Annotated in this window: 116 protein-coding genes (2 of these 116 cut by a window edge); 75 read left to right on the plus strand and 41 right to left on the minus strand. The window is 59.5% G+C overall.

The features are described 5' to 3' along the window. Both ACZ9IM_RS14130 and ACZ9IM_RS14135 read left to right on the plus strand, forming a co-directional pair. Window positions 1-330: the 3' portion of a hypothetical protein gene (locus ACZ9IM_RS14130; RefSeq protein WP_427623069.1), read on the plus strand. 42 nt of this gene lie to the left of the window's left edge; only the last 330 of its 372 coding nucleotides appear in the window; its start codon lies beyond the left edge, outside the window; the stop codon is at window positions 328-330. A 781-nt stretch (window positions 331-1111) separates the two neighbouring features. Continuing rightward, complete coding sequence (locus tag ACZ9IM_RS14135) at window positions 1112-1471, plus strand: DUF6124 family protein (RefSeq protein ID WP_427623070.1); 360 nt, start codon at window positions 1112-1114, stop codon at window positions 1469-1471. A gap of 272 nt (window positions 1472-1743) precedes the next feature. Here ACZ9IM_RS14135 and ppnN read toward each other — a convergent pair whose 3' ends face one another. Further along, complete coding sequence (ppnN, locus tag ACZ9IM_RS14140; RefSeq protein WP_008075186.1) at window positions 1744-3117, minus strand: nucleotide 5'-monophosphate nucleosidase PpnN; 1374 nt, start codon at window positions 3115-3117, stop codon at window positions 1744-1746. 226 nt (window positions 3118-3343) lie between these two features. Here ppnN and ACZ9IM_RS14145 point away from each other — a divergent pair, with 226 nt between their 5' ends. Together ACZ9IM_RS14145 and ACZ9IM_RS14150 are read left to right on the plus strand one after the other, a co-directional pair. Further along, entirely contained in the window at window positions 3344-3871 is a 528-nt protein-coding gene (locus tag ACZ9IM_RS14145; protein ID WP_123494201.1) for a DUF3087 domain-containing protein, read from the plus strand. 150 nt (window positions 3872-4021) lie between these two features. Next, a complete protein-coding gene (locus tag ACZ9IM_RS14150) occupies window positions 4022-5599 on the plus strand; it encodes a sensor domain-containing diguanylate cyclase (RefSeq protein ID WP_476224260.1) in 1578 nt (525 codons plus the stop codon). 15 nt (window positions 5600-5614) lie between these two features. Here the strand turns inward: ACZ9IM_RS14150 and ACZ9IM_RS14155 are convergent, their stop codons facing one another. Next, the gene (locus ACZ9IM_RS14155) at window positions 5615-6001 is read right to left on the minus strand and encodes a DUF2784 domain-containing protein (RefSeq protein ID WP_427623073.1); all 387 of its coding nucleotides are present in this window, start codon (window positions 5999-6001) and stop codon (window positions 5615-5617) included. Between the two features lie 60 nt (window positions 6002-6061). Then, a complete protein-coding gene (gene dapA / locus ACZ9IM_RS14160; RefSeq protein WP_476224261.1) occupies window positions 6062-6937 on the minus strand; it encodes a 4-hydroxy-tetrahydrodipicolinate synthase in 876 nt (291 codons plus the stop codon). Window positions 6938-7330: 393 nt separating this feature from the next. Here dapA and ACZ9IM_RS14165 point away from each other — a divergent pair, with 393 nt between their 5' ends. From ACZ9IM_RS14165 to ACZ9IM_RS14175, 3 genes are read left to right on the plus strand one after another with little or no spacing between them, the layout of a single operon-like run. Next, window positions 7331-8029 (plus strand): AzlC family ABC transporter permease, encoded by a 699-nt coding sequence (locus ACZ9IM_RS14165; RefSeq protein ID WP_032830637.1) that lies wholly within the window; start codon window positions 7331-7333, stop codon window positions 8027-8029. Beyond that, entirely contained in the window at window positions 8029-8340 is a 312-nt protein-coding gene (locus tag ACZ9IM_RS14170) for an AzlD domain-containing protein (protein ID WP_162830927.1), read from the plus strand. Before ACZ9IM_RS14165 ends, ACZ9IM_RS14170 begins: the two co-directional genes overlap by 1 nt. Window positions 8341-8400: 60 nt before the next feature. Next, entirely contained in the window at window positions 8401-8559 is a 159-nt protein-coding gene (locus ACZ9IM_RS14175; RefSeq protein ID WP_007895518.1) for a hypothetical protein, read from the plus strand. 184 nt (window positions 8560-8743) lie between these two features. Here the strand turns inward: ACZ9IM_RS14175 and ACZ9IM_RS14180 are convergent, their stop codons facing one another. The 3 genes from ACZ9IM_RS14180 to ACZ9IM_RS14190 all read right to left on the minus strand — a co-directional run bounded on the left by ACZ9IM_RS14180 (window position 8744) and on the right by ACZ9IM_RS14190 (window position 11428). Next, complete coding sequence (locus ACZ9IM_RS14180; RefSeq protein WP_427623076.1) at window positions 8744-9457, minus strand: ABC transporter ATP-binding protein; 714 nt, start codon at window positions 9455-9457, stop codon at window positions 8744-8746. Between the two features lie 3 nt (window positions 9458-9460). Beyond that, on the minus strand, window positions 9461-10297 hold the full coding sequence (locus ACZ9IM_RS14185) for an ABC transporter permease (RefSeq protein ID WP_476224262.1): 837 nt from the start codon (window positions 10295-10297) through the stop codon (window positions 9461-9463). Window positions 10298-10441: 144 nt separating this feature from the next. Beyond that, window positions 10442-11428: an aliphatic sulfonate ABC transporter substrate-binding protein gene (locus ACZ9IM_RS14190; RefSeq protein ID WP_476224263.1), complete on the minus strand. Its 987-nt coding sequence runs from the start codon at window positions 11426-11428 to the stop codon at window positions 10442-10444. Between the two features lie 296 nt (window positions 11429-11724). Between ACZ9IM_RS14190 and ACZ9IM_RS14195 the strand changes: the two genes are divergently transcribed. From ACZ9IM_RS14195 to ACZ9IM_RS14205, 3 genes are all read left to right on the plus strand, one after another. Further along, window positions 11725-12672: an ABC transporter substrate-binding protein gene (locus tag ACZ9IM_RS14195; protein WP_476224264.1), complete on the plus strand. Its 948-nt coding sequence runs from the start codon at window positions 11725-11727 to the stop codon at window positions 12670-12672. Between the two features lie 169 nt (window positions 12673-12841). Beyond that, on the plus strand, window positions 12842-13741 hold the full coding sequence (locus tag ACZ9IM_RS14200) for a polysaccharide deacetylase family protein (RefSeq protein WP_476224265.1): 900 nt from the start codon (window positions 12842-12844) through the stop codon (window positions 13739-13741). Window positions 13742-13875: 134 nt separating this feature from the next. Then, window positions 13876-14127, plus strand: a complete 252-nt coding sequence (locus ACZ9IM_RS14205) for a DUF1652 domain-containing protein (protein ID WP_063340259.1) — start codon at window positions 13876-13878, stop codon at window positions 14125-14127. Between the two features lie 39 nt (window positions 14128-14166). On the opposite strand, the gene ACZ9IM_RS14210 is transcribed toward ACZ9IM_RS14205, so the two are convergent. Then, a complete protein-coding gene (locus ACZ9IM_RS14210; RefSeq protein WP_476224266.1) occupies window positions 14167-15069 on the minus strand; it encodes a LysR family transcriptional regulator in 903 nt (300 codons plus the stop codon). Window positions 15070-15214: 145 nt separating this feature from the next. On the opposite strand from ACZ9IM_RS14210, the gene ACZ9IM_RS14215 reads away from it, so the two are divergent. From ACZ9IM_RS14215 to ACZ9IM_RS14250, 8 genes are all read left to right on the plus strand, one after another. Further along, on the plus strand, window positions 15215-16375 hold the full coding sequence (locus tag ACZ9IM_RS14215; RefSeq protein ID WP_476224267.1) for a muconate cycloisomerase family protein: 1161 nt from the start codon (window positions 15215-15217) through the stop codon (window positions 16373-16375). Window positions 16376-16385: 10 nt separating this feature from the next. Next, window positions 16386-16676: a muconolactone Delta-isomerase gene (catC, locus tag ACZ9IM_RS14220; RefSeq protein ID WP_007936026.1), complete on the plus strand. Its 291-nt coding sequence runs from the start codon at window positions 16386-16388 to the stop codon at window positions 16674-16676. Window positions 16677-16727: 51 nt separating this feature from the next. Further along, window positions 16728-17657 carry a catechol 1,2-dioxygenase gene (catA, locus tag ACZ9IM_RS14225; protein WP_476224268.1) on the plus strand — a complete coding sequence of 310 codons (930 nt, stop codon included), beginning with the start codon at window positions 16728-16730 and terminating at the stop codon, window positions 17655-17657. A gap of 118 nt (window positions 17658-17775) precedes the next feature. Next, entirely contained in the window at window positions 17776-18735 is a 960-nt protein-coding gene (locus ACZ9IM_RS14230) for an AraC family transcriptional regulator (RefSeq protein ID WP_427623083.1), read from the plus strand. Window positions 18736-18986: 251 nt separating this feature from the next. Beyond that, window positions 18987-20351 carry a benzoate 1,2-dioxygenase large subunit gene (gene benA, locus ACZ9IM_RS14235; protein WP_008072149.1) on the plus strand — a complete coding sequence of 455 codons (1365 nt, stop codon included), beginning with the start codon at window positions 18987-18989 and terminating at the stop codon, window positions 20349-20351. Next, window positions 20348-20836 (plus strand): benzoate 1,2-dioxygenase small subunit, encoded by a 489-nt coding sequence (gene benB / locus ACZ9IM_RS14240; protein ID WP_007895555.1) that lies wholly within the window; start codon window positions 20348-20350, stop codon window positions 20834-20836. Before benA ends, benB begins: the two co-directional genes overlap by 4 nt. Window positions 20837-20846: 10 nt before the next feature. Further along, on the plus strand, window positions 20847-21860 hold the full coding sequence (gene benC, locus ACZ9IM_RS14245; protein WP_476224269.1) for a benzoate 1,2-dioxygenase electron transfer component BenC: 1014 nt from the start codon (window positions 20847-20849) through the stop codon (window positions 21858-21860). A gap of 205 nt (window positions 21861-22065) precedes the next feature. Next, window positions 22066-22839, plus strand: coding sequence for a 1,6-dihydroxycyclohexa-2,4-diene-1-carboxylate dehydrogenase (locus ACZ9IM_RS14250; RefSeq protein WP_427623085.1), 774 nt, complete (start codon window positions 22066-22068; stop codon window positions 22837-22839). A gap of 43 nt (window positions 22840-22882) precedes the next feature. Here ACZ9IM_RS14250 and ACZ9IM_RS14255 read toward each other — a convergent pair whose 3' ends face one another. Then, complete coding sequence (locus ACZ9IM_RS14255; protein ID WP_427623086.1) at window positions 22883-23245, minus strand: NUDIX hydrolase; 363 nt, start codon at window positions 23243-23245, stop codon at window positions 22883-22885. Between the two features lie 221 nt (window positions 23246-23466). On the opposite strand from ACZ9IM_RS14255, the gene ACZ9IM_RS14260 reads away from it, so the two are divergent. Beyond that, window positions 23467-23670 carry an SPOR domain-containing protein gene (locus tag ACZ9IM_RS14260; RefSeq protein ID WP_008072154.1) on the plus strand — a complete coding sequence of 68 codons (204 nt, stop codon included), beginning with the start codon at window positions 23467-23469 and terminating at the stop codon, window positions 23668-23670. A gap of 53 nt (window positions 23671-23723) precedes the next feature. Here ACZ9IM_RS14260 and osmE read toward each other — a convergent pair whose 3' ends face one another. Both osmE and ACZ9IM_RS14270 read right to left on the minus strand, forming a co-directional pair. Further along, window positions 23724-24086 carry an osmotically-inducible lipoprotein OsmE gene (gene osmE, locus ACZ9IM_RS14265; RefSeq protein ID WP_427623087.1) on the minus strand — a complete coding sequence of 121 codons (363 nt, stop codon included), beginning with the start codon at window positions 24084-24086 and terminating at the stop codon, window positions 23724-23726. 11 nt (window positions 24087-24097) lie between these two features. Beyond that, entirely contained in the window at window positions 24098-24337 is a 240-nt protein-coding gene (locus ACZ9IM_RS14270) for a hypothetical protein (protein WP_007895573.1), read from the minus strand. Between the two features lie 91 nt (window positions 24338-24428). On the opposite strand from ACZ9IM_RS14270, the gene ACZ9IM_RS14275 reads away from it, so the two are divergent. From ACZ9IM_RS14275 to ACZ9IM_RS14290, 4 genes are all read left to right on the plus strand, one after another. Further along, window positions 24429-25655, plus strand: coding sequence for an RtcB family protein (locus ACZ9IM_RS14275; RefSeq protein ID WP_476224270.1), 1227 nt, complete (start codon window positions 24429-24431; stop codon window positions 25653-25655). Window positions 25656-25753: 98 nt separating this feature from the next. Further along, on the plus strand, window positions 25754-25990 hold the full coding sequence (locus tag ACZ9IM_RS14280; protein ID WP_427623089.1) for a hypothetical protein: 237 nt from the start codon (window positions 25754-25756) through the stop codon (window positions 25988-25990). A 74-nt stretch (window positions 25991-26064) separates the two neighbouring features. Then, window positions 26065-26400: a hypothetical protein gene (locus ACZ9IM_RS14285; RefSeq protein WP_008074995.1), complete on the plus strand. Its 336-nt coding sequence runs from the start codon at window positions 26065-26067 to the stop codon at window positions 26398-26400. Between the two features lie 85 nt (window positions 26401-26485). After that, window positions 26486-26716 carry a hypothetical protein gene (locus ACZ9IM_RS14290; protein WP_008074996.1) on the plus strand — a complete coding sequence of 77 codons (231 nt, stop codon included), beginning with the start codon at window positions 26486-26488 and terminating at the stop codon, window positions 26714-26716. A gap of 264 nt (window positions 26717-26980) precedes the next feature. Here the strand turns inward: ACZ9IM_RS14290 and ACZ9IM_RS14295 are convergent, their stop codons facing one another. Next, window positions 26981-27175 carry a hypothetical protein gene (locus ACZ9IM_RS14295; RefSeq protein ID WP_080370446.1) on the minus strand — a complete coding sequence of 65 codons (195 nt, stop codon included), beginning with the start codon at window positions 27173-27175 and terminating at the stop codon, window positions 26981-26983. A gap of 188 nt (window positions 27176-27363) precedes the next feature. Between ACZ9IM_RS14295 and ACZ9IM_RS14300 the strand changes: the two genes are divergently transcribed. From ACZ9IM_RS14300 to ACZ9IM_RS14310, 3 genes are all read left to right on the plus strand, one after another. Beyond that, window positions 27364-27558 carry a hypothetical protein gene (locus tag ACZ9IM_RS14300; protein WP_007895586.1) on the plus strand — a complete coding sequence of 65 codons (195 nt, stop codon included), beginning with the start codon at window positions 27364-27366 and terminating at the stop codon, window positions 27556-27558. Between the two features lie 120 nt (window positions 27559-27678). Beyond that, entirely contained in the window at window positions 27679-27984 is a 306-nt protein-coding gene (locus tag ACZ9IM_RS14305) for a hypothetical protein (RefSeq protein ID WP_476224271.1), read from the plus strand. A gap of 280 nt (window positions 27985-28264) precedes the next feature. After that, window positions 28265-28519, plus strand: a complete 255-nt coding sequence (locus ACZ9IM_RS14310; protein ID WP_476224272.1) for a hypothetical protein — start codon at window positions 28265-28267, stop codon at window positions 28517-28519. A 195-nt stretch (window positions 28520-28714) separates the two neighbouring features. On the opposite strand, the gene ACZ9IM_RS14315 is transcribed toward ACZ9IM_RS14310, so the two are convergent. Together ACZ9IM_RS14315 and ACZ9IM_RS14320 are read right to left on the minus strand one after the other, a co-directional pair. Next, window positions 28715-29131, minus strand: coding sequence for a CBS domain-containing protein (locus tag ACZ9IM_RS14315; RefSeq protein WP_038982771.1), 417 nt, complete (start codon window positions 29129-29131; stop codon window positions 28715-28717). Window positions 29132-29272: 141 nt separating this feature from the next. Next, window positions 29273-29950, minus strand: coding sequence for an SOS response-associated peptidase family protein (locus tag ACZ9IM_RS14320; protein ID WP_476224273.1), 678 nt, complete (start codon window positions 29948-29950; stop codon window positions 29273-29275). Between the two features lie 217 nt (window positions 29951-30167). Here ACZ9IM_RS14320 and ACZ9IM_RS14325 point away from each other — a divergent pair, with 217 nt between their 5' ends. The 10 genes from ACZ9IM_RS14325 (at window position 30168) to ACZ9IM_RS14370 (ending at window position 42231) form a co-directional block, all read left to right on the plus strand. Next, window positions 30168-30611, plus strand: coding sequence for a CopD family copper resistance protein (locus ACZ9IM_RS14325; RefSeq protein WP_476224274.1), 444 nt, complete (start codon window positions 30168-30170; stop codon window positions 30609-30611). Between the two features lie 117 nt (window positions 30612-30728). Further along, window positions 30729-32075 (plus strand): oxygen-independent coproporphyrinogen III oxidase, encoded by a 1347-nt coding sequence (locus ACZ9IM_RS14330; protein ID WP_476224275.1) that lies wholly within the window; start codon window positions 30729-30731, stop codon window positions 32073-32075. 22 nt (window positions 32076-32097) lie between these two features. After that, window positions 32098-33486 (plus strand): oxygen-independent coproporphyrinogen III oxidase, encoded by a 1389-nt coding sequence (hemN, locus tag ACZ9IM_RS14335; protein ID WP_476224276.1) that lies wholly within the window; start codon window positions 32098-32100, stop codon window positions 33484-33486. A 109-nt stretch (window positions 33487-33595) separates the two neighbouring features. Next, window positions 33596-35776: a transcriptional regulator NosR gene (nosR, locus tag ACZ9IM_RS14340; protein WP_476224277.1), complete on the plus strand. Its 2181-nt coding sequence runs from the start codon at window positions 33596-33598 to the stop codon at window positions 35774-35776. Between the two features lie 53 nt (window positions 35777-35829). Then, window positions 35830-37752 carry a TAT-dependent nitrous-oxide reductase gene (nosZ, locus tag ACZ9IM_RS14345; RefSeq protein ID WP_476224349.1) on the plus strand — a complete coding sequence of 641 codons (1923 nt, stop codon included), beginning with the start codon at window positions 35830-35832 and terminating at the stop codon, window positions 37750-37752. Between the two features lie 27 nt (window positions 37753-37779). Beyond that, on the plus strand, window positions 37780-39069 hold the full coding sequence (locus ACZ9IM_RS14350) for a nitrous oxide reductase family maturation protein NosD (protein WP_476224278.1): 1290 nt from the start codon (window positions 37780-37782) through the stop codon (window positions 39067-39069). Continuing rightward, window positions 39066-39989, plus strand: a complete 924-nt coding sequence (locus ACZ9IM_RS14355) for an ABC transporter ATP-binding protein (protein WP_476224279.1) — start codon at window positions 39066-39068, stop codon at window positions 39987-39989. The genes ACZ9IM_RS14350 and ACZ9IM_RS14355 overlap by 4 nt, the downstream gene beginning before the upstream one ends. After that, a complete protein-coding gene (locus ACZ9IM_RS14360) occupies window positions 39986-40816 on the plus strand; it encodes an ABC transporter permease (protein WP_476224280.1) in 831 nt (276 codons plus the stop codon). Before ACZ9IM_RS14355 ends, ACZ9IM_RS14360 begins: the two co-directional genes overlap by 4 nt. A 31-nt stretch (window positions 40817-40847) precedes the next feature. Then, the gene (locus tag ACZ9IM_RS14365) at window positions 40848-41372 is read left to right on the plus strand and encodes a nitrous oxide reductase accessory protein NosL (protein ID WP_427623100.1); all 525 of its coding nucleotides are present in this window, start codon (window positions 40848-40850) and stop codon (window positions 41370-41372) included. Window positions 41373-41487: 115 nt separating this feature from the next. Next, window positions 41488-42231 carry an SDR family NAD(P)-dependent oxidoreductase gene (locus ACZ9IM_RS14370; RefSeq protein WP_427623101.1) on the plus strand — a complete coding sequence of 248 codons (744 nt, stop codon included), beginning with the start codon at window positions 41488-41490 and terminating at the stop codon, window positions 42229-42231. An 844-nt stretch (window positions 42232-43075) separates the two neighbouring features. Here ACZ9IM_RS14370 and ACZ9IM_RS14375 read toward each other — a convergent pair. The 11 genes from ACZ9IM_RS14375 to ACZ9IM_RS14425 all read right to left on the minus strand — a co-directional run bounded on the left by ACZ9IM_RS14375 (window position 43076) and on the right by ACZ9IM_RS14425 (window position 52115). Then, entirely contained in the window at window positions 43076-44569 is a 1494-nt protein-coding gene (locus ACZ9IM_RS14375) for a cytochrome D1 domain-containing protein (protein WP_476224281.1), read from the minus strand. Continuing rightward, window positions 44566-45405 (minus strand): uroporphyrinogen-III C-methyltransferase, encoded by an 840-nt coding sequence (cobA, locus tag ACZ9IM_RS14380; protein WP_476224282.1) that lies wholly within the window; start codon window positions 45403-45405, stop codon window positions 44566-44568. The genes ACZ9IM_RS14375 and cobA overlap by 4 nt, the downstream gene beginning before the upstream one ends. Window positions 45406-45475: 70 nt before the next feature. Next, window positions 45476-46654: a heme d1 biosynthesis radical SAM protein NirJ gene (nirJ, locus tag ACZ9IM_RS14385; protein WP_476224283.1), complete on the minus strand. Its 1179-nt coding sequence runs from the start codon at window positions 46652-46654 to the stop codon at window positions 45476-45478. A 26-nt stretch (window positions 46655-46680) separates the two neighbouring features. Continuing rightward, the gene (gene ahbB, locus ACZ9IM_RS14390) at window positions 46681-47184 is read right to left on the minus strand and encodes a siroheme decarboxylase subunit beta (RefSeq protein WP_476224284.1); all 504 of its coding nucleotides are present in this window, start codon (window positions 47182-47184) and stop codon (window positions 46681-46683) included. After that, window positions 47159-47602 carry an Lrp/AsnC family transcriptional regulator gene (locus ACZ9IM_RS14395; protein WP_476224285.1) on the minus strand — a complete coding sequence of 148 codons (444 nt, stop codon included), beginning with the start codon at window positions 47600-47602 and terminating at the stop codon, window positions 47159-47161. The genes ahbB (ACZ9IM_RS14390) and ACZ9IM_RS14395 overlap by 26 nt, the downstream gene beginning before the upstream one ends. Continuing rightward, window positions 47595-48110, minus strand: coding sequence for a siroheme decarboxylase subunit beta (gene ahbB / locus ACZ9IM_RS14400; RefSeq protein ID WP_427623107.1), 516 nt, complete (start codon window positions 48108-48110; stop codon window positions 47595-47597). Before ahbB (ACZ9IM_RS14400) ends, ACZ9IM_RS14395 begins: the two co-directional genes overlap by 8 nt. Beyond that, a complete protein-coding gene (locus ACZ9IM_RS14405; RefSeq protein WP_063340233.1) occupies window positions 48107-48565 on the minus strand; it encodes an Lrp/AsnC family transcriptional regulator in 459 nt (152 codons plus the stop codon). The genes ahbB (ACZ9IM_RS14400) and ACZ9IM_RS14405 overlap by 4 nt, the downstream gene beginning before the upstream one ends. Before the next feature lies 1 nt (window position 48566). Further along, a complete protein-coding gene (locus tag ACZ9IM_RS14410) occupies window positions 48567-49745 on the minus strand; it encodes a cytochrome D1 domain-containing protein (RefSeq protein ID WP_476224286.1) in 1179 nt (392 codons plus the stop codon). After that, complete coding sequence (locus tag ACZ9IM_RS14415) at window positions 49742-50068, minus strand: c-type cytochrome (protein WP_476224287.1); 327 nt, start codon at window positions 50066-50068, stop codon at window positions 49742-49744. Before ACZ9IM_RS14415 ends, ACZ9IM_RS14410 begins: the two co-directional genes overlap by 4 nt. 16 nt (window positions 50069-50084) lie before the next feature. Beyond that, window positions 50085-50399 (minus strand): c-type cytochrome, encoded by a 315-nt coding sequence (locus tag ACZ9IM_RS14420; protein WP_063340230.1) that lies wholly within the window; start codon window positions 50397-50399, stop codon window positions 50085-50087. Window positions 50400-50423: 24 nt separating this feature from the next. Continuing rightward, window positions 50424-52115 (minus strand): cytochrome D1 domain-containing protein, encoded by a 1692-nt coding sequence (locus ACZ9IM_RS14425; RefSeq protein ID WP_476224288.1) that lies wholly within the window; start codon window positions 52113-52115, stop codon window positions 50424-50426. 199 nt (window positions 52116-52314) lie between these two features. Between ACZ9IM_RS14425 and ACZ9IM_RS14430 the strand changes: the two genes are divergently transcribed. The 6 genes from ACZ9IM_RS14430 (at window position 52315) to ACZ9IM_RS14455 (ending at window position 58003) form a co-directional block, all read left to right on the plus strand. Next, the gene (locus ACZ9IM_RS14430; RefSeq protein WP_218394670.1) at window positions 52315-53106 is read left to right on the plus strand and encodes a CbbQ/NirQ/NorQ/GpvN family protein; all 792 of its coding nucleotides are present in this window, start codon (window positions 52315-52317) and stop codon (window positions 53104-53106) included. Then, on the plus strand, window positions 53090-53677 hold the full coding sequence (locus tag ACZ9IM_RS14435) for a cytochrome c oxidase subunit 3 (RefSeq protein ID WP_476224289.1): 588 nt from the start codon (window positions 53090-53092) through the stop codon (window positions 53675-53677). The genes ACZ9IM_RS14430 and ACZ9IM_RS14435 overlap by 17 nt, the downstream gene beginning before the upstream one ends. Window positions 53678-53688: 11 nt before the next feature. After that, window positions 53689-53946 carry a cytochrome C oxidase subunit IV family protein gene (locus ACZ9IM_RS14440; RefSeq protein ID WP_476224290.1) on the plus strand — a complete coding sequence of 86 codons (258 nt, stop codon included), beginning with the start codon at window positions 53689-53691 and terminating at the stop codon, window positions 53944-53946. A gap of 265 nt (window positions 53947-54211) precedes the next feature. Continuing rightward, the gene (locus ACZ9IM_RS14445) at window positions 54212-54652 is read left to right on the plus strand and encodes a c-type cytochrome (protein WP_030130714.1); all 441 of its coding nucleotides are present in this window, start codon (window positions 54212-54214) and stop codon (window positions 54650-54652) included. Window positions 54653-54655: 3 nt separating this feature from the next. Beyond that, a complete protein-coding gene (locus ACZ9IM_RS14450) occupies window positions 54656-56083 on the plus strand; it encodes a cbb3-type cytochrome c oxidase subunit I (protein WP_008075044.1) in 1428 nt (475 codons plus the stop codon). A 78-nt stretch (window positions 56084-56161) separates the two neighbouring features. Next, window positions 56162-58003, plus strand: coding sequence for a nitric oxide reductase activation protein NorD (locus tag ACZ9IM_RS14455; RefSeq protein WP_476224291.1), 1842 nt, complete (start codon window positions 56162-56164; stop codon window positions 58001-58003). Window positions 58004-58230: 227 nt separating this feature from the next. On the opposite strand, the gene ACZ9IM_RS14460 is transcribed toward ACZ9IM_RS14455, so the two are convergent. Then, the gene (locus ACZ9IM_RS14460; RefSeq protein WP_476224350.1) at window positions 58231-58422 is read right to left on the minus strand and encodes a protein DnrP; all 192 of its coding nucleotides are present in this window, start codon (window positions 58420-58422) and stop codon (window positions 58231-58233) included. Between the two features lie 5 nt (window positions 58423-58427). After that, the gene (locus tag ACZ9IM_RS14465; protein WP_008075049.1) at window positions 58428-59111 is read right to left on the minus strand and encodes a Crp/Fnr family transcriptional regulator; all 684 of its coding nucleotides are present in this window, start codon (window positions 59109-59111) and stop codon (window positions 58428-58430) included. A 615-nt stretch (window positions 59112-59726) separates the two neighbouring features. Between ACZ9IM_RS14465 and ACZ9IM_RS14470 the strand changes: the two genes are divergently transcribed. Both ACZ9IM_RS14470 and ACZ9IM_RS14475 read left to right on the plus strand, forming a co-directional pair. Further along, window positions 59727-60917, plus strand: a complete 1191-nt coding sequence (locus ACZ9IM_RS14470) for an NnrS family protein (RefSeq protein ID WP_476224292.1) — start codon at window positions 59727-59729, stop codon at window positions 60915-60917. Between the two features lie 28 nt (window positions 60918-60945). Then, a complete protein-coding gene (locus ACZ9IM_RS14475; protein WP_123494283.1) occupies window positions 60946-61383 on the plus strand; it encodes a hypothetical protein in 438 nt (145 codons plus the stop codon). Between the two features lie 75 nt (window positions 61384-61458). On the opposite strand, the gene ytfE is transcribed toward ACZ9IM_RS14475, so the two are convergent. After that, the gene (gene ytfE / locus ACZ9IM_RS14480; RefSeq protein WP_008075057.1) at window positions 61459-62133 is read right to left on the minus strand and encodes an iron-sulfur cluster repair protein YtfE; all 675 of its coding nucleotides are present in this window, start codon (window positions 62131-62133) and stop codon (window positions 61459-61461) included. 154 nt (window positions 62134-62287) lie between these two features. On the opposite strand from ytfE, the gene norR reads away from it, so the two are divergent. The 7 genes from norR to ubiT all read left to right on the plus strand — a co-directional run bounded on the left by norR (window position 62288) and on the right by ubiT (window position 69177). Beyond that, window positions 62288-63817, plus strand: coding sequence for a nitric oxide reductase transcriptional regulator NorR (norR, locus tag ACZ9IM_RS14485; RefSeq protein WP_476224293.1), 1530 nt, complete (start codon window positions 62288-62290; stop codon window positions 63815-63817). A 78-nt stretch (window positions 63818-63895) separates the two neighbouring features. Then, window positions 63896-64543, plus strand: coding sequence for a pyridoxamine 5'-phosphate oxidase (pdxH, locus tag ACZ9IM_RS14490; protein ID WP_476224294.1), 648 nt, complete (start codon window positions 63896-63898; stop codon window positions 64541-64543). 275 nt (window positions 64544-64818) lie between these two features. After that, a complete protein-coding gene (gene moaB / locus ACZ9IM_RS14495; RefSeq protein WP_476224295.1) occupies window positions 64819-65373 on the plus strand; it encodes a molybdenum cofactor biosynthesis protein B in 555 nt (184 codons plus the stop codon). Beyond that, complete coding sequence (locus tag ACZ9IM_RS14500; protein WP_476224296.1) at window positions 65370-66605, plus strand: molybdopterin molybdotransferase MoeA; 1236 nt, start codon at window positions 65370-65372, stop codon at window positions 66603-66605. The genes moaB and ACZ9IM_RS14500 overlap by 4 nt, the downstream gene beginning before the upstream one ends. A gap of 214 nt (window positions 66606-66819) precedes the next feature. Continuing rightward, entirely contained in the window at window positions 66820-67815 is a 996-nt protein-coding gene (gene ubiU / locus ACZ9IM_RS14505; protein ID WP_052964423.1) for a ubiquinone anaerobic biosynthesis protein UbiU, read from the plus strand. Window positions 67816-67825: 10 nt separating this feature from the next. Beyond that, entirely contained in the window at window positions 67826-68716 is an 891-nt protein-coding gene (locus ACZ9IM_RS14510) for a U32 family peptidase (RefSeq protein ID WP_476224297.1), read from the plus strand. Beyond that, window positions 68710-69177 (plus strand): ubiquinone anaerobic biosynthesis accessory factor UbiT, encoded by a 468-nt coding sequence (ubiT, locus tag ACZ9IM_RS14515; RefSeq protein ID WP_476224299.1) that lies wholly within the window; start codon window positions 68710-68712, stop codon window positions 69175-69177. The genes ACZ9IM_RS14510 and ubiT overlap by 7 nt, the downstream gene beginning before the upstream one ends. 916 nt (window positions 69178-70093) lie before the next feature. On the opposite strand, the gene ACZ9IM_RS14520 is transcribed toward ubiT, so the two are convergent. The 4 genes from ACZ9IM_RS14520 to ACZ9IM_RS14535 form a co-directional block, all read right to left on the minus strand. Next, window positions 70094-70492, minus strand: a complete 399-nt coding sequence (locus ACZ9IM_RS14520; protein ID WP_427623122.1) for a putative zinc-binding protein — start codon at window positions 70490-70492, stop codon at window positions 70094-70096. A gap of 74 nt (window positions 70493-70566) precedes the next feature. Next, window positions 70567-71241 (minus strand): Crp/Fnr family transcriptional regulator, encoded by a 675-nt coding sequence (locus ACZ9IM_RS14525; protein ID WP_063340214.1) that lies wholly within the window; start codon window positions 71239-71241, stop codon window positions 70567-70569. An 86-nt stretch (window positions 71242-71327) separates the two neighbouring features. Then, complete coding sequence (gene narL / locus ACZ9IM_RS14530) at window positions 71328-71975, minus strand: two-component system response regulator NarL (protein ID WP_008067117.1); 648 nt, start codon at window positions 71973-71975, stop codon at window positions 71328-71330. After that, window positions 71972-73774: a HAMP domain-containing protein gene (locus ACZ9IM_RS14535; protein WP_476224300.1), complete on the minus strand. Its 1803-nt coding sequence runs from the start codon at window positions 73772-73774 to the stop codon at window positions 71972-71974. The genes narL and ACZ9IM_RS14535 overlap by 4 nt, the downstream gene beginning before the upstream one ends. Window positions 73775-74077: 303 nt before the next feature. Here ACZ9IM_RS14535 and ACZ9IM_RS14540 point away from each other — a divergent pair, with 303 nt between their 5' ends. The 11 genes from ACZ9IM_RS14540 (at window position 74078) to ACZ9IM_RS14590 (ending at window position 88732) form a co-directional block, all read left to right on the plus strand. Continuing rightward, on the plus strand, window positions 74078-75382 hold the full coding sequence (locus ACZ9IM_RS14540; protein WP_476224301.1) for an MFS transporter: 1305 nt from the start codon (window positions 74078-74080) through the stop codon (window positions 75380-75382). Then, window positions 75360-76757: a NarK family nitrate/nitrite MFS transporter gene (locus ACZ9IM_RS14545; RefSeq protein ID WP_427623125.1), complete on the plus strand. Its 1398-nt coding sequence runs from the start codon at window positions 75360-75362 to the stop codon at window positions 76755-76757. The genes ACZ9IM_RS14540 and ACZ9IM_RS14545 overlap by 23 nt, the downstream gene beginning before the upstream one ends. Window positions 76758-76826: 69 nt before the next feature. Then, entirely contained in the window at window positions 76827-80600 is a 3774-nt protein-coding gene (locus tag ACZ9IM_RS14550; protein WP_427623126.1) for a nitrate reductase subunit alpha, read from the plus strand. Between the two features lies 1 nt (window position 80601). After that, window positions 80602-82140 (plus strand): nitrate reductase subunit beta, encoded by a 1539-nt coding sequence (gene narH, locus ACZ9IM_RS14555; protein ID WP_038982852.1) that lies wholly within the window; start codon window positions 80602-80604, stop codon window positions 82138-82140. A gap of 2 nt (window positions 82141-82142) precedes the next feature. Continuing rightward, on the plus strand, window positions 82143-82898 hold the full coding sequence (gene narJ, locus ACZ9IM_RS14560; RefSeq protein ID WP_102614424.1) for a nitrate reductase molybdenum cofactor assembly chaperone: 756 nt from the start codon (window positions 82143-82145) through the stop codon (window positions 82896-82898). Continuing rightward, window positions 82891-83571, plus strand: a complete 681-nt coding sequence (gene narI / locus ACZ9IM_RS14565; protein ID WP_192343689.1) for a respiratory nitrate reductase subunit gamma — start codon at window positions 82891-82893, stop codon at window positions 83569-83571. Before narJ ends, narI begins: the two co-directional genes overlap by 8 nt. 10 nt (window positions 83572-83581) lie before the next feature. Next, window positions 83582-84541, plus strand: a complete 960-nt coding sequence (locus ACZ9IM_RS14570) for a peptidylprolyl isomerase (RefSeq protein ID WP_476224302.1) — start codon at window positions 83582-83584, stop codon at window positions 84539-84541. Window positions 84542-84566: 25 nt separating this feature from the next. Beyond that, window positions 84567-85559, plus strand: a complete 993-nt coding sequence (gene moaA / locus ACZ9IM_RS14575; protein WP_476224303.1) for a GTP 3',8-cyclase MoaA — start codon at window positions 84567-84569, stop codon at window positions 85557-85559. 265 nt (window positions 85560-85824) lie between these two features. Then, complete coding sequence (locus ACZ9IM_RS14580; RefSeq protein WP_476224304.1) at window positions 85825-87840, plus strand: ribonucleoside triphosphate reductase; 2016 nt, start codon at window positions 85825-85827, stop codon at window positions 87838-87840. Between the two features lie 32 nt (window positions 87841-87872). Continuing rightward, window positions 87873-88040 (plus strand): anaerobic ribonucleoside-triphosphate reductase, encoded by a 168-nt coding sequence (nrdD, locus tag ACZ9IM_RS14585; protein ID WP_017338867.1) that lies wholly within the window; start codon window positions 87873-87875, stop codon window positions 88038-88040. After that, window positions 88037-88732, plus strand: coding sequence for an anaerobic ribonucleoside-triphosphate reductase activating protein (locus tag ACZ9IM_RS14590; protein ID WP_176466953.1), 696 nt, complete (start codon window positions 88037-88039; stop codon window positions 88730-88732). The genes nrdD and ACZ9IM_RS14590 overlap by 4 nt, the downstream gene beginning before the upstream one ends. Window positions 88733-88747: 15 nt before the next feature. Here the strand turns inward: ACZ9IM_RS14590 and ACZ9IM_RS14595 are convergent, their stop codons facing one another. The 5 genes from ACZ9IM_RS14595 to ACZ9IM_RS14615 all read right to left on the minus strand — a co-directional run bounded on the left by ACZ9IM_RS14595 (window position 88748) and on the right by ACZ9IM_RS14615 (window position 92302). Further along, window positions 88748-90127 carry a 4Fe-4S binding protein gene (locus tag ACZ9IM_RS14595; RefSeq protein WP_476224305.1) on the minus strand — a complete coding sequence of 460 codons (1380 nt, stop codon included), beginning with the start codon at window positions 90125-90127 and terminating at the stop codon, window positions 88748-88750. Further along, the gene (locus tag ACZ9IM_RS14600) at window positions 90115-90969 is read right to left on the minus strand and encodes an FTR1 family iron permease (protein WP_476224306.1); all 855 of its coding nucleotides are present in this window, start codon (window positions 90967-90969) and stop codon (window positions 90115-90117) included. The genes ACZ9IM_RS14595 and ACZ9IM_RS14600 overlap by 13 nt, the downstream gene beginning before the upstream one ends. 22 nt (window positions 90970-90991) lie before the next feature. Beyond that, a complete protein-coding gene (locus ACZ9IM_RS14605) occupies window positions 90992-91324 on the minus strand; it encodes a cupredoxin domain-containing protein (protein ID WP_476224307.1) in 333 nt (110 codons plus the stop codon). Beyond that, window positions 91325-91855, minus strand: coding sequence for an iron transporter (locus ACZ9IM_RS14610; protein ID WP_427623131.1), 531 nt, complete (start codon window positions 91853-91855; stop codon window positions 91325-91327). 87 nt (window positions 91856-91942) lie between these two features. Next, complete coding sequence (locus tag ACZ9IM_RS14615; RefSeq protein ID WP_476224308.1) at window positions 91943-92302, minus strand: hypothetical protein; 360 nt, start codon at window positions 92300-92302, stop codon at window positions 91943-91945. A gap of 158 nt (window positions 92303-92460) precedes the next feature. On the opposite strand from ACZ9IM_RS14615, the gene ACZ9IM_RS14620 reads away from it, so the two are divergent. Next, window positions 92461-92721 (plus strand): DUF3079 domain-containing protein, encoded by a 261-nt coding sequence (locus ACZ9IM_RS14620; protein ID WP_476224351.1) that lies wholly within the window; start codon window positions 92461-92463, stop codon window positions 92719-92721. 53 nt (window positions 92722-92774) lie between these two features. On the opposite strand, the gene ACZ9IM_RS14625 is transcribed toward ACZ9IM_RS14620, so the two are convergent. The 3 genes from ACZ9IM_RS14625 to ACZ9IM_RS14635 form a co-directional block, all read right to left on the minus strand. After that, window positions 92775-93449: a polysaccharide lyase family 7 protein gene (locus ACZ9IM_RS14625; RefSeq protein WP_218396217.1), complete on the minus strand. Its 675-nt coding sequence runs from the start codon at window positions 93447-93449 to the stop codon at window positions 92775-92777. Window positions 93450-93926: 477 nt separating this feature from the next. Beyond that, on the minus strand, window positions 93927-94472 hold the full coding sequence (locus ACZ9IM_RS14630; protein ID WP_476224309.1) for a hypothetical protein: 546 nt from the start codon (window positions 94470-94472) through the stop codon (window positions 93927-93929). Window positions 94473-94580: 108 nt separating this feature from the next. Beyond that, window positions 94581-95372: an XRE family transcriptional regulator gene (locus tag ACZ9IM_RS14635; protein WP_476224310.1), complete on the minus strand. Its 792-nt coding sequence runs from the start codon at window positions 95370-95372 to the stop codon at window positions 94581-94583. Window positions 95373-95604: 232 nt separating this feature from the next. Here ACZ9IM_RS14635 and mhpA point away from each other — a divergent pair, with 232 nt between their 5' ends. The 7 genes from mhpA to ACZ9IM_RS14670 all read left to right on the plus strand — a co-directional run bounded on the left by mhpA (window position 95605) and on the right by ACZ9IM_RS14670 (window position 104543). Beyond that, window positions 95605-97263 carry a bifunctional 3-(3-hydroxy-phenyl)propionate/3-hydroxycinnamic acid hydroxylase MhpA gene (gene mhpA / locus ACZ9IM_RS14640; RefSeq protein ID WP_476224311.1) on the plus strand — a complete coding sequence of 553 codons (1659 nt, stop codon included), beginning with the start codon at window positions 95605-95607 and terminating at the stop codon, window positions 97261-97263. Between the two features lie 2 nt (window positions 97264-97265). Then, window positions 97266-97910: a TetR/AcrR family transcriptional regulator gene (locus tag ACZ9IM_RS14645; RefSeq protein ID WP_427623137.1), complete on the plus strand. Its 645-nt coding sequence runs from the start codon at window positions 97266-97268 to the stop codon at window positions 97908-97910. Between the two features lie 328 nt (window positions 97911-98238). Next, entirely contained in the window at window positions 98239-98853 is a 615-nt protein-coding gene (locus tag ACZ9IM_RS14650) for a TetR/AcrR family transcriptional regulator (RefSeq protein ID WP_427623138.1), read from the plus strand. A gap of 83 nt (window positions 98854-98936) precedes the next feature. Further along, on the plus strand, window positions 98937-100028 hold the full coding sequence (locus tag ACZ9IM_RS14655) for a VOC family protein (protein ID WP_427623139.1): 1092 nt from the start codon (window positions 98937-98939) through the stop codon (window positions 100026-100028). Between the two features lie 175 nt (window positions 100029-100203). Next, window positions 100204-101160, plus strand: coding sequence for a fumarylacetoacetate hydrolase family protein (locus tag ACZ9IM_RS14660; protein WP_427623140.1), 957 nt, complete (start codon window positions 100204-100206; stop codon window positions 101158-101160). Next, window positions 101160-103061, plus strand: coding sequence for an acyl-CoA synthetase (locus ACZ9IM_RS14665; RefSeq protein WP_476224312.1), 1902 nt, complete (start codon window positions 101160-101162; stop codon window positions 103059-103061). The genes ACZ9IM_RS14660 and ACZ9IM_RS14665 overlap by 1 nt, the downstream gene beginning before the upstream one ends. Window positions 103062-103223: 162 nt before the next feature. After that, on the plus strand, window positions 103224-104543 hold the full coding sequence (locus tag ACZ9IM_RS14670) for an outer membrane protein transport protein (protein ID WP_476224313.1): 1320 nt from the start codon (window positions 103224-103226) through the stop codon (window positions 104541-104543). A gap of 105 nt (window positions 104544-104648) precedes the next feature. Here ACZ9IM_RS14670 and ACZ9IM_RS14675 read toward each other — a convergent pair whose 3' ends face one another. Then, complete coding sequence (locus ACZ9IM_RS14675; RefSeq protein WP_476224314.1) at window positions 104649-105335, minus strand: class I SAM-dependent methyltransferase; 687 nt, start codon at window positions 105333-105335, stop codon at window positions 104649-104651. Window positions 105336-105488: 153 nt separating this feature from the next. Here ACZ9IM_RS14675 and ACZ9IM_RS14680 point away from each other — a divergent pair, with 153 nt between their 5' ends. From ACZ9IM_RS14680 to ACZ9IM_RS14700, 5 genes are all read left to right on the plus strand, one after another. Further along, entirely contained in the window at window positions 105489-105650 is a 162-nt protein-coding gene (locus tag ACZ9IM_RS14680) for a DUF2986 domain-containing protein (protein ID WP_123495063.1), read from the plus strand. Window positions 105651-105799: 149 nt separating this feature from the next. Then, window positions 105800-106495 carry a tRNA (adenine(22)-N(1))-methyltransferase gene (locus ACZ9IM_RS14685; RefSeq protein WP_476224315.1) on the plus strand — a complete coding sequence of 232 codons (696 nt, stop codon included), beginning with the start codon at window positions 105800-105802 and terminating at the stop codon, window positions 106493-106495. 154 nt (window positions 106496-106649) lie between these two features. After that, window positions 106650-107252 carry an eCIS core domain-containing protein gene (locus ACZ9IM_RS14690; RefSeq protein WP_427623144.1) on the plus strand — a complete coding sequence of 201 codons (603 nt, stop codon included), beginning with the start codon at window positions 106650-106652 and terminating at the stop codon, window positions 107250-107252. A 59-nt stretch (window positions 107253-107311) separates the two neighbouring features. Then, window positions 107312-107662, plus strand: coding sequence for an ArsR/SmtB family transcription factor (locus ACZ9IM_RS14695; protein WP_427623145.1), 351 nt, complete (start codon window positions 107312-107314; stop codon window positions 107660-107662). A 38-nt stretch (window positions 107663-107700) separates the two neighbouring features. Beyond that, window positions 107701-108777, plus strand: coding sequence for a flavin-containing monooxygenase (locus ACZ9IM_RS14700; RefSeq protein WP_427623146.1), 1077 nt, complete (start codon window positions 107701-107703; stop codon window positions 108775-108777). 40 nt (window positions 108778-108817) lie between these two features. On the opposite strand, the gene ACZ9IM_RS14705 is transcribed toward ACZ9IM_RS14700, so the two are convergent. Next, on the minus strand, window positions 108818-108874 hold the 3' end of the coding sequence (locus ACZ9IM_RS14705) for a MarC family NAAT transporter (RefSeq protein WP_427623147.1). Its footprint extends 618 nt past the window's final position; 57 of the gene's 675 nt are visible here — the last part of the coding sequence; its start codon lies off the right edge, out of view — the gene reads right to left on this strand; its stop codon occupies window positions 108818-108820.

Below are 108874 nucleotides of genomic sequence, written 5' to 3' on the forward strand. Positions count from 1 at the left end.
GTACTTGTCTGTCTATTTTGTGAGGCTATCAGTAAAACTGAGTTCCAAATCTGGTGCGCTCAGAGTGCCACCTTAGAAAACGCGCCATATTTTCTGTATGACCTAATGGAGTTTGATGATGAAATTTTTAAAATCTATCAGATCATCGGTAGGGTACCTTATTGGGAACATAGTGATGATGAAGAGTATGCGCTGTATGGCATAGCTGTTCGTCGCGGGATGAAGCCTTACGATATGCCTTTGTCTCTAGAGGAGGCTTTGAAAAAATTAGAGGCAGCCCCCACGACAGAGCAAGCGTTTCGTCAGGCGTTTAGTTTTATTGAACTGTAGTTTTGGGGGAGTAGGGAATAAAGGAAAAGGGGGGCGGATTTGGGGCGGATTTATTTGTTTTCTTCGGGCGTAGTGGTCAGAAAATAAATCTGTCCCTGAGGGATCCCCACAAATCTACCCCAGCACCTGTGCCTGTTGATGTACCTCGTCTCGCAATGTGCGATCAAGTCTCTCCAAGGTTTCCCGAGAGTTTGAGCCGCGTCCGCAACGCCAGTATTCCAAGCCCAGTCGCCACAAGACGGCACTGGAAGGGAAAGGGGACGAATTTACTTATCCGGTGGTTTGACCGAAAGTTGGAGGGTGTTTTTTTCGGGTCTCTTCGCGAGCAAGCCCGCTCCCACATTGGATTTCGGGCGTACACAAATAATGTGTTCACCGAAAATCCCCTGTGGGAGCGGGCTTGTTCGCGAAGGGGCCGGCCCATCCAACACAAAACCCACAGTCAGACCAATAAACAGGCGATGTTTAATCGACATCTCCAGACACTCACTCAGACTACACAGCCTTGCGCCGTTGCCTACGACTACGCCAGAATCCGCCGGCTTGTGCGCCTTGAGGCCGGGCTCTATCGTTTCCGGGTCGCTGACGAATCAGCGATCGGGTTTAGCAGCCCGGGTCATCTCTAGACGTACAACGTTAACCGTTCATGTTATGGCGGCTTTGCGTGGGGCACTTCGGTGCGCCGGGTTCTAGAGTCCTGGTCTGCTAACCCGCGTACAGCCGCCACCTCTTTTTCGTTTAGCAGCGATTTGTAGCGGCTCCATAACTCTAGGAGCGTCATATGTTCAAACCAACACCAAATCCACCGGAAACCGATCCAACCTCCCCGTACGAATCCCTCGATTCCAAAAAACTCCACGAAGCCGCCGACCGCGCCCTCGACCACTACCTCAAACCACCCATCCCCAAAGCCATCCAGCGCAAACCCAGCACCATTTACCATGTGGGTGCGAAGGTCGATAACGAAACCCTGCTGGTCAACGCCTGCGAATCCCTGGCGTCAGCGAGCATGATGCTCAGTGAGTTCGCCGGATTGATGGATATGCCACATCGCAATGTGATGTTGGGGATTCAATCGGTGGTCATGCTTGGGGAGTTGGCGGTGAATCGAGTGCTGGATAACCTCGATCCACGAGGTTAGCGAGGATGATCGTTCCCATGCTCTGCGTGGGAATGCAGCCCGGGACGCTCCGCGTCCCTTCCAGAGCCGAACGCGGAGCGTCCGTTGAGGCATTCCCACGCAGAGCGTGGGAACGATCAAAACCCCGCATCACGCGGGGTTTCTTGTCAAAGTGTGGGAGCGGGCTTGCTCGCGAAAGCTGCTTAACATTCAACAGAGATGTCGACTGTTACGCCGCCTTCGCGAGCAAGCCCGCTCCCACAGGGGTGATGTTAAAGCTCACATCAATATTGTTACGCCACCACCTGATAACACGGCACATATTCCGCGCCGCCCGGCAGTTTCATCCGGTGCTGGGCGACGAAGGCTTTGAGCAGTTTGTCCAGCGGCTGCATCACCGCCGCATCGCCACGGATCTGGTACGGCCCGTGTTCTTCGATCAGGCGGATGCCCTTGTCCTTGACGTTGCCGGCGACGATGCCGGAGAACGCGCGGCGCAGGTTGGCGGCCAGTTCGTGGGACGGCAGGTTGCGGCTCAGTTGCAGGTTGGCCATGTTGGCGTGGGTCGGGTCGAACGGGCGCTGGAAGCCTTCGTCGATCTTCAGCAGCCAGTTGAAATGGAACGCGTCGTTGCGCTCGCGACGGAACTGTTTGACCTCTTTGAGGCCTTGAGTCATTTGCCGCGCCACTTCAGCCGGGTCGTCGATGATGATCTCGTAATGCTGCTGCGCGGCTTCACCGAGGGTGGCACCAACGAAGGCGTGCAACTGCTCCAGGTACGGCGCGGCGCTTTTCGGCCCGGTGAGGACCACGGGGAAGGGCAGGCTTTCATTGTCCGGGTGCATCAGGATGCCGAGCAGGTACAGGAATTCTTCGGCTGTGCCCGCGCCGCCCGGGAAAATGATGATGCCGTGGCCGACACGGACGAACGCTTCCAGACGTTTCTCGATGTCCGGCAGGATCACCAGTTCGTTGACGATCGGGTTCGGCGCTTCGGCGGCGATGATCCCGGGTTCAGTCAAACCGAGGTAACGGCCGCCGTGGATGCGCTGTTTGGCGTGGGCGATGGTCGCGCCTTTCATCGGGCCTTTCATCACGCCCGGGCCGCAACCGGTGCAGATGTCCAGGCTGCGCAGGCCGAGTTCATGGCCGACTTTCTTGGTGTATTTGTATTCTTCGGTGTTGATCGAGTGGCCACCCCAGCACACCACGATTTTCGGTTCGACGCCGGGGCGCAGGGTGCGGGCGTTGCGCAGCAGGTGGAAGACGTAGTCGCTGATGCCCTGGGAGGTGCTCAGGTCGATGCTCAAGGCGTCGAGTTCGTTTTCGGTGTAGACGATGTCGCGCAGGGCGCTGAAGAGCATTTCACGGGTGCTGGCGATCATTTCGCCATCGACGAAAGCGTCGGCCGGGGCGTTCAGCAGTTCCAGGCGCACGCCACGGTCTTGCTGGTGAATGCGAATTTCGAAGTCTTTGTAGGCTTCCAGAATGGTCTTGGCGTTATCGACGTGGGCGCCGGTATTGAGGATGGCCAGGGCGCACTGGCGGAAAAGGGTGTAGGTGAGGCCGGTTCCGGCTTCGCTCAGTTGCTGTACTTCACGTTGGGACAGTGTTTCCAGGCTGCCTTTAGGGCTGACCGAGGCGTTGATTACATGTCGTTGGGTCATTCAATGATCCTTAAAACGATGTCACCCGCCGGCAGGCGCATGGCATCCGAATAGTGTGTATCCATGGAGAAGATGGCACGAACTGCGCTGTATCGCCATGTTCCCCGTTTGACATGGAAAGATGAAAAGGAGCCCCAGCATAGCTAAATCCTTCGGGGAGGCGATAATGCCCCGCAGTCTTTTTGCTACAGAGCCTTCTACCATTGATGCAAGGAACCCCGTCGCGATGTTCGAAATCCAGCCAATGAATGCCGAAACCTATCGACGCCAGACGCGGCGCAGCACGGTAATCATCGCCCTGATGTTCCTGGCGCTGGCGATGGTGCTGTCCACGGCGGCGGTGGCGTTGTTCGGTGAGCCCGGCGGCGACAATCTGCGTTTCAACGTGGGCGGTGTGTTTGCCGCATTATTGCTGATGGCGGCGCTGATGCGCGGCAAGTTCTGGACCCAGGAATGGATGGCGCCAGCGGTCTACGGTTGGCAGCTCAAGCGCAGCCTGATGAGCATCACCAACGTCATGCACCAGGTCACGGCGGCAGTGGAGAAGGGCGATCCGAGCGCCATGAAGCTGCTGCGTTTTTATCACTTGGGGTTGAGCCAGATGCACCAGTTGGACGGCAACTCCAGCGACCATAGCCAGCTGACCCGTGAAATGGACCAGCACAAGGCGCGGATGGAAGCGCTGGGCATCGAGACCGAACAGACGCAATTGAATCCGGCCTGGCTTGAGGCGGTGAAACAGACGCAGATGTAGCCTTGCGATTGTTGGCGATGAGCATTTTCGCGCAAATCACCTATCGTATTCGTTGATGAGTCATAGTGGTCTGAGCGCCAGCCACGGCTGGCTGGCGCTAAAAGGGCGAACGGGAAAATTCGCCATGTCATAAGGGATTAAGGGAGCGTCATGGGGCATCCGTCCGTCAAAGATCGTATCGAAAGCACCCGACTCGCCACGCCTTGGTTACCCGGGCAGGTTGAGTCGAAACTCAAGGTTCGATACGCAGTCTTCCTGCTCGTTGCGGTGTGCCTGTCCATGACGGCCATCGTGATCGGTGAAGGCTGGAATGCGCGCCAGTACCATTTGCGCGGCAGCGAAGTGGAGATGTCCAACCTGGCGCAAACCCTCGCCTCGCAGGCGCAGGCATCGATCAAGCAGGCCGACACGCTGCTGTTTGCCTTGGTGGATCGCCTTGAAATCGACGGCATGGAACCGGCGAAAATGCCCAGACTGCAACGCTTGCTCCACGCCCAGCGCAGTGAGCTGGCGCAGATCCATGGGTTATTCGTATTCGACGAAGAAGGACGCTGGCTCGCCAACGCCATTAACGTCATACCGCCCAATGCCAATAATTCCGACCGTGAATATTTCATCTACCACCGTGATCATCCCGACCGCGGTCCTCATATCGGTCCGGCGATAAAAAGCCGCTCGACCGGTGAGTGGATCATGACCGTGTCACGCCGGATCAATCACGCCGATGGCCGGTTTGCCGGCGTGGTGGTGGCCTCGATCTATCTCAACCATTTCCTGGACCTGTACAACAGCATCGACATGGGCAGTAACGGGGTGGTCAATTTGATCGCCGACGACGCCACCATCGTCGTTCGCCGACCGTTCAAGGAAACCGATATCGGCACCAGCGTCGCCAAGGGGCCGCTGTTTACCCAACTGTTGCCCAAGGGCGATTCCGGTACGGCAATCGTCAGATCCTACGTGGACGGGGTGGAGCGGGTGGTGGGGTTTCGGCGGGTGGAGGGTTATCCGCTTATCGTTTTTGCCGCGCTCGACAAAAAAGAAGTCCTGGCCAGCTGGGTGCAGGAGTCAATCCTCAGTGCGGGGATCGTCTCATTGCTGCTGGGGTTTCTGGGCGTTCTCGGCTATCGCCTGATCCGTGTCATGAAGCAGCAGAATAATATTCAGAACGAATTGCTGGAGGCTCAGGAAAAACTCATTGAGGTCAACCATAGCCTCAAGTTGCTGGCTCTGGAGGATGCACTGACCGGCCTTTCCAACCGGCGCCAATTCGACCTGTTCATCCTGGCGGAAATGGGCCGTGCCAGGCGTACCCACACCAGCCTTGCGTTGCTGATGATCGATGTCGATCATTTCAAGAGTTTCAATGATCATTACGGTCATTTGGCGGGCGATGAGTGTTTGCGCAAGATCAGCACCGTCATCACCGACAACATCCAGCGCCCCGGCGATCTTGCTGCCCGCTTCGGTGGTGAGGAGTTTACGGTGGTGCTGCCCGGCACCGATTATGTGGGGGCGTTTCTGGTGGCGGAAAAGATCCGTCGCGCGGTTCAGCAAATCGACATCAAGCATAGCGGCAGCCCCGAAGGCCTCGTCACGGTCAGCCTGGGGGTCTGTGCCTACAACCAGACGGCGCAGAGCCAGCCCGAAGATTTGATCGGCGCCGCAGACAAGGCGCTGTATGTGGCCAAGGCCAGTGGCCGGAACATGAGCGTCATTGCCAACTGAACTCAACCAGAGCGGTTATTGCCCTGAATGAGTCGGATGTCGCCGCTTCCATAAGCGCATCAGCCGCAGGTAGATCAGCACGTTGATTGCCAGCACCACGCTGCCCAACCCTAGCTGAATCGTGGGGGTCAGCCCGGCCGGATAAATAATCGGCCACACGTAATGTTCAATAAAACCGCCGCCATAACCGGTTTGCCCGGCCGCGTGGCGCATGAGGTTTTCCCATTCGGTCAGTGGGCACGTCAGGTGGAAAACTTCCACGGTCACGCCCCACGCGGCGGCGGGCAGGTGCCACCAGGCCAAGTGGTGCCATTTGAGCACCAGCAACCCGCCGAACAGCACGAACAGAATGAACAGCAAGTGAGACAGCACCAGCCCGTCGGCGGCGATTCGGTAAAGCATGTCGATTCCCTGACGCGTTATGTGAATCGCTCCATGGTACTCGGGCTGGGCGCGTGTGCTCTATCGATTGCTGTTTTCCAGCACTGCCAATACTTCCTTCAAACGCACCGCCGTGGCTTCACTGCTGCGTTGCATCGGCGATCGCAGCTCGTCGCGGATCAACCCTTCAAGGGCCAGGGCGGTTTTCACCGGGGCGGGATTGGGCTCGATGAACAGGCTGTGAATCAGCGGTAGCAACTGGAAGAAGGTCGTCCGGCCGGCCGCTAACCGGTTATCGCGGATCTGTTGATACAGCGTCACGAACAACTCGGGATGAACATGGGCCGAGGCGGCAATCGCGCCTGTGGCACCCAGGCATAACGCGCCGAAGATCTGGTGGTCTTCGCCGCACAGCACATCGACTTTGCCGCTGGAGAGCAGCGCAAGAGTGGTGGCTGGATTGCCGCCGCAGTCCTTGATTGCGACGATCCGCTCGTGGGCGACGATCCGAAGCAGGGTCGCCTGTTCGAAGGCGATGCCGGTGCGATAGGGAATGTCGTAGAGAATCACCGGGACGCTGGACGCATCGGCGACGGTCTTGAAAAAAGCTTCGAGGCCGGCCTGGGAAGGGCGGATGTAGTACGGCGGTGGAACCAGTAAACCCGCCAGGGGACGTTTGAGGATTTCGCTTTGAAAGTGCAGCAACTCGGCAAGGTTGTTGCCGGCCAGGCCCATCACCACACGTTCTGGCGGAACCAGTTCCAGCACCGCATCGAGCACCGCCAATTGCTCATGTTTGCCCAGCGCCGCGGCTTCCCCGGTGGTGCCGCAGACCACAATGCCATCGACGCCTTTTTCCAGCAGATGACGGACCAGCCGCCGCAACCCGGCGAAGTCAATCGCGCCATCGTGAAACGGCGTAACGATGGGAACCCAGATACCTTGAAACGATGACATGCACTTTCTCCTGAAGGTTGACCGATTTCGTCACCGTCAGAAGCGTAGAAGGAAGTCAGCAAGAAGGAGGGAGTATCCGCCGCGCTCAATGTCCTGTCAGCTCATCTGACGGGACAGCGCGCCCCGGTCACATGAGCGACTGTTTCTTCGATTTAAGGGCGTGCGCAACGCAACCTTGCGCCTTGGCATTCAAGCCAATGACGACAGTGTTGAGGTTGAAGGTTGCGGACATGGTTGCTTACACCCTGAATGAGGTGCTCAGTTTTAAAAGTCGGCGCGATGTTTGTCAATCTCGAAAATCAGCACCGGTCGCTTGCAAGTGCGCAAGATTGTTCAAGCCATCCACCGCGACTGCTGGCACAGTCTGGGGTCTTTCCCTGGTTGTAGAGCGATATGTCCAATTCACTCATGCCGCGCAGTGCATTCCTTCGCGGTGCCGCGGCCATCATGCCGTTGTCCCTGGCGACCGCGCCTTGGGGGTTGCTGGCCGGATCCATGGCCATCGAGGCCAATCTCACACCGCTGCAAGGCCAGGGGCTGTCGAGCATCGTGTTTGCCGGCGCGGCTCAATTGGTTGCCATCGGCATGCTCAAGGGTGGTGCCGGGGTCTTTTCGATCCTGTTGACCACGTTGTTGCTGACCTCCCAGCATTTGCTTTACGGGATGAGCATGCGCTCAGTGATTTCCCCGTTGCCGGGCCGCTGGCGTGTGGGGCTGGGCTTTTTGCTCACCGACGAGTTGTTCGCCCTGACCAGTCAGCATGACAAACAGCAATTCAATCGTTGGTATGCCCTGGGTGTGGGCCTGACGTTTTACATCGCGTGGAACCTCTTCACCCTGGCGGGCATTGTGCTGGGCAGCAGCATTCCGGGCCTTGAACACCTGGGGCTGGACTTTTCCATCGCGGCGACCTTTATCGCCTTGATCACGCCAGTGGTGCGCAATGTTCCGACGGTGGTCTGCGTGGCGGTTTCACTGTTCTGTTCGGTGCTGTTCAGCTATTGGCAATGGGGCTCGGCCCTGGTGTTGTCGGGGTTGGCGGGCATGACCGCAGGCTTTATCTGCAACAAACTCTATGTGGGGCGCACATGATGGTCTGGGCTGTGATTATCGGGATGGGCCTGCTGGTGTTCCTGAACCGCTACGTATTTCTCGAGCCTCGGCTGCCGGTGCGCTTGAGCAGCAATGCCCGGCAGTTCCTCGGTTTTGCGGTGCCGGGCATGCTCACGGCGATCTGCGGGCCGATCGTGTTCATGCCCGACAAACAGTTGAACCTGCAGTGGGACAACCCGTACCTGATCAGTTCGCTGGTGGCCGTGGGCCTGGTCCTTTACACCCGCAACACCTTGCTCAGCATGTTGTTGAGCATGGGGTTCTTCTTTTTGCTGCGGTGGTGGCTCTGAGTCGTCCCCGGAGAAACTGTTCTACGCTTAAAGGAGATCCCTTCAGGAAGAGAGGTGAGCATGGCCACTGAACCAAAGCGTCCGGACCCGGATGAGGACATCGATGAACCGACGGAGGAAGAGCTCGAGCAGCAGAGGCGTTCGACGCCGGACTGGAAGCATCCCGATGACGGTAAAGAACTGTCGGACCGCGACCAGGAGCGCCCGCTGAAGCCCTGACAGATCTGCACATGCCAAAAGCCCCGCCATAGACAGCGGGGCTTTTTAATTTTCGATGCCTGAAATGCAATCACCTGTGGGAGCGGGCTTGCTCGCGAATGCGGTGTGTCAGTCAATATCAATGCTGAATGGCACACCGCATTCGCGAGCAAGCCCGCTCCCACAGGTCAAGAGTGGGGCATCGTCAAATGACATGCGCCCGCTGCAACTCGGTCAATGACAACGCCTTCAGGCGCGCCAGCAATGGATCGCGCCGGTCCCGCGGATGCGCCAGTTCCACCGCCAGTTCCTGACGAATGCTGCTGGGGCGGTTGTCCATCACCAGCACGCGATCGCTGAGGTACAGCGCTTCATCGACATCATGGGTCACCAGCAGCAGGGCGATGGCGTGGCGCCCGGCCAGTTGCAGCAACAGATCCTGGAGTTTCATCCGGGTGAAAGCGTCCACCGCGCTGAAGGGTTCGTCCAGCAGCAAAACCTGCGGCCGCGAGTAGAGGCCGCGGGCAATCGCGACCCGTTGCGCCATGCCGCCGGAGAGGGCTTTGGGCAGGGCCTGGGCGAAACCGTCGAGACCGACTTCTTCGATCAGTTGGGCGACCCAGGCCTTGTCGTAATTGCTGTCGGCGCTGAAACCGATGTTTTGCTCGACCGTCAGCCACGGCATCAGTCGCGGTTCCTGAAACACGAAGGCGACTTCGCCAGCGTTGTTGCGCAGTTCACCCTGAAAGTCTTTTTCCAGGCCGGCGACAATCCGCAGCAAGGTGCTTTTGCCGCAGCCGCTGGGGCCTAGCAGGCTGACGGTTTCCCGGGGCTGCAATTGCAGGTGGATGTTTTTCAGGACTGTGGTGGCGGCGAAGGTTTTGCGCTCGACGCGAATGTCCAGCAGGTGTTCGGTCATGGCTCAATCCCCTGTGCTTTGGCCGTTGAAGGTGTCGCGCCAGGCCAGGAAGCGTTTCTCACAGCCTGCGAGGATGCCGTCACTGAGTTTGCCCAGCAGTGCCAAGACGATGATCGCGGCGAGCACGATGTCCGGGCGTGAGGTTTCGCGCCCGTCACTGAGTAAATACCCCAGGCCTTTGGTCGCGGCGATCAGCTCGGCGGCCACCAGAAACATCCAGGCCAGGCTCATGCCGCTACGCAGGCCGGTGAACAGGCCGGGCAGGGCAGCAGGCAACAGAATCCTCCGCACCAATCGACGCCGGCTGAAGCCATACATCTGCCCGACTTCGACCAGTTTGCGATCGATGTTGCGAATCGCCGCGACGCCGTTGAGGTATACCGGAAAGAAAGCGCCAATGGCGATCAGGACGATTTTCGAGGTCTCGTCGATGCCCAGCCACAGCAGCAACAGCGGCACCCAGGCCAGGCTCGGGATTGAGCGCAGGCCGGCAAAGGTCGGCTCCAGCCAGGCTTCGGCTTCGCGGCTCAAACCGACCCACGCAGCGAACAGCAGCGCCAGACCGGCGCCAATGGCGAATCCGAGCAGCACCCGCAGCAGGCTAGCGCTGATGTGTTTCCACAGCGCGCCTTCGGCCAGGTCCCTCAAGGTCAGCGCGATTTCGCTCGGCGCGGGCATTTGGTAGGACGGCAGCCATCCAATGCGCACGACGAATTCCAGCACGAGGACGATCAGTATTGGCAGGGCCAGGCCCTTGAGGCGCAATTGCCAAGCGTTGCTGAGACGGCGCGGCGCGGGCAACGTCAGGCTGGCGGGCAGGTCTTTGCTGTTGCTGGTCATGGGGGCTCTCCAATGACGGCTGATTTGAAGCAAGATCAAAAGATCGCAGCCTGCGGCAGCTCCTACATTGATCGGGCACAACCATGAATCCACGGTGTACGCCTCTCCCTGTAGGAGCTGCCGCAGGCTGCGATTTTTTGATCTTTATTGACGGGCCACGGTTTGTTTGAAGCCGGTATCGATCAGCTGATCGATCACTTGATCGACATTCACCCCACGGCGAACCAGTTCTTCGGAGACCAGAATCGGTGCGGCAGCCTTTGAGGCGATCACATCCCTGGCGCTCAGTTGCGGGCTGCCCAGGTCGGTGCGCGACAGTTGCAGTCGGGCCACTTCCAGCGGCAGACCGGACTCGGTGGCAAGCAACTTCGCCAGCTCGTCAGGGTTTTTCACCGCCCAGTCGCGAGCTTTTTCGTAAGCGCTCAGCACCGTTTCGATGGTTTTCGGATGCTCTTTGGCGTAGGTCTCGGTGACGCTGACCACGCCGTAACTGTTGAAGTGGGTGTTGCGGTACAGCAAGCGCGAACCGGCCTGGACTTCGCTCGCGGCCATGTGCGGATCCAGGCCGGCCCAAGCGTCGACGTCACCTTTCTCCAATGCGGTGCGACCGTCCGGGTGTTGCAAGTGCACCAGCTCCACATCGTCCTTGGTCAGGCCGGCCTGTTGCAGGCTGCGCAGGGTGAACAGGTACGGGTCGGTGCCTTTGGTCGCGGCGATTTTCTTGCCTTTGAGGTCGGCCACGGTTTTGTACGGTGAATCCTTGCGCACCACCAACGCCGTCCATTCGGCGCGGCTGTATACGTAAACCGATTTGATCGGACTGCCGTTGGCCCGGCTGAGCACGGCGGCGAGGCTGGCGGACGAGGCGAAGTCGACACCGCCGCTGTTGAGGTATTCCAGCGAGCGGTTGCTGCCCTGGCTCAGCACCCAGCTGACTTTGGTCTGTGGCAGGGCCTTTTCCAGAAAACCGAAGTGTTTGAGCACCAGGCTGACCGGCGAATAGTAGGCATAGTCCAGATGCACTTCGGCCGGTGGCGTTTCAGCCGCTTGGACGAAGGTCGGCAGGCATAGGGCCAGTGCGCAGGCGCTGAGCAGGTGCCTGACGTTGGGAAAACGGAAGATCGGTTTCATGGGACAGCTCCTGGCAAGGCGGCGAGATTCTTATTTCCGAAAAATCATTTTTCTTGAGTGCTTCCTGCGTTAAAGGAATATTGCAGGCTCTGTGCCATGTCCTGGAATTGCCGGTTTATCAGGGGTGGGAGGCGGATGATGGGGTATCAGGGTGCACCGGGGAAAACAGTCTGTTGAGTCACTGTTGCTGGGTAAACACCGACTGTTCCCGGTCATGAGCTTATGCATAAATAGAATTTAATCAGGCTTTTACAAGAGCGTTATGGTCTATAAAAATAGCCCTCCAGGAGCCCCTGATGAACCTGTCCCGATACTTGCGCGGTCTGTTGGCCAGCGCCCTGTTTGCCGCGCCTTTGAGCTACGGTGCCGAGCCCGTGGTGTTGCACGTCGGCGATCAGAACTACTACAACATTCGCGCCTCGGTGGAGGCTTCGGGTGTGCTGCAAGGAGCGCCCTACACCGTTGACTGGAAGCACTTCCAGGCCGCTGCGCCGCTGGCCGAAGCGCTGAATACCGGCGCGTTGGACCTGGGTTTTCTCGGTGATTCGGGGTTTCTGTTTCTGGCCGCCAAACAGGCACCGGTCAAGCTGATCGGTGTGTCGCGGCAGAACCCGGACACCATCGCCTTGCTGGTGCCCAAGGACTCGCCGGTGAAAACCATCGCCGATCTCAAGGGCAAGAAAGTCGCGTACTGGCCCGGCGCCTGGAGCCAGCAGCTGACCCTGCGCGCCTTGGAACAAGCCGATTTGCCGGATAACTACGTCGACTTCATCAAACTGATGCCAATCGACGCCGCTGCCGCGTTACCCCAAGGCAGCATCGACGCGTTTCCGGTCTGGGAACCCTACATTTCCCAGCAGATTCTGTTCTCCGGTGCCCGGCCGATTCTTACTGCCAAAAACCTGATGCCCGGCCTGAGCGCCATCGCCGCTTCGACGCCTTCGATCGACAGCAAACGCGAAGCCATTGCCGACTTCCTGGTGCGCCTGAAAAAGGCCCGGGCCTGGGTCGACACCCACACTGACGAGTACGCCGATCTCTGGGCGAAAAAGGCCAACCTTGATCAGAACGTGTCACGCCATTGGCTGCGCCAGGCGCACATGACTGTCGGTCCGGTGGATCAGCAGGCCGCGGCGGATCTGCAAAGCACCGCGGACTTCCTGTTCAAGGTCAAGGCATTGCCGGCGGCCCTGGCGACGGCACCGATCATCGACAGCTCGTTCCAGCAGGCGCTGGCGCAATAACCGAAAATCGCAGGCATAACGCGAGTCCGGGAGCGGGCGCCGGAACCAAACACTGTGTACCCTTATCCAACCTCGGCTTGCAGCGATTTGCGGGCCGGTCGAGGGATGAATGGGCGAGGGGTTTTTGCCATTAAACGTGATGACCGCAAGGTCTGGTCCAAGGCAAAACATGAAGCAGCTGGTCAAGGTTCTCTCCGCGTTCTCCATCGCAGTCGGCTTGCTGGGCTGCATTGCCGCGCCCATTGAAATGACGCCGCAGACGCAACAGGGTCTGCGCACACAAGCGCCGATCCGCTTTCTGCTGACCTTCGACGACGGGCCCAGCGCGTCGGGTTTTTACAACCCGACCGTCACCGTGCTCGACAGTCTCGCGCGCAATCCGCTGCAACCCGACATTAAAGCGGTGTTCTTCGTGCAGACCCGTGACTCACGCGCCGGCGGCAGTGAAGCGGGTCGACAGATCATGCGTCGCGAACACGCCGAAGGTCACCTGCTGGGCTTCCACACGGCCACGCGCCGGCACACCAACCATCGTTCTCTGGACCCGGAAGAACTGGAACAGTCACTCACTGATGGCAGCGCAGACATCGCCGCGATCAGCAAAACCACGCCGACCTTGGTGCGTCCGCCATTCTGGAACTATGACAAACGTACCTTTGCGGCCTATCAACAACATGGCATGCACGTATTGCTGACCGACCTGAGCGCCAATGACGGCAAGATCTGGGGCTTCAACGCCAGCCCCCGTCGGCGGGCCAATATGCTGCGGCAACTGTCCGAAGTCCGCGAGCGCATTGCCCTCGGCGAGTTGCCGACGGTGGACGGAGTGATTCCGGTGGTAGTGACCTTTCACGACCTGAATCGCTACACCGCCCGGCATACCCGGGAATACCTGCAAATCCTCCTCGACAGTGCCAGTGCCACCGGTCTGGTCACGGCGCAGAAAGCGTTTTACGACGACACGGCAGCGCTGCAGCGGGCGGCCATGGCGCGTACTGTCCGTGACAGTTCAGAAGCGGTTGAGTTGCCAGGCATCTGGAACTGGTTATGGGGCGCAGATACCCACTGATCGATGTCGGGCGATTAACTGTTCAAAGTGAGAAGTAGCTAACACTAATTGTTAGCGTTCGCTGGCGCGGGTTTATTGAAGTTGATCTACGCTGAGTGGATCCAATCGGAATACCGTCCCCGAGGGCGCTCGCCATGGTTCCAGTTACCCAGCTTTGCAGCATTGTGGAGTCCGGTTTCAAACCGCTGTCCTGCGAGTGCACCGTGAATCGCGATGAGACATTGCGGATCAAGGTCTTCGATCGCACTACCGGGCGGATTGAACTGTTGATCACCGGTGTATCGCCCGACGAGTTGACCAGTGTCCGCGATATTTCCAACCTGATCGGCGAACTTCGCACCGAAATGCGCGCCGGGCGCCGAGCCTTCGCTGGTGTAATGGCCTAACGCACTCCTTGTAGGAGCTGCTACAGATTGCATTACGGCTCAGGCCTGTTTTTCAGGTCTGTCGCGCGGCAGCAGTTCATCGATCATCTGCAAACAATGATTCAACCCCGGCGATACATCGCCCACGCGCCTGCTGAGGATGATCGGCGAGGTCGCGTTATCTTCCAGCACCGGGGTGAAGCCAATGTCGTCGCGGTGCAGCAACTGCACTGAGGCCGGCACCAACGTTACCCCGATTCCCGCACCCACCAGACCGATCGCTGTTTGCAGTTCATTGGTCCATTGCGCCACGTTGATATGCACGCCATAGGATTCGAATAACGCGATCACGTGGTCGGCGTAGCTGGGCCGCGGGTTGCCGGGGTAGAGCACGAAGGGTTCTTTTGCCAGGTCACGAAGGCTGATCGGTCCGGCCAGTAATGGATGGCCGGCAGGCAGGGCGGCGACCAGCCGGTCTTCAGTCAAAACAGTCTGGATGATCGCCGGGTCGTCGATGCGGATGCGCCCGAAGCCGATATCAATGCGCCCGGCCTTGAGCGCCTGCACCTGTTGCAACGTGGTCATTTCCGAGAGCCCCAACTCAAGCGCCAGCGGCTCACCGCTGCGCAATCGGCGAATCAGTTCCGGCAGCACGCCATACAGTGTCGATGGTGCAAAGCCGATGCCCAGCCAGGTCTTTTCGCCCAGCCCGATCCGCCGTGTGTTGTCGCACACCTTGGCCAACTGTTCGAGCAGGGCGGTGGAGTGTTCATGGAAAAACCGCCCGGCGTCGGTCAGCTTCAGCGGTCGGCCGCGCTCCAGCAGCAGCACCCCGAGTTCGTCTTCCAGCTGCTGGATCTGCCGGCTCAGCGGCGGTTGGGCGATGTGCAGCAACTCGGCCGCGCGGGTGAAGTTGAGGGTTTGAGCCAGCACCTGAAAATACCGCAGGTGACGCAGTTCCATGAGGCCTCCGGACGTCGGTCTGTTGAATACCTTTAAGCTGTTAAATACCTTTAAGGTATCGAGTCAGACCAATTCTATATTGGCCGCCCGGAAAAAGCCGTACCAGAATCCGTTCCAGAACTTTAAGAACCTGACGGGTATCGACATGCGTGCAACTGCCATTGAATCGATCGAGACGATCATCGTCGATCTGCCGACCATCCGCCCGCACAAGCTGGCGATGCACACGATGCAAAACCAGACCTTGGTGATCATCCGTGTGCGCTGTGCCGACGGTATTGAAGGGATTGGTGAATCGACCACCATTGGCGGTCTGGCCTATGGCAACGAAAGCCCGGACAGTATCAAGACCAACATCGACAAACACTTCGCGCCATTGCTGATCGGCCAGGACAGCGGCAATGTGAATGCCGCAATGTTGCGCCTGGAGCGCAGCATTCGTGGCAACACCTTCGCCAAGTCAGGTATCGAAAGCGCCTTGCTCGACGCCCAAGGCAAGCGCCTGGGCCTGCCGGTCAGCGAGCTGCTGGGCGGTCGCGTTCGTGATGCGCTGCCGGTGGCGTGGACCCTGGCCAGCGGCGACACCGCCAAGGACATTGCCGAAGCGGAACAAATGCTCGACTTGCGCCGCCATCGGATCTTCAAGCTGAAAATCGGCGCAGGCGAGGTCAACCGCGACCTGGCCCACGTCATTGCGATCAAAAAGGCGCTGGGCGATCGCGCCAGCGTGCGGGTTGATGTCAATCAGGCCTGGGACGAAGCGATTGCCCTGCGGGCCTGCCGGATCCTGGGAACCAACGGCATCGACCTGATCGAACAACCGATCTCGCGCAATAACCGCGCCGGCATGGTGCGCCTGAATACCGTGAGCCCGGCTCCGATCATGGCCGATGAATCCATCGAATGCGTGGAAGATGCCTTCAACCTGGCGCGGGAGGGCGCGGCTTCGGTATTCGCCCTGAAAATCGCCAAGAACGGCGGCCCACGTGCCGTGTTGCGAACCGCCGCAATTGCCGAGGCGGCCGGTATTGGCCTGTACGGCGGCACCATGCTCGAAGGCGGTATCGGCACGCTGGCCTCGGCCCATGCCTTCGTCACGCTGAACACACTGGGCTGGGACACCGAGTTGTTCGGCCCGCTGCTGCTCACCGAAGACATTCTCAGCGAGCCATTGGTCTACCGCGATTTCCAACTGCACGTCCCGCAAACTCCGGGGCTGGGCCTGAGCCTGGATGAAGAGCGCCTGGCGTTTTTCCGTCGGGACAAAGTATCCAGGACCATATCCACTGCCGTTCATCAAGCCTGAGGAGGGCATCATGCTGTTTCACGTAAAAATGACGGTGAATTTACCGGTCGACATGAACCCGGAACGCGCCGCTCAGCTCAAGGCCGACGAAAAAGCCCTGGCCCAGCGCCTGCAAGAGCAAGGCAAGTGGCGTCATCTATGGCGCATCGCCGGGCTCTATGCCAATTACAGCGTGTTCGATGTCGACAGCGTTCAGGAACTGCATGACCTGCTGATGCAATTGCCGCTGTACCCGTACATGGCGATCGAGGTCAACGCGCTGTGCCGGCATCCTTCTTCCATTCGCGAGGATGACCGCTGAACCCAGCCTGTTCAGTTCGCTACGCTAATAATTACAAGATGAGGAACCACCATGAACGTCAAGATTTCCCACACTGCCAGTGCCCAGAAGTTTCTCGAAGACGCCAGCGGTCTGCATAACGAAGCCGGCGATCCGCGGGTCAAGGCGCTGATTTACCGGATCCTGCGCGATTCGGTGAACATCATCGAAGACCTGGCCGTGACCCCGGAAGAGTTCTGGAAAGCCGTCAACTACCTCAACGTGCTGGGTGCGCGTCAAGAGGCCGGGTTGGTGGTGGCCGGGCTCGGTCTGGAGCATTACCTCGACCTGCTGATGGACGCCGAAGACGAGCAGGCCGGCAAAGCCGGCGGCACACCGCGGACCATCGAAGGGCCGCTGTATGTGGCGGGTGCGCCACTGTCGGAAGGTGAAGCGCGGCTGGATGACGGCGTCGATCCGGGTGTAGTGCTGTTCATGCAGGGCCAGGTGCGCAACACCGCCGGCGAACCGCTGGCTGGCGCGGTGGTGGATGTCTGGCACGCCAACACCGGCGGCACTTATTCGTACTTCGATACCACTCAATCGGAATTCAACCTGCGTCGTCGTATCGTCACCGATGCCGAGGGCCGGTACAGTTTTCGCAGCATCGTGCCGTCGGGCTATGGCTGCCCGCCGGACGGTCCGACCCAGCAATTGCTCGATCAACTGGGCCGTCATGGTCAGCGGCCGGCGCACATCCACTTCTTCATCTCCGCGCCGGATCATCGTCACCTGACCACCCAGATCAACCTCGACGGCGATCAATACCTGCATGACGATTTCGCCTATGCCACCCGTGATGAGTTGATTGCCAAAATCACCTTCAGTGACGATCCGCAGCGTGCGGCGGCTCATGGCGTGAGCGGGCGTTTTGCCGAAATCGATTTTGACTTCACGCTGCAGTCGTCTGCCCAGCCTGAGGAACAGCAACGCCACGAACGGGTTCGCGCGCTCGAGGACTGACGCCACTGCGAGCTGATCCGGGCCACGAGATAACCGACCGTTTATCTCGTGGCCTTCTGCATCACAGCCAGTACCCTAGAATGTCGGCGCCACCGATAACAACAATGAGAGTGAACCGATGATGCAAGCGCAATTGTTGAGTCATCGCAGCAGAGTCTTCGACCATGCCGACCCCTACGCGGTGTCGGGCTACGTCAATCAGCATGTCGGTAACCATTGCCTCCGGATGCCCAGGGCCGGCCGGCCGCTGGCCAGCCTCGATCATCGCAAATTCGCCAGCCTCGACCTGTGCCGCATCAGTTACGGCGCCAGCGTGCGGGTTATGTCCCATGCGCTGGACAGCATCTATCACTTGCAAGTGTTGCTGCGGGGTAACTGCCTGTGGCGTGGCCATGGTCAGGAACATTACTTCGCTCCCGGCGAGTTGCTGCTGATCAACCCTGACGATCCAGTGGATCTGACCTATTCCAGTGATTGCGAAAAATTCATCCTGAAAGTCCCCTCGCGGCTGCTGGAGTCGGTGTGCGAAGAGCAGCGCTGGCGGTATCCGGGGCAGGGCGTGCGGTTCCTGGAGAACCGTTATCAGCTCAATGAGCTGGAAGGTTTCGTCGGTCTGCTGGCGATGATTTGCCAGGAGGCGGAAGCCACCGAACAGATTCCCAGGGTGCAGGAGCACTATGCGCAAATCGTGGTCAGCAAAATGCTTGGCTTGATGAAGACCAACGTCATGCGCACCGATCCCGGCTCACCCTCCGCCACGTTCGAGGCGCTGGTCGATTACATCGCGTGCAACCTCAAGCAAGACATCGACAGCGAAGAACTGGCGCGCCAGGCGCGAATGAGCCTGCGTTCGCTGTATGGGTTGTTCGAACGCAACGCGGGGGACACGCCGAAAAACTACATCCGGCAGAAAAAGCTCGAACGTATTCACGCTAACCTGAGCGACCCGACCTGCAACGTGCGCAACGTCACGGAAGTGGCCATGGATTACGGCTTTCTGCACCTGGGCCGGTTCTCCGACAGCTACCGCAAACAGTTCGGCGAATTGCCTTCCGACACCCTCAAGCGCCGTCATTGACCTCGTAAACGCCACCCCCACCGCTGTTTGATCGTTCCCACGCTCCCGCGTGGGAATGCCTCAACGGACGCTCCGCGTCCGCTTTTGGGACGCAGAGCGTCCCGCGCTGCATTCCCACGCAGAGCGTGGGAACGATCGGGCAAAAATCACTCTGCACAAAACGGATACAGGTCTGCACCCCGCGGATAGTCCGCCCCATCCCCTCGTCCTAGCATGGCCCTGCCTGAATAAAAACAATGGAGGCGGCGGCCATGTCCCTGCGACCCGAATACCTTCACTCCCTGCTTGAAGAAGACCCTGAGCAGGGCATCTATCGCTGCAAGCGCGAGATGTTCACCGATCCGCGGCTGTTCGACCTCGAGATGGAACACATCTTTGAAGGCAACTGGCTGTACCTCGCACATGAAAGCCAGATCCCCAACAACAACGATTTCTACACCACCACCATGGGGCGTCAGTCGATCTTCATCGCGCGCAACAAGGACGGTGAGTTGAATGCCTTTATCAATGCGTGCAGCCACCGTGGAGCGATGCTCTGCCGGCACAAGACCGGCAACAAGAGTTCGTACACCTGCCCATTCCACGGCTGGACCTTCAACAACTCCGGCAAGCTGCTCAAGGTCAAGGACCCGGCGGCGGCCGGCTACCCGGCGAGCTTCAATTGCGAAGGCTCCCACGACCTGACCAAAGTTGCGCGTTTCGAATCCTATCGCGGCTTCCTGTTCGGCAGCCTCAAGGCCGATGTCGTGCCGTTGGTCGAGCACTTGGGCGAGTCGGCGAAAATCATCGACATGATCGTCGATCAGTCCGCCGATGGCCTGGAAGTGCTGCGCGGTTCTTCCAGCTACATCTACGAAGGCAACTGGAAACTCACCGCCGAAAACGGTGCCGACGGCTATCACGTAAGCTCGGTGCACTGGAACTACGCCGCGACCCAGAACCAACGCAAACAGCGCGAGGCCGGTGATTGCAACCCGACCATGAGCGCCGGCACCTGGGCCAAGCAGGGCGGCGGTTTCTATTCCTTTGACAAGGGCCACATGCTGCTCTGGACCCGTTGGTCCAACCCCGAGGACCGTCCGTTGTACGAGCGTCGCGACGAGTTGGCCCGGGATTTCGGCAAGGCTCGCGCCGACTGGATGATCGAGAATTCGCGCAACCTGTGCCTGTACCCGAACGTGTACCTGATGGACCAGTTCAGCTCGCAGATCCGCATCGCCCGGCCGATCTCGGTCAACCGCACCGAAATCACCATTTACTGCATCGCCCCCAAAGGCGAAAGCGACCACGCCCGGTCGAGCCGGATTCGTCAGTACGAGGATTTCTTCAACGTCAGCGGCATGGCGACCCCGGACGATCTGGAAGAGTTTCGCTCCTGTCAGACGGGTTACCAGGGCAGCGTCACCACGTGGAACGACATGTCCCGTGGCGCCGAACATTGGGTCGAAGGCGCTGATGACGCGGCCAAGGAAATCGACCTGCATCCACTGCTCAGCGGCGTGCGTACCGAAGACGAAGGCCTGTTCGTGTTGCAACACAAGTATTGGCAGCAAACGATGCTCAAGGCGTTGGCCGCGGAGCAGTCCGAACTGATTGCAGTGGAGGCCGTGCAATGACCATTACCTATGACGCTGTGCGCGATTTTCTCTACCGCGAAGCACGCTACCTCGACGACAAACAATGGGACGACTGGCTGGAGTTGTACGCGCCGGACGCGACATTCTGGATGCCGTCCTGGGACGACAACGACGAGCTGACTGAAGACCCGCAGCGGGAAATCTCGCTGATCTGGTACGGCAACCGCACCGGCCTGGAAGACCGCATCTTCCGCATCAAGACCGAGCGTTCCAGCGCCAGCGTGCCGGACACCCGCACCTCGCACAACCTCAGCAATATCGAGCTGCTCGAACAGGCCGACGGGCTATGCAAGGTGCGCTTCAACTGGCACACCCTGAGCTTTCGCTACAAGACCGTCGACAGCTATTTCGGCAGCAGCTTCTACACCCTGGATGTGCGCGGTGAGAACCCGTTGATCAAGGCCAAGAAAGTGATCCTGAAGAACGACTACGTTCGCCAGGTCATCGATGTCTACCACCTCTGAGGCGGCCGTCATGACTCATTCCATTGCATTCAATTTCGAAGATGGCGTCACCCGGTTCATCGACGCCAACGCCGGCGAAACCGTGGCCGATGCCGCGTATCGCCAAGGCATCAATATTCCACTGGACTGCCGCGACGGCGCCTGCGGAACCTGCAAGTGCTTCGCCGAGGCCGGCCGCTACGAATTGGGCGAGGACTACATCGAAGACGCCCTCAGCGCCGACGAAGCGCAACAGGGTTTTGTCCTGACCTGCCAAATGCGGGCGCAGAGCGATTGCGTGGTGCGGGTGCCGGTTTCATCGGATGTCTGCCGTACCCGTCAGGCCAGTTATGACGCGACCATCAGCGCCGTGCGGCAGTTGTCCGACAGCACCATCGCGCTGTCGATCAAGGGCGAAGCCCTGAGCAAACTGGCGTTTCTGCCGGGGCAGTATGTGAACCTCGGGGTGCCCGGCAGTGAGCAGACCCGCGCTTACTCGTTCAGCTCGTTGCAGCGCGACGGCGAAGTCAGTTTTCTGATTCGCAACGTGCCCGGTGGCTTGATGAGCAGTTTCCTCACCGGCATGGCCAAGGCCGGCGACAGCATGAGCCTGGCCGGACCGTTGGGCAGCTTCTATTTGCGCGACATCCGCCGTCCATTGTTGCTGCTGGCGGGTGGCACCGGTCTGGCGCCGTTTACCGCGATGCTGGAAAAAATCGCCGAACAGGGCAGCGAGCATCCACTGCATTTGATCTACGGCGTGACCAACGATTTCGACCTGGTGGAACTCGATCGACTCGAAACCTTCGCCGCACGAATTGCGAACTTCAGCTTCAGTGCCTGCGTGGCCAATCCCGACAGCCGGCACCCGCTCAAGGGTTACGTGACCCAACACATCGAGGCACGGCATTTGAACGATGGCGACGTCGACGTCTACCTGTGCGGCCCGCCGCCGATGGTCGAAGCGGTCAGCCAGTTCATCCGCGAGCAAGGCATTGCGCCTGCGAACTTTTACTACGAGAAATTTGCCGCCAGCGCGGCTTGATTCGTGCAGTTACGCGAGTGCGGCCCTACACCGATACCGTCCTCGGCAACGATTCAATGTGGGAGCGGGCTTGCTCGCGAAGAGGGCGGAAAATCCAACAGAGATCTCGACTGTGAGACCGCTTTCGCGAGCAAGCCCGCTCCCACAGGTCAGTGTTTTATCTGGTATGCCCTAACTGAACGGCATCCTTCGTCACGAGGTACACATGAACAGATTCCACGAAAAAGTCGCGCTGATTACCGGTGCCGCCCAAGGCATCGGCCGGCGTGTGGCTGAACGCATGGCTGCCGAAGGTGCGCGACTGATCTTGGTCGACCGCTCCGATCTGGTGTTCGAACTCCAGAAGGAATTGGGGCAGAGCAGCCAGGTACTAGCCCTGACCGCCGACCTTGAGCAGTACAGCGAATGCAGTCGCGTTATGCGCACCGCTGTCGAACGCTTTGATCGCCTCGATGTGCTGGTCAATAACGTCGGCGGCACAATCTGGGCCAAGCCTTTCGAGCACTATGAAGAGCAGCAGATCGAAGCCGAAGTCCGCCGTTCGTTGTTCCCGACGCTGTGGTGTTGCCATGCCGCACTGCCGTTCATGCTCGAACAAGGCAGCGGCGCCATCGTCAACGTTTCGTCCATTGCGACCCGTAGCGTCAATCGCGTGCCATACGGTGCGGCGAAGGGCGGGGTCAATGCGCTGACCGCATGCCTGGCCTTCGAAACGGCCGGTCGTGGCGTGCGGGTCAACGCGACCGCCCCCGGTGGCACCGAGGCGCCACCGCGACTGATCCCACGCAACACCGCGCAACAGAGCGCTCAGGAAAAGCTCTGGTATCAGCAGATTGTCGACCAGACCCTCGACAGCAGTTTGATGAAGCGCTACGGCACGCTGGATGAGCAGGCGAGCGCTATCCTGTTTCTGGCCAGCGACGAAGCCTCCTACATCACCGGCATGGTCATGCCGGTCGGTGGCGGCGATCTGGGCTGAAAAGCTTTCAGATGGCTTCGGCTAAAGCCTGAATACCTGCGACCTACAAGCGACGCTGAAACGCTTTGACGATTCTGAGCGCGGCGTCGCTTATTTTCAGATTGTGGACGGCCTCCAGCGGATACCAGATGCAGTCGAAGATTTCATTCTGTGGCCGAGCCTCTGCCAGGTTTACGACCGACGCCTCATATACATGGTGCCGGGTGCTGGTCGTTTCCCATTCCATCAAGTACAGCATGTCATCGACCTCAAGCCCTGTTTCCTCGTAGAGCTCTCGCATGGCCGCGCCCGCAGCGGTTTCGCCAGGCTCGACTTTTCCGCCTGGCAAGGTCCAGCGACACTTGGGTTTGCGCACCAGGAGAATGTGCCGATCCTGCTCGCAAATGACGGTTGCACGTACTTTCATGGGTTACCCGACTGCTGCCTGTCACAAAACAGTCATAAAAATGCAATATTCAGACCGACATCCGCAGAAGTGCCTGCTTCAAGGGTTGGAGTCGACAGGGCGGCTGAAAGTGCAATGAAATGCCGGAATCCTGACGCGACGTCTGGCTGGCACTTCAGTGAAGGTCGGGTGTAAGGTAATTGAGTCGATCCAGGACTATCACTGCCGAAATGGAGGTGACTATGAGCGTTCCGATGCTGACCAAAATGCACATGAACGGCTACGACGTACTCAGCGTGAACAACGGCCCCTGGCGGGTGTGCACCAAAGGTGACCGGTTGGGAGCCTTTGGCAGCAGAGAGGAGGCGCTGGCTTATGCAGCTTCGCTTCCCGCCTACAGAGCCCGGTCGAGTAAAGCGTCGCGTAGCCACAAATCAGACAAATAGTGCGCTATAGCAGCTGCCGAGCCTGCCTGCGAGGCAGCTGCTACACGGTGGAATCAGTAGCCGCCGCCACCCATCCCGCCTGTGGAAGGGGAATATTCTCTGGCTTTTTGTTGGGCACGACTCCATTGCGCACAGGTCATGAAACTTTTGTGGTCGACCTTGCCCGTGCCATCGAAGCTGACATTGTACGGTTGCTGATGGCCGGCCTGGATCAGCTTGTAGTCAAAGCAGGTACCAGGTTCCACCGTGCGCTTCGTTATCGATAAAGGCTGGCCGCCAATCTGCTGGACTTGTTCCTTGCTCATGCCAGTCTCGACCTTGGCGACCAGCGGTTGGTCTCGATAAACGTGTGATTCCGTGTTGCAGCCACCTGACGCCGCCAGCACGGCGATCAGCGCGCATAGAGGCTTGTTCATGGCAGCGCTCTCTAGTGAACTTTCGTTCGAGTGATGGATTTTGCTTTCACTTCTTCAGCATAGCCCGCCAGTCGCTCTTCATCGCCCTGGAACAACGCGCACAACCTTAGTGTTGCCTCTGCGTCCACATCATTGCCGGCCTGGCGCAACTGCTCTGCGATGCGCAAAAGCTCTACCGCCGACCACCTCAGGTCCGAGGCTACACCTTGCAGGTCGCGCCGAAGTTGCTGTTCATATTCGTTAAGCCACATGATGACCTCCTGCAATTCCCCGCTACGAAATAGTAGTCCTATTTACCTGTCTGGAGCGTTATGTTCGTCTGATCGCAAGAGAGTCGAAATCATGCAAAAACCTGTCTACCAATTGCTGGAAGTCGCCAACGGCAAGCCGATCAAACTCTGGGCCGAGGGAGTGCCGGTTGAAAGCGAAGCCCGGCAGCAATTGATCAATATCGCGAAGATGCCGTTCATCTTCAAGCATCTGGCAGTGATGCCGGATGTGCATCTGGGCAAAGGGTCCACCATCGGCAGCGTGATCCCCACCGTGGGCGCGATCATTCCGGCAGCCGTGGGGGTGGATATCGGCTGCGGCATGATTGCCGCGTGCACTTCACTGACCGCCGACGACTTGCCAGACAACCTGCATGGCCTGCGTAGTGCCATCGAAAAAGCCGTGCCACATGGCCGCACGTTGAGCCGTGGTCGCCGCGATGAAGGCGCCTGGAACCACGTTCCACACCAGGCCGATCAAGCCTGGGCGGCGCTTAGCTCACGGTTCAAGGCGATCACCGACAAATACCCGAAACTCGCCAGCACCAACAACCGTCAGCACCTGGGCACTCTCGGTACCGGTAATCACTTCATCGAGGTCTGCCTGGATGAGGCCAACCGCGTCTGGTTCATGTTGCACAGCGGTTCTCGCGGCGTTGGCAATGCTATCGGGACTCTGTTCATTCAATTGGCTCAAGCGGACATGCGCCAGCACATCGCCAATCTGCCGGACCGCGATCTGGCCTATTTCAAGGAAGGCAGCCGGCATTTCGATGACTACGTCGAAGCGGTGGGCTGGGCTCAGGACTTCGCTCGGCAGAACCGCGCGTTGATGATGCAGGCGGTGATTCAGGCAGCGCGGCAAGTGATCCGCAAACCCTTCGAGGTCGCGCTGGAGGCTGTGAACTGTCATCACAATTACGTGCAGAAAGAGCGGCACTTCGGCGAAAACGTCCTGGTCACCCGCAAGGGCGCGGTGTCGGCGAAGAAGGGCGAACTGGGGATCATTCCCGGCTCCATGGGCGCCAAAAGCTTCATCGTTCGGGGTCTGGGCAACGAGCAATCGTTCTGTTCCTGCAGCCACGGTGCCGGTCGGACCATGAGCCGCACCAAAGCCAAAAACACCTTCACTGTCGCAGACCAGATCCGCGCGACCGCTCATGTGGAGTGCCGCAAGGATGCGGCGGTCATCGATGAAATTCCGATGGCTTACAAGGACATCGATAAAGTCATGTACGCCCAGCGTGATCTGGTGGAAGTGTTGCACACCTTGCGACAGGTGGTCTGCGTGAAGGGGTAGAGAGGGAACGGCTTCCATTGGTCGGGAACATTAACGCGAATGAACAGCTCTGCTGTCGTATTGAGGTAATGATTTATTCGCTAGGGAGGCCATCTCAAATGACGATTACCGATGATTTCAGACTCCATGCGCATGAACTGATCGTTGACCTGGATACGGCAACCACGGAAATGATGAAACTGATCTCGGCCCATCAGTTGAGCGGCCCGGAATGGGAGCGGGTCACGAAATGGCAGCATGAAGCGTACGAGCGATGGATGACGTACCTGAATGCGAGGTCGTATCCCGATTCCGGCTCGGGGGCCGAGCCGGGGCAGGGCGAAGCCCCTGTATAGAGAGCGTCGGGTGTCGGCTGGATGTCTGCGTAATTGCAGGCTACATTTCCCGTTTTTCAGGATAAGGAAGCGTTATGCGCATGTTGATAGCGGGAATAGCGGTGGCTGTGTTGGCGGGCTGTTCATTACCCGCATCCGTGGTGCCCGGCGAGCCCAATATCAGCAAATACAGCGATAAGGCGCCCAAGGAATATGCCGCGTGTGTATTACCGTTATGGCGTCAGGACATTCCGGGATCGACGCAATCGCCGATTTCCAATGGCTACCGGATCACCGCACCCAGCGTCATTACAGCTGACGAAATTCTGGTTATCGTGAAATCGAAGGATGGCAGCCGGGTATCGCTTTACCAGGGGCCACCATGGGCCAAGTCAGGGGCGCTGCGCCAGGCTGTACGGGATTGTTTGTAACGCCCGCAGCTGCCGTATGTCGGAACTGAGGAACGGTCATTCCTGAATCAACTTCCAAGAGCTGACAGCCCCAGGGAGTTTGGCTATGAATGATGATCGAAAAAAGGCAGCCCTCGATGCCTGGTACCGGCTCTTGAGAGAACCGGAGGCCGGGATGGATTGTGAAGAACACTACGACAAACTGCTGAAGGCGGCGGATGAAATGGAAGGGGCCGGGCTCATAAACAACGCCGAATGGCGTGAGCTGGTGCGCGATGCACGGGGAGCTTTTTCCGCTACAAGCGATGGTGTCGGGAGCGGAACAGTCAGCAGATGACTTGAAAATAGTGTGGATATTTAATGGGTTAGGAGGTTTAGTAACTGGATAGTGACTCAGAATATCTTGTTACAAGTCCCGCGATTGGGTAATATTGCCCCGCGTTCACCACCACGGTTTATGCATTTTTAAAGCCCAGGCGTCCATCAGCTGCCTGGGCTTTTTTTTTGTCTGGAATTTGGAATGGCTTATGAGCGCGCTGCCGGCAGAGAGCCAGCAGCGTCGATGATGAGCATGATGGACAAACGTTATTGATGCCTGTCGTTACCCGGCTGGATCAGCCTTGCGCCGATCGCTGCCGGATGGGTTGCCAGTGTCAAGAAGCCTTCTTTCCACCAGGACATTTTGCAGAGCCTGGCGTGCCGAAGGGCTTAGCTGATGTTCTCTCTCCTTGAGTTCGAGCAAGATGGGGTTGGACCATCCACGATAGGTTTGCTCGGAAGTTCGAGTAGATGTCATCTATCTCTCCTTTGATGAATCGCCCGACAACACAGTGGGCGAAGTCCTGTGCGCTAAAAATCCTAGTTGAGGAAACGACTTGTCGCCAGTGAACGGATTGCAATGAGGTGCCGATCATCCTTCGCGACGCGAGTAGTCCACGATTCGGGCGTAAACTAAAGAGGCTACCTCACCAAAAGGAGCCGCATATGATCGCCGACCAAATGAATAGACAGGAGTCGGAGCAAGGCGCTGTTTGGGATCAATACTTCTGTGCCGCGTTGATTGCCGAAAGCAATCTGACGGCACCGGTGGTAGGAGAAGCCACCCACGAAGACAGGCAGAATCTGTTAATCCAAAGGGCCAAAGCACTCGCCGATAAGATGCTGGAAAACAGAAGATAACTTGAGCCCAGCCATTGCGCTGGGCTCTTCGCTTTTTGATGCTTTTATCTTTCTGCGAAGTGAACGCTCCTTGGTCGCGGATCGTCTACAGTTGGTAGTTCATGGATACGGAGATCGAACATGAAGTGCCTAATCTGTCAGGCTGCCTCTAATGCTGTTCACGCGGCTGGAGACTGGTCAGAAGTCAAATGCTCGGCCGGATGTGGACGCTACAAGGTCTCTGCGAACCTTGTGGCGAAAATGAAATTAAAGAACGAGTTCTTTGACATCGAACGCACAAGACGATGGCTTGAGATGTCTCGAATTGATGAGCCGGTGCCGTTGATATCCACCTATGACTACCACGTTGCCTTATTGCATCGCGACACCGAGGAGAGGTCGGTCATCGCGCCGGTTCGCTCCAAGGAGCCGCTGACTTCGGATTAGAATCCGTCCCCCGATGCTGACACAGACTCTGTAGGAGCTGCCGAAGGCTGCGATCTTTTGATCTTCAGCGCCTCCTGAAAGATCAAAAGATCGCAGCCTTCGGCAGCTCCTACAGGGGCTCACGCAGGTATTGCTCGATCTATCGACAAAAAAACAAGCAACCTCCATGGATAGCCCCTGTCGATATCAACATGTCCCCGCTATTCGTAATCACACCTACCCAGGTTGTCAGCATTTATGGCGGGCTGAAAGCGGCTAACTGAATGATCAGGAGGTGGCTATGAGCTGTCCGCTTTGTGGAAACACTAATGCGCTGGTAGATCTTTCGTACGGGGGTGGCTTGCGCATTCATTGCGAGCCGTGCGGTGGTTTCTATCGAATTTCAACAACCCTGAACGCCTTGGCCGACGGAAAAACCTATGACACCGAGCGCACTCGAGCCCGCCTGAAAAAGAAGCGTGAAACCGACGAATTGGAAGACCAGGAGCCGGCGCTAGGCGCGGAGGACAAGGACCTGCTCGTCGAGCCAAACTGATGTGTCGTGCAATAAACATGCGACCCAGCGAACGACGCACTGGGTGTGGGAAGGTTATCTCGGCGAGACGGTTGCGGTGGATGTGTGCACAAGGACTCGCCTGACCCTGAAGCCGGGTTTCGACCGGGATTCCAGGCCAGGCGAGCGTGCCAGATCCATGCGAGCTTTGATCCTGATGAACGCTTAGCGGCCCGGTTAATGATGAGCCTGTGCCACTCCGCGCAAAACAGTAGCAGCGGCGGATTGAGATCGAGTGCTGGCAATGTTTCCCAGCGATACGACGCCAACCAGACGCTTGTCCCGGTTAAGCACGGGCAGGCGGCGCAGTTGCACGTCCGCCATGTTCTTTGCCACATGCTCTATGTCTTCATCCTCAAAGCAATAGCGAATGCCGCCAGTCATTACTTTACTGATAGGGGTTTTGCCGGGGAGTCCTTCGGCTACGGCCCGAATGGCTATATCCCGGTCCGTGATCATGCCAATCAGACGCTCTTGCTCCTCAACCATAATGGCGCCGCTATCGATCCTGGCCATCATGTTCGCGGCTTCCTGGATCGTCTGGCTCGGTTTGGCTGTTAAAACATCTTTCGTCATAACTTCCGAAATCTTCATGAAAAGACTCCTTTAAAGTGATGCTTCAGTGATTAAGGGCTGCCAATTTTTTCGACTTGGAGGGGACGTGCGGGTTCAGATTGTTTTATCTCCGCTCGTCATGGTGGCGGATTGATTGGGGCGGGTCATGGTGCTCAGGCCCTAGATAGGCTCTATCAGTTCTGAGCCCTGGTTCCTCACATTGCCCACGGCCATGTCCACTTTGAACCATTCGAAGACGTCGCAAGGTTCGCTTTGCTGCAGGAGTATCTGTTCGGCGCGCTCCTTGGGCGTGTACGGATCAATCCATTCCCGGGCCAGTTCGGGATTGAGCGTCACAGGCCGACGGTCGTGAAGATCCACCATGCCGCCTTCACTGTCCGCGGTGATGATCACGAAGCCGTCATGCTCGTCCGGCTCCTTTTCGTACCTTGGATACTGACCAATGGCGGCGCACAGGATCGGCGCACGATCCTTGCGACGGATCAGGTAAGGCTGTTTCTTCGGACCGCCCTCGTAAACCCATTCAAACCAGTTATCGATGGCAATAATTGCCCGGTGCGGCCATATCTCCTTGAAGAACGGGTCATGGGCAACTTTCTCAACCCTGGCGTTGATCGGTGTCGCGTGATCCCTGGCCCAGTGCGGTCGCCAGCCCCAACGAACCCTGTCGGCGTGCAGCATGCCGCTTTCCTCGTGGAACAGGGCGAGCTGAGTCGACGGCGCGGCGTTGTAGAGCTCGAGCGGCTGATCGCCAGCATTATTGACCAGGGCGTTGGGCATGCTTAGCGCCGCCACGAACTCGTGGATACCTCGATACTGCGAAAGTCGTCCGCACATGGCTGAGCCCTCATGCTGAAGCTTAAGCTTAGACAATAGTTTCAAGGTGAGCTTTGAGGCTGCCTAACCAGTAACGCCTTCAAAAAACAGGGTCATTTGCGACACGCGGCCAGGCCGCATCCGGGATTTTCGGGTTTCTTGATTGATGTCAATCGCCTGATCGGACCTGCTCTGTATTCTGCGGAGAAACCGACAGCTGAATCGAGGGCGAAAAATCATGCTCTATCCGCTGTTTCTGACCTTTCATCTGTTTGCCGCCCTGATCTTTATCGGCACGGTGTTCTTCGAAGTCCTTTTTTTGGAAAGCATCCGCAAACAGTTGCCCGCCAAAGTGATGCTGCTGGTCGAGGAGGGTATTGGCCGCCGAGCCCGCACCCTGATGCCGTGGGTGCTGCTGGTATTGTTCGGCGCGGGGCTGGGCATGGTCTGGCTGCGCTATTTGCCCGTCCTTGCAACACCAATGGCCTCATCGTTCAGCACCTTGTTGCTGTTGAAAATCGTGGTCGCCGTGAGCGTGCTGCTGCATTTCCTGGGCGCCATGTTTTTGTTCAAAAGCGGCCGAATGAACGCTCGATACCTGCATTTCATCCATGGCAGTGTGTTCTGCCATATGGTCGTCATTGTGCTGCTGGCCAAGGGGATGTTTTACCTGACGTGGTGAGCGGCCTTGCCCCAAGGTCTGTCCTGCAAGCACTTGGCTTGCGCTTGATACAAGTCAAGGAGTATTGATCGCCAATCCCGGACACTGTTGATCCGCAGCCAGTCTCGGAGACCTGTCATGCTCGATTTTTCTCACGCCCCCGGCGAGCTGATCGCTCGGTGCGATCAGGGCGTACTCGACCCCAACTGCCATGCCGACACGCAAAAGTTTCATGACGGCATCGGCTCCCTGGATTTGCTCCGTGCCTTGCGCGTCAGCCGCCAGAAACGACGCCCGATCGCCCTGAACGTGCAGCTGCCTTCCCGGCTCAAGCCATCCTTTTGTTCCCCGCGCGATGCCTCCTGCGAGCATGGCGACATCGAACAGTACCTCCAGCGCCTGCAGCACGAGATCGACCTCGTCGGTTGCCACCTGAGTTCGGAGCAGCGGGTCGAACAATTTCATCTGGGCGGCGGAACACCCACCGGCGCTCATCTCGAGCGGTTGATGAGTCATCTGCGTGGCCGGTTCAACTTTCTCGAACATGAGTGCGGCGACTACAGCGTTGACGTCGACCTTCACCATACCGATTGGACGACCATGGGCGCGCTGCGCAACCAGGGATTCAATCATGTCAGCATTGGCGTTCCGGATATCGACACCGACTGTGACATGTCGGTGGCCTGCTATCAGAATCCGGCCCCCATTCATTCACTGATCGATGCCGCCCGCACCTTTGGTTATCGATCGATCAATGTCGATCTGGGTTTTGGCCATGCCTGGCAAACGCCAGAAAGCTTCGCGCTGAAGCTGGCGGCGATCATTGAGCTGGAGCCGGACAGGTTGATGGTGTTCGACTATGCCCGACCACCACGCCGCTATCGGCCAAGGCTCGGCGACAAGGTCAGGGAACTGTGCAGCCAGGACGATAAAGGCGCGATGCGCCAGATCGCCTTCGAACAGTTGATCGCCGTGGGCTATCACTACATCGGTATGGGGCAGTTTGTGCGGCCCGACGATGATCTGGCGATCGCTCAGGAGCGCGGCCGGTTACGTCGCACGTGTGACGGTTTTACCCGTCACGGCTATTGCGACCATATCGGCTTCGGTTTGGGGGCTATCAGTCAGATCGACGATTTGTACACGCAAAACACCGACGCAATCGAGCGCTATCAGCAGCAACTGGACCGGGGCCAATTGCCGACGTCTCGTGGCTGGCGTTTCGAGGCGGGGGATCAGATACGGCACATGGTCATGGAGCGTCTGGCGTGTGATCAAGAATTGGATATCCGCGCCATCGAGCGGCGCTATGGGCTGATTTTCCATCAGTATTTTTCATCTGTCTGGCCATTGCTGGAGCAATTGAGTCGTGAGGGGTTGATCGAATTGTCGGACCGTTTCATCAGCATTCTTCCCGCCGGCCGGCCGGAAGTGGATGCCATCTGCAACCTGTTTGAAAAGGATTCGGGCAGTGCAAGGCATTAACCCACCTGCGAGTTGATTGATCATGAAACCTGCATTCGATTTCGATCGAGCCCTGGTCGAAAAGTATGACCGCCCCGGGCCGCGTTATACCTCTTACCCTACGGCACCACAGTTTCATCAGGCGTTTGCCGTCGACGACTATCAGCGTGCCGCCTCCGACAGCAACCTGGCGGCGGTGCCCAAGCCGTTGTCGGTGTATATCCATATTCCGTTCTGCAAGAGCCTTTGCTACTACTGTGCCTGCAACAAAATCATTACCCAGAAAACCCATCGGGCCGTCGAATACCTGACGTACCTCAAACGTGAAATCGTGATGCAGGCGGCCTTGTTCGACAGCACGCGCAAACTCACGCAACTGCACCTGGGCGGTGGCACGCCGACGTATTTGACCAGTGAACAGCTGGCGGATCTGATGGACTGCTTGCACCAGGCGTTCGACATGGACGACAGCGATGACCATGAGTTTTCCATCGAGGTCGATCCGCGCACCATCAACACCGAGCAGATCCAGTCGCTGCGCAAATTGGGGTTCAATCGTCTGAGCTTCGGCGTGCAGGACTTCGATCCCGACGTGCAGGCGGCGGTCAATCGCCAGCAAAGTGAAGAACAGATTTACGCGCTGGTCGCGGCGGCGCGTGAGGCGCAATTCAAGTCGATCAGCGTCGATCTGATTTACGGCCTGCCACTGCAAACCGTGAACAGTTTCGACATCACCCTCAGCAAGATCATCGCCTTGCGCCCGGACCGGATTGCCGCTTACAGCTACGCACATTTGCCGGAGCTGGTGCGCGCGCAACGGTTGATTCGTCCGGCGGACATGCCGCCACCGGAGCGCAAGCTGGAGTTGCTGGAGTTGACCATCCGCCGCCTGACCGAGGCCGGTTATGTCTATATCGGCATGGACCATTTCGCCTTGCCGGACGATGAACTGGCGCTGGCCCGCACCCATGGCACTCTGCAACGCAATTTTCAGGGCTACTCGACCCATGCCGATTGCGACTTGATCGGCCTGGGAGTGTCTTCGATCGGCAAGGTCGGCGACAGCTACAGCCAGAGCGTCAAGGAGCTTTCGCAGTACTACGCCCGCATCGATCAAGGCTTGTTGCCGGTGCATCGAGGTTACCGCTTGAGCGCCGATGACTTGCTGCGCCGCGAAGTGATCAGCGACCTGATGTGCCACGGCAGGATCGATTTCGCCAAGTTCGAAGCGGGTCATGGTATTTGCTTCACCGAGTATTTTGCCGATGCGCTGGCGCAACTGGACGAGCAGGTGCGTGACGGACTATTGCAGATTCACAGCGACCAATTGGTGCTGTTGCCGCAAGGGCATTTGATGATGCGCAGTGCCGCGATGGCATTTGACGCCTATCTGGGAGGGGAGCAAAAAGGCCGGTTTTCCCGCACCGTTTGAGGCGTCGGGACGCTTGGCTCGAGGAATTTTATCGAGTTGATTTCAATCAAGGGCGAGGCACACAGCGCTCCCTAACATGGCCGCAAGCCCCTTTGAAATCAGCGTGCTCATGACAAGCCATCAGCCTTCGATACATGGCAACCTGCGCATCTGGAGCGTCGGGCTGGTGGTGATGGTCTTGCTGATGATCGCAGCGTTCGCGACGGTGCAGGCCAAGTCATACGGCGACATCGAGCAGCAGCGCATCGAGAAGGTTTTCCCTCAAACCGATTCGGTGTCCGCAGCCGAAGGCACGTTCAAGGTGCGCACGCTGTCGGCGGCCGGCAAGGTCATCGGGTATGTGTTCCAGAGCCTGGATGTGGTGGATATTCCGGCCTACTCGGGCAAACCCATCAACACCCAGGTGATCCTCGACACCGCCGGGGTGATTCAGGACGCCTATGTGCTGGAGCATCACGAACCGATTCTGCTGATCGGCATCCCCGAAGAAAAACTCCACGGTTTCAGCGCCCGATACAAAGGGATCAAGGTCAGCCAGCGGGTAGTCGTCGGGCATTCCAGCGACCCGAGCGCGGTCACCGTGGATGCCATCGCCGGCGCAACCGTCACCGCCATGGTGGTCAATGAGGTCATCATGCGTGCCGCCCATGAGGTGGCCGTATCGTTGAAGCTGATCGAGGACAGGGGCGGGGTGGTGAACAAGCCCGCCACCGTGCGCCAGGATTTTTACGAGCCTGCCACCTGGGAGCAACTGACCGGTAACGGCGCCATTCGCCGGTTGAACCTGACCCGTGGGCAGGTCGATGCCGCCTTCAAGGGCACCGACGCCGAAGGCGTCGACAACGCCGGCCCGGATCAAGTCGATGACACTTTTATCGAGCTGTACACCGCCGACTTGAATCCACCGACCATTGGCCGTGCGCTGCTGGGCGACAATCAATATCGCTTCCTCATGCAGGAACTCAAACCCGGCGAACAGGCCATCGTGGTGCTGGGGCGTGGGCTGTTTTCCTATAAAGGCTCGGGTTATGTGCGCGGCGGGATTTTCGATCGGGTGCAATTGCGCCAGTTCGGCAACGTCATCAGCTTTCGCGACATGGACCATCAGCGGCTCTCCGACGTATTTGCCAAGGGCATGCCCGAGTTCACTGAAATGTCGGTGTTCATTGTGCGCAAACCGGCCGGTTTCGATCCGGGATCGCCTTGGTCCCTGGAGCTCCTGGTGCGGCGTCAGACGGGACCGGTCAGCGGCACCTTCAGCAGCTTCGAACTGCCTTATCAACTGCCCGAACCCTACCTTGAGCGACCTGCGCCCAGTGCCGAAGAACGGGCGGCCATCGAGGAAGCCAGCCGGCCGATGTGGTTGAACATCTGGTACCAGAAACACTTCCAGATCGCCGTCCTCGCAAGCGCGTTGTTGCTGCTGACGGCCATCCTGTTCCTGCAAGACAAATTCACCCGCCGGCCACGCTTTCTGCACTGGCTGCGTCGTGGTTACTTGCTTTTCACCGTGGTCTTTCTGGGTTGGTATGCCCTGGGGCAATTGTCGGTGGTCAACGTCCTGACCTTTGTGCATGCGCTGTTCGAGCACTTTCGCTGGGAGCTGTTTCTCACCGATCCGCTGATCTTCATGCTCTGGGTCTTCACCGCCGCGAGCATCCTGCTGTGGGGCCGTGGGGTGTTCTGCGGCTGGCTGTGCCCGTTTGGCGCCTTGCAAGAGCTGATCAACGAAGCCGCGCGCAAGTTGAAAATCCCCCAGTACGAATTGCCCTTTGCGGTGCATGAGCGGCTGTGGGCGATCAAATACATCATCTTGCTGCTGCTTTTCGGCATCTCCCTGGAATCGATGTCCACCGCCGAGCTGTTCGCCGAGGTGGAACCCTTCAAAACCGCCATTACCCTCAAGTTCGGTCGCCAGTGGTGGTTCGTGCTCTACGCGGTGGCGCTGCTGGTGATCAACATTTTCACGCGCAAAGTCTATTGCCGCTACATCTGCCCGTTGGGTGCAGCGCTGGCGATCCCGAGCAAATTGCGCCTGTTCGATTGGCTCAAGCGCCGCCAGGAATGCGGCAGCCCCTGCCAGTTGTGCGCCAAGGAATGCGAGATCCAGGCGATTCACCCTGATGGCCGGATCAATGCCAACGAGTGTCACTACTGCCTCGATTGCCAGATGACCTACCACAACGAAGACAAATGCCCGCCGCTGATCAACAAGCGCAGGAAGCGCGACAAAGCGGCACCCGCTCCTGTGCAACTGATACCTGTCGTGGAAGTGACCGCTCTGGAATGAACCCCGCGAGCGCCTGTCCGCAGTGACCGTTTTTATCCCTTCAAGGAAAACACCTGATGAACGACACAGAATCCAAAAAAAACACTGAAGTGCCGGAACCGACCGGCCTCAGTCGTCGCGGCTTCCTGGGCACCAGCGCAGTGACCGGTGCGGTACTGGCCGGCGCCACGGCCATTGGTGGCGCAGTGTTCACCCGTGAGACATGGGCGGCAGCGGCCAAGGACGCACAACTGAAAACCCACGTCGGGCCGGGCGAACTGGACCAGTACTACGGTTTCTGGAGCGGCGGCCATCAAGGTGAAGTGCGGATCATGGGCATTCCGTCGATGCGCGAGTTGTTGCGTGTTCCGGTGTTCAACGTCGATTCCGCCACCGGTTGGGGCCTGACCAACGAAAGCAAACGGATCATGGGCGATAGCGCGCATTTCCAGAATGGCGACTGCCACCATCCGCATTTGTCGATGACCGACGGCAAGTACGACGGCAAATACCTGTTCATCAACGACAAGGCCAACAGCCGCGTTGCGCGTATCCGCCTGGACATCATGAAGTGCGACAAGATGCTCACCGTGCCCAATGTTCAGGCTGTTCACGGGTTGCGCCTGCAGAAAGTGCCGCACACCAAGTACGTGTTTGCCAATGCAGAATTCGTGATTCCGCACCCCAATGACGGCAGCACCTTCGACCTGCAAGACAAGAACAGCTACACCCTGTTCAACGCCATCGATGCCGAGAAAATGGAGATGGCGTTCCAGGTCATCGTCGACGGCAACCTGGACAACACCGACGCCGACTACACCGGTAAATATGCGGCGTCGACCTGCTACAACTCGGAGAAAGCCTACGACCTGGGCGGCATGATGCGCAATGAGCGCGACTGGGTGGTGGTGTTCAACATCCCGCGCATCGAAGCGGCGATCAAGGCCGGCAAGTTCATCACCCTCGACGGCTCGAAAGTGCCGGTGGTCGACGGTCGTAAAACCGAAGGCAAGGACAGCGCGTTCACCCGTTACATCCCGACGCCGAAGAACCCCCACGGCCTCAATACCTCGCCCGATGGCAAGTACTTCATTGCCAACGGCAAGCTTTCGCCGACTTGCACCATCATTGCCATCGCCAAGCTTGACGATCTGTTCGACGACAAATTCAAGGACCCGCGAGACGTGGTGGTCGGTGAGCCCGAGCTCGGTCTGGGCCCGCTGCACACCACTTTCGACGGCCGCGGCAATGCCTACACCACGCTGTTTATCGACAGTCAGGTGGTGAAGTGGAACGTGGAAGAAGCCATTCGCGCCTACACCGGCGAGAAGGTCAACTACATCAAGCAGAAACTCGATGTGCAGTATCAGCCGGGCCACAACCACGCCTCGCTGACCGAAACCAGTGAGGCCGACGGCCAATGGCTGATGGTGCTCAGCAAGTTTTCCAAGGACCGCTTCCTGCCGACCGGCCCGTTGCACCCGGAAAACGATCAGTTGATCGATATCTCCGGCGAGGAAATGAAACTGGTGCACGACGGCCCGGCCTTTGCCGAACCCCACGACTGCGTCATGGCCCGCCGCGACCAGATCAAGACCAAGAAGATCTGGGACCGCAACGACCCGTTTTTTGCCGAAACCGTGGTCATCGCCGCGAAGGACGGGATCAAGCTGGAGACCGACAACAAGGTCATCCGTGACGGTAACAAAGTCCGCGTCTACATGACCTCGATGGCCCCGGCCTACGGCCTGCCGGAGTTCACCGTCAAACAGGGCAACGAGGTCACGGTGACCATCACCAACATCGACCAGATTGAAGACGTGACCCACGGCTTCGTGATGACCAACCATGGCGTCAGCATGGAGATCAGCCCGCAGCAGACTTCATCGATCACCTTCATCGCCGACAAGGCTGGCCTGCATTGGTACTACTGCAGCTGGTTCTGCCATGCGCTGCACATGGAAATGGTCGGTCGCATGAAGGTCGAGAAGGCCTGACCGTTGCCCATCGACAGGAGCGAAGCAATGACTGATAGCAAGGGAAACCCGGTGAAGGTCATTGCGCTTGCGCTCCTGCTGATGTCCGGCAGTGCGCTGGCGGTGCAACCCGTCACCACGTTGCCGTTGACGGTGGACGCCGATCAACGCTGGCACCTGCCGGCCGGGGAATACCGTGGCTCGTTCAGCGTCGATCAACCGATGCAGATTGTCTGCGAGCCGGGCGCGGTATTTCAGGGCGAGGGGCAGGGCAACGGCTTGATCATCAGTGCGCCGGATGTCGGCATTGAGGGCTGCACGTTTTTGGACTGGGGGCACGACCTCACCGTCATGAATGCAGCGGTATTTATCCAGCCCAAGGCCCATGGTGCGGTGATAAAAGGCAATCGCCTACAGGGTAAGGGTTTCGGTATCTGGGTCGATGGCACTCAGGATGTGAGCCTGATCGACAACCGCATTCAGGGGGATCCGGCGCTGCGTTCTCAGGATCGCGGCAACGGCATTCATCTGTATGCCGTGCATGGCGCCCGGGTCATCGGCAACCAGGTGCGCGACACCCGCGATGGCATCTACATCGACACCTCCAACGGCAACCTGCTGCAGGGCAATACCCTGGAAGACCTGCGTTACGGCGTGCATTACATGTTCGCCAACGACAACCGGCTGATCGGCAATACCACCCGCCGCACCCGCACCGGCTACGCCCTGATGCAAAGCCGCAAGCTCACGGTGATTGGCAACCGCTCCGAACAGGATCAGAACTACGGCATCCTGATGAACTACATCACCTATTCAACCTTGCGCGATAACTTCGTCACGGACGTGCGCGACGGTTCGACCGGCGACAGCATGATCAGCGGCGCCGAGGGCAAGGCGTTGTTCATCTACAACTCGCTGTTCAACAGCATCGAACACAACCACTTCGAGCACAGCGCCGTGGGCATTCACCTCACCGCCGGTTCCGAAGACAACCGCATCGCCGACAACGCCTTTGTCGGCAACCAACGGCAGGTCAAATACGTCGCCACCCGCTTGCAGGAATGGTCGGCGGATGGTCGGGGCAATTACTGGAGCGATTACCTGGGCTGGGATCGCAACAACGATGGCCTGGGCGATATCGCCTATGAACCCAACGACAACGTCGACCGCCTGCTGTGGCTGTACCCGCAAGTGCGGCTGTTGATGAACAGCCCCGGGATCGAATTGCTGCGCTGGGTGCAACGGGCCTTTCCGGTGATGAAGTCGCCGGGCGTCCTGGACAGCCATCCGCTGATGAATCCCGCCACCCAACCCCTGACCCAGGAGCCCACCGCATGAACGTCATCGACATGGAAGGCGTCAGCCAGCGCTATGGGTACACCACCGTGTTGCATCAATTGAACCTGAGCCTGGGCGAAGGCGAAGTGCTGGGCTTGTTCGGGCACAACGGCGCGGGCAAGACCACCAGCATGAAACTGGTGCTCGGTCTGCTTCAGGCCAGTGAAGGGCAGGTCAGGGTGTTCGGCCGCACGCCCAGTGATCCGCAGGTTCGGCGTTTACTGGGCTATTTGCCGGAGAACGTGACCTTCTATCCGCAGATGAGCGGCCTGGAGACCTTGCGGCATTTCGCCCGACTCAAAGGCGCAGCGCCCGCGCAGGTGGACGTGCTGCTGGAGGAGGTCGGCCTGGCGGGCGCGGCGCATCGACGGGTCAAGACCTATTCCAAAGGCATGCGCCAGCGCCTGGGACTGGCGCAAGCCTTGCTCGGCGAGCCGCGTTTATTGCTGCTCGACGAACCGACCGTCGGCCTCGATCCGATCGCCACTCAAGACCTCTATCGGTTACTCGACCGGCTGCGCAGCCAGGGCACCAGCAGCATTCTCTGTTCCCACGTATTGCCGGGGGTCGAGGCGCATATCAACCGTGCCGCGATTCTGACCCAGGGGCGCCTGCTGGCCCTCGGCAGTCTGCGCAGTTTGCGCGAGGAAGCCGGGTTGCCGACGCTGATTCGCGCCAACGGGCTCAAGCACGCCGGGCCGTTGCAGCGATCCTGGAACAACGCCGGGCATGTCACTCAGCGCTGGGGCGTGGAGGGCCTTGAAGTGGCTGCGCTCAATGGCAACAAATTGGACCTGTTGCGCCAATTACTCAATGAACACGAGCCGGCCGACGTGGAAATCGACCCACCGTCCCTGGAGGACATCTACCGCTATTACATGGGCCGGGCCGGTGCGACCCCCAGTGGAGAGACCGTATGAACCCGATCTGGAACATGGCCCGCAAGGAATTCAATGACGGTTTGCGCAACCGCTGGTTGTTGGCGATCAGCCTGTTGTTCGCGGTGTTGGCGACCGGCATCGCCTGGTTGGGGGCGGCGGCTTCCGGGCAATTGGGCTTCACTTCGGTGCCCGCCACCATCGCCAGCCTGGCCAGCCTGGCGACGTTCCTGATGCCGCTGATTGCCTTGCTGCTGGCCTATGACGCCATTGTCGGCGAAGACGAAAGCGGCACGTTGCTGCTGTTGCTGACCTATCCGCTGGGGCGCGGGCATATTCTGCTTGGCAAGTTCGTCGGCCACGGATTGATCCTGGCGCTGGCGACCCTCATCGGTTTCGGCTGCGCGATGCTCGCGATTGCGGTGCTGGTGGAGGACGTCGAATTGAACCTGCTGCTCTGGGCGTTTGGACGATTCATGCTGTCGTCGACATTACTGGGCTGGGGCTTTCTAGGGCTGGCCTATGTGCTGAGCAGTGTGTCTGCCGAGAAATCCACGGCCGCCGGGTTGGCGCTGGGGGTGTGGTTCTTCTTCGTGCTGGTGTTCGACCTGGCGTTGTTGGCACTGCTGGTGCTCAGCGAAGGGCAGTTCAACCCGCAAGTATTGCCCTGGTTACTGCTACTCAACCCCGCCGATGTCTATCGCCTGATCAATCTCTCCGGTTTCGAGCCCGGCACCGGCAGTGCTGGTGTACTGACCCTGGGCAGCGATTTGCCTGTACCGGGCTCGATGCTCTGGTTGTGCCTGTTGCTGTGGGTGGCGGTGCCTTTGGGCTTGGCCTGGTTGCTGTTCCGTCGACGGGCGACATGAATTCACACCCTGGTTTTTGGAGCATCTGACGATGAGTAATCTTTGTTCGACGACGATACGCGCCGTGGCGGGCCTGATGGTTTGTCTGCTGCTGGCGGCTTGTGACAAACCGGTGCAAGCCACCTACAGCGACGCCGCCGCTGCCTTCCATCCCAGTGATGAATGCCATGTTTGCGGCATGATCATCGACGGCTTCCCCGGGCCCAAGGGCGAAGTGGTCGAGCGCAGTGGCATCAAGAAATTCTGCTCCACGGCGGAGATGATCGGTTGGTGGCTGCAACCGGAAAATCATCATGGCGAGGCTCGGTTGTATGTCCACGACATGGGCCGCAGCCCGTGGAATGCACCCAATGATTCCCATCTGATCGATGCCAAGGATGCGTTTTACGTGGTCGGCACCCAACTCAAGGGGGCAATGGGTGTGGTGTTGGCGTCCTTCTCCAGTCAGCAGGCTGCGGAAAAACTGGCCGCCGACCAGGGCGGTCGTGTGCTGCGGTTCAGCGAGATCGATCAGGCGGTGCTTCAGCAGCCAGCGATGTCGCACTCGACTCATTGATTGGCGAGCCATCGAGAAAAGTGATCGCCGTCAAGTCAGTATTTCTGCGTCTGTTCAAAGATAGGGGCTCACAACGTCCCCAGTGCTTGGCATTAACGATGCCCAGGAGAACATGATGCAAACCGAGTTTCAGGATCGTCTGGCGGTGATCACCGGTGCCAGCTCCGGGATTGGCCTGGCGTTGTGCGCCGCGCTGTTGCCGCGTGGGGTCAAGGTGCTGGCGATGTCACGCACTGCCGGTGATTTGCCAGCCTTGCAGCAGATCTACGGTGAACGGCTGCAATGGTGTGCCGGGGACGTCACGTGCGAGGAAGACTTGCAAGGGTTGGCCCGGAGGGCTGCGGCGCTGGGGCGGGTGGATTATCTGGTGCCCAACGCGGGCATTGCCGAAATGGCCGACAGCCTGGACATGCCGGCCTTCCAGCGCCAATGGGCGGTCAACGGTGCCGGGGCGTTGAACACCCTGGCGGCGTTGCGCGGTGAGTTGGCGAGCCCGGCTTCGGTGGTGTTTGTCGGTAGTTTCCTGATCGGTTCGAGCTTTCCCGGTCTGGCTGCCTGCATCGCCAGCAAGGCCGCGCTGGTGGCTCAGGCACGCACATTGGCGGTGGAGTTTGCGCGGTATGACGTGCGCATCAATCTGGTCTCGCCAGGGCCGACCGCGACCTCGATGTGGGACAACCTGGGGTTGAGCGACGGTGAGCTCGATGACGTCGCTGATACCTTGGGCAAACGTCTGCTGCCCGGTCATTTCCTCGATGCGTCGGCGGTGGCCAATGTGATTATTTTTCAACTGTCCCAAGGCGCCCGGGGTGTCTATGGGCAGGATTGGAAGGTTGATAACGGTTATACGTTGGGGTGATGGGTGAGCTCGGCGTACATATCCGTTTCTGCGATAACGGCTGCTTAGGGTTCCGCCCTTACGGCGGGTCACTTTGGAAAAGCGCCAAAGTAACCAAAACGCTTTCGCCCCTGACGTACGGCCCTTCGCCTAGGCTCAGGGTACCCTCGCTCCGGTCCTGCTCCGTGGGCCCGCCGCCATCGGCCATCCATGGCCGGGGGCGGCTACCGCGGCATCCTTGCCGCGGTGCCCACTGCGCAGAACCTGCGCTCGGCCTTCCGACGGGGCAGATCAAGATCAAAAGCCAAAGCCAAAGCCAAAGCCAAAGCAACAGGAGTCGTTCCCACACTGATCGTTCCCACGCTCTGCGTGGGAATGCCGCCGGGGACGCTCCGCGTTCCGCTCGCGACGCAAGACTTGAGTCCTGCGCACTGGTGACGCGGAGCGTCACGGGATGCATTCCCACGCGGAGCGTGGGAACGATCAGGTGTACGCGCAGGTGTTGAGGACGCAGGCCGGCCGGTAGGCCGCCTCGCGGTGCTTTTGCGGTACTCGCCCCCTCGAGAGGACGAGTGGAGGTTCTGCGTAGTGGGCAACCCGGCATGGATGCCGGGTTAGCCGCCCCCGGCCATGGATGGCCGATGGCGGCGGGCCCACGGAGCAGGACCGGAGCGAGGGCATGGCGAGCCTTAGCGAGCCACCGAACGACAGGGGCAAAAGCGCTTGGTTACTTGGCGCTTTTCCAAGTAACCCGCTGTAAGAGCGGAACCAATAGCAGCCGTTACCGCAGAAACGGATATACACCCAAACCCAAACCCAAACCCAAACCCAAGCCCAAGCCCAAGCCCAAGCCCAAGCCCAAGCCCTAATGCGAAGTCCCCTCCACAAACTCAATCTTGTTCCCCACGTTGTACTTACCCGACGGCTTGTTCATCGGCAGTCGCTTGATCTCTTCAAGGGTATTACTGTCATACACAATCAGCGCGCCATCGCTGGCCCAGACGCTCAGCAACAAGTAGCGGCCATCGCGAGTGAACTCAACGTGGGCAGCCGTCTTGCCGGGCATCGGGCGCAAGGTGTGGGCGATTTCCAGAGTCTGTTTGTCAATCAGGTGGATCGCATCGTTGTCCGGCCCGAAGAACACGTCGGTCCAGGCATACCGCGAGTTGACATGACTGCGCATGAAGAAACCCGGCCCCAGGGTCGGAATTTCCTTGATCAGTTTCCAGGTTTTGAAGTCGATGACCGAGATCAGCCCCTTGCTGATGTTCGGCGTGGCGAACACCCACTCACCGTTGCGTTTCCAGTAGGTCCCCGACCCAAGATGCGGCATGCCCGGCAGCGGTATGTCGGTGACCACCTTGCCACTGTCGAGGTCGATCACCTGACCGCCCTTGGCCTTGCGCGACGTGGCCAGCAGTTGCTTGTAGTCCGGTGAAAAGGAAAAGTCGTCCAGCACATCCTCGGCCTGGATGCGTCGTGGTACGAAGTCCGGTGTACCGGCGCTCGACAACTCCCAGACTTCCTTCACATCCTTGAGCGCCACGATGAAACTGTCCCGTGGCGGGGCGGTGTAGACCGCGCTGACCCGTGACGCGGTGCCGTCCTGGCCGATTGCGGGGATGGTTTTGACCAGCGACAGATCGCGGGCATCGAGCACCACCAGATTGCCCGGCAGATAATTGCCCACCAGCACCCAGCGGCCATCCTTGCTCACCGCCAGGTTGCGGGTGTTGAGCCCGGCGCGGACCTCGGCGATCAGCTTCAGGTTGTGCAGGTCGTACAGGCTGACCCAGCCATCCCGTGAGGCGACGTAGACGAAGCGTCCATCCGGCGAGAACTTCGGCCCGCCATGCACCGCAAAGTGCGAAGCAAACCGTGCCAGCACTTCGAAGCGATCGCCGTCGAGGATGTTGATGTGGTGGTCGCCGGCTTCCACTACCACAAACAGGTTCAGCGGATCGGCGCCATGCTGGGGCGTGTCGGGCAGTTTACTGATGTCGGCGAGGATGGAATGACTGCCGCTAATGTCGTCGTTATTCCAGGTGGGCGGGGTGGCGGGTGGTTGCTGAAGGTAATCCACCAGCGCGTCGATCTGTGCCGGGCTGAACACATTGGCATACCCGGTCATCTGACTCGCGGGGCGACCATTCTGGATGACACTGCGGATTTCATCGGGTTTGATCCGGCTCAGACTCTCCGGCAGCAAGGCCGGCCCCGCACCGCCTAAACGGTTGGCGCCATGGCAGCGCTGGCAATGTTGTTGATAGAGGTCGGCGGCCGCGTCTGAGGATAGAAGCGCTGCACCGGCATGGGCCGCGCCGACCCATAACAATGGGGCAAGTAGCATGCGCCTCATATCGCCACCTTGCCGTGGCGTTGCAGCACCGGAGCGGAGTAAAAGCGCGCCGGGTATTCCTGCTGTTGGGCAGCGAACAGATCGACCACTTTGCCGATCACCGTCAGCGTCGGAATGCCCGGTGGGCAATCCAGCGCCAGGGTCGGCAACTGGTGCAGCATGCCTCGGGCGACGTGCTGGTCGGGACGCGTGCCATTGCTGATCAGCGCCGCCGGTGTATCGGCGGCCATTCCGGCTTCGATCAGGCGCTGGGCAATAATCCCGAGGTTCGATAACCCCATGTAAAACACCAGGGTCTGGCTGCTGTCGGCGAGGCTGCTCCAGGGCAATTGCAACTCACCATCGCGCTGCAAATGCCCGGTAATGAAGCGGCAGGAGTTGACCAGATCCCGGTGGGTCAGCGGAATGCCGGCATAAGCGCTGCACCCGGAAGCGGCGGTGATGCCCGGGACCACCTGGCAGTCAATGTTGCGTTGCAGCAGATACTCCAGCTCCTCGGCGCCACGGCCGAATATGAACGGGTCGCCTCCCTTGAGCCGGACCACGCGCTGCCCCGAATCGGCGAGGTCGGCGAGCAGTTCGTTGATCTGTTCCTGGGGCAGGCTGTGGCAGCCGCTGGCCTTGCCGACGTAATGCCGGGCGCAGGTGAGGGGGATCAACGTCAGCAGCTCGGGGCTGATCAGGCGGTCGTAAACCACGGCGTCGGCCTGCATCAACAGGCTCCAGGCACGCAGGGTCAGCAAGCGTGGATCACCGGGGCCGGCGCCGACCAGGGCCACTTCGCCCGGTCTGAACGGGGACGCAAGTGCGGCCGGTAAAACAATCGATGGGTGCATGGGACGTCCTTGGTTCTTCATCAGGTTGGCCGGCCCCATCCTTTGCCAGATGGCTCGCCAGGCGGGTGCTTCAGTGCATGACGCAAGGGATGGTGATTGATGGCGGCATACCGATTTCTTCATCGCTGAGGTGACAACCGGGGTCCTGGCCCCAGAGGTCGCCTTCGGCCCAGGCACGGGTGCGGGTATTGCCGTTGCAGATGTTCAACCAGCGGCATTGGCCACAACGGCCACCGACGACGCGAGGATGCGCGCGCAGCTGCTGCAACAACGCGTCCGGCTGGTCCAGCCAGAGCGTGCGAAACGGCGTGTGCCGGACGTTGCCCACCGAGTGCTGCCACCAATAGGTGTCGGGGTGCACTTCGCCGGTGTTGTCGATGTTGGCGATGCCGCTGCCCGACGCGTTGCCGCCCCAGGCCTGGAGCATGTGTTCCAGGCGCGGGTAATGTTCGGGCAGACGCAGGCCCACCCATTGCAGCAAGAGAATCGCGTCGGCGTCGTTGTTGCCGCTGACAAAATCGCTGTCGCGACCCTGCTCGATGTCTTCCCAGGCCTGTTCGAAGATCAGTGTCATCGCTTCGCGGCTCATCTGCTGCCGGGCGTCGAGCTTGCGGCTGCGTTTGCCGCGACCGCTGTAGTTGAGGTGCGACAGATAAAACTTCTGCACGTCGTACTCGCGCATCAGCGCCAGTAATTGGGGCAATTGTTGATGGTTCTCTTGGGTCAGGGTGGTGCGCAGGCCGACGCGAATACCCTGCTCACGACAGAGACGGATCGCCCGCATGGAACTGGCGAAGCTGCCCTTGAGTTGGCGGAACGCATCATGGGTGGCTTCCAGGCCATCAATGCTGATCCCGACATAGTCGAAATTCGCCGCGCGGATTTGCGTGATGTTCTGCTCATTGATCAGCGTGCCGTTGGTGGACAACGCCACAAAGAAACCCTTGGTGCGGGCGTAGGCGCTGAGCACAAACAGATCGTCGCGCAACAGCGGTTCGCCGCCGGAAAGAATCAGCACCTTCACCCCGGCGTCGTGCAGATCGTCGATCACGGTCAGTGCGGCGGACGTATCCAGTTCGTCGCGAAAGACGCTGTCGGCGGACGTGGCGTAGCAGTGTTTGCAGGTCAGGTTGCAGCGCCTGAGCAGGTTCCAGATCACCACCGGCGGCCGGTTGCTGCCCGGTGGGCTGGTTCTGGGGGCAGGCGCCTGGCCGGTCAGGGCACGCAGGTATTGGCTGATCCTCAACATGCAAATCTCCTTGAACAAGCACGTGTTCAGCGTGGCACTGGCGATAGCCGCAAACCGGTTTTCTTCAGGATGCGACTGCTCACCAGCATCTCGTCGGCGGCGCAGGCGTCGCCCAGCAAGTAGCGCAGGTGTTCGCGGTAGCTGTCGATTTCCTCGCGGCTGCGACCGTGGACCATGGCGAACAGGTTGTAGCGCCACGCGGTTCGTCGCGGGCGCCGATAGCAATGACTGACGAAGGGCTGCGCACCGATCAGTGCGCCAAGGCGCGGCATGTCCGTGTCGCGCACATCCCAGACGGTCATGCCGTTGTAGCGATAGCCCAGGCGATAGTGGTTGGGGACGGCGGCGATACGCCGGATGGCACCCTCGGCCTGCAAGCGCTTGAGCAAATCCAGGGTGGATTCGATGCTCAGCTCCAGCTGTTCGGCGAGCCAGGCCCACGGGTCGTCCAGCAGCGGCAGGCCGGCCTGGGTCAGCTCGATCAGACGCAGAGCGAGGGTGTCTTCAGACCGGGAAGTACAGACCGACATGGTACGTCTCCTCTTTGGGCAAGTTGAGCAGCGGCAGGCCTGTCAGGTTTTCGATGTGCTGCAGGGTCTCGGCGATACCTTGTTCGGTCGGGCAACCGAGCACGAACCACATGTTCCAGGCGTGTTCGCGTCGGTAGTTGTGCGCCACTTCAGGCAGGGCCTGCAGTTGCGCGGCGACGTCTTCAAAACGCTCTTCCGGCACCGCCAATGCGGCAAGGGTGAAGGCGCCGCCGAGGCGTTCGATGTCGAACATCGGGCCGAAGCGCGTGAGCATGCCGTCTTCCAGCAATTCATGGAGGCGGTCGAGCAGTTCGGTACTGCTGCTCTCCAGTTCGGCGGCCAGTGCCTGCCACGGGTGGCGCACCAGCGGCAGGCCCAGTTGCAGGCGGTTGATCAGCCGACGGTCGAGGTCATCCATGGGTGGGGGCTCCGGTTGGTGAGGGGGTAAAGCGTCCGCCGCACTGTTTGAACGCGTGAGTGCTGAACAGCAGTTGGTGGGGCAGGTCGCTCAGCAGGTGTTTTTCCAGTAACGCCTGGATCTGCGCTTCGACCCGCTCACGTTGGCGCCCATGAACCATGCAAAAGAGGTTGTAGCGCCACTGCGGCAGGCGCCGCGGCCGTTGGTAGCAGAGGGTTATGCCGTGCGCCCGGCCCAGGCGCTGGCCGACTTCGTCGATCAGCGCGTCCGGAACATCCAGTACCAGCATGGCGTTGGCGGTAAAACCCAGCGCGCGATGGTTGAGCACCAGGCCGACCCGGCGAAACAGCCCTTGCTCGTGCCACTGGTGCATTTGCGCGAGTACCTGGTTTTCGTCGGCGTCTATCCGTTCGGCGAGGGCCAGGTAGGGGCGCGATACCAGCGGCAATCCGCCTTCCAGATGCCGACGCAGCGCCAGTGCCTGTTTGGGATTCAACCCCGGCTTCATGAGCTTTCTCCCAGGGCAAAACCGAGGTCGATGCGGTAAGCGGTCAACATCGGCAGATCCAGCGGCATGAGGCCGGTGTCTTTCTCAAGTTGTTCGAGAACGCGTTCGATGTGTTGGCGATCAGGACCGGTCAGCACAAACCACAGGTTGTAGAAATGCTCCCGCGCGTAGTTATGGTTGACCTCGGGATACTGGCTGACGTGCTCGGCGACCTGTTGCAAGCGTTCGGCGGGCACGGCGAGGGCGGCGAGGGTGCTGGCCCCGGCGCGGCTGTGTTCGAACACCGGGCCGATCCGTGAGAGGGTGCCGGCCTGATCCATTTCTTCCAGGCAAGCCATCACCTGGGCCACGCGACAACCGAGAATCCGCGCCATCTCCTTGTAAGGCTCCGCGCACAGCGGCATGCCGTGCTGGAAGCGGTCGATCAGTTGGCGGCTGAGCAGGTCGAGGTTCATTTCAATAGCCCATTTTTTGCGCGCGACTGCTGAAGAAGATGCCGCTCGGCGCGGTGGCGGGAAGGGTGTTCAGCTGCTTCAGGCTGTACGGGTCCCAGACCTGAACCTGATCGCCATCGCGTAACGACAGCCACAGCTGATCGCCGCGGGCGGTGAATTCCATGTGCAGCACCGCTGGCCCTGGCCGCAGATCGGCGACCACGGCATGGGTTTCGCTGTCGATGACCTGTACTCGATCGTTGTCCGGGTAGGCGAAGTTGACCCACAGCTGCCGACCGTCCGGGCGCGACGTGACGAACACCGGTTGGCCAGCCACCGGGATGGCAGCGGTTTGCTTCCACGTGCGCGAATCCATCACCAGCACCTGGTGACGGCCGACGGCGGGCACGAAGGCCTGGTGATCGGCGACGGCCCAGCCCTCCAGATGCGGCATTTTGTAGACGGGCAATTTCGCCTGGCCGCGTCCGTAATCACCGAGCACTCGCTGTACACCGCGCTCGGGGTGCCAGAGGTCGAGTTGCGCCATGCCGTCTTCGCCGAACAGTCCCGCCATGTAATAGCGACCATCCGGGGTCACCAACGCGTCGTAGGGTTGCTGGCCGATGTCGGTGAAACGGCTGATTTGCGGCGTGTTGCCCTGACTGAAATCGGCGGTCCAGATCTCGCCGGTATCGAACAGGCTGAATACAAAACGCTGACCGGGCGCATCGACCAGGCCGACCACCCGTGAGCGCTTGCTGCCATCGGCCAGGGGCGTGGCCGGAATATCGGCCACCAGTTGCAGGGTTTCGGCATCGAAGACCTTGACCCCGCCGGGCACGTAGTTGGACACGGCGATGAGTTTGCCGTCCTGACTGATCGCGCCGCCGATACTGTTGCCGCCCTGTATCACCCGTTGATCGATGCGTTGGGTCAGCAGGTCGATCTTGCTCAGCCCACCGTCGCGGCCGAACACATAGGCATAACGCTGGTCGCGGGAAAACACCACCGAGGCATGGGACAGATCGCCCAAACCCTCGAGTCGGACCAGTGCCGTGCGGGTGTCGCTTTCGATGATTTGCACGCTACCGGTGGCGCGCTCCACCACCACGCCCAGATCGCCGGTACCACGCAACGGTGGCTGAACACACGCGGACAACAACAGCCCGGTCGCCGCTAAAAGCAGGGTTGAACGGATCATGGTGCGGGATATCCCTGGAGAAGAAGATCGACCAGCCAACGGATGTCATCCGGGCTGAGCAGCGGGGCCCAACCGGGCATCGCGGTGCCGGGCCGGCCTTGGCTGACGGTGGCTATCAGGCTGTCCCTGGACTTGCCCGCCAGCGTTGCGCGGGTCAGGTCGGGACCCAGCCCGCCGGTCATGTGCAGTCCGTGGCAGGCGCCGCAGTCCTGGGCCAGCAGGTGTTCGAGTTGTGCCTGACGCTTGGCGTCGGGCGCGGCAACCGTGGTTGCGCAAATGAGGAGGAGGGCCGCCAGAATCGCAGCGTGTCGATAAACCATCATGACGCCCTCCAGTTGGCTATTTGAGACTCAGGACCCAGGTTGCAAGTGTCTTCGCTTCTTCATCCGTCACCGGGTTGGCCGGCATTGGCATCGGGCCCCAGTTGCCTTGCGTGCCGTTCTTGATGTGGCTGGCCAGGGTGTCCACGGCCCCGGCCACGCCCGCGTTCTTGGCCGCGACATCCTTGAGCGCCGGGCCAACCAGCTTGGTGTCGATGGAATGGCAGGCGGCGCAGGGTTTGCTCTTGAACAGCTCCTGGCCGTCTTGGGCCATGGCCGGCTGCACGCTCAGCGCAGCGGTCAGGGCGAACAGTGAAAACAGAGTATTTTTCATGGGGATTCCTTGCATTGATGGAGCTCAATAGATGTCGTGTTGGGTGTTGTAGACGTTGAATTTTCCGGTGGGGGTGATCAGTCGTTTGTCCTTTATGACTGATTTGAGCTTCAACGTTTTGTCGTCGATCACTACCAGCGCCGATTCCTCCGACTGACCGCTCCACACGGAGAACCAGACTTCATCGCCGGCCTTGTTGTATTCCGGCTGTACCACCCGCATCGCGCCTTGCTTGATGCCGGCGTACTCGGCGATGGGCAACACGGTGTAGCCGGCGTCGAGTTTGTCGATGTTGAACACCGCCACCGACTGGCTCAGCTTGGCGTCGGGGTTGAGGGTGGTGTCGACATACAGGTGACGGGAGTCAGGGTGGGTTTTGATAAACAGCGATCCGCCGCCCTGGCCCTTGAGCGAGGCGACCTGTTTCCAGGCGTATTGCGGGTGCTTGACCGGGTCGGTGCCGATCAGGGAAATGCCGTCATCACCGAGGTGGCTGGTGGCCCAGACTGGCCCATAAGTCGGATGGTTGAAGTTGGCGCCGCGCCCCGGGTGAGGGGTTTTGCCGACCTCCACCAAAGCTGCCAACTTGCGATCTTTGGAGTCGATCACGGCGACTTTGTTGGAGTTGTTGGCGGCGGTCATGAAGTAGTGGTGGGTGCTGTCCCAACCGCCGTCATGCAGGAAGGGCGCGGCATCGATGTAGGTGATGGTGAGGTTTTTGATGTCCTGGTAATTGACCAGCATGACCTTGCCGGTTTCCTTGACGTTGACGATGAACTCCGGCCATTCGTGGGAGGCGATAATCGCCGCGACCCGAGGTTCTGGGTGATATTCCTGCTTGTCGACGGTCATGCCACGGGTCGAGACGATCTGTTTGGGCTCCAGGGTTTCGCCATCCATGATGGTGAATTGCGGCGGCCAATAGGAGCCAGCGATGGTGTACTTGTCTTCGTAGCCCTTGAACTTGGAGGTCTCCACCGAGCGCGCCTCGATGCCCACTTTGACTTCGGCGACCTTGGTCGGCTCCACCGGCCACAGGTCGATCATGTCGATCCGCGCGTCTCGACCAATCACTAGCAGGTAGCGACCGGAGGCGGAGATCCGCGAGATGTGTACCGCGTAACCGGTCTCGATCAGCTTGACGATTTTCTTGCTGTCACCGTCGATCAGGGCAATCTTGCCGTCATCGCGCAAGGTCACCGAAAACAGGTTCGGCAGGTTGAGTTTGCTCAGTTGCTTCTTCGGACGGTCCTCAGGCTTGACCAGCACTTTCCAGGTTTTCAGCGTCTCGGCCATGCCCCATTCAGGTGGCGTCGGCGGCGTGTGCTGAATGAACTTGGCCATTGACGTGATCTGATCCTTGGTCAGCGCATTGGACGTCCCCCAGTTCGGCATGCCCGCCGGTGAACCGTAGGTAATCAACGCCTCCAGAAACGGTTGCCCGCGGGACTGGGTGATGTCCGGTGTCAGTGGTTTGCCGGTGGCGCCTTTGCGCAGAACACCGTGGCAGCCGGCGCAACGCTGGAAGTAAATTTCCTTGGAAGAGTCGAACTCGGCCTGACTCATGTCGGGCGCTCCGGCGGATTTGACCATGAGCGGGCTGGCCGCAGCGGCAGCGGGCTCGTTGGCCCGGGCCGCATGAGTCACCGCAAGGGCCAGCGCCGAACACAATGTGGCGACAGTCAGAGCAAACGTTTTTCTATTGCTGATCAGCATTCCATTTCTCCTCAGGCAAGACCTTTGCGATGTGCTGAAACGGCAGCGCAGAACGCAGGTTCTTAGTGCCGTGCAAGGCTATGCCCGAGCAGGCCAATGCTCGCTTGACCGCGATCAAGTTTGCCGGCCATGTCACTTGCCAGGTTGTCGCAGGGGCCCGTAGCGTGTGGCTTGAATCCGCTTTTGGAACAGACAGCCCATGGACCGAATCCAGTCTTGCGAACCCTTCTATCAACCGCTCAATAATGAGGAGGCGCTGTTCGAGCAAGCCTGGCGACACGGCATGCCGGTGCTGATCAAAGGCCCGACGGGCTGCGGCAAGACCCGCTTCGTCCAGCACATGGCCCATCGGCTGAAACTGCCGCTGTACACCGTGGCTTGCCATGATGATTTGAGCGCCGCCGACCTGATCGGCCGTCATTTGATCGGTGCCCAGGGCACTTGGTGGCAGGACGGGCCACTGACCCGCGCGGTGCGTGAAGGTGGTATTTGTTATCTGGACGAAGTGGTCGAGGCGCGCCAGGACACCGTGGTCGTACTGCATCCGCTGGCCGATGATCGTCGCGAGCTGTTTCTGGAGCGCACCGGCGAAGTGCTGCAGGCACCGTCGTCATTCATGCTGGTGGTGTCGTACAACCCCGGCTACCAGAACCTGCTCAAAGGCATGAAACCCAGCACCCGACAACGCTTCGTGGCGATGCGTTTCGGCTATCCGCCGGTGGCCGACGAAGAGCGCATTGTCGCCCGGGAAGCGCAGGTGGACAGCGCGCTGGCGGCGCAAGTGGTGAGGCTGGGGCAGGCCCTGCGAAGGCTGGATCAACATGACCTGGAGGAAGTCGCCTCGACGCGGCTGCTGATCTTCACCGCGCGAATGATCCGCTCCGGCATGAGCCCGCGTGAGGCGTGCATGGCCTGCCTGGCCGAGCCGCTGAGCGATGATCCGCTGACGGTTGCGGCGCTGATGGACGTGGTTGATGTCCACTTCGGCTGAGGCCAGACGCGTTGCGCCGGGGCACTTGCCGGGCGATCTGGCGATGTGGTTTTTCATTCTGGCCGAGCTGTCGGTGTTCGCCATTCTGATTCTGGCGTTCGCCGTGACCCAGGCACTCAAGCCGCAGCTGTTCGGTGAAAGCCGTCTGTTGCTCAACACCTCTACCGGCCTGGCGATGACCCTGAGCCTGCTCACCGCGGGGCTGTTCGCCGCGCTGGCTCAAGAGCAAATCAAGCGCTCCCGGTCTCGCTACGGCGCTGTCTACCTGCTAGCGGCCTTGCTCGCCGCCAGTGTCTACGTGGTGTTGAAACTCACGGAATACCGACACTTGCTGGCCTCGGGGCTGGGCATGGAGCACAACACGTTTTTCACCCTCTACTGGATCCTCACCGGTTTTCATTTTCTCCATGTACTGCTCGGCATGGTCATTCTCGGATGGCTGGCCGAGCGCTGTCGTCGTGGCCTGTACAACGCCGCCAACCGCAGCGGGCTTGAATCGGGGGTGCTGTATTGGCACATGGTCGATCTGATCTGGGTGGTGCTGTTTCCGCTGGTCTACGTTCTGAATTGACGGAGGTTCTGATGTCCGCTTCCAGGTTTTTGCTGGTCTGCTGGGCAGCGCTGGCCACGTTAAGCGTGTGCACGGTGGTGCTGGCACAGATGGGCGCGACGTGGCTGCTGTCGGTGGCCATTTTGCTGGTGGCGGTTGGCAAGGCCTGGTTGATTGCCGATGGCTTTATGGAAATGCGCCATGCCCCGCGATTGTGGCGGCGGTTGATGGTGAGTTGGGCGTTGGTGTTGGCCGCCGTTGTAGGGCTGACGCTAGTGTTGGTCGACTAGCCAACCTGTGGCGAGGGGGCTTGCCCCCGTTGGGCTGCGCAGCAGCCCAAAAACCCGCAATCACATTTCATCAGGCATACCGCATTCATAGATTTTGCGACTGCTGCGCAGCCCAACGGGGGCAAGCCCCCTCGCCACAGGGTCAGGCGTTCGGCTTCATGGTGCCAATACCCGACCAAAACCATCTGCCTTTCTTGATCGCCATCAAGCAGGTTTCAACCCTTCGCTTTCTATCATGGGCACGCCAAGCAAAGAGGAAGCGACCATGTCAGAGACCTTCACCAAAGGCATGGCCAGGAATATCTACTTCGGGGGAAGCATCTTCTTCTTCCTGATATTCCTGGCCTTGACCTATCACACGGAACAGACCTTTCCAGTGCGCAGCAATGAAGCGCAGTTAACCGAATCAGTGATCCGCGGCAAGACGGTCTGGGAGCAAAACAACTGCATCGGCTGCCACACGCTGTTGGGCGAGGGCGCCTACTTTGCGCCTGAGCTGGGCAACGTGTTCCAGCGGCGCGGCGGGGAGGCGGGCTTCAAACCCTTTCTACATGCCTGGATGAAAATGCAGCCGCTGGGCGTACCGGGCCGGCGAGCGATGCCGCAGTTCAAGTTGAGTGAGCAAGAGGTGGATGACATCGCCGAGTTCCTCAAATGGAGCTCGAACATCAACACCAATGGCTGGCCGCCAAACAAGGAGGGCTAAGAGATGAGCATTGCTAATCCGCATCTGAAATTCGCCTCGCAAGCCGTGGCCAAACCGTACTTCGTGTTCGCCCTGATGCTGTTTCTCGGTCAGGTGCTGTTCGGTTTGATCATGGGTGTGCAATACGTGGTGGGGGACTTTCTGTTCCCGATCATTCCCTTCAACGTGGCGCGGATGGTGCACACCAACCTGCTGATCGTCTGGCTGCTGTTCGGCTTCATGGGCGCTGCCTACTACCTGATTCCGGAAGAGGCCGACCGCGAACTGCACAGTCCGAAGTTGGCGATCATTCTGTTCTGGGTATTCGCCGCCGCGGGCGTGCTGACGATCCTCGGCTATCTGCTGGTGCCTTATGCGGGCCTGGCCAAACTGACCCACAACGAGTTGCTGCCAACCATGGGCCGGGAGTTCCTGGAGCAGCCGACCATCACCAAGATGGGCATTGTGGTGGTGTGCCTGGGCTTTCTCTACAACATCGGTATGACCCTGCTCAAAGGGCGCAAGACCACCGTCAGCATGGTGATGATGACCGGGCTGATCGGCCTTGCGGTGTTCTTCCTGTTCTCCTTCTACAACCCAGGCAACCTGGCCCGCGACAAGTTCTACTGGTGGTGGGTGGTGCATCTTTGGGTGGAAGGCGTGTGGGAACTGATCATGGGTTCGATGCTCGCTTTTGTCCTGATCAAAATCACCGGTGTCGACCGGGAAGTCGTGGAGAAATGGCTGTACGTGATCATCGCCATGGCGCTGATTACCGGGATTATCGGCACCGGTCACCACTTCTTCTGGATCGGTGCGCCTGAGGTCTGGTTGTGGGTCGGCTCGATCTTCTCGGCACTCGAACCGCTACCGTTCCTGGCCATGGTGATCTTCGCCTTCAGCATGGTGAAGAACCGTCGCCGGCAACACCCGAACCGCGCCGCCACACTGTGGGCCAAGGGCACTACGGTCACCGCGTTCTTCGGTGCGGGCGTCTGGGGTTTTCTGCACACCCTGGCACCGGTCAACTTCTACACCCATGGTTCGCAACTGACCGCGGCTCACGGTCACCTGGCCTTCTACGGTGCTTACGCGATGATCGTGATGACCTTGATCAGCTACGCCATGCCGCGTTTGCGCGGGCTGGGTGAAGCGGCTGACGAGCGTTCGCAGACCTTGGAGATCTGGGGCTTCTGGTTGATGACCCTGTCGATGGTGATGATCACGCTGTTCCTGACCGCTGCCGGTGTCGTTCAGGTTTACCTGCAACGCTGGCAGGCCGACGGGATTGCGTTGCCATTCATGGCCACGGTCGAACATCTGCAGGTGCTGTTCTGGGCGCGTCTGGGCGCCGGTCTCGGCTTCTTCGCCGGGTTGCTCTGTTACCTGCTCAGCTTCAAGCAACGGAGCCGCGCCGCCTTGCGCGCCCCGGCTGCGGTTGTACCTTCATGAGCGAGTGCAACAGCTAGAAAAGGTCGGCCCGGCTGATACAGCGGGCCGTTTTTTTGGTTTCCAGCAAGGGCAAGCATCATGGCGTTTACCGTCGAACTGGAAGAGTGGGTAGGCAGTGTCTGGCATCGTTTCATCACTCGGCGTGCCAGCCCTGACTTCCCTGAAGCACGGGTTGAACTGGCCAGTCAGCAACGCCCGCTGGCGCTGTTGTTTCGTGCCATGGGCGGTGCCAATGGCATCGGTGTGGAAGCGGCCAGCGACCGCGATCTGCTGCTGCGGCGCAACGTGTTGCAGCAGATCGCCGGCACCTGCAAACAAGTGCCGTTGGCGTGGTGTGACGCGAGTAATTTGCGGCTGCCATCGAGCCTGGCGGTGTTTCCTGAAGTCGCACTGAACGAGGAACTCTATCGGTGGCTCGCGTTGCTGGCGGCACAAGCCGGGCATATGCGTCACTGGGGTCGGGACAATCAACGCTGGACGCAACAGCTGTTGCGGCGCTATCCCGCGTTGCGTATCCGGTATAAACGACTGGTCGATGCCCATCTGCAATTGCGCCCCGATCCGGCCTCGTTGAACGCCAGCGAAGCGGCACTGGAACGGGCGCTATGCCAGGCGCTGCGCGAACCTGGCAGTGTTGAGCATTTCCCTCGCAGCGAACGGGCCGCATGGCCGCTGCCGCTGTGGTTGTACCCGCCACAAAACCTCGCCAGCCCGCAGGCTGCCGATCTGGGCGATGAATCCGAAGAGTCTTTGACCACGCCGCCCGGCGAACAGAAAAGCGGGCGTAAACGCGCGACGCGGATCGATGAAAACACCCGCGATAGCGGGCTGTTGGTGGTGCGTCTGGAGAACCTGTTCAGCTGGACCGAGCACGTGGACCTGGATCGCTGGTCGGACGACAGCGAAGACCCGGACGCCGCCCGAGTCGCCGACGACCTGGATGAATTGACGCTATCTCGCACCCGTCTGCGCAAGGGCGGCGGACTCAAGCTGCACCTGGATTTGCCACCAGCCGATGTCGACGATATTCCCCTCGGCGAGGGCATCAAACTGCCGGAGTGGGATTACCGCAAACAGCAGATGCAGGACAGCTTCGTCAATCTGCAAATGATGGTGCCCCGCGACTGTGAGGCGCAGCCATTACCGCCACGGCTGAAGGCATCGGCGCACCGTCTGCGCCGCCAGTTCGAGCACCTGCGCAACGACCGCCAATGGTTACGCCAGCAACCTCAAGGGTCTGAACTGGACATGCAGGCCTGGCTGGATTTTCACGTCGAACGCGAGCATGGCCAGTGTGCCGAACGCGGTCTGTTCATGGAGCAACGGCAGACCCGCCGCGACCTGGCGTGCCTGTTGCTGGCCGATGTGTCGATGTCCACCGACGCCCACTTGAACGATGAGCATCGAGTGATTGATGTGATCCGCGACAGCCTGCTGCTGTTCGGCGAAACCTTGTCGGTGCTGGGCGATGATTTCGCCCTGTACGGGTTTTCCTCGCTGCGCCGTCAGCAAGTGCGCATGCAGGAACTCAAGGCGTTCACTCAGCGTTATGACGACACCACCCGAGGTCGCATTCAAGGTCTCAAGCCGGGGTATTACACGCGCATGGGCGCTGCCATTCGCCAAGCCACGCAACTATTGGGCACGAGCAAGCGGCGCAGCAAACTGTTGCTGCTGCTCACGGATGGCAAACCGAATGATCTGGATCTGTATGAAGGGCGCTACGGTGTTGAAGACACCCGCGAGGCGGTGCTGGAAGCGCGGCGTCAGGGGCTGACGCCGTTCTGTATCACGATCGATCGCGAGGCCGGGGATTACCTGCCGTACATGTTCGGCGCCAATGGCTACACCTTGATCCGCCAGCCCGAACAGTTACCGCTGCGCTTGCCGCAGTTGTATCGTCAGCTGACTCAGCCTTGAGCGACACGGTCCATGTAGCACTGCCGAGCCTGCGAAGCGCAGACCCTGTGGCGAGGGGGCTTGCCCCCGTTCGGCTGCGAAGCAGTCGTAAAAACAGCCAGTGTGTTTTATCTGGCACAACATGATTACCGGGTTAGGGCCGCTTCGCGACCCAACGGGGGCAAGCCCCCTCGCCACAGGGGCTGTGCTTCGCAGGCGCGAGATGTGTGGATAATTGCGGTGTGGCTTCAGGAAATACTGCGTGGCAGCCAGAAAAACATCACCACGCAGAAGATCGTCAGGCCAACGCAGAACCACATGAATCGGCGCTGCCGACGTTCTCCGGCGCGTTCAGCCAGTGCCGGCAGGGGCATGCCGCATTGGCGGCACTCGGTTTCTTGTGCGGGGTTGGTGTGTTGGCAATACAGGCAGACGGGCATGGCACTCACTCGAACTGTTCCAGGCGCAAGCGATCAAGAATGGCGATCTGACGGCCGTCCTGAGTGATGATGTTTTCATCGATCAAGCGGCGAATGATCCGCGAAAAGGTTTCCGGCTGGATCGACAGATGCCCGGCAATCAGTTGCTTGGCCATTGGCAGTTCGAATTGGCTGTCAACGGTTTGCTGGCGTACCAGTTGCGTCAGCAGATAACGCACGACCCGGTGGGTGGCGTTTTTCAGGGACAGGGTTTCGATTTCGTTGACCCGTTGATGCAGGCGAACGCAGAGCTTGCCCAGCAGCGCAAAGGTCAGCCGACTATTGCTCTGCAGCAGGCGCATGTAGGTGCTGTTGGATAACCGGTAGAGCTGGGTGGGGCAGATCGCTTCGGCCGATGCCACATAGTTCGGGGTGTCCATCAGCATCATCGCCTCGGCGAAGGTTTGCCGATCGCTGATGACCTCGAACACTTTCTCCTGCCCATCGGGTGTCAGTCGGTAGATTTTCACCGCGCCGGCAATGATGAAGTAGAACGAATCGGCCGGCTCACCCTGACGGAACAACGGCTCGCCCTTGTCGATGCTCAGCAAATGGCTGGTACTCATCAATTCATCCAGCTGTTCTTCGTTCAACGGCTCGAACAAGTGATGACTGCGCAGAATCTGGTGATGGACGCGATGAAGCACCATAAGAATTCATCCTGAAGATAGAGAGGGGGATCAGCTCAGACGAGACCTAGAGAAACGCCGCTGGCCAAGGCCAGGATTGAGGTCAACACAACAAACCAGGCCAGTGGCTGGATGACTTTTTTCATGACGACTCCGGTAATCGAAAGGGATCCAGGATTTCTAAAAGGTTGCCCATGCAGAGCAAGACGCGGGCCAGGCTTGGAGGGCCTTGTTTATGGGGGTTCTCAAGCATGAGGGTAAAAAAGACTATGCTGTATAGGGTTTAAATAACCCTTAAATGGTCATTTTTACCCTGATGACCGATCACCTTTGTGGCGAGGGGGCTTGCCCCCGTTCGGCTGCGCAGCAGTCGTAAACCGGCTGATGGGGTCTATCTGACACGTCGGGGATGCTGGTTTCAGGAGCGCTTCGCACTCCAACGGGGGCAAGCCCCCTCGCCACAGGGCCACCATTCTCCCAGTCCAGGCAGGTTCGAATGAGCATCGGGGGCACGTCCCTTGCACACTTGATCTGTGACAAAGGCAATGAATCGGTAATACCCGATGATTGGCCCTGGATTTACCTCGGCGCGTACGGGTTGGCGCCAGGTCAGCAAACAGGTAGAGGAGTGGCTTTATGCAAGTGCTTGACCGCCGTAAAGCGATGGCCATCGCGCCGCTGTTACGGCTGGCCTTTCGGCCGTTTTTCCTCGCTGGCTGCCTGTTGGCGGTGCTGGCCATTCCGCTGTGGCTGGCGGCTTTTAGTGGTTCGATGTCCGACTGGCAGCCGGCAGGCGGTTGGCTGGGCTGGCATCGGCATGAATTGCTGTTCGGGTTCGGCTTGGCGATTATCGCGGGCTTTTTGCTGACGGCCGTGCAGACCTGGACCGGTCGCCCCGGCCTCAGCGGCAAGCCGTTGGCCGCTCTGGCGTTGCTGTGGTTATTGGCGCGAGTGGCCTGGCTGGCCAACGTGTCGTGGCCGTTGCTCGCGGTGCTGGAAATGGCGTTCCCGTTGGCGGTGGCAGTGCTCATGGGCTTCACCCTGTGGAAGGTGCGGCAGAAACGTAATTACCCGATTGTGGTGGTTCTGCTGTTGTTGGCCGTGGCCGACGGGTTGTCTTTGTACGGCCTGGTCGAGGGGCATGAAGGCTGGCAGCGCCAAGGTGTGCTGACCGGCATTTGGCTGGTGGCGGCGATGATGGGGTTGATCGGCGGACGCGTCATTCCGTTCTTCATCCAGCGTGGCCTCGGCAAGGTCGATGGCGTTGCCCCTTGGCCCTGGCTGGATTGGCTGCTGCTGATTGGCTCGCCCCTCGTGGCGTTGTTATATGCCGCCGGACCTGCGCTTGCCCCCAATTTTTGGGTGGGCCTGTTGTTCGCCGTGTTGGCCGTAGGGCATCTGGTGCGCCTGGTTCGCTGGCATGATCGCGCCGTCTGGCACGTGCCGTTGCTGTGGTCGTTGTACCTGGCTTATGGCTGGTTGGCGGTGGCTTGTCTCGGGATGGCGCTGTGGCATTTCGGCGCGCCGATTAACCCGAGTCTGGCGGTGCATTGCCTGACCATCGGGGCCATGGGCGGCCTGGTGCTGGCGATGATCGCGCGGGTCAGCCTTGGGCATACCGGCCGTGCGCTGGAGCCGCCGTCGGGGATGACCCTGGCGTTCATCTTGCTCAATCTGGCGTGCCTGAGCCGGGTCGTGTTGATCGAGTTCTTTCCCTTGCCGGCATTGTGGTTGGCTGGTCTGTGCTGGGCGCTGGCGTTTGCGCTGTATGCCTGGCGCTATGGGCCGATGCTGCTGCGGGCCCGGGTGGACGGTCATCCGGGATGAGCCCGCGAACGGACAGAGGCTGGCGCTGATGTATCCCTTTTTGCTGGTCACGCATTTGCTGGCAGCGATTGCCTTCATCGGCACGCTGTTTTTCGAGGTGGTCATCTGGCATCGCGCGCGCCAGCAGCTGGCGGACGTATCGCAAGTGACGGCAGATCAGGCGATTGCCGTGCGTTCGCGCAAGGTACTGCATGGCGTGGTGTTGCTGTTGTATGGCGCCGGCATCGGCCTGGCGTGGCAGTACCGGGGCGCATTGGGTCAGCCGCTGGCCAGCAGTTTTGGCCTGTTGCTGAGCCTCAAGATCCTGCTGGCCCTGAGCATCATCGGCCATTACTTGCTGCTGGCCTATTGGCTGACCCATGCGCGCCTGACCGCGACTCGCGCCAGCTGGATTCGCCGCAGCATCCTCGGGCACATGGTGTTGATCGTGATCCTGGCCAAGGCGATGTTCTATTGGCACGGTTGATCACAAGCAGTCCAGGATAAACAAAACCCGCGTCAACCGATGGGCTGACGCGGGTTGGGTGTGACTGGCGATCGATCAATGACGAGGGTTCAGGGCATTGATGAACAGCACGTTGTTTTCCAGATGGATGTGTTGCATCAGGTCGTCTTTGAATTCCAGCAGCCCGCGATAGAGGGCGCGCCAGGTGTTACAGGCATCGGCAGGCGGGATGATGTGATTGGTCAGGGCGAGCATTTTTTCCAGTGCTTCACCATGTTGATCATGTTCGAAACGCAGCACCTGGATCGGCGGAGCCGCTTGAGCACCGATGCCTTGTTGCAGCATCGGGAACAGCACCTGTTCTTCCTTGAGCATGTGGCCTTCGAGTTCTTGCTGCATGTCGGTCAGAAGATCGGCCAGGCCGTTGGGGCAGCTGCTGCGCGCACCATGGACCTGCTCGACGCGGCGGGCCAGGCGGATCAGTTCCGGCAGTTGCTCGCGGTGGCGGGCGTGGTAGCGCGCCAGAAGGTGGGCGATCAACAGTTCCAAAGGTTCGTTACGCCAGTCGTGCTGGGTTTCGCCGGCGTCTTGCAGAATGTTCAGGGCGTCGGCAATGAGGACCGGATCGAGGTTTTTGCCAAGGGCCGCTTCACGCAGGCTTTTATGCCCGCCGCAACAGAAGTCCAGTTTGAAGGTATGGAAGATCCGGGTGGCACCGGGAATGTCGCAGGCCAGTTGGCCGAGGCTTTGTTCCAATAGGGTCTGGCTCATCAGGGTTCCTTGTTTGGGTTTCAACGGTTCCCCAGGCTCATTGCATCCGGCATGCCATATTTAAATGATTGAAAAACATGGATTTATTTTTAGTTGTGGTGATAGACACCCTGACGCTTCAGGGTGAATCCAACCATAGAGGGTGATTACTACCATGCTGCGAGAAAGCCTGGCAGCCGACCTGATCGTCGAGTTGCCCAATGCCGTGCGGTTGCAACGACTGGTCCAGACCCTGCGCGAATACTTCAACAGTGGCGCCGTGGGCTTGTTGCGTCTGGATGACGACAGCCTCAGGCCGGTGGCGACGGTGGGGCTGGTTCATGAAGCGTTGGGGCGCCGGTTCGTCATCGCCCAGCATCCCCGGCTGGCGGCAATCATGGCGTCGCGCGAGCCGACCTGGTTCGAACCCGACAGTCGCCTGCCAGACCCCTATGACGGCTTGCTCGACAACCACGTCGGCGAACCGCTGCCGGTGCATGACTGCATGGGCGTGAGCCTGTATGTCGAGGGGCGGATCTGGGGCGCGATCACCCTCGATGCGCTGCACGCCGGGACCTTCGACAGCCGCGCGCGGGAAGAGCTCAAGCGCTGCACTTTGCAGATCGAAGCCGCTGTGCGGGTCACCCGGCTCGAGCAGGAAAACCGCAGCTTGCGTCTGTCCCGCAGCGATCCCCAGGATTTGCGAATGCCGGTCGAGGAGGGCGAGATCCTCGGGCAAAGTGAGGTGTTGCATCAGTTACTCAATGAGTTGGATGTACTGGCCGACTCCGATCTGCCGGTGTTGCTGTTGGGCGAGACTGGCGTCGGCAAAGAGCTGTTCGCTCGGCGCTTGCATCGTCTTTCAAGGCGCCACCACAAACCGCTGATACACGTTAACTGCGCCGCTTTGCCGGAGTCGCTGGCAGAGAGTGAGTTGTTCGGGCATGTCAAAGGCGCCTTTTCCGGCGCCACCAGTGACCGCGCCGGACGCTTCGATGCCGCCAACGGTGGCACGCTGTTTCTCGATGAGGTCGGGGAGTTGCCGTTGAGCGTGCAAGCGAAGTTGCTGCGCACCCTGCAGAACGGCGAGATCCAGCGCCTCGGTGCCGACAAGCCGCTGCACGTCGATGTGCGCATCGTCGCTGCCACCAACCGGCACCTGCCGGACAGCATCCGCGACGGCTTGTTTCGCGCCGATCTGTATCACCGGCTCTCGGTGTACCCGGTGCCGATTCCGCCCCTGCGCGAGCGCGGTAACGATGTGTTGATGCTGGCCGGGCATTTCCTTGAACTCAATCGGGCGCGGCTCGGCCTGCGTGGTTTGCGCCTGTCGCCGGCGGCCGAACGCGCGCTGCTGCTTTATACCTGGCCGGGCAATGTGCGCGAACTGGAACACGTGATCAGTCGGGCCGCGTTGAAGCAGCTCAGCCGCGGTACGAGTCGCGCGTTGATCATGACGCTGGAGCCTGAAATTCTCGATCTCGACAGCGCGATGGCGGCATCGGGGGCGGTGGTCGAGCCATCCCCGGACGTTACGGCTGATTTGCCGTTCCAGCCCTTGGGCGAAGCCGTCGACGATTACCAGCGCAAGAAAATCCTCCAGGCCCTGAGCCTGTCCGGGGAAAACTGGGCCAGCGCCGCGCGAATCCTCGAAGTTGACCCCAGCAACCTGCACAAACTGGCACGGCGTCTGCGTCTCAAGTAGGCGACAGTGTTGATGGCGGTCAAGGTGGCTTTGCGCAGTGCCTCGCACACTGCGTAAAACCTTCCGGAGATCACCGTCATGCCGCTTTCCCTGGCTCAGATGCGCCGTAACTACACCCTTAATGGCCTGCAAGATGAGGCTGCGCTGGACGATCCGCTGGCGATGTTCCGGCAGTGGTTGCAACAGGCCCGCGACACCGAGTGCGCACCTGTCGAGGCCAACGGCATGGTGTTGGCGACGGTCGACCCTGAAGGGCGGCCGCACTGTCGGGTTCTGTTGCTCAAGGGCTTGAGCGATGAGGGTTTTACTTTTTTCGGTAATTACCAGAGTGACAAAGGTCAGCAACTGGCCGCCAATCCCTATGCCGCGATGACGTTTTTCTGGCCGGGACTGGAGCGTCAGGTGCGAATCGAAGGGCAGGTGTCCAGACTCGACCCAGCATTGTCGGATGCGTACTTCGATTCCCGTTCCATGGCCAGTCGCCTGGGGGCCTGGGCTTCACCGCAAAGCCGTCCGCTGGCCAGTCGTGCAGCGCTGGAATCCATGCTGGCTGAAACCATCAAACACTTCGTTGGCCAGACTGTGTCGCGCCCCGAGCATTGGGGCGGCTACTGCCTGCACCCTGAGCGTCTGGAGTTCTGGCAGGGGCGGGCCGACCGCTTGCATGATCGTGTCGACTATCGTTTGCGCGATGGTGCATGGCAACGCAATCGCTTGGCGCCTTGAGCCCCATTGCGCAGGACCTGTAGCGATGGAGGACAGTGTGGGAGCGGGCTTGTGTGGCGAGGGGGCTTGCCCCCGTTGGGCCGCGCAGCGGACCCAAGACCTGCGAGCGCTGCGCACTCGAACGGGGGCAAGCCCCCTCGCCACAAGCCCCACAGGTTTTGTGCCCGGCACATTTTTTCTATGTCCCCGACGAGGTACCTCCTTGGAGGAATAGGCTCGCTCACCATTCCGGTTCAGGCTTCGGGCCATACCCTCATCTACGGGAAGACCTGGATATGGCCCATCTGGCGCAACGCATTTTTGAACCCCTGAACATCGCCGTGCTGACCATCAGCGATACGCGCACCTTTGACACCGACACTTCGGGGCAGACCCTGACGGATTTGCTGCAAACAGCCGGGCATGTGTTGATCGATCGTGATCTGGTCAAGGACGACATTTATCAGATCCGCGCCACCGTTTCCCGGTGGATCGCCGACCCCAAGGTGCAAGTGGTGTTGATGACCGGCGGCACCGGTTTCACCGCTCGCGACAACACGCCGCAAGCAGTGCTCCCACTGCTGGACAAGCACGTTGAAGGCTTCGGCGAACTGTTCCGCCAGGTGTCTCTGGAGGAAATCGGCATGTCCAGCCTGCAGTCCCGGGCACTGGCCGGCATGAGTAACGGCGTGCTGGTGTGCTGCGTTCCAGGCTCGCCGGGTGCCTGCCGGACTGCCTGGAACAAGATCCTGCTCGAACAACTGGACAGTCGCACCGGCCCGTGCAATTTCGCCCCGCATCTGAAACCGCAAGCTCAACGGGTCATCGGCGCCTGCGAGACGCGCACATGACTGGCCGGGTGTGCGACATCGGCAACCTGATTCCGGTGGACGAGGCCATCAGCCGCCTGCTGGACCAGGCACCGCCGCCGCCCCCGGCGCAAATGGTGCGTCTGGATCAAGCCATGGGGCGGGTGCTGGCGGCGGACATTCATTCCCCGGTGAACCTGCCGGCCTGGGACAACAGTGCCATGGACGGCTATGCCCTCAGGGCGGCTGACTTGCCCCAGGCGGGTGGCTGTTTATCGATTGGCGGGCGCATTGCGGCGGGGGATCAAGCAAGTTCACCCTTGCTCGCGCAGCACGCAGTGCAGATCTTTACCGGCGCGCCATTGCCACCGGGTGCCGATACCGTGGTGCCGCAAGAGCGCTGTCGGGTCGAGGGCGAGCGCGTCTGGTTCCCGCCTGTATCCGTTGGCGACCATGTGCGCAAGGAGGGTGAGGAAGTTCGCCGCGGACATCTGTTGCTCAAGGCCGGTAAACGCCTGCGCGCCCAAGAACTGGGGTTGCTGGCTGGCGCTGGTATCGCGCGGGTCGAGGTCTATCGGCCGTTGCAGGTGTGCCTGCTCAGCAGCGGTAATGAACTGCGTGAGCCGGGCGATCCCTTGGCGCCGGGGCAGATTTACAACAGCAACCGGTATTGCCTTGCCGCGTTATTGCGCGGCTGGGGCGTCGAGGTACACGACTATGGCGTCATGGTCGATGAGTTGGCGGCCAGCCGGCATGCCTTGAGCCTGGCGTCTTCGGAATGCGACTTGCTGTTGAGTTCCGGTGGCGTGTCGGTGGGCGAGGAAGATCACCTCAAACAGGCGATCGAGGAACTGGGCAACGTGGATTTCTGGCGGCTGGCCATTCAGCCGGGCAAGCCACTGGCTTTTGGTGAAGTGGCCGGTAAACCGTGGATCGGCATGCCGGGAAATCCTTCGGCGGCGCTGATTACCGCGTTGGTGGTAGTGCGTCCGTTCCTGCTCAGGGCCCAAGGCGTGACTGATGTACTGCCGGTGCCGTTGGCCGTGCCAGCCGGGTTCGACTGGTTGCAGCGTAACAAGCGTCGGCAGTACCTGCGGGCCAGATTGACGCCCGGCGCCGACGGCCAGTTGAGCGTGGAACTGCACCCTCAGCAAAGCTCGGCCATGTTGACCGCCGCGTGCTGGGCCGATGGGCTGGCGGTGATCGAGTGCGAGCAGCAAGTGCTCAAGCACGACAACGTGATGTTCCTGTCCTTCGCCGACCTGATGCATTGATGGCAATTGATTGCCGTCAAGGCCGTGCCTGCCGGTCTCGCTAGACTGTGTGGCGAGGGAGCTTGCTCCCGCTGGGTCGCGAAGCGGCCCTGTTATTTAGGCCTGCTGCGCAGTCCAGCGTCGGAACGCCGCCCGGAGCAAGCTCGCTCGCCACAAGCGCTTTCCAACCATGACTGATTAGGCCCCGGACTGCGTTTTTTCATGAGGATTACCCATGCAACTGGTCTGCCCGGCAGGGAATCTGCCTGCGCTTAAAGCGGCGGTGCGCCAAGGCGCCGATGCCGTCTATGTCGGCTTTCGTGATGACACCAACGCCCGGCATTTCGCGGGGCTGAACATGGACGACAAGCAGTTCGACGCCGCGGTCGCCCACATCCGCCAGCATCAACGCAAACTCTACGTCGCGGTCAACACATACCCGCAGCCCAAGGGCTGGGAGCGCTGGCAGCGAGCGGTGGATCGTGCCGCCGATTTCGGCGTCGATGCGCTGATCGCCGCCGACCCCGGAGTGCTCAACTACGCCAGTCAGCGTCACCCGCAACTGGCGTTGCACCTGTCGGTCCAGGGCTCGGCGACCCATGCCGCCGCGCTGGAGTTTTATGCGCAGCGCTACGGCATTCGTCGAGCGGTATTGCCGCGGGTGTTGTCGTTGGCGCAGGTACGTCAAGTTGCTGCCAGCAGTCCGGTGCCCATCGAAGTGTTTGGCTTCGGCAGTTTATGCATCATGGCCGAGGGGCGTTGCCATCTGTCTTCCTACATTACCGGCGAGTCGCCGAACCTGTGCGGTGTCTGCTCGCCAGCCAAGGCCGTGCGCTGGAGCGAGGACGCCGAAGGCTTGAGCGCACGCCTCAGCGAAGTGCTGATCGATCGCTACACCCCTGACGAACCGGCCGGTTACCCGACCTTGTGCAAGGGCCGTTTCCTGGTCGGCGGCAAACGCTTTCATGCGCTGGAGGAGCCCACCAGCCTCGACACCCTGGACTTGCTGCCGGAGCTGACGGCCATCGGCGTCGAGGCCGTGAAGATCGAGGGCCGCCAGCGCAGCCCGGCCTATGTCGAACAAGTCACCCGTGTCTGGCGCGCAGCACTGGACGCCCATCGTGGCGCACCGGGCAGTTTTCGGGTCAAGGAGGAATGGCGTCAGGTGCTGGCCGGTTTGTCCGAAGGCAGCCAGACCACTCTGGGTGCTTATCATCGATCATGGCAATGAGGGATTCGACATGAAACTCAGCCTGGGACCGGTCCTGTTTTATTGGGACAAGGAACAACTCAGCAACTTTTACGCCGAGATGTCGGCCTTGCCCCTGGATGTGATTTACCTGGGGGAAACCGTGTGTTCGAAACGCCGGGCCTTTTCGCTGGATCAATGGCTGGGGTTGGGCCGTGAGTTGCAGGAATGCAGTCAGGCGCAGTTGGTGCTTTCCAGCCTGACGCTGATCGAAGCGGCGTCCGAACTCTCTAGCCTGCGTCGGTTGTGCGACAACGGCCAATTGCTGGTGGAAGCCAACGACATGGGCGCGGTGCAGTTTTTGGCCGAACGCAAGTTGCCGTTCGTGGGCGGCCCGGCCCTCAATCTGTACAACGGTCACTCATTGGCGCAACTGCTCGACAGCGGCATGACCCGCTGGGTGCCGCCCGTGGAATGTTCGGCGGCGCTGATTGGTGATGTGATCGGGCAGGTGCGCGAACTGGGCCGTGCAGTGCCGGAAGTTGAAATCTTCGCCTATGGGCATTTGCCATTGGCCTATTCCGCCCGCTGCTTTACGGCCCGAGCGGAAAACCGGCCCAAGGACGACTGCCAGTTTTGTTGCATCAACTACCCCGACGGCCTGGCACTGACCAGTCAGGAAGGGCAGGCGCTGTTCACCATCAACGGTATTCAAACGATGTCGGCCGAGGTGACCAATCTGTTGGCCGATTACTCCGGGCTGGTGGCCTGCGGTGCTGATCTGTTGCGCTTGAGTCCTCGTGCTCAAGGTATGGCCGAGGTGATCGCGGCCTATCAGCGGGTTCGTCTGGGCGAGACTCCGCCGTTGTTCGTCGAAGGGTGCAATGGTTACTGGCACGGCCAGGCCGGCATGCTGCGCGTCGAGGAGGTCGGCCTGTGTTGAATCGAAAAAAGTGGCTGTTGAAAGGTGCCGACCGGGTGTTGCCGCTGGTGCGCCGAGTGCCTTTTGCCGTGCAGCGGCTGGCGTTGCAACAGGCTCTGAACCGCTGCCTCGCCGGGCCGTTGCGTGATGGCGAGTTCGAGGTGTTGCGCGGTCGTTGGTTGTGTCTGCGGATTCCGGATCTGGGTTTGTCCTGGTACCTGACCCTTAGCGGTAAAGGGTTGCGGATTGCTGAGCACGCTACGGCGCATGTGACGATCAGTGGTAATTGGCGCGAGTTTTTACTGTTGGCGAGTCGTCAGGAAGATCCGGATACGCTGTTTTTTCGTCGGCGTTTGGTGATTGAGGGTGATACGGAGTTGGGCCTGGCGTTGAAGAATCTGATCGACAGTCTGGATCCTGATGTGTTGCCTGTTTGGGTGTGGCGCAATCTGGAGCGGGCGGGGAAGGGGTTGGCGGCCTGATAGTCGATCTGTTTTTCGGTCGGAGTACATATCCATTTCTGCGGTAACGGCGGCTTAGGGTTCCGCCCTTACGGCGGGTCACTTTGGAAAAGCGCCAAAGTAACCAAAACGCTTTTGCCCCTGACGTACGGTGCCTCGCCTAGGCTCGGCATGCCCTCGCTCCGGTCCTGCTCCGTGGGCCCGCCGCCATCGGCCATCCATGGCCGGGGGCGGCTACCGCGGCATCCTTGCCGCGGTGCCCACTGCGCAGAACCTGCGCTCGGCCTTCCGACGGGGCAGATCAAGATCAAGATCAAAAGCCAAAGCCAAAGCCAAAGCCAAAGCCAAAGCCAAAGCCAAAGCCAAAGCCAAAGCCAAAGCCAAAGCAAAGCCAAAGCAAAGCCAAAGAAGCCGTTCCCACACTGATCGTTCCCACGCTCTGCGTGGGAATGCCGCCGGGGACGCTCCGCGTCCCGCTGTCGACGCAAGGCGTAAGTCCTGCGCACTGGTGACGCGGAGCGTCACGGGATGCATTCCCACGCGGAGCGTGGGAACGATCAATCAACACGCGCAGGCGTAGAGGAAGCAGGCCGGCCGGTAGGCCGCCTCGCTTTTGCGGTACTCGCCCCCTCGAGAGGCCGAGCGGAGGTTCTGCGCAGTGGGCAACCCGGCATGGATGCCGGGTTAGCCGCGCACGGCCATGGATGGCCGATCGCGGCGGGCCCACGGAGCAGGACCGGAGCGAGGGCATGGCGAGCCTAAGCGAGGCACCGAACGAAAGGGGCAAAAGCGCTTTGGTTACTTTCGCGCTTTTCGAAAGTGACTCGCTGTAAAAGCGAAACCAATAGAAGCCGTTACCGAAGAAACGGATATACACCCTGCCGAGGCGAGTGCACCTGCCACATAGCGGGCAAGCCCACAGGGTTTTTGTTGTTCTTCAGGCCGTCGTTTCCTGCCGGCTTACATGCTGGCGAGCATCACTGGCAATCAACTGCCTGATCCCTTCAAACAACTCATCGCTCTGCGCCTGCGTGCAGTCCTCACCATGGCGTTTGCGCAGCCCATAGTGGCTGAGAATCAGATGCACATCAGCATGCAGGCCATGTTGCTTGAGGCAGTTTTCAACGCATTGCAACGGGCAACCATCCAGCGCGAAGATCCGGCGCCCCGAGCGTGCCTTGTTGACCAGCGCTGCCACGTGCCCGCCAACACCGACGATGCAGGACATTTCAGCCAGGCCGCTGCGGTCCAGTCGCACGGCCAGGGTATTGGCCAGTTGGGCGACATTGGAGCAACCTGAGCAGGAGTAAACCAAAGGCAGGGTTGAACGGGGCATTTGCACTCTCCGTGGATGGACGCTGCCAGTGTGCAAGGCGCCTGGCATTGCGCCTTGATGACGGTCAATTCCGGCTATTGGAAAGCCGCCAGCTCCTCTTCAGCGAGGATGCTGATATGGCGACGCTCCATGGCGATCAGGCCGCACTCCACCAGACGATGCAAAATCCGCGAGAAGGTTTCCGGCTGAATCCCAAGCTTCGACGCCACCAGGCGTTTGGACACTTGCAAGACAATCTGACCGGTAACCGGGTGGCGTTCCTGGAACAGAAAATTGATCACCCGACGAGTCGCACTGGCCATGGTCAAGGTATCGATGTCGCGCAGACGCAGGTGCAGGTGAACACTCATGCTCGCCAGGATCGCCAGGCAGACTTTCGGCTGGTCCTCCAAGGCATTGCGGTAATGGTTGCCCTCGATACTTACCAGCACGCTGTCCTTCAGCGCGGTGGCGCTCACCGGGTAGAGCCGGGCCTGGCTGAACAGCAAGGCTTCGGCAAAGGTCTGGCCGGGCTGGATGATCTCCACCAGGTTTTCCTGGCCTTCGCCGGTGAGCCGGTACAACTTGACCTGGCCGCTGACCAGCAGGAAAAAACGCCTGGCCGGATCCCCTTGATGCATGAGCGTGCTGTGACAACTCAGGCGCTTGAGCATGGCCAGGCTGCAGACTTCCTCGAAGACTTTCTCCGGCAGTTGGCTGAACAGATGATGACGGCGCAACGTTAAAACGATGGAAGGGTGGGTCAGCATGGCGTACCTCCGCTGACCGTCATAGTAGAGAGCGCAGGCCCATTGACCTATGCCTCTGCAGGCCTACCTCCAAGGAGGGATGCCTGTCAGCCTGCACTGCGCAGATGCTCCATGGCCCACACTGCCGCCTCCACCCGCGAGCGCAAGCCGAGTTTGTGCAGCAGGTTTTTCACGTGGACCTTGACCGTCCCTTCGGTGATGCCCAGCTTGTGCCCGATGACCTTGTTGCTGAAGCCGCTGGCGATGGTTTTCAACACCTGACGCTCACGCTCGGTCAGTTCCACCACGGCCTGGCGTGCAGGAGCGCGCAGTGCCTGGGCCATGACTTGAGTCAGCCCCGGGCTGATGACCAAGGCGCCGTTCAAGGCATCGCGGATGTACTGGATCAACAGTTCCGGTTCCATGTCCTTGAGCAGATAACCGTCGGCATCCAGGCGCAGTGCATCGCGAATATCGTCTTCTGCATCCGACACCGTAAACAGCAGCACTTTGCCGGTGTAGTGCATCGCCCGTAATCGGCGCAGGGTTTCGATGCCATTCATTTGCGGCATGTTGTTGTCGAGCAAGACCAGATCCGGTCGAAGCGGCTCAATCAGACCGAGTGCTTCTTCACCCTGGCTGGCTTCGCCGACGATCAGGAAATCATCTTCGAGTTCGAGCATCTGGCGAATGCCGTGACGCATCATCGGGTGGTCGTCTACCAGCAGGATTCTGTGTTGCGGGGACGGGGTCATAGGGTGCTGCCTTCTGTTTGCTGCCCGAGAAATTCCGGGTGGAATTCCAGTTGGACACGGGTGCCTTGGGGTTCCCTGGAGATGATCTGCAGCTGGCCGTGCAAGCTGCGAGCCCGCTCATCCATGATGTTCAGGCCGTGGTGTTCGCGTTGGTCGACGTTGCCGCTGAAGCCGCGACCGTCGTCTTCGACCGACAACCTGACCGTCTCGCCGTCTTGGCGCAGTTGTAGCCAGGCGTTTTGTGCATGGGCGTGGCGCAGACAGTTGGAAAGCGCCTCGCGGGTGATCTGCAGAATATGGATTTGTTCGCTGGCCGATAGCTGGAAGGCCAGCGTGTCGACGTGCAGATGCACCTGAAACTCCCCTCGGCGGGAAAATTCCTCGGCGGTGTCCTTGAGTTCCTGCACCAGTCCCGCGTCGTGAATCTGTAATCGAAAAGTCGTCAGCAACTCGCGTAACTGGCGATAGGCATTGTTCAGTCCCTCGCGCAATTCGGCGGTGACGGTTTCCAGGGTCTGGACCGGTTCGCCCCGGCGCATCAGGGTCTGCATGCGGCTGACTTGCAGCTTCATATAGGACAGGGCCTGGGCCAGCGAATCGTGCAGCTCGCGGGCGATGATCGTGCGTTCTTCGAGCAGTAGCAGGCGATGATCCTGTTCCCGTTGGCGCTTGAGCGAGAGCGAGGTGCCGATCAGGTTGGCCAAGGCCTGGATCAGTTGGGTTTCCCAGGCTTGCATGGGGTGCCCGTCGACAAAGTGCGCCTTCAGCTCACCCAGTTCACTGCCCTGGTTGCTGATGCTGAAGGCTTGCGGATTGGCTTTGTGGTGCTTCTGGCAAGTGGCGCAATCGCTACTGGCGCAGACTTCGCGGATGTTCGCGCCATGCAGGGCCAGTAACTGTTGGGCCGGTGCCTGCAGTTGACCTTGCAGGCACAGCGACAGACGCAAGCCGGGCAGGCGTTGCTGGAAGCGTCGAATCAACTCATCCAGGCCTTCGGCATTGGCCAGGCGTGTGGCCAGACTTCGGCTGCTTTGATACAGGAGCTCCAGGGCGGCATTGGCTTGTTGCAGGTTAAGGGTTTTTTGCCGGACCTGACTTTCCAGGGTGCGATGCGACTCTTCAATCGTCTCGGCCATGGTGTTGAAACTCGTGGCCAACTGGCCTAGTTCGTCCTGGGACTGATGGTTGACCCGCACCTTGAAGTCGCCGCGACGAAAGCGCTGGGTTGCGTCAACCAACTCCTTGAGGGGCGTGACGACACCGTACTGTAACTCGTACAACCCGATTAGCAGGACGATCATGGTGGTGAATAAGGCCAGGCCCTGGATCGCCTGTTGCCAGCCTTGCTTTTGTTCGCTTTGACGCTGCAACAGGTTGACGAACTGGTTCAGTTGTTCAACGAAGGACAGGGCCTGGACCTGAAAATAGGCCGTATCGCCGCGTAGCAGTGCCGGGAGTAAATCCTCGTTCCATTGTTGCTGGATTTGCCCATAGCTGATTTGCAGGGCGGCGGTCGGGCCATCTTCCAGCACGGCCTTGAGTGACTGGCTGGTGAGACGGGTTTGCAGGCTGTCGGTGATGGCGGCGATTTCTGAGGGCGTTGCACCCGCGGCCAGTTTCCAGCTCAGGTGATAAGTCTCCATGCGCACCGAGCCTGCGGTGTTGATGGCGGCGGCATCGCCCTGGCTGAACCAGGCGATCAGCCCGGCGCTCAGCGAACTGGCGAGCGCCAGCACGGCGATCAGGATCACCGCCAGCCCGGCGCGAGCGGGCAGGGAGCTGCGCAACCAGCGCATCATCGGCGCAGGTCCCGGAAGAAATCAGGAAAACAGAGCATGTGCAGCACCAGAGTGGGTTTTGCCGCCGATCCCGGGCGCGCTACCTCTAAAGAGTTGTCGACAGGTCCTTGTCAGCAAAAACGCGGGTTAAAACTCTTAACAAGCTGATAAATAAAGGGTTTTAAGGCTTTCTTGCACTACCTCCTTAGAGGTAGACCGCACAAGCATAGGCCTATGCCCCCATGGGCTTCGTTGACCTGGGTCAAGTTTTTGCGGGGTTGGCCTCTCTAGTCTGCCGCCATGGCTAACTGACTGGAGAGCATTGTGAACCAACCGCGTGTACGACAAGGCTTGGTGCTGGGCATGAGCACGCTGGCCTTCACTGTGTGCTTCATGGTCTGGATGATGTTTGCCGTGCTCGGTGTACCGATCAAGGACCTTCTCCAGCTCAACGAAACCCAGTTCGGCCTGCTGGCCGCGACCCCGGTCCTGACCGGCTCGCTGGTGCGTTTGCCGCTGGGTTTGCTGACCGACCGCTTTGGCGGGCGCAGCGTGTTCTTCCTGCTGATGCTGGCCTGCGTCGCGCCGCTGTATTTGATCAGTCACGCCACCGCCTACTGGCAGTTCCTGGTGCTGGGCTTGTTCGTCGGCCTGGCCGGTGGCTCGTTCTCGGTCGGGATTGCCTACGTCGCCAAATGGTTCGACAAGGAGAATCAAGGCTTCGCCATGGGCATCTTCGGCGCCGGTAACGCCGGAGCCGCGGCGACCAAGTTTCTCGCCCCGGCACTGATCGCTGCCGGCAGCTGGCAACTGGTGCCGAAAGTCTTCAGCGCGATCCTCTTTATTACCGCGCTGCTGTTCTGGTTTCTCAGTGCCGAAAACAAGGACCACCGCAGTGCATCCGGCGCCACCTTGCGTGAGCAACTGCGCTCGCTGAAAGACCCTGCGGTGTGGCGCTACTGCCAGTACTACTCGATTGTCTTCGGCGGCTACGTCGCCCTGGCACTGTGGATGACCAAGTACTACGTGCAGGAATACGGTTTCAGCCTGCAAAGCGCGGCGCTGCTGGCGGCCTGTTTTTCCCTGCCCGGTGGCGTGCTGCGCGCCGTCGGCGGCTGGATGTCGGATCGCTGGGGGGCGCAAAGCGTGACCTGGTGGGTGTTGTGGGTCAGCTGGATCTGCCTGTTCCTGCTCTCGTATCCCCAGACCCAACTGCAAGTGCAGACCATCGACGGCCCGGTGGATTTCCACATCGGCCTGAGCCCCGCGCTGTTCACCGTGCTGCTGTTCGTCATGGGCATCGCCTTCGCGTTCGGCAAGGCCTCGGTTTTCAAATACATCGCCAATGACTATCCGAAAAACATGGGAGCGGTGTCCGGCATCGTCGGCCTCGCCGGTGGCCTGGGTGGTTTCGTGCTGCCGATCCTGTTCGGCGCCCTGGTGGACCTCACCGGCGTGCGCTCTTCCTGCTTCATGTTGATGTACGGCGTGGTCTGGGTCTCCCTCACCTGGATGTACTTCAGCGAAATACGCAAAAGCCCGGTGCTGGGTAAAGCGCCGCTGCTGACCCCGTCCCCGATTTCCAGCATTGCCCTAGGAGAAGAACATGTCCGTTCTGCAAAAGCCTGACAAAGGCCCGGTCATTCATGACTGGCGCCCCGAGGACCCCGCGTTCTGGGGAAGTAGCGGCAAACAGACCGCCACGCGCAACTTGTGGATTTCCATTCCTGCGCTGTTGTTGGCCTTCGCGGTGTGGATGGTCTGGAGCACGGTGATTGTGCGTTTGAACGCCATCGGCTTCACCTTCACCACCGACCAGCTGTTCTGGCTGGCGGCGTTGCCGGGGCTGTCCGGGGCGACCTTGCGCGTCTTCTATTCCTTTATGGTGCCGATCTTCGGTGGCCGTCGCTGGACCGCCCTGAGCACCGCGTCGCTGTTGTTGCCATCGATCTGGATGGGCTTCGCCGTGCAGGACCCGAGCACCTCCTACAGCGTGTTCGTGTTGATTGCCTTGCTCTGCGGTTTTGGTGGCGGCAACTTTGCCTCGAGCATGTCCAACATCAGCTTCTTCTATCCCAAGTCGCAGCAGGGCACGGCCCTCGGCCTCAACGCCGGGCTGGGTAACCTGGGCGTCTCGGTGATGCAGTTCTGTGTGCCGCTGGTGATTACCTTCGGCGTGTTCGGCTTCATGGGCGGCTCGCCGCAAGCACTACCGGATGGCGGTCAGTTGTGGCTGCAGAACGCCGGGTTCATCTGGGTGCCGTTCATTGTGTTGGTGACGGTGCTGGCCTGGTTCGGCATGAATGACTTGTCCAGTGCCCGCGCTTCGTTCAGCGAGCAGGCGGTGATCTTCAAGCGCAAACACAACTGGCTGATGTGCTGGTTGTACCTGGCGACCTTCGGTTCATTCATCGGTTTCTCCGCCGCGTTTCCGCTGCTGATCAAAACTTCCTTCCCCGACGTGATTGCCTTGAAATTCGCCTTCCTCGGCCCGTTGGTTGGCGCTTTGGTGCGGCCATTGGGCGGCTGGCTGGCGGACAAGCTCGGTGGCGCGAAAGTGACCTTGTGGAACTTCGTGGCAATGATCGCGATGGTCTTCGGTGTGATGCACTTCCTGCCGCAGAACGGTACCGGCGGCAACTTCTACGGCTTCCTCGGCATGTTCATGCTGCTGTTCATCACCACTGGCGTCGGCAACGGCTCCACCTTCCGGATGATCCCGGTGATCTTCCGCACCCAGCATGAAAAAGCCTCGGCCGGAAAACCGCCAGCCGTACGCGAACAAGCGCTCAAGGATGCCGGTAAAGAATCGGCCGCCGTCCTGGGCTTCAGTTCGGCCATGGGCGCCTTCGGTGCGTTCTTCATTCCCAAATCCTTCGGCTCTTCGATGGCCCTGACCGGCGGCCCGGAGATGGCCTTCTACATGTTCGTCGGCTTTTACCTGAGCTGCATCGTGGTGACCTGGTGGTGGTACGCGCGCAAAGGCGCCGCGACACCCTGCTGAGACGACCCGAATTCAATCATTGCGTGGGCGGGGCACAGACTCCGCGACAAAGCCTGAGAGGACTACACCGTGAGTCATTTACTGGATCAATTGCGGTTTTTCAACCGTAAGCAAAACGAGTTTTCCGACGGTCATGGAGAGACCCGCAAAGAGTCTCGCGACTGGGAGAACGTCTACCGTTCGCGCTGGCAGTACGACAAGATCGTGCGTTCTACCCATGGGGTGAACTGCACCGGCTCCTGCTCGTGGAAAATCTACGTCAAGAACGGCCTGATCACCTGGGAAACCCAGCAGACCGACTACCCGCGTACCCGTAACGACCTGCCGAACCATGAGCCCCGTGGCTGCCCCCGTGGTGCCAGTTACAGCTGGTACATCTACAGCGCCAACCGCCTCAAGTACCCGAAAATCCGCAAGCCGTTGCTCAAGCTCTGGCGCGATGCGCGGCAGACCATGGCGCCGGTCGAAGCCTGGGCCAGCATCGTCGAGGACAAGGCCAAGGCCGACTCCTATAAAAGCAAGCGCGGCATGGGTGGCTTCATTCGTTCCAACTGGGAAGAAGTCAACGAGATCATTGCCGCGGCCAACGTCTACACCATCAAGCAATACGGCCCGGACCGGATCGTCGGCTTCTCGCCGATTCCGGCCATGTCGATGGTCAGCTACGCCGCAGGCTCGCGTTACCTGTCGCTGATCGGCGGTGCCTGCTTGAGTTTCTACGACTGGTACTGCGACTTGCCACCGGCCTCGCCGATGGTCTGGGGCGAGCAGACCGACGTGCCGGAATCGGCCGACTGGTACAACTCCAACTACATCATTGCCTGGGGGTCCAACGTCCCGCAGACCCGTACCCCGGATGCGCACTTCTTCACCGAAGTCCGTTACAAGGGCACCAAGACGGTCGCGATCACCCCGGATTACTCGGAAGTCGCCAAGCTCACTGACCTGTGGCTGAACCCTAAACAAGGCACCGATGCGGCGCTGGCCCAGGCGTTCAACCATGTGATCTTCAAAGAATTCCACCTGGACAAGCCGAGCGCCTATTTCACCGATTACGCCAAGCGCTTCACCGATTTGCCAGTGTTGGTGCTGCTCAAGCAAATGGTCGACAAGGCACCGGGCGCCGGTTACCAGCCGGACCGCTTCCTGCGCGCCAGCGACCTGACCGACAACCTCGGTCAGGAAAACAACCCGGAATGGAAAACCATCGCGCTGGATGTCAGCGGCGAACTGGTTTCCCCTCAAGGCTCCATCGGTTATCGCTGGGGCGAGAAGGGCAAGTGGAACATCCTTCCTCGTGAAGGCGGCGAAGGCCGTGAGATCGATCTGAAGCTGAGCCTGATCGGTGATGACGTGGCCGAAGTGGCGTTCCCGTATTTTGCCGGCGAGTCCCACGAGCACTTCCAGCACGTGGCCGGCGAAGCTGTGCAATACCGCCGCGTGCCGGTGCATAACGTGGTGCTGGCGGACGGCAGCGTGGCCAAGGTCGCCACCGTGTTCGACCTGTCGGCAGCCAACCTGGCCATCGATCGCGGCCTCGGTGGCGCTAACGTGGCCAAGGATTACAACGACGCCTCAGTGCCCGGCACCCCGGCGTGGCAAGAGCAGATCACCGGCGTCAGCCGCGAGAAAGCCATCCAGATTGCCCGTGAGTTCGCCGACAACGCCGACAAGACCAAGGGCCGCTCGATGATCATCGTCGGCGCGGCGATGAACCACTGGTACCACATGGACATGAACTACCGCGGGCTGATCAACATGCTCATGCTCTGCGGGTGTGTTGGCCAGACCGGTGGCGGTTGGGCGCACTACGTCGGCCAGGAAAAACTCCGTCCGCAATGCGGCTGGCTGCCCCTGGCGTTCGGCCTGGACTGGAACCGTCCGCCACGGCAAATGAACGGCACCAGTTTCTTCTACGCCCACAGCTCGCAATGGCGCCACGAGAAAATGAGCATGCACGACGTGCTCTCGCCATTGGCCGATAAATCACAATTCCCTGAGCATGCCCTGGACTACAACATCCGCGCCGAACGTGCCGGCTGGTTGCCCAGCGCACCGCAACTCAACACTAACCCTTTGCACATTTGCCGCGACGCCGCTGCGGCCGGCATGGACCCGAAAGACTACGTGGTCAAGTCGCTGCAGGACGGTTCGCTGCGTTTCTCCTGCGAACAGCCGGACAGCCCGGTCAACTTCCCGCGCAACATGTTCATCTGGCGTTCCAACCTGCTGGGCTCCTCGGGCAAGGGCCACGAGTACATGCTCAAGTACCTGCTGGGCACCAAAAACGGCGTGATGAACGAAGACATCGGCCAGGTCGGCGACTGCAAACCCGAAGAAGCCGAATGGGTGGACGAGGGCGCCATCGGCAAGCTCGATCTGGTCACAACACTGGACTTCCGCATGTCCTCGACCTGTGTCTATTCCGACATCGTCTTGCCGACCGCGACCTGGTACGAAAAAGACGACATGAACACCTCGGACATGCACCCGTTCATTCACCCGTTGTCGGCGGCTATCGATCCAGCGTGGGAATCGCGTTCCGACTGGGAAATCTACAAAGGCATCGCCAAGGCGTTTTCCAGCATGGCCGAAGGGCATCTGGGCGTTGAAAAGGACCTGGTGACCATCCCGTTGATGCACGACAGCGTCGGCGAACTGGCCCAACCGTTTGGCGGCACCGACTGGAAAAGCGACGGCGTTGCACCGGTGCCGGGAAAGAACGCACCGAACCTGCATGTGGTGGAGCGTGACTACCCGAACATCTACAAGCAGTTCTCGTCCCTCGGGCCATTGCTGGAGAAAAACGGCAACGGTGGCAAGGGCATCAACTGGAACACCGACACCGAAGTGAAATTTCTCGGTGAACTCAATCACAAAGAAGGCGACGCCGGTATCAGTCACGGCCGTCCGAAAATCGACACGGCGATCGATGCCGCCGAAGTGATTCTGTCCCTGGCGCCGGAAACCAATGGCCATGTCGCCGTCAAGGCCTGGGCGGCGTTGTCGGAATTTACCGGTATCGATCACAGCCACCTGGCGCTGTCCAAGGAACACGAGGCGATTCGATTCCGCGACATTCAGGCACAGCCACGCAAGATCATTTCCAGCCCGACCTGGTCGGGGCTCGAAGACGATCACGTCAGCTACAACGCCGGCTACACCAACGTTCATGAAGGGATCCCATGGCGCACCATCACCGGTCGCCAGCAGTTCTACCAGGATCACCCGTGGATGCAGGCGTTCGGCGAGCAACTGATGAGTTATCGCCCGCCCGTCAACACCCGCACCATCGAAGGGGTTAAAGGCAAGCGCAGTAACGGCCACAAGGAAATCGTCCTGAACTGGATCACCCCGCACCAGAAGTGGGGCATCCACAGCACCTACAGCGACAACCTGCTGATGCTCACCCTCAGCCGTGGCGGGCCGATTGTCTGGCTCTCGGAGAACGACGCGAAAAGCGCCGGCATCGAGGACAACGACTGGATCGAATGCTTCAACGTCAACGGTGCGCTGACCGCCCGGGCGGTGGTCAGCCAGCGCGTCAAGGACGGCATGGTGATGATGTACCACGCCCAGGAACGGATCGTGAACGTGCCAGGTTCGGAAACCACCAAGACCCGTGGCGGCCACCACAACTCGGTCACCCGGGTGGTGCTCAAGCCGACCCACATGATCGGCGGCTATGCCCAGCAGGCCTACGGTTTCAACTATTACGGCACGGTCGGTTGCAACCGCGATGAGTTCGTCGTGGTGCGCAAAATGTCCAAAGTCGACTGGCTCGATGGTTCAAGTGGCGATGACCTGCCACGTCCGCTGCCGACCGATATCGAGGAGAACTGAGATGAAGATTCGCTCACAAATCGGCATGGTTCTGAACCTGGACAAGTGCATCGGTTGCCACACCTGTTCGATCACCTGCAAAAACGTCTGGACCAGCCGCGAAGGCATGGAATACGCCTGGTTCAACAACGTCGAATCGAAACCCGGGATCGGCTACCCGAAAGAATGGGAAAACCAGGACAAGTGGAAGGGCGGCTGGATCCGCAACGCCAATGGCACGATCAACCCGCGCATCGGCGGTAAGTTCCGCGTGTTGGCGAACATTTTCGCCAACCCGGATCTGCCGAGCCTCGACGATTACTACGAACCGTTCGACTTCGATTACCAGCACCTGCACACCGCGCCGCTGGGCGAGCATCAGCCCACTGCGCGCCCGCGCTCGCTGATCTCCGGCAAGCGCATGGAAAAAATCGAGTGGGGCCCGAACTGGGAAGAGATCCTCGGCACCGAATTCGCCAAGCGTCGCAAGGACAAGAACTTCGACAAGATCCAGGCGGACATTTACGGCGAATACGAAAACACTTTCATGATGTATTTGCCGCGCCTGTGCGAGCACTGCCTCAACCCGACGTGCGCGGCGTCGTGCCCGAGCGGGGCGATCTACAAGCGTGAAGAAGATGGCATCGTCCTGATCGACCAGGAAAAATGCCGTGGCTGGCGGATGTGCATCAGCGGCTGCCCGTACAAGAAAATCTATTTCAACTGGAAGAGTGGCAAGTCCGAGAAATGCATCTTCTGCTACCCGCGGATCGAAGCCGGGATGCCGACTGTTTGCGCGGAAACCTGCGTCGGGCGCATTCGTTACCTCGGGGTGCTGCTGTATGACGCCGACCGCATCAGCGAAGTGGCGAGCACCGCCAATGAGCAGGACCTGTACGAGAAACAACTGGAGATCTTCCTCGATCCGAACGACCCGGCAGTGATTCGTCAGGCCCTGGCCGATGGCGTACCGCAGTCGGTGATCGATTCAGCCCAGCGTTCGCCGGTCTACAAAATGGCCGTGGACTGGAAACTCGCACTGCCGCTGCACCCTGAATACCGCACCTTGCCGATGGTTTGGTACGTGCCGCCGCTGTCGCCGATCCAGAACGCCGCCACTGCCGGTACTGTCGGTATGAACGGGGTGATCCCGGATGTCGACAGCCTGCGTATTCCACTGAAGTACCTGGCCAACCTGCTGACGGCGGGCGATGAAAAACCGGTCAAGCGTGCGCTTAAACGCTTGCTGGCGATGCGCGCTTACAAACGTTCCGAGCAAGTCGACGGGGTTCAGGACCTGCAAGTACTGAAGGACGTTGGCCTGAGTGTGGCGCAGGTCGAGGAGATGTATCGCTACCTGGCGATCGCCAACTATGAAGACCGCTTTGTGGTACCGAGCGCGCACCGTGAAGACGCCATGAGTGACGCCTTTGCCGAACGCTCCGGTTGCGGCTTCAGTTTCGGCAGCGGCTGTAGCGGTAGCTCCGACACCAACATGTTCGGCGCGAAGAAAGCCAACCGCCGCGACATCCTGAAAACCGTCCAGTTGTGGGAGGAATGAGCATGCAAATTCTCAAAGTGATTTCGCTGCTGCTCGATTACCCGACCGAGACGCTGATTGGCGGTCGCGACGAACTGGAGAAAGCGATCATCCAGTCACGGGAAATCAGCCCTAAACAGCGCGGCGCGTTGTTCGAATTGCTCGAGCTGATCTGCGCCAATGACCTGATGGACGGGCAGGAGCACTACGGTGCGCTGTTTGGCCGGGGTCGTTCGCTGTCGTTGCTGTTGTTTGAACATGTGCACGGCGAGTCCCGCGACCGTGGCCAGGCGATGGTCGACATGATGGCGCAATACGAAGAAGCCGGTTTTGCCATCGGCGTCAAAGAGCTGCCGGACTATATCCCGCTGTACCTGGAGTTCTTGTCCACCCGCGAAGACATCGAGGCCCGCGAGGGCCTGGCGGATGTTTCGCACTTGCTGGCCTTGCTCGCGGCGCGCCTGGAAGAGCGTGAAAGCGCCTATGCCAGCTGCTTCCGGGCGCTGTTGCAAATCGCCGGGGCCGAGCCGCATCAAGCGGTCGCCGACCTGCGGGCGCAAGTCGCGGCGGAGCCTCGCGACGACTCCCTCGAAGCCCTCGACAAGATCTGGGAAGAGGAGGCCGTGGACTTCCTCCAGGCCGAACAGCAGGACCGTTGCAGTTCATTGCCTAGCGCACCGGGCAAGGCCCGTGAGGAAAGCGCGGTGCCGTTGCACTGGGTGGATTTTCAGCATGAAGGGTTGGCCGCTGCGCCAGCCAAGGAGGTCGGTAATGTCTAAATGGAATCTGTTGTTGTTCGGGATCTATCCCTACGTCGCTTTGGCCATTTGCCTGATTGGCAGTTGGGCACGCTTCGACCTGTCGCAATACAGCTGGAAGGCAGGTTCGAGCCAGATGCTCAACCAGCGCGGGATGCGCGTGGCGAGCAACTTGTTCCATGTCGGTGTGCTGTTCGTGCTGGCCGGGCATTTCGTCGGCCTGCTGACGCCAGCGTCGGTTTATCACCACGTGATCAGCACTGAGAACAAGCAGTTACTGGCCATGGTGTCCGGCGGGTTCTTTGGCCTGCTGTGCTTGATCGGCTTGTTGATGCTGGTCAATCGGCGACTCACCGATCCTCGGGTACGTGCCACCTCCAGCCCTTCGGACATCCTGATTCTGCTGGTGCTGCTGGCGCAGTTACTGCTGGGGCTGCTGACGATTGCGGCGTCCACCGCGCATATGGATGGCTCGGTGATGGTGATGCTCGCCGATTGGGCGCAGAACACCGTGCTGTTGCGGCCGATGGAAGCGGCGGCGGCCATCGCGCCGGTCGGCTTGACCTACAAGCTGCACGTGTTTCTCGGTTTGACCCTGTTTGTGCTGTTCCCCTTCACCCGTCTCGTACACATGATCAGCGCACCGATCTGGTACCTGGGGCGTCGTTATCAAATCGTTCGTCAGAAGTACTGAGGAGACAATCATGTCAGGTGGATGTGGATGTGGTGGTGGTAACGGCGGCAGCGGTGGCTGCGGGTCTTCCAAAAAAGCCGAGGACGTTCTCGACATCGCGCCGGTCGCAGAGGCGCAGTTTGAAGCACTCCCGGTTGAGCCGGCGGCTGCCGATGACGCCCCGGCGCAGTTGATCGCCAGCAGCGAACAGGAGTGGCCGATCATCAGCGTCAATGAGGTATCGATCACCCCGGAGGCAATGGCCCAGGAGCTGCAATATCACCCGGCCGAAAGCCGCGAGGAAGCGGTGTACCTGGCCGCCCGGGCGTTGGTGATTCGCGAGTTGTTGCAGCAGCGCATTGCCGAACTCGGCGTGTCGATGGAGATCGGTGCCGGCGAGAACGAAGAAGAAGCGGCCACGCGCTTGTTGCTCGAACGCGAGGTACACGTACCGCAGTGCGACGAAGAAACCAGCCTGCGCTACTACGAAAACAATCGCGGGCGCTTTCACAGCGCACCGTTGCTGGCGGTTCGGCACATCCTCCTCGAGTGTGTGCCGGACGATGTCGAGGCGCGCGCCGTTGCGCATGATCAGGCGGAAGTTCTGCTGCAACGTCTGGAAGACTTTCCCGGTAGTTTCGCCGAGCTGGCCGTGAAGTATTCGGCCTGCCCGTCGAAGGCCCAGGGCGGTTCCCTGGGGCAGATCAGCAAGGGCCAGACCGTGCCCGAACTGGAACGTCAGCTGTTCACTCTGGCGCCGGGCCTTGCCAGCAAACCGCTGGAAAGTCGCTACGGCTGGCACGTGGTCAGTGTCGATCAGCGGATCGAAGGCATGCCGTTGCCCTATGAAGTGGTGTCGACGGCGATCCGCACGCAGTTGCAGCAAGGCGTCTGGCAAAAAGCGCTGGTGCAGTACCTGCAAACCCTGATCGGTGCGGCGGATATTCGCGGTATCCATTTGCAGGGCGCCGACTCACCGCTGGTGCAGTGAGCATCGTGGCAAACCGGGAGATGTGATGAACGCTGTAATGCAGGATGGCTTTGGACGGCAGATCGATTATCTGCGGATGTCGGTGACGGACCGTTGTGATTTTCGCTGTGTGTATTGCATGGCGAAAAACATGACCTTCCTGCCGCGTCAGCAGGTGCTCACGCTGGAAGAGTTGCAGCGTCTGGCAACGCTGTTCGTCGGGTTGGGCGTACGCAAAATCCGCCTGACCGGTGGCGAACCGCTGATTCGTCCGGGCATTGTCGAACTGTGCCGCAGCATCGCCGCGCTGCCCGGTTTGCGCGAACTGGTCATGACCAGCAACGGCTCGCAACTGGGCCGTCTGGCCCGGCCATTGGCGGAGGCGGGGGTCAAGCGGATGAACATCAGCCTCGATAGCCTGGACGGGCAGAAGTTTCGTGCGATCACCCGCATCGGCGATCTCGATCAGGTGCTCAATGGCATCGAAGCGGCGCGGGACGCGGGGTTTGAGCGGATCAAACTCAACTGCGTGGTGATGAAAGGGCGCAACTTCGATGAAGTCCCGGCGTTGGTGCAATACGCCATCGATCAGCGCATCGATATCAGTTTCATCGAAGAAATGCCGTTGGGCGACGTCGGGCGTTCCCGGGGCGAATCGTTTTGTTCAAGCGATGAAGTGCGGGCGCTGATCGCCAGCCAGCATCGGTTGCTCGACAGCACTGAAAACAGCGGCGGACCGGCGCGCTACGTGCGCCTGGAACGCCATCCCGATACCCGGATCGGTTTTATTTCGCCCAACAGCCACAACTTTTGTGGCAGCTGTAATCGGGTGCGGATGACTGTTGAAGGGAAGCTGTTGCTGTGTCTGGGGCAGGACGATGCCTTGGATTTAAGAGGATTGCTACGACGTTATCCGCTGGATGATCAGCCTGTGATCAACGCGGTGCAGAAGGCCTTGCGCGGCAAGCCGTTGCGCCACGATTTCAGTCCTGAAGGGGAGGTGCAGATTGTGCGGTTCATGAACATGAGTGGCGGTTGAGCTGATCTTTAAAACACAGCAAATCCAATGTGGGAGCGAGCCTGCTCGCGATAGCGGTAGAACAGTCGACATCAATGTTGAATGTGCTGCAGTCATCGCGAGCAGGCTCGCTCCCACATTAGATTTTCTTTTGCCGTCATCGGACGTTTTTTTCACCGCCAAATCTTGATATCGATCAATTGCAGATCAGCCCTTTGTCCGTAGTCTTCACTGCATGTTGTGTTTGTTTGTCTATAAACATCTATATGTAGTATCTGGAGGCCGAATGCAGAGCACGCTGATCTCAGTTGGATGTAACCGCTTGCACAAGCGTGATGGCAGTCTGGTCGCCTTCGATGCAGACAAGATCCGTCAGGCGTTGATCGCCGCCGGCAAGGCCACGGGGGAGTACACCGAGGTTGAGGTTGAAGGTTTGCTTCAGGCGGTACTCGCCCGGCTGGACGGACTGCCAAGGCTGCATGTCGAGCAGATCCAGGATCGTGTCGAACGGGTATTGATGGACGCCGGTTTTTTCTTCGCCATGCGGGCCTACATCGTCTACCGCGAACAACACGGGCGTTTGCGTCGTGACCGGCGGACCATGGTCGAAGTGGCGACCTCGATGAACGAGTACCTGGACCGTGAAGACTGGCGGGTTCAGGCCAACGCCAATCAGGGGTATTCCCTGGGTGGGCTGGTGTTGAACGTGTCGGGCAAGGTCACTGCCAACTACTGGCTGGACGAGGTGTACAGCGAGGCCATCGGCCAGGCCCACCGCGAGGCGGACTTGCATGTGCATGACCTCGACATGCTCGCCGGTTACTGCGCCGGGTGGTCGCTGCGCACCCTGTTGCACGAAGGGCTCAATGGCGTGCCGGGGCGTGTCGAAGCCGGTCCGCCGAAACACTTGAGCAGCGCTTTGGGGCAGATGGTGAATTTCCTCGGCACCCTGCAAAACGAATGGGCTGGTGCTCAGGCGTTCAGCTCGTTCGACACTTACCTGGCGCCCTATGTGCGCAAGGATCAACTGAGTTATCAAGAGGTGCGCCAGGCGATCCAGGAGTTCATCTATAACCTCAACGTCCCGTCGCGCTGGGGCACCCAGACGCCTTTCACCAACCTGACTTTCGACTGGGTGTGCCCGCAGGATTTGCGTGAGCAGATACCTGTCATCGGCGGGGAGGAAATGCCGTTTGCCTATGGCGACCTGCAAGTCGAAATGGACCTGCTCAACCGCGCCTACATCGAGGTGATGCAGGCTGGCGATGCGAAAGGGCGAGTGTTCACCTTTCCGATCCCGACCTACAACATCACTCATGATTTTCCGTGGGACAGTGAAAACGCTGATCGCTTGTTCGAGATGACCGCGCGTTACGGTTTGCCTTACTTCCAGAACTTCCTCAATTCGGATCTGCAGCCCAATCAAGTGCGTTCGATGTGCTGCCGGTTGCAACTCGATGTGCGCGAGTTGCTCAAGCGTGGCGGCGGTTTGTTCGGTTCGGCGGAACAGACCGGGTCGCTCGGCGTGGTCACCATCAACTGCGCCCGTCTGGGCTATGTGTTCAAGGGCAACACCAGCGGTTTGTTGCAGCGCCTGGACACGCTGATGGAACTGGCGATGGAGAGCCTGGAGGTCAAGCGCAAAGTCATTCAGCACCACATGGACGCCGGTTTATACCCGTACACCAAGCGTTACCTGGGCACCTTGCGCAACCATTTTTCCACCATCGGCCTCAACGGTATGCATGAAATGTTGCGCAATTTCAGCGGCGACGAGGAGGGCATGCACACCGAGCACGGCCGGCAGTTTGCCTTGAAGATGCTCGATCATGTGCGTGCCACGTTGCTGCGATTCCAGGAAGAAACCGGCCACATGTACAACCTGGAAGCAACGCCGGCCGAGGGCACGACCTACCGCTTCGCCAAGGAAGACCTCAAGCGCTATCCGGACATTCTCCAGGCCGGCAGTGTGCAGGCGCCGTATTACACCAACTCCTCGCAACTGCCCGTGGGCTACACCGAAGACCCCTTCGAGGCCCTGGAACTTCAAGACGAACTGCAATGCAAGTACACCGGCGGCACGGTCCTGCACCTGTACATGGCCGAGCGGATTTCCTCGACCCAGGCTTGCAAGCAACTGGTGCGCAAAGCCCTTGGCCGCTTCCGCCTGCCGTACCTGACCGTGACCCCGACGTTCTCGATCTGCCCGGTGCACGGCTACCTCGATGGCGAACATGAGTTCTGCCCCAAATGTGACGAGGTCCTGCTGCTGCAAGAGCAGAAGCTCGGCACCGTTCACTGATTTCGATCCACTCAACCGCAAGGAGCTTCACCATGACTGCATCACAAACACTGCCCCAGGCTCAACGTCAACGCTGCGAAGTCTGGACCCGGGTGATGGGTTATCACCGTCCTGTGTCGGCGTTCAATCCGGGTAAACAGTCGGAGCACCGCGAGCGGGTGCACTTCACTGAAAGCGCGGCACTGGCCGGGCGCCAATGAGTCGAATGCTTCGGGTCGGGGGCATGGTGCCCCTGACCACTATCGACTATCCGGGACAGCTCGCCTGCGTGCTGTTTTGCCAGGGTTGCGCCTGGCGTTGTCGTTATTGTCATAACCCGCAGCTGATTCCCCCTCGTGGCAGTGAGGAAGTGGATTGGCGGCGGGTGTTGGCATTTCTGCAACGTCGTCAGGACCTGCTTGATGCCGTGGTGTTCAGCGGTGGTGAACCGACTCTGCAGGACGGTTTGCTCGGTGCCATGGATGAAGTGCGGGACATGGGATTTCGCATCGGCTTGCACAGCGCCGGCATCAAGCCGGCGGCGTTCGCCAAGGCACTGACCGGCGCGGATTGGGTCGGTTTCGATGTCAAGGCGTTGCCCGAGGATTGCCAGGCCATCACCCGGGTCGAGGGAAGCGGAACCGCTAACTGGCGCAGCCTCGAGCATCTGCTGGCCAGTGGTGTCGACTACGAATGTCGCACCACGGTGCATTGGCATCTGTTCGAACCGGCGCGTCTGCTGATCCTGGCCAAACGCTTGAATGCGCTTGGCGTCAAACGCTTTGCCGTGCAACTGGTTCGCACCGAGCGGATGTTCGATCCGCTGTTGCCGAGCGTTTCGGCTCAAGCGTTGCTGCCAGAGTTGTGGGAGGCCATGCGCGAGTTGTTTCCAGCCTTCGTGTTGCGGGGATAACGGGGGCTGGGGAACTCAAGCCCAGCCCCAGAATTGCAACCACCAGCCAAATCCCACCATGCCTTCGGCCAGGAGCAGGCAAGCGATGGCGGACCCGCGTCGCACCTGGGAAAGTTTTTCGCGACTCAGCCGTTTCCAACCCAGTAGCAGGCTCCAGCCCATCGCGGCCAATAGCAGACAGGCCCTGGCCGGTTGTACCCACTCCAGCAGCAGGCCTTCATAACGCAGTAATTTGACGGTGGTGGCCGACAGCCCGAGAAACAGGCCGGCACCCCCCAGGGGCGTGAGTGTCAGCGCCAAGGGCCAATACAGTGTGCGATCTCTCGCCAGTCGGGCCGTCAGACGCAGAAGCAGCATCAACGCCGTGCCGAGCACAATCGAACTCAAACTCAGGTAAGCGACGATGCTGAAACCGTCGAGCCAGCTAAAGCTGTCGTTGAGCTGCGGGTAATGGGTCAGCAGCCACCAGGGGGCGTTGTCCTGCAGGGCCCAGAACTGGTTGTGTTCGACCAGCCACTGGGCCAGGGATTGTTTGAGGGCGACAAACCATGGGCTGACCGTCCACTGAAACGCGCCCATGGCCAAACCGATCACGCCGAACAGCAGCAAACGCGTATCCCAAGGGGACAGCGTCTGCGCCGTCGCGTGAAGAATCTCCTGATTGCTGGAGCGGGCGATCAGTTGAACGGCACCGCGTTGCCCGCTGCAGCGTCCGCAGGCGTGGCAATCACTGGCGCCTTGCAGGCGGCGGATATCGAGCAGGGGAGCGCAGTTGGGCGGCGGCAGGCGTGGTGCGGAATTTTCTAGCCAGCGTTGTTCATCGACCTGAAAGTGCACGGGGGCTAGCCTTGCGAGCAGGGCGAAAACGCCGCTGACCGGGCACAGGTAACGGCACCAGACCCGCTTGCCCCGGGCGAACAACAACCCGACGATGACCGCCGCGACGGTCGAACCGCCCAGAATCAACAGCGCGGCCTGGGCGTAGTCATAGACGCTGATCAATTGGCCGTAGAGGGTCGTCAGGCAGAACGCCAATGTTGGCCAGCCGCCCCAACGCAACCAGCGCGGCACACCCAGGCCTTTACCGTAATGGCTGGCCCATTCGCTGAGCGAACCTTCCGGGCACAGAACGCCACACCAGAGTCGGCCGAAGAACACCATCGACAGCAACACGAACGGCCACCAGATCCCCCAGAATAGAAACTGCGCGAGCAAGGTCAGGTTGTCGAGTATCCGTGCCTGGCTGTCTGGCAGCGGCAACAGCGCCGGGGTCACCAACAGCACCGCGTAAAACACTACAACAGCCCACTGCACCGCACGGATGACGGGCGCATGGCGACGCATCCCGTCGCCCAGGCGCTGGAGCCATCGATTGCGCCGGCTCAGGTCGGGCATGGCAGGTTTTCCGCAGTCCGTTGCCGTAGCCAGCCGCCGACCGCCAGCCAATAACCGATCCACACCAACAAGGTCAGGCCACTGGGGCTTGCCCGATAACCGGCGAACCCGGCAAGAAAACCACCCAATCCGTGGCTGTCGTTCAGCAACGTGCTGCTATCCCAAAGCGCTTCGCCAATGAGGCTGTAAACCACGTCCGGCAAATCCAGGGCGAGCAGTTGGCCGCCGATTCGTTCGGTGCCGCTGACCAGCAACGCTGCGCCGAGCATGAGCAGGATAACTTCGCTGATGGCAAAGAATCGCTGCCATGAAATGAATCGGCGACTGCTGTGCAGCAGCGTGATGGTCAGCGCCGACAGCACCAGTCCCAACACGCCGCCGACGGCAAACAAACCGAGCTGCGGACCTCGCAACCGGGCGCCGGCGCCATAGAGAAAAACCACCGTTTCGCTGCCTTCGCGGCTGATCGCGAGCATGGCCAGCAGTAATAGACCTGCGCCCCCTTGCCGAGCCAGGTGGCTATCGGCGTGTCGTCGCAAATCGTGGTTGAGGCTGCGTCCGTGGCGATGCATCCAGCCCACCATCTGCACCATCAACAGGCTCGCAACCAACGCAAGTGTGGCCTGGAACCATTCGCTGGCCGACCCGTTCATGGCCTCACCGGCAAACAGAATCAACACCGCCAGCAGGCCCGAGAGCATCAACCCCAGCACCACACCCGCCCAGAGGAATTTGACCAGCCGATTACGTTGGCCTTGCTGGCTGGCCCAAGCCTGGAGAATACCGATCACCAGCAACGCCTCGACGCTTTCGCGCCAGACGATGAACATTGATTGATTCATGGAAGCTCCGTGCGCTAACAGGTTATTTCGCGAGGATGCCGCCCTCGGGCAATTGCGGATTGAACTCGTCAAAAAAGGGGTAGTGACCGGGCCTCAGGGGGTGAATGACCACGAAGGTTGTCACGCCCGGCGACAAGACTTTTTCAACCCGCAACGGCGTGCTCTCGAACTCGGCCGGACCTTGGCCGACGTTCTTCAGGATGATCTTGAAGCGCTGTCCGGCCGGCACCTCCAGCAGGGCAGGCGTGAAGTGGCCATCGCGAAGGCTCAGCTCAAAGCTGGGTAACTGGGCATAAGCCGTCACTGGCACGACGGCTCCGGCGAGGATCAGCCAGGCAATGCGCAGGCGCTTCATTCAATAGCCGCCTTTTTTACCGATGCCGGCGTAGATGAATTCGTAGTGCAGTTCGCAGCGTTCGAACCAGGGCGCTACACCGGTTTCCTTATCGGTATGGCGCCCAAGGGAGCCGTGACCGCCAGGTGGCAGGACGGTGAAGGTCAGCCGATATTTACCCGGTCCCAGCAGCTTCACATTGTCGCCATAGTGCGGGCCATCATTGGCGACCATGGCATGGAAGTCGCCCTTGATTTCGTCCGGGTTGCCCGCTCTGCTCAAGTTGAACGAGACATTGAGGTAAGGCACGAAACTGCCTTCCTGAAAGCCTTGGCGATTGTCCGCGGTGGCGCGAATATCGGCTTCTAGGTGGACGTCAGAATCCGCCGTGGCGCGCATCATCCCCGCAGGTGCCATTTCTATCGGCTGCAAATACACCGCCCCGACTTCCAGCCCGGGACACAACTGTGGTTCCCCGATCGGGTATTCCTTGGCGTGAGCCAGCGGCGATAGCAAGAGCAGGGCGAGTGATAGCGAAAAAGGGGTACGCATAATAGCTTCCTGAACACTGACGAGTAGGAGCCCGAGTCTAGGAAGCTTTGCTGCGAACAATAATGATTGTTATCAAGTTTTGAGCAATTAAACGGTTGGCTCGTCACGTTGGCGAAATCGCTGGGCGCGATCGACGCTGTGGGTCATCTGTGCCGCCGCATGAACGGTCAAGGGATGCTGGGTAAAACCGGGTCTGGGGGAAATGTAGTCGGCCATGTCCCGGGCAATGGCGAGCTGACGTTCCGAACCTTCTGCCAGCAGCGCGATGACCAGGTTTTCCAAGGCAATCACCCGGACACGCAAGTGAACCAGCTCGGCGTTGGTCAAGGCGGGCGGGGCGGTAAACGCCTCGCCATCGATGGATGTTGCGGCGTTTTGATCGTCCCATGTCGACAGGGTTGGATGGTCCGGGGCCCCAACGCTTGGGAAAGGATTCTTATTGAGCATGAGCGGCGACTCCTGGTCTGTTCAGCCGTTAGAAGCTTAGCTGCAGGATCGCGATGGGGGAGAAGAGTCGTTTGATGTCGATTCTTGATATGTATCAAGGCTGGCATTGGGCAAGGGCTGTAGGTTGGAAGAACGCCACTCAATCATCGGAGATCGGCATGGCCAAGAACTTCCCCGTCAACCCCAAGCACCCCGAACGGATCTGCTGGGGATGCGACCTGTATTGTCCGGCGAAGTCCCTGGCGTGCGGCAATGGTTCCGAACGGACGATGCATCCGGCGGAGATGTTTGGAGAGGATTGGCATCTGCCTGGCGACTGGGGCCTTGATGCGGTCATTACTACAGACAAGGGGGTGGATGACTTTCAATCACTGCCTGATGCGTGCGCTGCACGCAAAGCGTTGATCCGCTTTTCGTAGGAGCCAGCGGTGCGTCGATCGCCGCACCGCTGACCCCTACAGGCTGCGCGATATCAAGCGTGGGTGATGGAAAGGTCGCTGATGATGCACACCGAACCGTCTTCGGGGTCGGTGGTGTCGGAGTAATCGATCTGGTTGTACACACCGCCGTGGAAGGCCAGCGTTTTCGTGTCCCAGGTGTTGTCGAGACGCATGATTGCGGAGGTCGATTTGACCCCGTTACAGCTCGCCGAAACGGAGACCGCGCCGCTCGAATTGGCGTGAATGTTGATTTTGAACAGTGCCCCGAGCGGCACGTCTTCAAGAACCGTCGTGTTCACCGGGTCTTCTTGAAGATAACTCGACCGGAACCCCATGGTGATTCGGCCTTTGTTCCAAAACACTTTCACCGGTGGTCGCTCTGAGCCCTGCACATGAATCTGGCCGATCACGACCTTCTGCAGCGAGTTAACCTTCGTCAGGCGCATTTCTTGGCGGTTCCAATGGTCAGCAGCGCTGGCGAACAGCCAATAACCCGGCTCTTTCCACTCGCAACGAGTCCGCTGCGTGCTTTTGCTCGAAGCGCCGAGCGTCGGTGCCGTCATTTGCAGCGAGCCATCTGGAAGCATCGAAATGACTTCCGGGCATTCAAGCAGTGCCCGCCAGCCGATGAGCTCAAGTGCGATGGGGTTGGTCTCGGAGATCGGAAGCGGTGTAGCGATTGTGTAGTTGCTGATATCTACGGTCATGGTCATTTTCCTTAATTCATGTTGATGTCACCTTTTGCTCCGTTGAGCCTTTCGTTTGATGTAGGCCTACATCCCACTGCCCACTCAGTGAATGGGCAGAAGTGATGCTTTCGTTGTTGCTCGCGTTCCGGGTCATGTATCCGTTCGGTCAGCGCCTCGTCCGCCGTCGCAGATCTAAAGAGCGGTGCGACTTTCGATCCTTGAAAATAAAAGTAGCAGTGCTTATATTTAATGTAAATAGCACTGCTAATAATATTTTGGTTGGGCGTAGAAACACCTGCGCTAGGCGCAATGCTGGTCACTTAAGAGAGTCTTGAGTCAGTGAGAAACCTGTGGCGAGGGAGGCATGCTCGCGCTTGAGTGCGCAGCACTCACAAAATCCGGTGATTGTTATCGGATTTTTGGGGCCGCTACGCAGCCCAGCGTCGGAACGCCGCCCGGAGCAAGCTCGCTCGCCACAAAGGCTTAACTGTCGGGTTACTTCGCCTTGGCGTTTTTAATGTCGCTTATGATTTGCTGCGCAATAGCTTCAACCTGCTCTTTGGTCATGGCTGACATGACACCCTCCCACGCAGACGATGACGTGTCATAGGTCCGGGTGCCAATCAGGCGGCCCGACTTCAAGTCTGAGTAATCTGCGCTTGAGTTGACCCAGGCGTTACCGACCATCACGCCCGCGCCGTAGCGCGCACCTGGCGTCAGGTATCGAAAGTTGGTCACGTTGATCTTGATGTCCACACCGTCTTTGCCAGAGGGGCTTAATGCCTGAGTCTCAGTAAGGCTGTAGCCCGCTCGAGTAGCTTCGTTTTGCAGGGCCGCATTCCATTCCTGTTTTAAGCGAGGCCAGTCTTCGTTCTGCAGAACCTTGCTATTCCCTTGGAAGTTAACGACCAGGTTTTGCTTGGCTGATTCCTGGATTGCCAGCGTTTCAGTGCCGCCGCTTTTTACGGAAGCTGCACAGCCGCTCAGCAGCGAGATGGCAATGGCGCATGACAGGGAGAACAAAAGCTTAGGGTTTTTCATTGAATTTCCGTATCCATAAAGAGTGGGTTGCTTTCATAAAACTGCTGACCGTTGCCAGTCCGGGCACATCATTGCGTATACATCGCCTACCGGGCATGTGAACGTCAATCAGCGGGCAAACATTCCCCACCAGAACACGTGGCCCAGGATCACGATTTGCTGTTCCTGAACTTCTGCAAAGGTGTAGTCCTCATCCGGATGCTCGTCGCGATTGAAGCTGCGCAGGCGGATGCCCGTCGGTAGGCGGTAAACCTGCTTCACTCGTAGCTGACCGTTGTGGTTGATGGCGTACATGTCGCCGTCAACGATATCGCCCAGTGAGCTCTTGCCGACGTTGATGCCTACGGTTGCGCCGTCACGCAGCACTGGCAGCATGCTGTTGCCGCTGACAACCACGCACTTCGCGTTGCTGAACTGAACGCTGTTATGGCGAAGGTCCTTCTTGAAAAAGCGCAGCCGGGCAGTGTCGCTCTCCTCAATCACGAAACGGCCTGATCCGGCCGCCAGTTCCACTTCACGGAGGAAGGGAACGTAGACCTCATCGTCATCCAGGGGAGTGTCGTCATCCCAAGGCTGGATGTCCGACATCAATACGCTTGGCTGGATGCGCTCGGAAGACTGGACGCTTGCAACCGTCGACATCAGGCGTGGGCTCACTTCGCTGGCATCGAAGCGCAAGGCTTTTGCCAGTTTCAGGAGTGCCTCGACGTTCAGTGGAACCTTGCCGGTTGCGTACTGACTGAAGGCGCTTTGGCCAGACCATCCGCAGACCTCGGCCACATCCGCTTGAGTGAGATTTGATCCAGCCGCTTTGGCGGCAGACTTTCGCTGGTCGTAAATAGCCTTGAGCCTTGTGCTCTCGGCGATTTCTTCAGGGGTAAGTGGGCGGCGTGTTTTCATGGCGACAAGAGTATTAGCAGAACTGATATTTCTGCAAGTAGCGCTGCTAGTAGTTTCTAGCTCACGAAAGTAATTCTGCTGTGATGCATGGGGGGTGTCTGGGCGGTAATGATCTCGTCATGGTTATGACGAAAATTTCAATATTGAAATATGTCTCAATTTTACATACCTTGACCTTGCCTGACGATGAGACCGGCGCGTCTCACGACTTCAATCACAACAAGGGCTCGAGATGAACAACAACAAAAAAGCTTCGCAACTGCCTCCCGCCGCCGTCGATGTGCTGGTCGTCGGTAACGGCCCGGTAGGGGCGACAATCGCGGCGCTGCTCGGCCGCTATGGAGTAAAGACACTGGTATTGGACAAGACCCATGAGGTCCTGCTAATGCCTCGTGCCATTGCTCTGGACAACGAGGCGCTTCGCATCCTGCAACTCGCCGGATTGTCGGAAGATGCTTTCGAGAAGATCGTTATCCCTGAAGTGAAGATGCACTCCCCGGTCCTCGGGCAATTCAGTCGGGCCAACACCGCCGGGTGCATCGACGGCCACCCCAAACTGGTGACGTTCTATCAACCCGACCTCGAACACGCGATGCGTAAACAGGTCTGCGGGCTGAAGTCAGTGACCAGCCTGGGTGGCTTCGAGCTCGAGAATCTGGTCGAGGAATCGGATTGTGTCGTCGCCTCCGTGCGGGATCAGGACGGCCATCTGCATTTCATTCGTGCCCGATACCTGGTCGGTGCGGATGGTGCCAGCTCCAGGGTCAGGGCCTTGATCGGCCAGGAATTCGAAGGACAAACCTATGCAGAGGATTGGCTGATTGTCGATGTAAAAAACCGGCATAAGTCCGCCATTGATCACGTTGAGTTTCTCTGTGATCCAAAGCGCCCAACGCCGCACATGCCCGCTCCCGGCGGAAGGGAGCGTTGGGAGTTCATGCTGCACCCAGGCGAATCCCGGGAAGAGCTGGAAAGCCCGGAAAGCATCGCCCGGCTGATTGCGCCATGGATCAATCCGCAGGAGCTGGAAATCGAGCGCAAGGCCGTGTATCGATTCCACGCACGTTGCTGCAACAGATTCAGCAAGGGGCGAACTTTTCTTGTCGGGGATGCAGCCCACATTACTCCCCCCTTTGTTGGGCAAGGTCTCGTAGCGGGGCTTCGAGATGGCGCCAACCTCGCCTGGAAACTGGCCTGGGTCCTTCACGGCCAAGCCGCGCCTTCAGTACTCGATACCTATGACGTAGAGCGCCGCCCCCATGCCCAGGCGATGATCAATCTGGCAAAACTCATGGGCCGTCTGGTGATGCCAAGAAACAAGGTCGCCGCTTTCTTCATCCACGCAATGATGCGCGCGCTGGCGTTGACTCCCGCTTCCAGAAAGTACTTCGAACAACTGGACATCAAACCGAAGAACATCTTCAAAAACGGTCTGTTCATGCGTCATCGTCGTGGCGACAAACTGGTGCGTGGCAGCCTGTTTCCCCAGGCCTGGGTTCGCAACACGCAACAGCAGATCCAGCTGAGCGACGATGCGCTTGGACACAACCTGACCCTGGTCGGATTCGGTGTCGACCCGTTGGCACTGCTGAGCGCCACCGAGGTCTTTTCCTGGACAAGGATGGGAGGTCACTTCTTGCAGATAGGGTCCTGCGGTCAGCGCTCCGACAGCGCTTGCGACTTCATCGAAGACTTGAACCATGACATCCTGCCGCTGGCTGCCAAAGGCACGCTCGTCGCGATCCGCCCCGACGGTATCATCATGCACCACGCTCCCGGCGCGGAGGCAGGCAGCCTGGTTCGAGACTGCCTGATCCTGATGGGTAGCGCCGATTCCACGGCCGACAGCGTTTCCATTACCATCAACGAGCCTCCTCGATTAAGAGCGTGAAGATGCCTTCCCCCATTTTTCCTTCAGAAGCAACTGAGCAAGAGCCTCTCACTCGAGGCCACAAGAAGCGGGAACGCACCCGTCGCGGCCTGGTGGAAGCGGCGTTGCGTCTGGTCGCACGCAAGGAAGTGGGGGAGATTGCACTGCTCGATGTCGCCGCGGAGGCCGCGGTTTCCAACGGAACCATCTACAACTATTTTCGAACGCGTGACGAAGTCCTCGAGGCGGTTGGCATCGCCATGGCGAGCGAGTTCTCCGATGCCATTTCCGCCCTGAGCTCGGACGTACACTGCGGTGCACAGCGGCTTTCGATAGGCGTGCGCATGTTCATCTGCCGGGCCGCGTACGACCATCAATGGGCTAACGCACTGCTGCGCATCATCCATTCCGATCAGACCATGCGCTCGCGCTTGGCCGCCCATGTGCTGGGCGACTTGCGTGAAGGGCTGCGCGCGGGGACTTTCGCTTATGAAGACGAAGGGATCGCCCTGGACATGGTCGTATCGTGCACAACCGGAGCCATGCGTTCGGTTGTCGAAGGGCGTGTGGTGGCGGAGCACGATCTGCGGGTTGCCGAGATGATTCTCAAGGCGCTGGGCGTAACACCTGCCAGAGCCAAGAAAATCGCTGGTAAGCCGCTACCCTGATGTCATCCTCGACCCGCTAGGCCTCAATGCCGATAAGAAGGACTTTCTGGCTTCGTGCATTCCCCGTAGCAGCTGCCGAAGGCTGCGTTCGATCGTGCGCGATCGCAAAATCAGGCGCTGTGGTGTTACGGCTTGACCTGAACATGCGTGTTCATTTGTGTCGATTCTGAAGGGCCTTCATTGACTTTGATGTCGCTCGCGACGCCCAGAATTTATAAGGCGCATAACGGTTTTTATCGAAGGAAAGCTTTTTAATCAAAAAACGTTGTTGACTGCGAATGAACACGCGTGTTCAATTGGGCCATAAGGTAATCCTGGAGAGAGAACCGTGGAATCCCTGAATCCAACACAGCGCCGTATTCATCAAGCCGCCTTTCGCCTGTTCGCTGAAAGAGGCACCACACAAGTGAACATTCTTGACCTCGCACAAGAGGCAGGCGTGGCGCGCGGAACGGTCTATAGCAACATCGACAACATGGAAAGCCTGTTCGAGGCAGTCGCCAGCCATCTCGCCAAGGAGATGCATGAGCGCGTCAACAAGAGCTTCAATTCCCTTTCTGATCCGGCTCAGCGCCTTGCCAATGGCATTCGATTGTTCATTCGTCGAGCGCACGAAGACTCTCAATGGGGGGCGTTCATCCATAAATTCGCCATGAGCAATGCTTCGTTGCGCGAAATGTTCAGCAGCCAAGCGACGACCGATCTTCTGGGCGGACTGTCCAGTGGGCGGTACACGTTTGAAAAGGGGCAATTGCTCTCGGTACTGACGCTGATATCGAGCAGTGTCCTGGGCTCGATTTTCCTGGTGCTGGAAGGCCACAGAACCTGGCGCGAATCGGGCTCTGACACGGCCGAGCTGGTGCTGCGGGCATTGGGCGTACCGCCCGAAGAGGCTAGAGCGCTGGCGACCACCGAGTTGCCAGCACTGCCTTCCCTCGACTGATTCATTAACCGAGTCAACCAGACATCCCTGGATTTTCAGGGGTGCGGGGACGGCTTTACCCTGAAAACCGGAAAACAAGAACAATGACCCACAAAAATGAAATGCCCCGGTTAGCGACACCACAACCTGCCCGGCATCCGCAACCGACGGTGAAGGCCCAGGATCTGACCCACCTGATCTTTCAACGGCCGGACTTGAACGAGGCGGCGCGGTTCCTGACCGACTTCGGCCTGTCGGTAAGTCAGCAGGACGCCGATACGCTTTACCTGCGCGCCACCGTCCCCACTGCATATTGTTACCGTGTCCATCGTGCAGAACATGCACGTTTTGTCGGGTTCGGACTGGCCGTCCAGTCGCTCAAGGATCTGGAGAAACTGACGCGCATCCCAGGCGCGTCATTGGTAGAAAAATCAGAACATCCTGGTGGTGGGTATTGCGTCAAACTCACCGATCCTTCCGGCTTCATCGTGGAAGCTGTTTGCGACCAGACGGCAGGTGTAACGCTGGGACACAGAGCTCCTCTTTCCTGGAATCTGGCGCAGGAGCAACCGCGAATCAACGCCACGCAGCGCCCGCCGATCGCTCCGGCTGAAGTCCTCAAGCTGGGCCACATCGTCATCGAAGTGGCCGACTACCAGGCGACCTGTGCCTGGTATGCGAAGCATTTCGGGTTGATTCCCAGCGATGTGCAGGTACTCCCCGATGGCACACCTATTGTCACCTTTATGCGCCTTGACCTTGGTGACACTCCTGCGGATCACCATACGCTCGCGATAGCGCAAGGGTTCATGGCGACCTATAGCCATAGCGCCTATGAGGTCGTCGATGCAGACGCTGTGGGCATGGGGCAGCGCGTCCTGCGCGAGCGCGGTTGGGTGCACTCATGGGGCATCGGCCGACACATTCTGGGCAGTCAGATCTTCGATTACTGGCAAGACCCTTGGGGCGATAAGCACGAGCATTACTGCGACGGGGATATTTTCACGGCTGCACAGCCTACGGGCATTCATCCCGTGAGCCCCGAGGCAATGGCGCAGTGGGGGCAGCGCATGCCCAAGCGTTTTACAAAACCGAAGATGAGCCTGGCCAATCTGCGCGCGCTGTTGCGCAACCTGCGACGCAGTCCGGACTTGAGCATTCGCAAGTTGATAACACTCATGCGGATGTTCGGGTAGAGCTGCCGCCATGTCAGGCAATGCAACCAGGTATGGCCGTCGGGATGTGCTCAAAGCCGGCGCCTTGATCGCCGGCGGCTCGTTGGTCTACAGCGTTGCCAGCCCCCTCTCAGAACAACACCACAGTTCTCGCGCCGCCGAGCGCGGGACAAACGCCGCTCCAGGAGTACCTTCAATGTCTGCTGTACACGTAGTCCGCTTCGAATTTCAGAACGGTATCCACTGGGGCGTGCTGCGCCAGGGCCGTATCACGGTGGTGCCCGGTGCTTTTGAAACCACCGGTGATTTCATTAGCCAGAACAGTATCGGCGACCTCGCTCAATTGAAAGGTACGGAGCTTGCGGAGGGCGAAGTGAAACTGCTGTCGCCGGTGACCCGTAACCAGCAGTTCGTCTGCCAGGGCGCCAATTACCGTCAGCACATGATCGAGTCGGGCATGGACCCGGATGCGAAGAAATTCAACATGATCTTCACCAAGGCGACGAGTTGCCTGGTGGCGGCTGACAGCGACCTGATCAAGCCGCGCACCGTGCGCTTCCTCGACTACGAGATCGAACTGGGGCTGGTGATGAAACGCTCGATCAACGGCGCTGTTGCTGTCACCGACGCCAATCTGCATGAGTTCATCGCAGGCGTTGTCATCGTCAACGACTACTCGGCTCGTGACATTCAGATTCCTCAGATGCAGTTCTATAAGGGCAAGAGCTTTCGTACTTTCGGTCCGGTCGGCCCGTACCTCTGCCTTCTGGATGCCACGAACATTCGTTACCTGAAAGAGCTGCAACTGCGCCTGACGGTCAACGACCAGGTGCGACAGAACGACAGCACGGCCAACCTGGTTTACGGCCCCGCTGAAACCCTGACTGAACTCTCTGCCTTGCAGGATCTCGCCGCTGGAGACCTGATCGCCACCGGTACGCCTGCTGGCTGTGCGCTCACGGTACCTTCGCCTGGCAAACAGCGTATTGCAGCCCTGATGCCAGAAGCCACCAAATGGAAGCTTTTCCTCAAGGCGCAGGAAGGTCGGACGCAATATCTCAAGCCAGGTGACGTGGTTGAGGCGCGCATTCGCAGCGCCGATGGTGTGATCGACCTCGGCGTGCAACGCAACCGAGTCGTGGAGGAAGCCTGATGGTTGTGCAGACGCTGAGTGACATCGAAAGCCTCGAACAAGTCCCCCTGTCGGAACGTGGCCTGGCATCCAGCACTTATGAAGCGCTGCGACAGGCAGCCCGGTGCTCCCCCCAGGCACCGGCGCTTAGCTTCTTCGCCGATGCCGCCGATTTCAAGCGCACCTACAAATGGAACTACTCCCAGCTCTTCGCCGATATCACCCGCGCGGCGAATGCCTTCGATGACCTGGGTATAAAGCCGGGCGAGGTGCTTGCCTTTATCTTGCCCAATCTGCCGGAAACCCATTTCACGATATGGGGCGGGGAGGCGGCAGGCATCGTCATGGCGATTAATCCTCTGCTCGAGGCCAAGCAGATAGCTGGCTTGCTGGATGCTGCGAAGGCATCCGTGGTGGTGACGCTCGCGCCGACGGCGGGCAGCGATCTGTGGCCCAAACTGGCTTCGCAACTGGATCAGTTACCCTCGGTCAGGTCTGTCGTGTGGGTCAGCATGGAGCCCTATGTCGCCGAACCCGTGCGTGGGGCCCTGAAAGCAGCGGCGCTGAAGGAACGAGACTTACACCGAGATATTGCGATCCACGATTGGCAATCGCTGATGAGTACTCAGCCGCACACACACCTGAAGAGCGGTCGGCAAATCCGCCAGGATGAGTGCTCCTCCTACATCTGTACGGGCGGCACCACCGGGCTCCCCAAGATCGCCGCGCGTAGCCATGGCTCTGAAGTGTTCAATGCATGGGCCGTAGCCGCTCATTTGCAGCCACGCAGTGGTGGCCAGGTCATCTTTTGTGGCCTGCCGCTGTTTCATGTCAATGGACAACTGGTGACGGGGCTGGTGCCTTGGACTCAGGGCGACCATGTGATCCTCGGCACGCCTCATGGCTATCGTGGCGAGGGGGTGATCCCGCGATTCTGGGAGATGGTCGAGCACTTCGGTATCAACCTCTTTTCCGGCGTGCCAACTGTCTATGCCGCACTTCTGCAAAATGAATGGCAGGGCTGCGACCTGTCCAGTCTTCGCTATGCAATGTGTGGCGCCGCACCCATGCCGGCTGAGCTTTTCCGGGAGTTCGAGCGCCGGACCGGGCTAAAGATCCTTGAAGGTTACGGTCTGACGGAGGGCACCTGCGTTTCCTCAATCAATCCGCCCCATGGCGAGCGCCGTATCGGCTCCATCGGGATACGGATCGCCTACCAGAATATGCGCGCGGTCGTGCTCGATGATTCTGGAGAGTATCTGCGCGACGCCAACGTGGATGAGATCGGCCTCATCACGATCAGTGGCCCGAATGTCTTCGATGGCTACCTGGAGGCGCGTCATAACCAGGGCCTTTGGATCGATATCGACGGTCAGCGCTGGCTGAATACCGGCGATTTGGGTCGTGAGGATGCACAGGGGTACTTCTGGCTGACCGGACGCAAGAAGGAGTTGATCATTCGCGGCGGCCACAACATCGATCCCAAGCAAATCGAGGAGGCTCTGCAGGCGCATCCCGCCGTCGCCTTGGCCGCTGCAATCGGTAGCCCCAATGCCTACTCGGGCGAGGTGCCAGTCGCCTACGTTCAACTGCGCCCCGGTCAAGTTTGCAATGCCGAAGAGCTTGAGGCATTCGCTCATCTCAATATCAGCGAGCGGGCAGCAGTCCCCAAGCGCATTGAAATTCTCGAGGCGTTGCCACTGACTGCCGTGGGCAAGATATTCAAGCCCGCTTTGCTACAGCGGGAGATTGCCAAAGTAGTCCAGGAAGAAGTGGAACGCCTGGGGCTTTCGAATATTGCTGTTGAGGTCGTGCAGGACAATCGCCGTGGGCATGTCGCCTGCATCCGGGCCGGAACTGCCCAAGAAGTCCTGGCTCCGCTTTTGGGGCGTTATAGCTTTCAAACCGAGTGGCTTAATTGAGTCTCTGATTCGCATCTGTAATCGCGGCAGTCGTGCCCTGGTGTTGTTCAGTCAGGGCCTTTTACACAACTTCGATCAATTCCAACCGGCACTGAAAAGTGCACAGGAAGGCGAAGCCTTGCCTGCGTGCAATCAATAAAAACAATAAACAAGAGGTGGACAATGAAACTGAATAGCCGTGTGATCCCGTGTCTCTCTGCTCAGCGAAAGTATGCTGTCTGGATTAAGGTCACCAGTGCCATGGCCCTGCTCAGCGCCTCTTCTATTGCAGGTGCCAATGGCATTGCTCTAAACGAACAAAGTGCAAGCAGTGCGGGAACTGCTTATGCAGGAAGGTCGTCTTCCGCGCTGGACGCCAGCACCCTCTATGGAAATCCTGCTGGCCTGACCAAGTTGAAGCGCAGTGAGATTTCCGGCGGCGCCGCGATCGTTTCGGTGAGCGACGATATCAGTGATGCGCAGAGCAGTGCCCCAGGCACGAATGAGGGGGACTCGGTACCTTTGGGGGCCGTTCCTTTCGCCTATATGTCGACACCGCTTGATGAGCGTCTTTCGGTGGGGCTGGGCCTCTATGCCCCGAGTGGTCTGATCAATGATTACGAGGGCTCTTTTCAGGGTCGCTACCATGGCTCCTACAGCACGACCAAGGAGATAACGCTGCAGCCTACCATTGCCTATCGAATCAATGATTACGTGTCTATTGGGGGTGGACCGACCCTGAACCGTTTCAATGCAAAGCTTCAGAATTACATGGCAACCGGCGCCCTGAACAACGGCCAGGACACACTGGTTACCATCAAAGGCGATGACACGGCGATTGGCTACAACGTCGGACTCTTGGTCGACTTTAACGAGGCAACCCGTTGGGGGATTACCTATCACTCGAAGGTGAACTATCAGCTCAAAGGGCAAACTGAGGTTTCCGGCTCCCCGAGCGTTATCCCGCTGGACGGAAAGTATGACACCAAGATAGATCTTACGATGCCCGAATCAGTGGATACGTCCATTACCCATCGATTCAATAGTCGCTGGACCGGATATCTGGGGACCACCTGGACACGCTGGAGCCGGATTCAGAAGATCGAAGCAATCAATAGCGGTGTTTCCGCCATGGGCCAGGCTGCTGGCCTGGGGCGTGTGGCTGAAGAGATGAACTGGCACGACACTTGGTCCACCGCGGTTGGCGCATCCTATCAATTGAACCCGCAATGGCTGATTCGTGCGGGCTATGCCTATGATCAGACGCCCGTTGGAAATGCCGACCGCAGCGTGCGCGTTCCGGTCGGGAATCGCCAGGCCGTGACCTTGGGCGGCGCTTATTCGCCGACCGCCGATCTGACGTTAGACTTTGCGTATGGCTATCTCTGGGATTCAAAAGCCTCAGTACAGCATTCGAACAACTCCGGACTTCAGCCGGAATACAGTGCCAACTACAAAAATAGTGCGAATGGAATTTCGGTGCAGGCAACCTATCGGTACTAATCGACACGACTCCATTTTTGCAAGTCTTGCACCTTTAATCGAAAAGCAACTATCCCGACGGGGCGTGATGCAGTTCTGCCTGTCAGTCAGCACCCATTGCCGCGACTACTTTTGCGGCAGTGGTGGGTTTTGCTCAGCCACCAGCAGCAATGACTGCGGCACAGGGCTTTGCGGGTGCTGCGGTTCCTGCAAGCCGGCCAGCCGAAAACCGGCCATGTCCAGAGCATTGAGCCAACTGGACAGCGTTCGGAAGTACCACGGCATGGGTTGCCACTGCCCCTTGAACCCAGCGAAGGTCTCCTCCCGCCAACCATCTTGATAGTCGCCCGCCGCCGCGGTCCACGGATGCAGAGTCTGGATCACCAGCGTGCCACCAGGGACGAGCAGGGCGTTCATGGCCGCGAGCAGGGGAATGATGTCCTGGTGTAACAGGGCAAAGTTGGCGCAGATCAGGTTGTAGTTGCTGCCAATGTCTACCTTCGCCTCCACCAACTCTTCATAGCTCGCCAAATGCACCCGCGAAGAGCCCGCCGCCCGCGCCGCCTCAACCAGCGCTGCATCGCCATCCACACCGACCGCCGTGATGGCCCGTTCAGCCAGCGCCCGCAACAGCCAGCCCTCGCCGCAGCCCAGGTCGAGCACACGCTCGGGTTGGCGGCCTAGTACCGCCAGCAGGATGGCCTGGTCGGTGACTTTCAGGCGGCTTTCGATGGTGCCGGTACGGATGGCCTCGATCCAGGATTGGGCGTTGTGGTGCCAGCTCTGGAGGAGGGTGGATTCGGGGGCGGGCATTTCGATGTCCGGAGTCATGGGTTAGATGGAAGGATAGGACAAGTGCTGGCAGGTCGCAGAAGCGTTGTCGCGAACCACTTGGAAGCCATCAACCATTGTCCCGTTACCCGAACCTCTGCCATCATTCAAGGACTTACACGCCGAGTAGGAAATATGAACCGTCGTAAAAAAATAAAGCAGTTATTAAAGGCTCACGCAAAAAAGGCCAGCGCCAAATTGGCACCGGCCAGTAAGTCTAAATACATTAGTAAAGCTGACCGATTGAAACTGGCTGCTGAACCCAGTCTGGACTCGATCATTTCCCCTGAGAGCTGATCCAGGTATTTTTTGGGTCGATACGTGTGCGGTAGGTCGGGGCGAGATGGCCTTGGTCGCATAAATTTGAAATGCATGGCGTGACTCGACAGAATCGCGCCCCGATCCGGCCAAAGGTTTCGGACGTTCGTGGTGAAAAGGGGCTGCTGTTGAACGAACACACATTGTCCAGGCGCCTGGAACGCGTCGCGGCGCATGTACCAGCAGATGCGCGCCTGGCCGATATCGGCTCGGATCACGGCTATCTGCCGGTGGCGTTGATGCGCCGTGGCGCCATCGCGGCGGCGGTGGCTGGCGAGGTGGCATTGACGCCGTTGCGCTCGGCCGAACGCACTGTGCGCGAGAACGGCCTGGACCAGTGGATCACCGTGCGCCTGGCCAATGGCCTGGCGGCGATCGAGCCAGAAGACGGGATCACGGCGATCAGCATCTGTGGCATGGGCGGCGAGACGATCCGCGACATCCTCGACAACGGCAAGGCGCGCCTGAGCGGCCGTGAGCGACTGATCCTGCAGCCCAACGGTGGCGAGCAGCCATTGCGCCAATGGCTGATGGAGAATGGCTACCGTATCCTCTGCGAGGAAGTGCTGCGGGAAAACCGCTTCTACTACGAGATCATCGTCGCCGAGCGCGTCGGGCCGGTGCTGTATACCGCCGAGGAGCTGTACTTCGGCCCACTGCAGATGCAGGCACGCAGCCCGGCGTTCCTGATCAAGTGGCAGCGCATTCTGCGCCACAAGCAACAGACGCTGACCAGCTTCGCCCGGGCTCGGCAGGTCGTGCCCGAGGAAAAGGTGCAAGACATCGCCCGGCAAGCCCGGTGGATCACCGAGCTGCTGGCTTGAACACGCTCCAGCGGCTGTACGAAAAGTCACCGAGCGAGGGATTGGTCATCCCTGCAATTATCTTGGGAGCGCCTGGTTCGGGACTACGCTAAAGCTATGCTGATCCTCGATCAATTGTGACCTGTTCGCGCTGCGTCCGTCCCTGGAGCGCCCAATGCCACCCATCACCGCGCGCCTGGTGACGCTGTTTGTGCTTTGCCTGACGTTTGAAGTGCCAGCCCAGACCAACGCTTGCCCAGCTGGCGAAAAAGAAGTGTGCCTGAACGGCTGCATCTGCCTGCCAGACCTGGAGCCGATGCTCGGCTCCCTGCCTGATGACGTCCACCAGATCGCGGCACCTGCCCTGGCGCTATGGCTGACCCAAGCCCGCGCTGATGCAGCCAGCGCCGGCATCCAACCCATTCCTGCGCACATCCGCGAGCAACTGCTGCGCTGGTACGACCCCAGCGTCCTCGATGCCGCGCACTACAAAGTTAGCGACAACGGCCAATTCAACGCCGCGACTGCCATGCTGCAAAACCCCGATGTCGGAGCCGTGACGCTGATCGACATCATCCTCTTCCGGGACGCTCAAACCGCAGAACAGAACATCGCGCTCTGGGCTCACGAGTTAAAGCATGTGCAGCAGTATCAGGAGTGGGGGGTAGAAGGATTTGCCCAGCGCTATACACAGGATTTCAATGCTGTAGAGGCGCCGGCTTATGCCATACAGGCTGAGGTCAGGCGGTCGTTGCGCGAAGGGCTTATTGAAAAATAGCGATGCACACTTATTCGGCGAATTGACGTGTGCATGAATATGCACATATAGTCATCCGCATGACGAACCGAATTTCCATACGTTCCCGGGCAATTGATGCCGCAATCGACTCTCTCGATGGAGCTTTCTTCAAAGCTCTGTGCGAGCCGTCGCGGGTAGCTGTACTCAAGCGAGTCATGCAATTGGGGCGTGCGGATATCGCCGAGATTGCCGAGGGGTTGCCTCAAGAGCGTTCTGTGGTATCTCGCCATCTGCAAGTGCTCTCCGAGGCGGGCATCGTCCGTGCTACCAAGGTCAGCCGGCAGATGTTTTACGAGGTGGATGGAGCGGCGGTGGTGACACGGCTCGAAGGCATTCTCCAACACATGAAGAGTCTGGCCCCGTTCTGCTGCCCTGGTGCGCCAGCGTAGTTTTTTTATTATCTGTATATATGCATGAGTGCGCATACATGAATGTAAAAACTGGGCCCATGGACGTCATCGTTATCGGTGCGGGCCAAGCCGGGCTCGCGTGTGGTTGGCATCTGCGGCAGCAGAACCTCAGGTTTCTCATTCTGGATGCCGAGAGCCAGCCAGGTGGAAACTGGCGCAACTACTACGACAGCCTGAGACTTTTTTCCCCTGCTGCTTACTCATCGTTACCTGGGATGCCCTTTCCAGCTGACGCCAGGCATTATCCGCTACGCGATGAAGTCGTACGTTATTTGGAGCAGTACGCGGACGCTTTCCAGCTACCCATTCGGCAGAACATACGAGTCCAGAAAGTGCGCAGGAAGCACGGACTATTTTTGCTTCAGGCATCGGATGGTCAGTGTTTCTGCTCCAAAGCATTGATCGTTTGCACCGGAGGATTCAATCAGCCGTTCATCCCCAACATTCAGGGGCTGGAAAGTTTTCGCGGGCAACGTTTACACAGTGCTGATTACCGAAATGTCGACGGCTTCAGTGATCAACGAGTAGTGGTCATAGGAGCGGCCAACTCAGCGGTACAAATTGCCCATGAGTTGGCTCAAGTCAGCAGCGTCGTATTGGCGACAAGGGAGTCGATCCGGTTATTTCCGCAAAAGATCCTCGGTGTGGATTTTCATGCTTGGCTCAAGTGGACAGGGATAGAGAAGACTCGTTGGCTGAATGATCAAAGTACTCCTGTACTGGATGATGGCGCCTATCGTCGAGCCATGAAGCAGGGTCTTTTTGAGCGCAGGCCGATGTTCACGCAGGTAACGTCAACGGGCGTGCTCTGGGCCGATGGCCAACATGCTGAAGTGGACAGTTTGATTTTCGCGACCGGATTTCGTCCAAACCTTGGTTTTTTGGCAGGTCTGCACAGGGAGGCCAACGGAAACCTTGCTCAGCGCAATGGGCAGGCGGAGCACGTACCGGGTTTGTATTTTGTGGGATTGCCGAAACAGCGCAACTTTGCTTCGGCCACCCTCAGAGGCGTTGGGCCAGATGCTTCTCACATCATTCCCAGCTTGATGCGTTTCATTCACGATGCATCGTCGATGGATTCTTGGTACCGCTGACTTTCAAACGTTTTGTAGAGCAAGGCCCCGCTCTTCGAAATTACTGAGGGCGGAGCAGGTGAGCATTACTGTCGATGATGGTTTGGACTATTTCCAC

This window comes from Pseudomonas sp. TE12508 (assembly GCF_056279485.1).

Excerpts from the sequence above, each read along its gene's own strand:
- ACZ9IM_RS14700 (WP_427623146.1), top strand. The coding sequence starts at position 107,701 with ATGAATGTAAAAACTGGGCCCATGGACGTCATCGTTATCGGTGCGGGC.
- benB (WP_007895555.1), top strand. The coding sequence starts at position 20,348 with ATGACCATTACCTATGACGCTGTGCGCGATTTTCTCTACCGCGAAGCA.
- ACZ9IM_RS14305 (WP_476224271.1), top strand. The coding sequence starts at position 27,679 with ATGAAGTGCCTAATCTGTCAGGCTGCCTCTAATGCTGTTCACGCGGCT.
- pdxH (WP_476224294.1), top strand. The coding sequence starts at position 63,896 with ATGCCGCTTTCCCTGGCTCAGATGCGCCGTAACTACACCCTTAATGGC.
- ppnN (WP_008075186.1), bottom strand. The coding sequence starts at position 3,117 with ATGACCCAACGACATGTAATCAACGCCTCGGTCAGCCCTAAAGGCAGC.
- ACZ9IM_RS14405 (WP_063340233.1), bottom strand. The coding sequence starts at position 48,565 with ATGAACCTCGACCTGCTCAGCCGCCAACTGATCGACCGCTTCCAGCAC.
- ACZ9IM_RS14145 (WP_123494201.1), top strand. The coding sequence starts at position 3,344 with ATGTTCGAAATCCAGCCAATGAATGCCGAAACCTATCGACGCCAGACG.
- ACZ9IM_RS14645 (WP_427623137.1), top strand. The coding sequence starts at position 97,266 with ATGCCTTCCCCCATTTTTCCTTCAGAAGCAACTGAGCAAGAGCCTCTC.
- ACZ9IM_RS14275 (WP_476224270.1), top strand. The coding sequence starts at position 24,429 with ATGCAAAAACCTGTCTACCAATTGCTGGAAGTCGCCAACGGCAAGCCG.
- ACZ9IM_RS14695 (WP_427623145.1), top strand. The coding sequence starts at position 107,312 with ATGACGAACCGAATTTCCATACGTTCCCGGGCAATTGATGCCGCAATC.
- ACZ9IM_RS14625 (WP_218396217.1), bottom strand. The coding sequence starts at position 93,449 with ATGACCGTAGATATCAGCAACTACACAATCGCTACACCGCTTCCGATC.
- ACZ9IM_RS14350 (WP_476224278.1), top strand. The coding sequence starts at position 37,780 with ATGACTGATAGCAAGGGAAACCCGGTGAAGGTCATTGCGCTTGCGCTC.
- ACZ9IM_RS14450 (WP_008075044.1), top strand. The coding sequence starts at position 54,656 with ATGAGCATTGCTAATCCGCATCTGAAATTCGCCTCGCAAGCCGTGGCC.
- ACZ9IM_RS14395 (WP_476224285.1), bottom strand. The coding sequence starts at position 47,602 with ATGGATGACCTCGACCGTCGGCTGATCAACCGCCTGCAACTGGGCCTG.
- ACZ9IM_RS14595 (WP_476224305.1), bottom strand. The coding sequence starts at position 90,127 with ATGCCCGACCTGAGCCGGCGCAATCGATGGCTCCAGCGCCTGGGCGAC.
- ACZ9IM_RS14535 (WP_476224300.1), bottom strand. The coding sequence starts at position 73,774 with ATGATGCGCTGGTTGCGCAGCTCCCTGCCCGCTCGCGCCGGGCTGGCG.
- ACZ9IM_RS14635 (WP_476224310.1), bottom strand. The coding sequence starts at position 95,372 with ATGAAAACACGCCGCCCACTTACCCCTGAAGAAATCGCCGAGAGCACA.
- ACZ9IM_RS14445 (WP_030130714.1), top strand. The coding sequence starts at position 54,212 with ATGTCAGAGACCTTCACCAAAGGCATGGCCAGGAATATCTACTTCGGG.
- ACZ9IM_RS14155 (WP_427623073.1), bottom strand. The coding sequence starts at position 6,001 with ATGCTTTACCGAATCGCCGCCGACGGGCTGGTGCTGTCTCACTTGCTG.
- catC (WP_007936026.1), top strand. The coding sequence starts at position 16,386 with ATGCTGTTTCACGTAAAAATGACGGTGAATTTACCGGTCGACATGAAC.
- ACZ9IM_RS14660 (WP_427623140.1), top strand. The coding sequence starts at position 100,204 with ATGTCTGCTGTACACGTAGTCCGCTTCGAATTTCAGAACGGTATCCAC.
- moaA (WP_476224303.1), top strand. The coding sequence starts at position 84,567 with ATGAACGCTGTAATGCAGGATGGCTTTGGACGGCAGATCGATTATCTG.
- ACZ9IM_RS14310 (WP_476224272.1), top strand. The coding sequence starts at position 28,265 with ATGAGCTGTCCGCTTTGTGGAAACACTAATGCGCTGGTAGATCTTTCG.
- benC (WP_476224269.1), top strand. The coding sequence starts at position 20,847 with ATGACTCATTCCATTGCATTCAATTTCGAAGATGGCGTCACCCGGTTC.
- ACZ9IM_RS14355 (WP_476224279.1), top strand. The coding sequence starts at position 39,066 with ATGAACGTCATCGACATGGAAGGCGTCAGCCAGCGCTATGGGTACACC.
- ACZ9IM_RS14605 (WP_476224307.1), bottom strand. The coding sequence starts at position 91,324 with ATGAAGCGCCTGCGCATTGCCTGGCTGATCCTCGCCGGAGCCGTCGTG.
- ACZ9IM_RS14500 (WP_476224296.1), top strand. The coding sequence starts at position 65,370 with ATGACTGGCCGGGTGTGCGACATCGGCAACCTGATTCCGGTGGACGAG.
- ACZ9IM_RS14600 (WP_476224306.1), bottom strand. The coding sequence starts at position 90,969 with ATGAATCAATCAATGTTCATCGTCTGGCGCGAAAGCGTCGAGGCGTTG.
- hemN (WP_476224276.1), top strand. The coding sequence starts at position 32,098 with ATGAAACCTGCATTCGATTTCGATCGAGCCCTGGTCGAAAAGTATGAC.
- benA (WP_008072149.1), top strand. The coding sequence starts at position 18,987 with ATGTCCCTGCGACCCGAATACCTTCACTCCCTGCTTGAAGAAGACCCT.
- ACZ9IM_RS14300 (WP_007895586.1), top strand. The coding sequence starts at position 27,364 with ATGATCGCCGACCAAATGAATAGACAGGAGTCGGAGCAAGGCGCTGTT.
- ACZ9IM_RS14315 (WP_038982771.1), bottom strand. The coding sequence starts at position 29,131 with ATGAAGATTTCGGAAGTTATGACGAAAGATGTTTTAACAGCCAAACCG.
- moaB (WP_476224295.1), top strand. The coding sequence starts at position 64,819 with ATGGCCCATCTGGCGCAACGCATTTTTGAACCCCTGAACATCGCCGTG.
- ACZ9IM_RS14675 (WP_476224314.1), bottom strand. The coding sequence starts at position 105,335 with ATGCCCGCCCCCGAATCCACCCTCCTCCAGAGCTGGCACCACAACGCC.
- ACZ9IM_RS14295 (WP_080370446.1), bottom strand. The coding sequence starts at position 27,175 with ATGACATCTACTCGAACTTCCGAGCAAACCTATCGTGGATGGTCCAAC.
- ACZ9IM_RS14410 (WP_476224286.1), bottom strand. The coding sequence starts at position 49,745 with ATGATCCGTTCAACCCTGCTTTTAGCGGCGACCGGGCTGTTGTTGTCC.
- ACZ9IM_RS14590 (WP_176466953.1), top strand. The coding sequence starts at position 88,037 with ATGAGTCGAATGCTTCGGGTCGGGGGCATGGTGCCCCTGACCACTATC.
- ACZ9IM_RS14230 (WP_427623083.1), top strand. The coding sequence starts at position 17,776 with ATGATGCAAGCGCAATTGTTGAGTCATCGCAGCAGAGTCTTCGACCAT.
- ACZ9IM_RS14665 (WP_476224312.1), top strand. The coding sequence starts at position 101,160 with ATGGTTGTGCAGACGCTGAGTGACATCGAAAGCCTCGAACAAGTCCCC.
- ACZ9IM_RS14690 (WP_427623144.1), top strand. The coding sequence starts at position 106,650 with ATGCCACCCATCACCGCGCGCCTGGTGACGCTGTTTGTGCTTTGCCTG.
- ACZ9IM_RS14570 (WP_476224302.1), top strand. The coding sequence starts at position 83,582 with ATGTCAGGTGGATGTGGATGTGGTGGTGGTAACGGCGGCAGCGGTGGC.
- ACZ9IM_RS14215 (WP_476224267.1), top strand. The coding sequence starts at position 15,215 with ATGCGTGCAACTGCCATTGAATCGATCGAGACGATCATCGTCGATCTG.
- ACZ9IM_RS14620 (WP_476224351.1), top strand. The coding sequence starts at position 92,461 with ATGGCCAAGAACTTCCCCGTCAACCCCAAGCACCCCGAACGGATCTGC.
- ACZ9IM_RS14510 (WP_476224297.1), top strand. The coding sequence starts at position 67,826 with ATGAAACTCAGCCTGGGACCGGTCCTGTTTTATTGGGACAAGGAACAA.
- ACZ9IM_RS14475 (WP_123494283.1), top strand. The coding sequence starts at position 60,946 with ATGTATCCCTTTTTGCTGGTCACGCATTTGCTGGCAGCGATTGCCTTC.
- ACZ9IM_RS14330 (WP_476224275.1), top strand. The coding sequence starts at position 30,729 with ATGCTCGATTTTTCTCACGCCCCCGGCGAGCTGATCGCTCGGTGCGAT.
- ACZ9IM_RS14195 (WP_476224264.1), top strand. The coding sequence starts at position 11,725 with ATGAACCTGTCCCGATACTTGCGCGGTCTGTTGGCCAGCGCCCTGTTT.
- ACZ9IM_RS14175 (WP_007895518.1), top strand. The coding sequence starts at position 8,401 with ATGGCCACTGAACCAAAGCGTCCGGACCCGGATGAGGACATCGATGAA.
- ACZ9IM_RS14430 (WP_218394670.1), top strand. The coding sequence starts at position 52,315 with ATGGACCGAATCCAGTCTTGCGAACCCTTCTATCAACCGCTCAATAAT.
- ACZ9IM_RS14630 (WP_476224309.1), bottom strand. The coding sequence starts at position 94,472 with ATGAAAAACCCTAAGCTTTTGTTCTCCCTGTCATGCGCCATTGCCATC.
- nirJ (WP_476224283.1), bottom strand. The coding sequence starts at position 46,654 with ATGTTGAGGATCAGCCAATACCTGCGTGCCCTGACCGGCCAGGCGCCT.
- ACZ9IM_RS14165 (WP_032830637.1), top strand. The coding sequence starts at position 7,331 with ATGTCCAATTCACTCATGCCGCGCAGTGCATTCCTTCGCGGTGCCGCG.
- ACZ9IM_RS14325 (WP_476224274.1), top strand. The coding sequence starts at position 30,168 with ATGCTCTATCCGCTGTTTCTGACCTTTCATCTGTTTGCCGCCCTGATC.
- ahbB (WP_427623107.1), bottom strand. The coding sequence starts at position 48,110 with ATGAAGCCGGGGTTGAATCCCAAACAGGCACTGGCGCTGCGTCGGCAT.
- ACZ9IM_RS14610 (WP_427623131.1), bottom strand. The coding sequence starts at position 91,855 with ATGCGTACCCCTTTTTCGCTATCACTCGCCCTGCTCTTGCTATCGCCG.
- ACZ9IM_RS14180 (WP_427623076.1), bottom strand. The coding sequence starts at position 9,457 with ATGACCGAACACCTGCTGGACATTCGCGTCGAGCGCAAAACCTTCGCC.
- ACZ9IM_RS14150 (WP_476224260.1), top strand. The coding sequence starts at position 4,022 with ATGGGGCATCCGTCCGTCAAAGATCGTATCGAAAGCACCCGACTCGCC.
- ACZ9IM_RS14285 (WP_008074995.1), top strand. The coding sequence starts at position 26,065 with ATGCGCATGTTGATAGCGGGAATAGCGGTGGCTGTGTTGGCGGGCTGT.
- mhpA (WP_476224311.1), top strand. The coding sequence starts at position 95,605 with ATGAACAACAACAAAAAAGCTTCGCAACTGCCTCCCGCCGCCGTCGAT.
- ACZ9IM_RS14520 (WP_427623122.1), bottom strand. The coding sequence starts at position 70,492 with ATGCCCCGTTCAACCCTGCCTTTGGTTTACTCCTGCTCAGGTTGCTCC.
- ACZ9IM_RS14465 (WP_008075049.1), bottom strand. The coding sequence starts at position 59,111 with ATGGTGCTTCATCGCGTCCATCACCAGATTCTGCGCAGTCATCACTTG.
- ACZ9IM_RS14545 (WP_427623125.1), top strand. The coding sequence starts at position 75,360 with ATGTCCGTTCTGCAAAAGCCTGACAAAGGCCCGGTCATTCATGACTGG.
- ACZ9IM_RS14190 (WP_476224263.1), bottom strand. The coding sequence starts at position 11,428 with ATGAAACCGATCTTCCGTTTTCCCAACGTCAGGCACCTGCTCAGCGCC.
- nosR (WP_476224277.1), top strand. The coding sequence starts at position 33,596 with ATGACAAGCCATCAGCCTTCGATACATGGCAACCTGCGCATCTGGAGC.
- ACZ9IM_RS14205 (WP_063340259.1), top strand. The coding sequence starts at position 13,876 with ATGGTTCCAGTTACCCAGCTTTGCAGCATTGTGGAGTCCGGTTTCAAA.
- narI (WP_192343689.1), top strand. The coding sequence starts at position 82,891 with ATGTCTAAATGGAATCTGTTGTTGTTCGGGATCTATCCCTACGTCGCT.
- ACZ9IM_RS14255 (WP_427623086.1), bottom strand. The coding sequence starts at position 23,245 with ATGAAAGTACGTGCAACCGTCATTTGCGAGCAGGATCGGCACATTCTC.
- ACZ9IM_RS14280 (WP_427623089.1), top strand. The coding sequence starts at position 25,754 with ATGACGATTACCGATGATTTCAGACTCCATGCGCATGAACTGATCGTT.
- ACZ9IM_RS14360 (WP_476224280.1), top strand. The coding sequence starts at position 39,986 with ATGAACCCGATCTGGAACATGGCCCGCAAGGAATTCAATGACGGTTTG.
- ACZ9IM_RS14525 (WP_063340214.1), bottom strand. The coding sequence starts at position 71,241 with ATGCTGACCCACCCTTCCATCGTTTTAACGTTGCGCCGTCATCATCTG.
- ACZ9IM_RS14370 (WP_427623101.1), top strand. The coding sequence starts at position 41,488 with ATGCAAACCGAGTTTCAGGATCGTCTGGCGGTGATCACCGGTGCCAGC.
- ahbB (WP_476224284.1), bottom strand. The coding sequence starts at position 47,184 with ATGTCGGTCTGTACTTCCCGGTCTGAAGACACCCTCGCTCTGCGTCTG.
- cobA (WP_476224282.1), bottom strand. The coding sequence starts at position 45,405 with ATGCACCCATCGATTGTTTTACCGGCCGCACTTGCGTCCCCGTTCAGA.
- ACZ9IM_RS14580 (WP_476224304.1), top strand. The coding sequence starts at position 85,825 with ATGCAGAGCACGCTGATCTCAGTTGGATGTAACCGCTTGCACAAGCGT.
- ACZ9IM_RS14680 (WP_123495063.1), top strand. The coding sequence starts at position 105,489 with ATGAACCGTCGTAAAAAAATAAAGCAGTTATTAAAGGCTCACGCAAAA.
- dapA (WP_476224261.1), bottom strand. The coding sequence starts at position 6,937 with ATGTCATCGTTTCAAGGTATCTGGGTTCCCATCGTTACGCCGTTTCAC.
- ACZ9IM_RS14185 (WP_476224262.1), bottom strand. The coding sequence starts at position 10,297 with ATGACCAGCAACAGCAAAGACCTGCCCGCCAGCCTGACGTTGCCCGCG.
- ACZ9IM_RS14365 (WP_427623100.1), top strand. The coding sequence starts at position 40,848 with ATGAGTAATCTTTGTTCGACGACGATACGCGCCGTGGCGGGCCTGATG.
- ubiU (WP_052964423.1), top strand. The coding sequence starts at position 66,820 with ATGCAACTGGTCTGCCCGGCAGGGAATCTGCCTGCGCTTAAAGCGGCG.
- ACZ9IM_RS14200 (WP_476224265.1), top strand. The coding sequence starts at position 12,842 with ATGAAGCAGCTGGTCAAGGTTCTCTCCGCGTTCTCCATCGCAGTCGGC.
- ACZ9IM_RS14270 (WP_007895573.1), bottom strand. The coding sequence starts at position 24,337 with ATGTGGCTTAACGAATATGAACAGCAACTTCGGCGCGACCTGCAAGGT.
- narL (WP_008067117.1), bottom strand. The coding sequence starts at position 71,975 with ATGACCCCGTCCCCGCAACACAGAATCCTGCTGGTAGACGACCACCCG.
- ACZ9IM_RS14425 (WP_476224288.1), bottom strand. The coding sequence starts at position 52,115 with ATGCTGATCAGCAATAGAAAAACGTTTGCTCTGACTGTCGCCACATTG.
- narH (WP_038982852.1), top strand. The coding sequence starts at position 80,602 with ATGAAGATTCGCTCACAAATCGGCATGGTTCTGAACCTGGACAAGTGC.
- narJ (WP_102614424.1), top strand. The coding sequence starts at position 82,143 with ATGCAAATTCTCAAAGTGATTTCGCTGCTGCTCGATTACCCGACCGAG.
- ACZ9IM_RS14655 (WP_427623139.1), top strand. The coding sequence starts at position 98,937 with ATGACCCACAAAAATGAAATGCCCCGGTTAGCGACACCACAACCTGCC.
- ACZ9IM_RS14670 (WP_476224313.1), top strand. The coding sequence starts at position 103,224 with ATGAAACTGAATAGCCGTGTGATCCCGTGTCTCTCTGCTCAGCGAAAG.
- ACZ9IM_RS14470 (WP_476224292.1), top strand. The coding sequence starts at position 59,727 with ATGCAAGTGCTTGACCGCCGTAAAGCGATGGCCATCGCGCCGCTGTTA.
- ACZ9IM_RS14440 (WP_476224290.1), top strand. The coding sequence starts at position 53,689 with ATGTCCGCTTCCAGGTTTTTGCTGGTCTGCTGGGCAGCGCTGGCCACG.
- ACZ9IM_RS14260 (WP_008072154.1), top strand. The coding sequence starts at position 23,467 with ATGAGCGTTCCGATGCTGACCAAAATGCACATGAACGGCTACGACGTA.
- ACZ9IM_RS14435 (WP_476224289.1), top strand. The coding sequence starts at position 53,090 with ATGTCCACTTCGGCTGAGGCCAGACGCGTTGCGCCGGGGCACTTGCCG.
- ACZ9IM_RS14375 (WP_476224281.1), bottom strand. The coding sequence starts at position 44,569 with ATGAGGCGCATGCTACTTGCCCCATTGTTATGGGTCGGCGCGGCCCAT.
- nrdD (WP_017338867.1), top strand. The coding sequence starts at position 87,873 with ATGACTGCATCACAAACACTGCCCCAGGCTCAACGTCAACGCTGCGAA.
- ACZ9IM_RS14210 (WP_476224266.1), bottom strand. The coding sequence starts at position 15,069 with ATGGAACTGCGTCACCTGCGGTATTTTCAGGTGCTGGCTCAAACCCTC.
- ACZ9IM_RS14460 (WP_476224350.1), bottom strand. The coding sequence starts at position 58,422 with ATGCCCGTCTGCCTGTATTGCCAACACACCAACCCCGCACAAGAAACC.
- catA (WP_476224268.1), top strand. The coding sequence starts at position 16,728 with ATGAACGTCAAGATTTCCCACACTGCCAGTGCCCAGAAGTTTCTCGAA.
- ACZ9IM_RS14135 (WP_427623070.1), top strand. The coding sequence starts at position 1,112 with ATGTTCAAACCAACACCAAATCCACCGGAAACCGATCCAACCTCCCCG.
- osmE (WP_427623087.1), bottom strand. The coding sequence starts at position 24,086 with ATGAACAAGCCTCTATGCGCGCTGATCGCCGTGCTGGCGGCGTCAGGT.
- ACZ9IM_RS14290 (WP_008074996.1), top strand. The coding sequence starts at position 26,486 with ATGAATGATGATCGAAAAAAGGCAGCCCTCGATGCCTGGTACCGGCTC.
- ACZ9IM_RS14320 (WP_476224273.1), bottom strand. The coding sequence starts at position 29,950 with ATGTGCGGACGACTTTCGCAGTATCGAGGTATCCACGAGTTCGTGGCG.
- ACZ9IM_RS14415 (WP_476224287.1), bottom strand. The coding sequence starts at position 50,068 with ATGATGGTTTATCGACACGCTGCGATTCTGGCGGCCCTCCTCCTCATT.
- ACZ9IM_RS14170 (WP_162830927.1), top strand. The coding sequence starts at position 8,029 with ATGGTCTGGGCTGTGATTATCGGGATGGGCCTGCTGGTGTTCCTGAAC.
- ACZ9IM_RS14615 (WP_476224308.1), bottom strand. The coding sequence starts at position 92,302 with ATGCTCAATAAGAATCCTTTCCCAAGCGTTGGGGCCCCGGACCATCCA.
- ACZ9IM_RS14250 (WP_427623085.1), top strand. The coding sequence starts at position 22,066 with ATGAACAGATTCCACGAAAAAGTCGCGCTGATTACCGGTGCCGCCCAA.
- norR (WP_476224293.1), top strand. The coding sequence starts at position 62,288 with ATGCTGCGAGAAAGCCTGGCAGCCGACCTGATCGTCGAGTTGCCCAAT.
- ytfE (WP_008075057.1), bottom strand. The coding sequence starts at position 62,133 with ATGAGCCAGACCCTATTGGAACAAAGCCTCGGCCAACTGGCCTGCGAC.
- ACZ9IM_RS14420 (WP_063340230.1), bottom strand. The coding sequence starts at position 50,399 with ATGAAAAATACTCTGTTTTCACTGTTCGCCCTGACCGCTGCGCTGAGC.
- ACZ9IM_RS14455 (WP_476224291.1), top strand. The coding sequence starts at position 56,162 with ATGGCGTTTACCGTCGAACTGGAAGAGTGGGTAGGCAGTGTCTGGCAT.